The sequence below is a fragment of the Acidobacteriota bacterium genome (assembly GCA_035529075.1).
Lineage (GTDB): Bacteria > Zixibacteria > MSB-5A5 > GN15 > FEB-12 > DATKXK01.
The window spans coordinates 1-104434 of the sequence record DATKXK010000006.1; the positions used below are offsets into that span (position 1 = coordinate 1).

81 protein-coding genes, 1 tRNA gene and 1 riboswitch are annotated in these 104434 nt (G+C 57.8%); of the genes, 44 read left to right on the forward strand and 38 right to left on the reverse strand.

Annotation, left to right across the window (positions count from 1 at the left end; translation table 11 throughout):
* The first annotated feature begins 819 nt into the window (after positions 1-819).
* From VMY05_01860 to VMY05_01895, 8 genes are all read left to right on the forward strand, one after another.
* Positions 820-1356 (forward strand): MarR family transcriptional regulator, encoded by a 537-nt coding sequence (locus VMY05_01860; GenBank protein ID HUV29826.1) that lies wholly within the window; start codon positions 820-822, stop codon positions 1354-1356.
* Between the two features lie 15 nt (positions 1357-1371).
* Positions 1372-2730 (forward strand): S41 family peptidase, encoded by a 1359-nt coding sequence (locus VMY05_01865; protein ID HUV29827.1) that lies wholly within the window; start codon positions 1372-1374, stop codon positions 2728-2730.
* 130 nt (positions 2731-2860) lie between these two features.
* Complete coding sequence (locus tag VMY05_01870; GenBank protein HUV29828.1) at positions 2861-3808, forward strand: fructosamine kinase family protein; 948 nt, start codon at positions 2861-2863, stop codon at positions 3806-3808.
* 17 nt (positions 3809-3825) lie between these two features.
* Positions 3826-4659, forward strand: a complete 834-nt coding sequence (locus VMY05_01875; GenBank protein ID HUV29829.1) for an aminoglycoside adenylyltransferase domain-containing protein — start codon at positions 3826-3828, stop codon at positions 4657-4659.
* A gap of 224 nt (positions 4660-4883) precedes the next feature.
* Positions 4884-7133 carry a S41 family peptidase gene (locus VMY05_01880; protein HUV29830.1) on the forward strand — a complete coding sequence of 750 codons (2250 nt, stop codon included), beginning with the start codon at positions 4884-4886 and terminating at the stop codon, positions 7131-7133.
* Between the two features lie 404 nt (positions 7134-7537).
* The gene (locus tag VMY05_01885; protein HUV29831.1) at positions 7538-8413 is read left to right on the forward strand and encodes a phosphotransferase; all 876 of its coding nucleotides are present in this window, start codon (positions 7538-7540) and stop codon (positions 8411-8413) included.
* Positions 8400-8546 carry a hypothetical protein gene (locus VMY05_01890; GenBank protein ID HUV29832.1) on the forward strand — a complete coding sequence of 49 codons (147 nt, stop codon included), beginning with the start codon at positions 8400-8402 and terminating at the stop codon, positions 8544-8546. Before VMY05_01885 ends, VMY05_01890 begins: the two co-directional genes overlap by 14 nt.
* Before the next feature lie 1000 nt (positions 8547-9546).
* Positions 9547-11418, forward strand: a complete 1872-nt coding sequence (locus tag VMY05_01895; protein ID HUV29833.1) for a hypothetical protein — start codon at positions 9547-9549, stop codon at positions 11416-11418.
* Positions 11419-12022: 604 nt separating this feature from the next.
* On the opposite strand, the gene VMY05_01900 is transcribed toward VMY05_01895, so the two are convergent.
* Genes VMY05_01900 through VMY05_01910 form a run of 3 tightly spaced genes read right to left on the reverse strand, consistent with a single transcriptional unit; the run spans position 12023 to position 13753 of the window.
* Positions 12023-12757: a hypothetical protein gene (locus VMY05_01900; protein HUV29834.1), complete on the reverse strand. Its 735-nt coding sequence runs from the start codon at positions 12755-12757 to the stop codon at positions 12023-12025.
* 2 nt (positions 12758-12759) lie between these two features.
* A complete protein-coding gene (locus VMY05_01905; protein ID HUV29835.1) occupies positions 12760-13575 on the reverse strand; it encodes a hypothetical protein in 816 nt (271 codons plus the stop codon).
* A 19-nt stretch (positions 13576-13594) separates the two neighbouring features.
* Positions 13595-13753, reverse strand: coding sequence for a hypothetical protein (locus tag VMY05_01910; protein ID HUV29836.1), 159 nt, complete (start codon positions 13751-13753; stop codon positions 13595-13597).
* Between the two features lie 881 nt (positions 13754-14634).
* Here VMY05_01910 and VMY05_01915 point away from each other — a divergent pair.
* Positions 14635-15072 carry a DUF5661 family protein gene (locus VMY05_01915; GenBank protein ID HUV29837.1) on the forward strand — a complete coding sequence of 146 codons (438 nt, stop codon included), beginning with the start codon at positions 14635-14637 and terminating at the stop codon, positions 15070-15072.
* An 82-nt stretch (positions 15073-15154) separates the two neighbouring features.
* Here the strand turns inward: VMY05_01915 and VMY05_01920 are convergent, their stop codons facing one another.
* The 6 genes from VMY05_01920 to VMY05_01945 form a co-directional block, all read right to left on the reverse strand.
* Positions 15155-16048: a YihY/virulence factor BrkB family protein gene (locus VMY05_01920; GenBank protein ID HUV29838.1), complete on the reverse strand. Its 894-nt coding sequence runs from the start codon at positions 16046-16048 to the stop codon at positions 15155-15157.
* Positions 16049-16304: 256 nt separating this feature from the next.
* Positions 16305-18098, reverse strand: a complete 1794-nt coding sequence (locus VMY05_01925) for a BamA/TamA family outer membrane protein (protein ID HUV29839.1) — start codon at positions 18096-18098, stop codon at positions 16305-16307.
* Positions 18095-22156 carry a translocation/assembly module TamB domain-containing protein gene (locus VMY05_01930; GenBank protein ID HUV29840.1) on the reverse strand — a complete coding sequence of 1354 codons (4062 nt, stop codon included), beginning with the start codon at positions 22154-22156 and terminating at the stop codon, positions 18095-18097. Before VMY05_01930 ends, VMY05_01925 begins: the two co-directional genes overlap by 4 nt.
* 71 nt (positions 22157-22227) lie before the next feature.
* Positions 22228-23268, reverse strand: a complete 1041-nt coding sequence (corA, locus tag VMY05_01935; GenBank protein ID HUV29841.1) for a magnesium/cobalt transporter CorA — start codon at positions 23266-23268, stop codon at positions 22228-22230.
* A gap of 148 nt (positions 23269-23416) precedes the next feature.
* The gene (locus VMY05_01940; GenBank protein ID HUV29842.1) at positions 23417-24430 is read right to left on the reverse strand and encodes a DUF21 domain-containing protein; all 1014 of its coding nucleotides are present in this window, start codon (positions 24428-24430) and stop codon (positions 23417-23419) included.
* A gap of 1 nt (position 24431) precedes the next feature.
* Positions 24432-25499, reverse strand: a complete 1068-nt coding sequence (locus VMY05_01945; protein ID HUV29843.1) for a mechanosensitive ion channel domain-containing protein — start codon at positions 25497-25499, stop codon at positions 24432-24434.
* A gap of 285 nt (positions 25500-25784) precedes the next feature.
* Here VMY05_01945 and VMY05_01950 point away from each other — a divergent pair, with 285 nt between their 5' ends.
* The 10 genes from VMY05_01950 to VMY05_01995 all read left to right on the forward strand — a co-directional run bounded on the left by VMY05_01950 (position 25785) and on the right by VMY05_01995 (position 38626).
* Positions 25785-26210: a mechanosensitive ion channel domain-containing protein gene (locus tag VMY05_01950; protein ID HUV29844.1), complete on the forward strand. Its 426-nt coding sequence runs from the start codon at positions 25785-25787 to the stop codon at positions 26208-26210.
* A gap of 319 nt (positions 26211-26529) precedes the next feature.
* Entirely contained in the window at positions 26530-28470 is a 1941-nt protein-coding gene (locus VMY05_01955) for an FG-GAP-like repeat-containing protein (GenBank protein HUV29845.1), read from the forward strand.
* A 438-nt stretch (positions 28471-28908) separates the two neighbouring features.
* Positions 28909-29805: a formate dehydrogenase accessory protein FdhE gene (locus VMY05_01960; protein ID HUV29846.1), complete on the forward strand. Its 897-nt coding sequence runs from the start codon at positions 28909-28911 to the stop codon at positions 29803-29805.
* Between the two features lie 32 nt (positions 29806-29837).
* Positions 29838-32858 carry a formate dehydrogenase-N subunit alpha gene (gene fdnG, locus VMY05_01965; protein HUV29847.1) on the forward strand — a complete coding sequence of 1007 codons (3021 nt, stop codon included), beginning with the start codon at positions 29838-29840 and terminating at the stop codon, positions 32856-32858.
* A gap of 1 nt (position 32859) precedes the next feature.
* Positions 32860-33687: a 4Fe-4S dicluster domain-containing protein gene (locus VMY05_01970; GenBank protein HUV29848.1), complete on the forward strand. Its 828-nt coding sequence runs from the start codon at positions 32860-32862 to the stop codon at positions 33685-33687.
* The gene (locus VMY05_01975) at positions 33684-34748 is read left to right on the forward strand and encodes a porin (GenBank protein HUV29849.1); all 1065 of its coding nucleotides are present in this window, start codon (positions 33684-33686) and stop codon (positions 34746-34748) included. The genes VMY05_01970 and VMY05_01975 overlap by 4 nt, the downstream gene beginning before the upstream one ends.
* A 15-nt stretch (positions 34749-34763) precedes the next feature.
* Positions 34764-35405 carry a hypothetical protein gene (locus tag VMY05_01980; protein HUV29850.1) on the forward strand — a complete coding sequence of 214 codons (642 nt, stop codon included), beginning with the start codon at positions 34764-34766 and terminating at the stop codon, positions 35403-35405.
* Positions 35406-35444: 39 nt separating this feature from the next.
* A complete protein-coding gene (locus VMY05_01985; protein HUV29851.1) occupies positions 35445-35606 on the forward strand; it encodes a hypothetical protein in 162 nt (53 codons plus the stop codon).
* A 12-nt stretch (positions 35607-35618) separates the two neighbouring features.
* A riboswitch (molybdenum cofactor riboswitch) is annotated at positions 35619-35738 on the forward strand.
* A 132-nt stretch (positions 35739-35870) separates the two neighbouring features.
* Positions 35871-36674 (forward strand): hypothetical protein, encoded by an 804-nt coding sequence (locus tag VMY05_01990; protein HUV29852.1) that lies wholly within the window; start codon positions 35871-35873, stop codon positions 36672-36674.
* Entirely contained in the window at positions 36674-38626 is a 1953-nt protein-coding gene (locus VMY05_01995) for a TonB-dependent receptor (GenBank protein HUV29853.1), read from the forward strand. Before VMY05_01990 ends, VMY05_01995 begins: the two co-directional genes overlap by 1 nt.
* Positions 38627-38655: 29 nt before the next feature.
* Here the strand turns inward: VMY05_01995 and VMY05_02000 are convergent, their stop codons facing one another.
* The 11 genes from VMY05_02000 to VMY05_02050 form a co-directional block, all read right to left on the reverse strand.
* The gene (locus VMY05_02000; GenBank protein ID HUV29854.1) at positions 38656-39264 is read right to left on the reverse strand and encodes a molybdenum cofactor guanylyltransferase; all 609 of its coding nucleotides are present in this window, start codon (positions 39262-39264) and stop codon (positions 38656-38658) included.
* Entirely contained in the window at positions 39265-39783 is a 519-nt protein-coding gene (mobB, locus tag VMY05_02005; GenBank protein HUV29855.1) for a molybdopterin-guanine dinucleotide biosynthesis protein B, read from the reverse strand.
* A gap of 8 nt (positions 39784-39791) precedes the next feature.
* Entirely contained in the window at positions 39792-40529 is a 738-nt protein-coding gene (locus tag VMY05_02010) for a formate dehydrogenase accessory sulfurtransferase FdhD (GenBank protein ID HUV29856.1), read from the reverse strand.
* A gap of 144 nt (positions 40530-40673) precedes the next feature.
* Positions 40674-41291, reverse strand: coding sequence for a hypothetical protein (locus VMY05_02015; protein ID HUV29857.1), 618 nt, complete (start codon positions 41289-41291; stop codon positions 40674-40676).
* Entirely contained in the window at positions 41275-41832 is a 558-nt protein-coding gene (gene xrtH / locus VMY05_02020) for an exosortase H (protein ID HUV29858.1), read from the reverse strand. Before xrtH ends, VMY05_02015 begins: the two co-directional genes overlap by 17 nt.
* A gap of 171 nt (positions 41833-42003) precedes the next feature.
* Positions 42004-42195, reverse strand: coding sequence for a hypothetical protein (locus tag VMY05_02025; protein ID HUV29859.1), 192 nt, complete (start codon positions 42193-42195; stop codon positions 42004-42006).
* 2 nt (positions 42196-42197) lie between these two features.
* On the reverse strand, positions 42198-43058 hold the full coding sequence (locus VMY05_02030; GenBank protein ID HUV29860.1) for an IPTL-CTERM sorting domain-containing protein: 861 nt from the start codon (positions 43056-43058) through the stop codon (positions 42198-42200).
* A gap of 94 nt (positions 43059-43152) precedes the next feature.
* Positions 43153-43746 (reverse strand): hypothetical protein, encoded by a 594-nt coding sequence (locus VMY05_02035; protein ID HUV29861.1) that lies wholly within the window; start codon positions 43744-43746, stop codon positions 43153-43155.
* A gap of 377 nt (positions 43747-44123) precedes the next feature.
* On the reverse strand, positions 44124-44645 hold the full coding sequence (locus VMY05_02040; protein HUV29862.1) for a hypothetical protein: 522 nt from the start codon (positions 44643-44645) through the stop codon (positions 44124-44126).
* Between the two features lie 56 nt (positions 44646-44701).
* The gene (locus VMY05_02045) at positions 44702-45334 is read right to left on the reverse strand and encodes a M15 family metallopeptidase (GenBank protein HUV29863.1); all 633 of its coding nucleotides are present in this window, start codon (positions 45332-45334) and stop codon (positions 44702-44704) included.
* A gap of 2 nt (positions 45335-45336) precedes the next feature.
* On the reverse strand, positions 45337-45813 hold the full coding sequence (locus VMY05_02050; protein ID HUV29864.1) for a flavin reductase family protein: 477 nt from the start codon (positions 45811-45813) through the stop codon (positions 45337-45339).
* Between the two features lie 290 nt (positions 45814-46103).
* Here VMY05_02050 and gyrA point away from each other — a divergent pair, with 290 nt between their 5' ends.
* Genes gyrA through VMY05_02070 form a run of 4 tightly spaced genes read left to right on the forward strand, consistent with a single transcriptional unit; the run spans position 46104 to position 52751 of the window.
* Positions 46104-48533 (forward strand): DNA gyrase subunit A, encoded by a 2430-nt coding sequence (gyrA, locus tag VMY05_02055; GenBank protein HUV29865.1) that lies wholly within the window; start codon positions 46104-46106, stop codon positions 48531-48533.
* Between the two features lie 27 nt (positions 48534-48560).
* Positions 48561-50789 carry a P-loop NTPase fold protein gene (locus VMY05_02060; protein ID HUV29866.1) on the forward strand — a complete coding sequence of 743 codons (2229 nt, stop codon included), beginning with the start codon at positions 48561-48563 and terminating at the stop codon, positions 50787-50789.
* A gap of 41 nt (positions 50790-50830) precedes the next feature.
* On the forward strand, positions 50831-51853 hold the full coding sequence (locus VMY05_02065; GenBank protein HUV29867.1) for a DMT family transporter: 1023 nt from the start codon (positions 50831-50833) through the stop codon (positions 51851-51853).
* Positions 51831-52751 carry a hypothetical protein gene (locus VMY05_02070; protein ID HUV29868.1) on the forward strand — a complete coding sequence of 307 codons (921 nt, stop codon included), beginning with the start codon at positions 51831-51833 and terminating at the stop codon, positions 52749-52751. The genes VMY05_02065 and VMY05_02070 overlap by 23 nt, the downstream gene beginning before the upstream one ends.
* Positions 52752-52830: 79 nt before the next feature.
* Here the strand turns inward: VMY05_02070 and raiA are convergent, their stop codons facing one another.
* From raiA to lptB, 4 genes are all read right to left on the reverse strand, one after another.
* On the reverse strand, positions 52831-53190 hold the full coding sequence (gene raiA, locus VMY05_02075) for a ribosome-associated translation inhibitor RaiA (GenBank protein HUV29869.1): 360 nt from the start codon (positions 53188-53190) through the stop codon (positions 52831-52833).
* A 26-nt stretch (positions 53191-53216) separates the two neighbouring features.
* Entirely contained in the window at positions 53217-54170 is a 954-nt protein-coding gene (glpX, locus tag VMY05_02080; protein HUV29870.1) for a class II fructose-bisphosphatase, read from the reverse strand.
* Positions 54171-54245: 75 nt separating this feature from the next.
* On the reverse strand, positions 54246-55649 hold the full coding sequence (rpoN, locus tag VMY05_02085; GenBank protein HUV29871.1) for an RNA polymerase factor sigma-54: 1404 nt from the start codon (positions 55647-55649) through the stop codon (positions 54246-54248).
* A gap of 142 nt (positions 55650-55791) precedes the next feature.
* Complete coding sequence (gene lptB / locus VMY05_02090) at positions 55792-56517, reverse strand: LPS export ABC transporter ATP-binding protein (GenBank protein HUV29872.1); 726 nt, start codon at positions 56515-56517, stop codon at positions 55792-55794.
* A gap of 182 nt (positions 56518-56699) precedes the next feature.
* Between lptB and VMY05_02095 the strand changes: the two genes are divergently transcribed.
* The 6 genes from VMY05_02095 to VMY05_02120 all read left to right on the forward strand — a co-directional run bounded on the left by VMY05_02095 (position 56700) and on the right by VMY05_02120 (position 64311).
* Positions 56700-58880, forward strand: a complete 2181-nt coding sequence (locus tag VMY05_02095; protein HUV29873.1) for a tetratricopeptide repeat protein — start codon at positions 56700-56702, stop codon at positions 58878-58880.
* 82 nt (positions 58881-58962) lie between these two features.
* Positions 58963-59961 (forward strand): SDR family NAD(P)-dependent oxidoreductase, encoded by a 999-nt coding sequence (locus VMY05_02100; protein ID HUV29874.1) that lies wholly within the window; start codon positions 58963-58965, stop codon positions 59959-59961.
* Between the two features lie 18 nt (positions 59962-59979).
* The gene (locus tag VMY05_02105; protein ID HUV29875.1) at positions 59980-60681 is read left to right on the forward strand and encodes a sugar phosphate nucleotidyltransferase; all 702 of its coding nucleotides are present in this window, start codon (positions 59980-59982) and stop codon (positions 60679-60681) included.
* Positions 60682-60835: 154 nt separating this feature from the next.
* A complete protein-coding gene (locus VMY05_02110) occupies positions 60836-61432 on the forward strand; it encodes a penicillin-binding protein activator LpoB (protein ID HUV29876.1) in 597 nt (198 codons plus the stop codon).
* A complete protein-coding gene (locus tag VMY05_02115; protein HUV29877.1) occupies positions 61433-62842 on the forward strand; it encodes a hypothetical protein in 1410 nt (469 codons plus the stop codon).
* A gap of 140 nt (positions 62843-62982) precedes the next feature.
* The gene (locus tag VMY05_02120) at positions 62983-64311 is read left to right on the forward strand and encodes an alginate export family protein (GenBank protein HUV29878.1); all 1329 of its coding nucleotides are present in this window, start codon (positions 62983-62985) and stop codon (positions 64309-64311) included.
* Here the strand turns inward: VMY05_02120 and VMY05_02125 are convergent.
* From VMY05_02125 to VMY05_02140, 4 genes are all read right to left on the reverse strand, one after another.
* On the reverse strand, positions 64301-65770 hold the full coding sequence (locus tag VMY05_02125) for a sodium:solute symporter (protein HUV29879.1): 1470 nt from the start codon (positions 65768-65770) through the stop codon (positions 64301-64303). The two genes, VMY05_02120 and VMY05_02125, sit on opposite strands and share 11 nt — an antisense overlap.
* A gap of 424 nt (positions 65771-66194) precedes the next feature.
* Positions 66195-66479: a GYD domain-containing protein gene (locus VMY05_02130; GenBank protein HUV29880.1), complete on the reverse strand. Its 285-nt coding sequence runs from the start codon at positions 66477-66479 to the stop codon at positions 66195-66197.
* A 114-nt stretch (positions 66480-66593) separates the two neighbouring features.
* Positions 66594-69722 carry an FG-GAP-like repeat-containing protein gene (locus VMY05_02135; GenBank protein HUV29881.1) on the reverse strand — a complete coding sequence of 1043 codons (3129 nt, stop codon included), beginning with the start codon at positions 69720-69722 and terminating at the stop codon, positions 66594-66596.
* 275 nt (positions 69723-69997) lie between these two features.
* Positions 69998-70621: a class I SAM-dependent methyltransferase gene (locus VMY05_02140; GenBank protein HUV29882.1), complete on the reverse strand. Its 624-nt coding sequence runs from the start codon at positions 70619-70621 to the stop codon at positions 69998-70000.
* Positions 70622-71195: 574 nt separating this feature from the next.
* Here VMY05_02140 and VMY05_02145 point away from each other — a divergent pair.
* The 9 genes from VMY05_02145 (at position 71196) to VMY05_02185 (ending at position 83722) form a co-directional block, all read left to right on the forward strand.
* On the forward strand, positions 71196-72236 hold the full coding sequence (locus VMY05_02145; protein HUV29883.1) for an NHL repeat-containing protein: 1041 nt from the start codon (positions 71196-71198) through the stop codon (positions 72234-72236).
* A 96-nt stretch (positions 72237-72332) separates the two neighbouring features.
* Positions 72333-73385 (forward strand): hypothetical protein, encoded by a 1053-nt coding sequence (locus tag VMY05_02150; GenBank protein ID HUV29884.1) that lies wholly within the window; start codon positions 72333-72335, stop codon positions 73383-73385.
* Positions 73386-73511: 126 nt separating this feature from the next.
* Complete coding sequence (locus tag VMY05_02155) at positions 73512-74945, forward strand: YncE family protein (GenBank protein HUV29885.1); 1434 nt, start codon at positions 73512-73514, stop codon at positions 74943-74945.
* A gap of 3 nt (positions 74946-74948) precedes the next feature.
* Complete coding sequence (locus tag VMY05_02160; protein ID HUV29886.1) at positions 74949-77057, forward strand: hypothetical protein; 2109 nt, start codon at positions 74949-74951, stop codon at positions 77055-77057.
* A gap of 22 nt (positions 77058-77079) precedes the next feature.
* Positions 77080-77649, forward strand: coding sequence for a hypothetical protein (locus VMY05_02165; GenBank protein HUV29887.1), 570 nt, complete (start codon positions 77080-77082; stop codon positions 77647-77649).
* 64 nt (positions 77650-77713) lie between these two features.
* On the forward strand, positions 77714-78748 hold the full coding sequence (locus VMY05_02170) for a hypothetical protein (protein HUV29888.1): 1035 nt from the start codon (positions 77714-77716) through the stop codon (positions 78746-78748).
* Between the two features lie 55 nt (positions 78749-78803).
* Positions 78804-80447: a peptidyl-prolyl cis-trans isomerase gene (locus VMY05_02175; protein ID HUV29889.1), complete on the forward strand. Its 1644-nt coding sequence runs from the start codon at positions 78804-78806 to the stop codon at positions 80445-80447.
* A gap of 69 nt (positions 80448-80516) precedes the next feature.
* On the forward strand, positions 80517-82496 hold the full coding sequence (locus tag VMY05_02180) for a cytochrome c3 family protein (GenBank protein HUV29890.1): 1980 nt from the start codon (positions 80517-80519) through the stop codon (positions 82494-82496).
* The gene (locus tag VMY05_02185; GenBank protein ID HUV29891.1) at positions 82496-83722 is read left to right on the forward strand and encodes a cytochrome c3 family protein; all 1227 of its coding nucleotides are present in this window, start codon (positions 82496-82498) and stop codon (positions 83720-83722) included. The genes VMY05_02180 and VMY05_02185 overlap by 1 nt, the downstream gene beginning before the upstream one ends.
* 62 nt (positions 83723-83784) lie before the next feature.
* Here VMY05_02185 and VMY05_02190 read toward each other — a convergent pair whose 3' ends face one another.
* The 10 genes from VMY05_02190 to VMY05_02235 all read right to left on the reverse strand — a co-directional run bounded on the left by VMY05_02190 (position 83785) and on the right by VMY05_02235 (position 96646).
* Entirely contained in the window at positions 83785-84846 is a 1062-nt protein-coding gene (locus VMY05_02190) for a class I SAM-dependent methyltransferase (protein HUV29892.1), read from the reverse strand.
* Positions 84847-86223: 1377 nt separating this feature from the next.
* Positions 86224-86985: an abortive infection family protein gene (locus VMY05_02195; protein ID HUV29893.1), complete on the reverse strand. Its 762-nt coding sequence runs from the start codon at positions 86983-86985 to the stop codon at positions 86224-86226.
* 135 nt (positions 86986-87120) lie between these two features.
* On the reverse strand, positions 87121-87462 hold the full coding sequence (locus tag VMY05_02200; protein ID HUV29894.1) for a hypothetical protein: 342 nt from the start codon (positions 87460-87462) through the stop codon (positions 87121-87123).
* 545 nt (positions 87463-88007) lie between these two features.
* On the reverse strand, positions 88008-89915 hold the full coding sequence (locus tag VMY05_02205; protein HUV29895.1) for an ankyrin repeat domain-containing protein: 1908 nt from the start codon (positions 89913-89915) through the stop codon (positions 88008-88010).
* 333 nt (positions 89916-90248) lie between these two features.
* On the reverse strand, positions 90249-90848 hold the full coding sequence (locus tag VMY05_02210) for a class I SAM-dependent methyltransferase (GenBank protein ID HUV29896.1): 600 nt from the start codon (positions 90846-90848) through the stop codon (positions 90249-90251).
* 530 nt (positions 90849-91378) lie between these two features.
* The gene (locus tag VMY05_02215) at positions 91379-91624 is read right to left on the reverse strand and encodes a transposase (GenBank protein HUV29897.1); all 246 of its coding nucleotides are present in this window, start codon (positions 91622-91624) and stop codon (positions 91379-91381) included.
* A gap of 82 nt (positions 91625-91706) precedes the next feature.
* Positions 91707-93968: a hypothetical protein gene (locus VMY05_02220; protein ID HUV29898.1), complete on the reverse strand. Its 2262-nt coding sequence runs from the start codon at positions 93966-93968 to the stop codon at positions 91707-91709.
* A gap of 592 nt (positions 93969-94560) precedes the next feature.
* Positions 94561-94992: a hypothetical protein gene (locus VMY05_02225; protein ID HUV29899.1), complete on the reverse strand. Its 432-nt coding sequence runs from the start codon at positions 94990-94992 to the stop codon at positions 94561-94563.
* A 510-nt stretch (positions 94993-95502) separates the two neighbouring features.
* Entirely contained in the window at positions 95503-96318 is an 816-nt protein-coding gene (locus tag VMY05_02230; protein HUV29900.1) for a hypothetical protein, read from the reverse strand.
* 255 nt (positions 96319-96573) lie between these two features.
* A tRNA-Asn gene (locus VMY05_02235) sits at positions 96574-96646 on the reverse strand.
* Positions 96647-97051: 405 nt separating this feature from the next.
* Here VMY05_02235 and VMY05_02240 point away from each other — a divergent pair.
* The 6 genes from VMY05_02240 to VMY05_02265 form a co-directional block, all read left to right on the forward strand.
* Positions 97052-98014 carry a PDZ domain-containing protein gene (locus VMY05_02240; GenBank protein ID HUV29901.1) on the forward strand — a complete coding sequence of 321 codons (963 nt, stop codon included), beginning with the start codon at positions 97052-97054 and terminating at the stop codon, positions 98012-98014.
* Between the two features lie 116 nt (positions 98015-98130).
* Positions 98131-99102 carry an HPr(Ser) kinase/phosphatase gene (gene hprK, locus VMY05_02245; protein HUV29902.1) on the forward strand — a complete coding sequence of 324 codons (972 nt, stop codon included), beginning with the start codon at positions 98131-98133 and terminating at the stop codon, positions 99100-99102.
* A gap of 145 nt (positions 99103-99247) precedes the next feature.
* Positions 99248-100981 (forward strand): peptidylprolyl isomerase, encoded by a 1734-nt coding sequence (locus VMY05_02250; GenBank protein HUV29903.1) that lies wholly within the window; start codon positions 99248-99250, stop codon positions 100979-100981.
* Positions 100982-100992: 11 nt separating this feature from the next.
* Positions 100993-102285 (forward strand): peptidylprolyl isomerase, encoded by a 1293-nt coding sequence (locus VMY05_02255; protein ID HUV29904.1) that lies wholly within the window; start codon positions 100993-100995, stop codon positions 102283-102285.
* Positions 102285-102524, forward strand: coding sequence for a S4 domain-containing protein (locus VMY05_02260; GenBank protein HUV29905.1), 240 nt, complete (start codon positions 102285-102287; stop codon positions 102522-102524). Before VMY05_02255 ends, VMY05_02260 begins: the two co-directional genes overlap by 1 nt.
* A gap of 401 nt (positions 102525-102925) precedes the next feature.
* A partial coding sequence (locus VMY05_02265; GenBank protein HUV29906.1) for an FG-GAP-like repeat-containing protein occupies positions 102926-104434 on the forward strand: 1509 nt, incomplete at its 3' end.

Consider the following 104434-nt stretch of genomic DNA (forward strand, 5'->3'; position numbering starts at 1 on the left):
GAATCTGGATCCAGCCACTGGCTGACGTTTCGTATCAACTGAACTGACGAGTCTATATTGAAAGGGATCCGTGGCAGTTTGACTTGACTTCCATTCTTCATAATTGATGGGACTTCTTCCGTAAGGGTCAACCCACCGAGTCACGTTGTGCCGGAGTATGTTATCGGCCTCGGGAACGGGCATTTCACCCGAATGCGCGACCGTGTCCGATTGAGACAGGAGATCCTGGCCGCCAGCAGACTGGTCAAAACCTCCCCCCACCAGGAGAATGCATACGTACAGTAAAACTCTAAAAGTCATTCATTGCCTCCGCCGACCGGGATTGCAAGGGATTTGACAGGGAACCCAGGGTCGTCTCCTTGAATCGCACGCATTACATACAATTGTCCGTGATCTTAGTACCCGTAGCCGAAGCTGGCTTGAAATCGCAACGTCAATTGTGGCTACCGGGCATCCGAATCAAAGGCACTGGCTGCCGGTTGTGAATTCTCTTCATAACGACGTAAGAACGGTGCCTTCTGTTTCAGTTCTTTTGGCCACAGGGACGGAATACAGGCATCAGGGATGGGATTCAAATGTCCTGTGTCTACTCTGGTCCTTTATGCCTGCTGAGTAGATTCATCAGGGCCAGTGACATACTACGAAGAATCAGGTAAGAAGTCTCTCCCTTCAGCGCCGGGTCGCTCGGACTCACAAAAGATACGCAACTCTGCCGGTCCGTATAATCAGGCTCATTTCAGCACTAACGCTGCTACAGACAAAAAGAAGTGCAACATTATGTAGGCACCTACGTAGTTTTTACAGAGAGATCGTCGAGAAATGGCCGTCGAGAGAGACTACATTGCGGAACTGGGAGCGCTGGCTTTGGCCAGCAGACTCCGCAGATTTCTGCATCGCTTGCAGAGCGACGGGGAGCAGGTGTATCAGAGCCTGAATCTCGATTTCAAACCCAAGTGGTGTCCGATTCTTCACCTTCTGTCTAATTGCTCACCCCTGAACCTCGCAGAGGTCGCACAGTTACTGGGCGTCGCCCACCCGTCAGTGATTGAGACGGTCAACGAGCTTGTCCAGGCCGGACTGGTCGAATCTCGGCAGTCGGAGATCGATCGCCGGTGCCGCGAACTCTTTTTGAGCTCTGAAGGGAAACAACTCTGTAACGAACTCCAGCCGGTCTGGAACGCGTTCAGGGCGGCAGGAGAAGAAGTGGTCGGGGAAGACGGCAACAGCTTTCTGGAGGCACTCGGCAAACTGGAGCACTCGATTGACGATCGATCCATGTACGAGCGAATAATGGCACGGCTGGAAAGACGAACCGGACATAAGGAAAGAGACAGGGATAAACACTCAAAGAGGTAGATACGGGAGGCAGGTATGAATCGAATTAACGTCATTCGCAGATGTGGCAGGCGGATGTTGCTAAGTATGCTTTTCGCTACGCTGCTCACATCCAATGCTATTTCGCAGTCACAGCCGGAAACACCGCTACCGCTGCAGAAGGCGGACGTTGCCGAAATCATCGATTCGGTCCTGACCGCCATCGAGACCCACTACGTGTACCCGGATACGGCACGTGCTCTGAGTAAACACATTCGAGAGAAACACGCCAAAGGCGCGTATGATGATATCACCGATCTGAGGACAATCGCAGGAAAACTCAGCGACGATGTGCGGGCCTTCACGCACGACAGACACATGCACATCTCCGTCATGACACCCGGCGATTCTCCCGCTATCGGCGACACTCTGACCGACGATGAAATCGCTCGCCGCGCCGGCACCAACTTCGGATTCAGAAAAGCCGAATGGCTGATTGGAAACGTAGGGTATCTTCGAATTGATCGCTTCGACGACGCGGTATTCGCCGGCGAGGCCGCCTCGGCGGCCATGAATTTCCTTGCGCGCTGCAGCGCCGTGATCATCGATCTCAGGTACAACGGGGGCGGCCATGAGACAATGGTGCGGTTCCTGGCGAGCTATTTCTTCCAACGCCCAACTCAGATCAATGCACTCTACTTCACCGAAACCGATTCGCTCGAACAGTCATGGACCTCTGCTCACGTGCCGGGCCGGAAGCTGGTCGATACCGACCTGTACATATTGATCAGCAATCTGACAGCTTCGGGAGCCGAAGCGTTTTCCTACGGCCTGAAACACGCCGGCCGGGCCGTCCTCGTCGGCGAAACAACCGCCGGCGCGGCGCACTGGACCGAGTACTGGAACTTCCCGAACCTTCAAATACGCGCCGCCGTGCCCATCGCCCGCCCGATTAACCCGGTCACCAAGACCAGCTGGGAACGCACCGGGGTGACTCCGCATATTGAGGCCTCGATCGGCAAAGCATTACCCCTTGCCCACCTCGAAGCGTTAAGGCGGATCATGGCACGGACCACCGACGAGCAAGAAAGAAAGGAACTGACCTGGAATATGGCTGCGGTCAGGGCGCAGGCCGAGCCGGTCAACGTCGCGCAGGAACAGATGCCGGCCTACACCGGCGAGTTTGCTGACGGGCAGTACGTTATCCTGATCAAGGATGATGCCCTGTACTGGCGCTATGTGGACGGCACCGAGTTCATTCTGGTGCCGCTCACCACTGATCTTTTCGGGTTCGATGATACCGATGATTATCGAGTCGAGATTATCCGCGACGGCAAAGGCGTGGTCACCGGTTTCCGCCTCCTGATCAGGGGCGGCGAGGCCGGACCGATCCGGCCAAGGACCGGTGATTTGTAACGCTGCTTGTCAACGATTCCGGCAGGGTGGCGTGTCCGGTGATGTGGCGATCACCCCTGTTTATGTGGCGACGGTGGGAATGACAGCTATCTTGGAAAGTGAACAGGAGTTTGTGTGAGGATTGTTGCTTATGTCAGCAGGCGAGTCACAAGAGAACAAAGAAGGCATTCCGCGGGTTCGCTTCGGACCGATCCGATGGTTAACCACACCTCTTTACACGACTGTCGAAGAAGCGGTCTCTGAATACACCGGGCGTGCGTGGAGGATAAAGAGCGAAAAGGACTTTTCGGAGTTCGCCTGTCACCATGGCGCCATCGTATCGGATGGTTCGTTCGCTGTGTTTTTCAAATACAGCGAAGCGGCCGAGGCGAAGAGGCAGTTTGAGGTTGAGATATCAGACCTAAAAACTCTTTCGGAGAGAGCCGGGGTCCTGATACCAAAACCGATCGACATAGTAAGCGTGGAAAAGGGAACGCTGCTGATCATGGAGGCCCTGGAAGCCATCGCACCTGGCCCTCGTCAATGGAGACAAATCGGGACAACTCTGGCGTGTATCCATCGGGTGAAAGGTGCTGCCTGTGGTTTCGAAACGAACGGCTTTTGGGGTCCTCTTTATCAGGACAACACTGCTGTGTCGGATTGGGCGACTTTCTACAGGGAACGGCGTCTGTTTCCCTTGCTGAAGACGGCCATCAATTCCGGGAATATCCCTTTGTCCGTAGTTTCACAGGTAGAGATGCTGGCTACGCGCCTGCCGGCGTTGTGCGGCCCCGAGGTAACACCGACGCTGTTACACGGAGATGCGCAACAGAACAACTTCATAAGCACAGCAGAAGGAACCTATATCATTGATCCGGCGATCTACTTTGGTCACCCCGAGATGGACTTGGCACTTATTGACAGCTGGCAACCTGTACCAAGGGCCGTTTTTGACGGCTATCGGGAATCAATGCCAATTGACTCAGGATTCTCCGAGCGGCGCGACTTATGGCGTGTACCGCTCTATCTTGCCGCAGTCGCCCTTGAAGGTTCAATGCATCTGAACAGACTGACAAACGCTCTCAACACTTACTTATAGCTGTGCGCAGAAAAGACGTGAGTACGACGTCCAATACACCTTATCCTCAGCTAAATGCCGTTCTGCAAGAATTGGTGAGCAGTGTTCAGAAGATTCTGCGTGAACACCTCGTCGGAGCTTACCTTCAAGGTTCTTTCGCAGTCGGAGATTTCGACGAACATAGCGATGCCGATTTCGTCATGGTGATCGTCCGGGAACTGTCGGAGTCCCAACTTCGAGATTTGCAGTCCATGCATGAACGCATCTTCAATCTCGGACCTGAGTGGGCGAAACACCTGGAAGGATCCTACTTTCCCAAGAAAGTCCTGCGTGATTATACACAAAGTGGTAGTGATTTATGGTATCTGGATAATGGAAGTTGCGTGCTTGTGAGGTCAAATCACTGCAACAAAATCGTCGTCAGGTCGATTCTGTGGAAGAAGGGGGTTGTATTAAGGGGCCCGAAGCCGTCAACTCTGATCGAGCCGATCCCGGTTGCGGTCCTTCGCCGAGCGATTTTGGCGTCTATCAATGAATCGGGTCAGCTGATTCTCACCAATCCTGAGCAGTTCAACAATCGATTCTATCAGACGTTTATCGTCTTGCACTACTGTCGGAAATTGCACGATCTGCACACTGGTGTGGTTGGATCAAAGCGCTCTGGTGCCGAGTGGGCCAAGGACAATATGGAACAGTCGTGGTCAGGTCTTATCGATCGAGCGTGGGATGGAAGACCGAACCCGGCTGTTTCCGTTCGGCAACCGGCAGACAAAGCCGATTACAAGAGCACCCTGGAATTCGTTAGGGAAGTGATTCGAGCAGCCAATAAATTCGCTGACTCAGAGAGGCTTCTAAAGGGAGAAAGTGACTGACATCTTGAGAAAGGAAGCCGTCACAATTTGGTCACAGTACGGTGCAAGTCCTTGTGTCACAACACAAGTATGAATCACACAGGCGATGCCTGTTCTATGCCCTCCGGCATTACTCATGGCTCGAGCAATCAGGACGTTCACAACCCTGATTCTATATGGCCACCTCAACACACCGAAACAAAATGAGATCTCGTCCGTAGTCATGATATTCCAAGGAGGTTTCGATGATACGAATAGCGTCCGTATTGATTGCGACAGTGTGTTTTGTGTTGGCGCTGACTGCGAGTGTATGCGCACAGATAGATGCAGAGAACCTGCTCATTAAGATGATTGAGGCTCGCGGCGGGGCGGACAGGCTGAGTGAAATCAAGACCTCGGTTATGAAGGGCAAGATTATTATGGTATCGCAGGGTGGCGTGTCCGGTGATGTGGCGATCACTCATGTCTACCCTGACAAGTCGCTCATAGAGATGGTGATAGTTGGTACCTCGATCATCCAGGGGTTTGACGGGAATATCGCCTGGATGGACAATCCGCTGGCCGGAGGCTTTCAGGAATTGCCGGCAGCACAAACAGAAAGCTCAAAACGGGAAGCAGTAGGTGACGACGCCCTGCTGAATCCCGAGAAATACGGCATCAGGTACACGTACAAGGGGAAGGACACCGATGCCGGCCGGGAATACCATGTGCTTGAGCAGATTTTCCAGGACGGCGCTAAAACAACCATGTATGTGGATCCGGAGTCGTATCTGGTGCATAAAACATCAATCAACAGGGGATCCCTTCAGCAATCCCACCTTGAAGAAGCTTATTACTCGGATTATAGAGACACGGACGGCGTCATGCAAGCGCACAAGGTATCCCTATTCGTGAATGGTCAGGAAGCCATCACGTACCTGTTTGATCAAATGACGTACAATTCTGAAATCAATGCCGATGTATTTCAAGCGGCTGAAGGACGCTTCTCTCGAGAGGAACTGATTGCAGACGCAAGAGAGCTGGCAGCTATTATCGAAGATGCGCATCCCGATCCTTACAGGCTTATCGGCGGCAAAATCGCCTATCATCGCCACTTTCAGCACGTGCTGCACGCCATACCTGAAGAGGGAATGACAAAGAACGAATTCACAGTACTCCTGCGCCCCTTTGTTGCCGCGATTGGGGACGCCCACACTGAGGTCTACGCACATCACAATGTAGACTTAACTGCCCCCGGAGGCCTTCCTCTAAGATTTGATGTCGCGGGACAGTCTCTTGTCGTTTCCGGTGTCCCCGGTACACAGTATGAGAGTCTTGTGGGAGCGCTGTTGGTTTCGGTTGAAGATGTTTCCATTGATGAACTGGGCAGACGGCTGAGAAACCTCAGACCGATCGATAATCAATATCATCTGTTGTGGTACTTCACTACCAACTATCTCTGGTACGGGCCTTACCTTCAGGAGTTGCTGCCGGAATGGAAGAACACCAACCAGTTGCAGGTCAGGCTCCGACAGTCAGCGGGCGATGTCGTGGAAACTGTCTTTGACCTTCCCATGAACGTAACATCCCTAATCGAACCGGAATCACGGATCACCTTACCTTCCACGGACGAATCCGGCTTTGTGGCTGATTTTCTGGGGCCGGACAGGAAAACCGCCTACCTGCGGATCGATCACATGAAGTACTACCGCGAGAGTTTTGAGGCGCGCAACAGCCTTGGTCTCCAGAGCATGGCGGAAGACGAATTGAACGCGATACCATCGGCCACGGAGTTTTTCAGATCGCTGGTCAAGACCATGAAAGACGCCGGCACAAAGACGTTGATCGTAGATCTACGCCGGAATGAGGGCGGAGATGCCCTGATGGCGGACTACTTGATATATTTCCTGTACGGAAAAAGCACCACCCTGCAGACTCGATGGAACAATATAACGAAACTGTCAAAAACCTACCTGGAGGCTCGTGAGCGCCTGACCCTGGACGACATCAATAAGAGCCTCGCTGTTCCTTTGGTTGAGGGGGATTATGATTTCAGTGAGGACTATTCGGGTGATGTTCTGAGTGATGCCTCTTCAATGGAGGAAGGATTAGCTTATGCGCCAACATTTTACAGGGAATGGGAAAGCGGATCCTACGAGAGCTACTACTGCCCGGCAAACGTGATAGTCCTGACGAGACCGGCGACGTTCAGCGCTGGCTTCGGTGTTGCAATTCGTCTGTATCGAGCCGGTGCCATCCTGGTCGGGACCCCTTCAGGCCAAGCTCCCAATTCCGGCGGTAATGCGATCAAGTGGTCGTTACGTAATACCGGCATAGCCGGTAGAGTGTCTCAAACGTACGTACAGAACTTCCCTCACGATTCCGAGTTGTCGCGTGTGTTGCAGGTGCATTACCCTTTAACGGCTGAATTGTTAAAGTTTTACGATTTCGACCCTAACGCTGAGGTTCTCTACGCGCTTGATTTGCTGCCTGAGATTGCAGAACGGAAGAGGTGAGGTTATCGCACCTGGGGAGTATATTCGCATCGGCTCGGCGTTGCCCGCCGCTTCTGACGTAGTCCGATCAGACCTCGATCGTGTCCTTCTTCCCGTCAGGTATTCCCCACAAAAAAAAGACGGTCACAACCTGGCCACAGCGTCACAAATATACCTTACCCCTAATAGTGGGTTGAGAAGGACGCGTTATCGATTGTAGTTGAACGAGTCACTCCTATGGGCTAAGTTGGCACTGTTGTGACCCGCTGTGGATAGATAGCAGGACCAGAACAGCCAGAACAACCAGAACAACCAGAACAACCTTTGTGATTTACATTAGGTCTCACGGTCATTCTGAATCGGTAGTTTCCGGGCACCGTGGCGTTACGATTTGAGTCCACTAAACTGTACTTAAGGAGAGAGCATTGTCACATAACGCGATGAGCCTTCGAGAGCGTGTCCAGGGCATTATGCCGGACCTGGAGATCGAACAGTTCGAAATGAACAACGAGGGGTTGATAAACGACGTCGTGATCGTTAATGGCATGTACGTCTTTCGGTTCGCGAAGAAAAAGGAATATGCCAGGACTCTGGATGTTGAAACGAGAATCCTCGACCTTATTCGATCCGAGGTTGGTGTGAACGTCCCAACACCAATATACAATGGTGAAGATTGTGTTGTCTACCCCTACCTCCATGGCGAACCTCTCTTGCTTGAAAGAATAATGGCCTTGGATGAAAGCTCCCGGATTCGTATTTCGGAGGACCTGGGTAAGTTCCTTTTCAGCATGCATACCACGGACATTTCTGGAGTAGAAGAGGAATTGCCGTCCACGCTAGCGCCCGTCACACGTGAAAGATGGCTTAATATCTACCGTAGGGTGAAAACAACGGTATACCCATTGCTGTGGAAACACCAAGTAACATGGGCCGAGCATCTGTTCAATGGCATGCTAATGAACCCTCATTCGTTTGAGTACAAGCCCGCACTAATTCACGGTGATCTAAGACCGTACCACATTCTGATAGACAATCGGAACTGCGAGATAACAGGTGTGATTGATTTCGGTGTTGCCGGTATTGGGGACCCGGCTTCGGATATAGGAACCTTGATAAACACGTACGGCGAGAGTTTCGTAATCAAGATGAAACACGCTTATCCTAATCTGGGAGAGTATCTGGCGAGGGCGAGGTTCTACGCTCAGTCGATCGAGTTACAGTGGGTGTTATTGGGCATCGAAATGGGAGAGAACTTCTGGTTCGCAGCACATTTAGGCTGCGCGAGAGATGTTCGTTCATAGCGCGTATTCCGAGCTTTCGCTCGAGGTGATTCATGATCTGTCGATTTGCACCAGGAAGATGCCGCTTTGCGGATACGCCTCAACCAGTGATGTGGTCCTGATTCTGGATTTCCGGCGGGATCCGTATATGTGAGACGGTCACAAAAGGGTGTAGGTCCTTGTGCCACAACACGAATATGGAGGTTTACTTCGCTGCGCTCAGCATCTCCGACGATTCCCCCCATCCCCACCATAGACACAGTTTGTTCTGCTTTTTCGGACGGCGGGTGCCGGGTAGGAGAATCTGAACCCCTCCTGCGCGAGTTGCCGGACGTAAGGGTCCCCCAGCAAGCTGTGGGGCACCCGGCAGACATCATGATACCGTGCTGAAGGTAGGGAGGCCCAAATGATTAAACAAATCGTCTCGAATCTACGTCAGTTAGTCAAAAGATGGTCAAATATGTCCTGGACCAGACAGAGTGTATTGTTTGTCAGAGGTAACTTCAAGCAAAGGAGATACTTTATAACAAATCACCCGGGTATCGCTACTGACAGACTTACCATCCCCATTCTTTCCTTTCTATACTTGTAAGGTCTGTTCTTACGGTTCGACTAGTCTGAAAAACCAACGCGGGAGATAACGATTCAGAAGATCAGTTGTCATAACAATGGAGTTGTTTATCGATTATTTGGTCTATTCTTCGATTTCAGCCACACTTGCGCAACAAAAAGAAACAACGCCTCTGGACGGAAGACGGGGAGGGATTATTGCTTTTAACTCAGATCGTGATGGTAATGGTAACGTTTATTTGATAATCGCTGGCGGGAGAGGACAACGAAATATCACGAATTATCCGGCCAATTATGGATTTGGCACCCGATGAGCAGAAAACTGCTTTTGTGTCAGATATAACCAAGGGAGGCACCAGATGAGAGGCAACCATATGCGAAGCAACCGGATGCTTGGAAGAATAGCTCTGATAGCGATAATTGCCATATCGGCTTATCCGTTCACTGTGCACAGTCAGATTCCAATGGAGAATCCGGAGTGCGCTACCTGGGATTTGCCCCACAACCGCTACCTGATTTCGCTCAATGTCGACGGAGACATTATCCAGATCGATACTTCCGGGACGCTGACCATGTTCAAACATTTGGGACAGACGATCAACTCGGCTTGCATCGGCGGTAACACGTTTTATCAAACAGGGATGCAGACTGTTTATGGGTTCGATCTGGAAACCGCAGGTCAAGTGTTCTACGTAGCTCTTCCGGCGGTATACCTCGGCGGCTGCGCGGCCGACACCGGTGGGTATCTTTATGTTGTCGATATTCCCACCTGGACGGGCGGCGCTGAGGACAGGATCTGGAAAGTCGATCTCAGTAACGGTGCTTACACGAAATTCGCAAGCACGGACAGGGGGCTGGGCTATCTGCCCCGGGACGTAATATTTGATGCCGAGCACAACCGCCTGTTAGTCATCGGGGCAAGGGAACCGGTATATATTCAGGCTATCAGCATTGAAGACTCCAGCGTTACTAATCTGGTAAGATTTGAGACGGACTACAGCAACGGCCTTGCCAGAGATCAGTTCGGCAACACATATGCAACGGGTTACGATAACGGAATCATTTACCGATACGACTCAAACTTCACTTCGCCTCCTGAGATCGTCTCCGTCGGTTATGATGCGCCCTGTAACATCGACTACAACAGCCGTGACCACGTCCTTGCGATTCCGAATTACTGGGGGGATAGACTGGAGTTCTTGCGCGTGGGACGGCCTGAACTGACGAGGCGGACCTTCTCGGACCTGAGTGGGGGCGACGCAGACAGTGTTTTCGAAAGTGGTGAGAGCATCGAGCTGGTTGTGACAGTGACCAACCCACACTTTTTGCCGCTGACTGATGTGTCAGTCGATCTGATCGCGGCGACCGGTGGACTGACAATCACCCAGGGTTCGGCTGATATCGGTAGCATTCCGGCGAGATCAGAAATCACTAACAGCGGCAGCCCATTTCTGTTCGATATTCCGCCGGAGACTGAGAATCAGATGGTTTCGTTCGACCTGGAAATGACCTATACCAGCGACTATGGGACTGAGATCGACACGGTAATTATCGAAGCGCCTATTGGTGGAGTATCGATTCTGCTGCTCGACGATGATCATGATAATTGGGACGTAGATCAGTACTATCGTGAGGCCCTGGCTCTGGTTGACTCCACATATCATATCTGGCACACTACCGACGGTCTTCCGGAAACTGCATACCTGCGTAGCTTCGATGTCGTTATCTGGTTCACGGGAAACCACCGACCAGCATTGCTCGACACCGATGAGATCACGGCCATGAAGGACTACATGGACGTTGGCGGCAACCTGATCCTCACCGGTCAGGGAATTGCCAGCCACCTGGATACCGTCGATCAAGATTTCCTTAGCGATTACCTGCGCTCAGAGCTGTTGGGTACTGACTTCTGGTATAACATGGCAGCCGACACGGGTGGTCAGGTGTTCAATCCCTCAGATACGATCAAGATCGGAGGCTCCGGTGGCGCAAACAATCAGACTGTCTTCGATCATGTAGGACCCGTGAACGGTGGTGTTGCCGAGCTGAAGTACTACGGTCAACCGGGCTGGAGTGCTGTTTCTTACAGTGGCACCTATCGACTGCTCTTTCTGACCTTTGGTTTCGAGGCCGTCATCAACGATAATCCGTTCTGGACCGATCGCGACCTGATTTTCCCTGAGATTGTCGGCTTCTTTGACTGGATCAATCCGTTCTTCTGCTGCACCGACACGACCGGCAACGTTGACGGCGACGAAGAAGGCATAGTCGATATCGGCGATTTGACTGCGCTGATTGGTTACCTGTTTATTCCGCCCAACGAGGAACCCGCCTGTCTGATGGAGGCTAACGTTGACGGCGACGAGGCTGGCGTTGTCGATATTGGCGATCTGACAGCTTTGATAAGCTACCTGTTCATCCCGCCCAATCCGCCGCCGGCAGGCTGCATGAATTGACGTAGTTTATTGGTGAAGGAGTCACGACCCGTTCAACCACATCGGACTGGATCCGAATAGTGGCCGGTGGTCTGCATTCTACGATGACGTGGAGGTACCTCTGCAAAACCCCTGCGGTTCTGCCGCGTCTGTGATATTCACTCATTGACGGAATATGGCATGGGTGATATATTCTGTCGTCACCGGGGGGTGCTTCATCGAAGAGCTTGTGAGTAACCGAGAGGTCGTTCGTGCCGTCAAGTGGCGGAACCATGCTGCGGTGTTCGATGGTCGTATCTCTTGTGATCGTTGGGAGTAGCGGGCCATTGTCGGTACAGGCGGGTCAGGAGCCGGCAGATAGCGCCTGGCAGTTGAAATCGGCCCAGCAGGTTCTGGACAAGGCCCTAGCCGATACACCTGGCGGGATCGCCTTTCGAACACAGCGGAACGATTTAAGCAGAGTTGGGCACAACAGTGCAACGTGGAAGGGTTGCGCTGGACGATTCATCGCCAAGTAGTATTCGGTAGGCACCTAAGAAGACCTGCTAAACGGGAACCTGAAATGCAATCACGCGGTTTCCGGGAGAGGAGCACCGTTGATCGTTGCGTGTCATCTACGCTTCGTCTATGCACTCCTTAGGAAGACTTCCGCGCGGAATCTCACTGACGGTGTTACATGGTCATACCGGAAAGTGTCGCTAAACTCTCCCTGGGCTTGCTTGATTGATGGTAAGTTAAACCACGCATCTTGGGGCTTTGCGTACATCGTTACACTGTCATAGCAGGATGACGGAATACTAAACTTGAAGTACACCGTTTCGATCTCAGAAAGAAATGAAAAGCCGATAGCCAACTTAGCCGCCGAGCCCCCTGGTGCCATCGGTTCAGGTACACAGCTGGTATACCGTAGCGGTGCCAAAGCATCTAACTCGACCTGCGAGTCTTTTGGACTGCCGAAAAGGCCCTCCAAATCAAAGGAGATGCGCTTTCTAGGATCATTCCTGCTGACGCCAATGCCGGAGGTCAACGGGATGTTGTTGTTGTTACCAGCTGAATACCTACCTTCCGCCGATTGGATGCTCTCACATCCCACGAAAGGTATGAAATCTTCAAAGTGGACTGAGCTTTGATAGACTACAATGAAAGACCGCATTGCGATATCTATCTGACGATTCTGCTGAACATAGATCTCATATGTGCGATTGTGACAAGTGTATGCAGTAGTCAGTGAAACACTTCGTTTGATGAGTCGGTGGACGGCATGTCGGAATTGAGGGCTTGCTAGGTACCAACCAATGAAGGCAATAATGACAGGAATGAGAACAGATAAGACACCGAGAATGGTGGGTAGCTCCTCCATATCTACCACTTCCACCTTACTGCATAGATGCTATTCAGACGGGGGTTCGTGAGATGGAATTTAACAAGTTGGCCGTCAAATACTTGGATAAGCGCGTCGTGCTTCACGATGTATTCCTGCGCAGAACCTTGGCTCGATACAGTCAGCCATACGTTCTTACATGGCCTGTCATGTGGATACTTGATTGACAGTTCATAGTCATCGGCTGGATAGAGGAAGCTGACTGTGAAGAACTCCTCGCACAAGGGAAAGCTCCGGGAAAAATTGGCGCTCCACTCAAGAGAAACAACCTCGCCTTTCTTCTTAGGCCCGTCGTTGAACATGAAATGTGCGTCTACTGTCCCATCAGGATTTGTGTGTTTCGTGACTTTGTGGTTGCAACTTAGAAAATCAATTAGCTCTGGTCGTGGCCCTTCTGCAGGGTTCGGCATGGCTCTGAGATGCCTGGACGAAAAGCCGGCCGTCCCGTCTACCAATATCTTGAGCTCTTGTTTCTTTGTGTAATGACCGTCTCCATCGGTGGTGAGCGTCAACGTTGCGACGGTTCTCTTAATGGTGTAAGGAGACTGAAACGGCACAACCAGCGAAACATAGTATCGGAGAGTGTCTAGATAGTAGAGTATGAGTAGGCAAATACAGCAGCCGCCCGTGAGAGCGATTGCAAATACGTCGGCGGTTGCCAGGCCGTCCGCCGATGCAGCACTGGCCAGCAAACCAATACCGATCACGAACCCCAAGACTACTAAGGCTCTAAGAAGGTGAAAAAGCGCGGAGTGCCTACGTGGAATTGTGACGAATTCAGGTATTCTCTTGGCCATGATAGCCAATCATGAACCCTCAGCCGTCGTCGCCGCCGCCTGTCACGATATTAACCCCTGATTGTGAAGATTGTAATGTCCTGCTGCACAGTAGTTCGGAACCGGCTGCCGTTACTTTACTTGCAGCAAGTATATTGTTCATTTTTTCAACAGTCAAGCTTTTGTTTTTAAACCCCACCAAAAGACTCCTTTTTGGCTGGCCATCAACGACTGGTCCGTTGGGTACTGTTATCTCCCGGCAGGCCCTGGAAAGTGCCGTTCAGATCCGGTAGAAAGCCGTCGCAAATCCAGTCAGATTAGTGGTGGCAGGTACCGTGTTGACACTACAGTATAATCCAATCTCACGTTTTGTCAAGTAGCAGATTTCACGGCCAAACCTTGCATATCGTGACGTACTAGCTCCCGTTACTGCCGAGCCGGGTGTTATCGGCGTCGCACTACCCAGAGTTGGCTTTGTCGTCTTGAGGCGGGAGAATGTGTAACCGGCGGATTTCAAAGATTCGGAGGTAGTTTGGCTGAATCTTGCCATACCCGGATATCGCTCGCGGCACTTCGGGGAGTTGGTACGATCTTTCGGCACAACGGAAGAAGTACCGTTAGTCCATATCAGGTCACTTTACGCTTGACCGACATTCGCTCGGTCAGCTCTAGCCATGAGTTGCTCTGTGTCCATCCTGTGACCACGGCAGACAAAAAGAGACACAACCAGACACAACCAGACACAACCAGACAAAAAGAAACAAAAAAAACCTAAATCTATCCTGTTAAGCCGGTTACGGCGTATTTTGCCACACCCCAACAGGTTACAGGAATACCCCTTGGAGAATCCCCGCCTCTCCGCCAGATTATTTTGGGGCGGGGTGTTTCCCGACGGCGTTTTTCATTCGCAATGCGCAGAGGGCTTTCAGGCCGCCAGCGGCCCGAAGAGATGCAGCATCAGTCCGCCATTCAGGTCGAGGCTCAAGGTCGTGCAGAGAAAAGAACCCTTCTTCTGGTCCGGCACGAACTTTTGTCATATTTTGTCTGTAGACCAAGACTCAACATCAGGAGGGATCCGTTTTGGAACTACCGGAATATGTGTCGATGGCTGAAGTGGCCCGGGTCTGCGCGGAACTGGGTATTCGCGACTGGACGCAACTGAGTGAACTCAGAGTCCGCGAGGACGAAGCCGAGTTGATTCTGGCGGCGCTGGATGTGGCCGACAGGGATTTCGGCCTGGATGATTTTCGCCAGGGGCTTGAGGTGGAACTCGAGCACGGTACCATGTTTGAAGACGCCAATGTGACCAACAATCATCCGATCCTGACCGCCAAGATAGTGCTTGCCCACTTCAAGGAGTCGCCGGACTACTACAAGCGGCTGGACGTGGCCGAGATCGAAGGGGATTTGCTCAAGGCACTCGTCTCCGGTGACGCCGGCAAAACCGCATCATTGTACAAGAAGCTGGTAGCGGCGAGAGCCATAGTGAGTGGAACTGAGTCGGCGCAGTTGAAATAGCGGCTTGTCCGGAGCCGGCTTACGGTGATGGCGGTTCTCCGACGGGCTGTCGTGGGACGCACTCGGGATATGGCGGGGCGGATCAGTCGTGTCTGCGGCGGTGCTTTGTCCTTTCGGCGCGCAAGTGACCCACGACGGCGGCAAGGGTGAACACCAGCGACGAATAGTATATCCAGATGGCGGCGACTACGAGGAAGGTGTAGGCCCCATAGACGTGCACGATCGTGGCGCCATGGCTGACGTAGTACCCGAACACTTCCTTGGCCCCGTGCCAGAGAATCGAGGCTACGAGAGCACTTGTCACCGCCGACCGCCAGTTCGGTTTTCTCAGCGGCACCAGCCAGTAGATGACAAGGAAGCTGGTGAATACTATCAGTAGTGAGACGACGTTGGTGAGGAACCCGTAGGCGTGCTGCCCGCCGATGCGGCTCAGCCACGCAAATTGTCCGGCCGCTTCCAGCGCTGCGTCCCAGGCAGGCAGAACGACCACCGACAGAACGAAAAAGGCCATGACCACCACGACCAGCCCGAAATCCCACAGCTTTCCCGCCACCACTGATCCGGCTTCTCGAACGTGGAAGACCGCATTAAGAATGGTTCGCATACTGCTGAAGAGACCACTGGAAGCGAGAAACAATCCCACCAGCCCCAGGAACCCGGCCACCTGCCTGCCGGATGAGAATTGCAGGATGCGACTGGCGACCAGTCGCTTGACGTCGGCGGCGTAGTCTTCGTAGGGGATTACGCGGTCGATGAATGAATCAACGGACCCAACCGCGTCGGGTTGGGCGAGGATTGAACCGAGCACGGCGAAGACTACAAGCACCAGGGGGATGACACAGGTGAACAGCGAGAAGGCCAGCCCGCCGGACATTAGAAAGACATGATGCCGATCAACCTGCTGGTAGATGCCCCGCGCATAGTAGGCAATGCTATCCCAGGTTCGATTCCATAGTCTGGCCGGTAAGGTGCGCATGCGTTTCGGCTGTTTCCGCCCGCCATTACAGGGCGGCGTCAAACGATTTCTTGATGACCTTCATCCACCCGACAGGTGGCTTGTTTCACTTCGTGCACGTCCTGATCGACTTTCGCCGCGAGATCCGCCGGTCGCACGGCTTGTATAACATCTGACGCGTGCCTGCGATTGTCAACCCCGCTGCCTTTTTTACGGTACGCGGTTCGAGGGCGGATCACTCCGCTCGACCGCAATGCTGTGAGCGCCGGCGCCATGGTCAGAACGCCTGGCCCATACCGAGAAAGATCTTACCTCGCGGCTCGCCGTGACGACGGTCGAGGTTGACGCCGTAATCAAGCCGGATTATGCCGACCGGAGAATTCACGCGCAGCCCGGCGCCCAGGTCCGCGCGGAAGTCAACGAGCCTGAACAGATCGATGTCGGACCAGACACCACCGAGATCCAGAAAAGCGGCACTGCCGAACAGCTTGTACAGGGTACGTCGCACCTCGATTACGTTCCAGACGATCTTGAACCTGCCTCCAAGCGGCTTTCCGAAGATGTCGGCCGGGCCGACGCGCTGGTAGCCGAAACCGCGCAGGGAGGTCGGGCCGCCGGCGTAGAATCGCTCATTGACCGGAATCTGCTCGGCCGGGCCGAACGGTTCCATCCATCCGATCTCCAGGGCGCTGCCGATCACGGTTTCGCGCCCCAGCGGCCGGAAGTGCTTGACGAGCAGGACGGTGCGCGCGAAAGTGTTTGACCCCTGAAGGAAGCTTCCGGCCACTTCATTTGTCCAGCTTGCGTACCAGCCGCGCTGGGGATCAAAAAGGTTATCGCGGCTGTCGTGTGACGTGGACAGCGTCAGGCTTCTGATTCGCGGGTGTAGCTCCTCGATCCCGCCGGCCACGCGGATTTCGGACAGGTTCGTGTTCTCGAACTTGTAGGCGATTGACGCCATCGTATGAGGGGTCAGTCTGCGGCCGACGGTCAGGCGGGTTCCGAACGTCTCCGCGTGGTAGCCCGGTTCCTGGCGCCACTCACCATAGGCAGTGAGGTCCGTACGCCACCGAGTGCCGAACGTCCACGGCTCCGAGAAAGACCCGGTAACGCCCTGCTTGATGAAATTAGCTTCAACCGCCACTCCAGCCTGGCGCGCCGTGCCGGCCAGGTTAATCGTGTTGAGCTCGACGCGGCCGCGGATCTTCTCGATCGAGCCGTAGCCAACCATCACTCCCAGTTCGCTGGAGGCTTTCTCCTTGATCTCGATCAGGATATCCTTCTTGGTTGAATCGCTCGCTGCGGACGCGACGGGCCGGACGAACACGCTCTCGAAGAGGCCGGTAAGGTAGAGCCGGCGTTGAGACTCCAGGAGTCGCGAATACCTGATGATCTCGCCGGGGCCAAACAGGAGTTCGCGCTCGACGACGCGTCGCCGGGTTTTGGCGGTCCCCGTGACAACGATGCCGCCGACCCGCGTCCGGACGCGCTCCTGTATCACGAAGTCGACGACCGCAAGGTGTGCCTCCGCGTTTAGCTGGACGTTCGGCGTCACGGAGGCATCGAGATACCCGTGCTCGGCGTACAATGAGAGCAGCGAGACGACGGCATTCTCGATCACTCGACGGCGCAGCGGGTCACCGGGCGCCAGCCTGACGAGGGGGCGCAGCACGGAATCGGGAAAGAACTCGTTACCGAAGACGGTGACTCCCTCCACGCGGGTTAACGCGCCCTCGTCGAGCCGTATATAAACATCGACCGTCCTGTTCGCGGTGTCCGGATACACCGCCGTGTCGGCCACCCCGGCCTCCAGGTAGCCGTTCTGACGGTAAAAGATCATCAGGTTCTCCAGGTCGTCGGTAAAGACCTCGGGATGGAAGTACGATCGGGCCAGGAAGCGAGAGGGGCGAGTCAGCATCAGTCCCACGAGTCGTGTCCCGCTAAACGCGGTGTTCCCCTCAATGATCACATGGCGCACCTTCTGACGTTGCTTCTCCTGTGCCGCCGCGCACGCAACCGCAAGGACAGCCGCGATCAGGAGGATTACCTGTATGCGGGCCGGCCGTCTCATCGGAATTTGAATCCGTATTTCAAGTCGATTCCGGACCGTCCCGCACGATCCGTCTCGCCCTGGAGTGACAGACGCGGCGTCAATCGGTAACCGAGGCGGACGTTCTGGTCGTTGAGGTGTCCGACGGTAGTCGAGTACGTCAGCTCGACTCTCTCGCCCAGGCGGCGAGAGGCCACGAGGTGCGGTCCCCAGGATTTGTCAAACCTGAACAGGTTGCCTTCCACGGTGAACTCATCGAAGCCGAACATCGAACCGACCTTGCTCGAGACGTAGGCCGAGGCTCGCTGGCTGGTCAGCATCGACACCCGGTCGACCAGCACGTTCCTGACGCCGCCCTCGCTGCCGTTTTCACCTTTGCCGGCCAGTTGCGTCCGCGTTGCTCCCAGCGTGAGCAGAGCGACGATATCGGGTTTGTCCAGGGGTGGCTCCGAATACAGGCTGACCTGCAACTGGTCCAGCAGGCCCTCGGCTCGAATGTACACGTCGTACTTGGTGGCGGCCATCCGCTGGTACGTCGAGACCTGGGCGCCGGCATCCAGAAGAATATCCGGATTGAACCTGTTGGGATCGCTGAAGAAGACCCTGCCCTGGTTGAACCGAAAGCGCCGATCAAGGTACAGAAGATAGCCTTCCTCGACGTTGATCATACCACTCAGGTTAGGTCGGGCGACGGTGCCGATTACGCCGAGTTCGGCATGCATCCTCATGCGGGCGAGGTTGTTATCCACCCAGAGGTCGTCACTCTCACGTATCCTGACGTCGAGCCGCGTTCGCGCCACAATCTCCGGCAATTCCCATTCAACGGTCTCAACGGAGCGGGCCCACGGTAATATCGTCTGGGGGCGAAACCGGGCCGTAAGGCGCGCTTCGCCCAACTGTATGTCCCCATCGAGCACGTAGTAATCGTCGACCTGTGCATAGTTCAGCCGGGCATCGTCAACGTTGAGCAGGAACAGCTCGGGAGCCCGAAAGGAGACACCGGCGGCATGAAGATTCACGTTTATGTCGGTTATCTCACCGAGGTCGTGCGTCACGCTACCGGCCAGTTGCACGGTGCCCTCGTTCAGGACGGCTACGGCGGAATCGATATTGATTCGCCGTTTGTCAAAAGCAGCCGCGAGGTAGCCGTGCGTGAGGGCGGAATAGTATTTAGATGAGAAGAGCTGGACGTCGGACAGCGCCAGCGATCCCTGGATTTCGGGGTCGGACGGCTCGCCCCGGACGTGCACGTCGGTGGTGAGCGTGCCACCAAGCGAGTCGAGGTCCCTGGCGAAGGGTTGGAGCATTGAAAGATCGAGATCCTCGGCCTGAATCCGCAGGTCCACCAGGTCGTCCGACAACTCGCCGGTCGCAGAGAAAGTGCCGACGTCCGGCAGCACCACGTTCAGGTCGGCAGAGAATTTCTCCCACTCGCTCGTGGATACGGTGCCGTGCATGGTTAGGGGCAGGGTGGCCACGAGGGCGCCGGCGCTGTCAATGCGCAGCAGGGTATCGATCAGTGAAACGTCCGCATACCCCTGTTCTATTGCGGCGGCCTGATCCGGAAGCTGAAGTTGCGCGTTTCGTATTCGAAGCCACCCGTCAAAGTGCGGCGCCGACACAGTACCGTTCCAGGATAAGCGAGCCGAGGCCGTTCCCGACAGCGCACCGTCCGGTACCATGAACGGTCGTACAGCGGCGAGGTCGAGGTTGTCCATGTACAAGGCGCCGGAGACTTCGCTTTGCTCTGAAAACTCGGGCGAGCCGTCGGGATCGCGCGTCAGAAGCGCCGAGGCGTGGGCCGTTACGTTCTGACCGACGGCATACAGGGTCAGGCTGTCCAGTGTAAACAGATTGTTCTCGAAACCGGCCCTGGCCAGAAGCGAATCAATCAAGACGTCGGACAACTCAATAGACCTGGCGGTGACTGAGAACCGAGCGGCGGGATCGTTCAGAGTGCCGTTGACGGCAAGATCCAGATCGAACGTTCCGTCCCTGACGGTAGTATCTCCGGCCAGGACTCCAATCAATCCGAGCCAGATATCTCGACCCCGGGCTTCACACGAGAAGGTGGAGCCGGCCGTAAGAGCTATTGTAGACGAAAACTCGCCACGGGGAAGTCTCGTGAGTATCGTGTCAGCGGCGGCGCTGTCCTCATCGTACAGAGAGGACTCCAGCGTCCAGAGATTCGCCTCCAGATGGCCCCGTGCCGTCGATGTATCGTAAGCTGCGTGGGCGCTGAACTCCAGACCGCCGCGGAAGAGGTCGAATCGGACGAGCTCGATTCGGGCACCTGCCAGGGCTGCCTGCAAGGCGGCGGAGTCGGCGGCGTAACTTCCGTACCTCGGTGCCGTCAGTTCCGCCGAGAGTTCCCCCGAGAGGCTGTCGAGCGATCCGGCCAGTTGGGCGCGGTAACGAAGGCCGCCGCCCAGAGAATCCGTGGCAAACATGGTGCGGGTTGTGTCCGACGCGTCCAGTTCGCCGTGCAGCACGAGGTGATCGATAACAAGGGCACGGTCATGGTATTGCAGGTGTCCATACAGAGTGTCGGCGGGAAAATCTCTGTAGCGCAGACCGGACCCGGCCAGTGAGGCGTCGACAACCGGGTTCTGCGTGGAGCCCCTTATCCGGCCCGTTGCCTCCAGGCGACCCGCCAGTTCGGGCTGGTCGAAGAATCTGGTCAGTTTTTGGATGTCAGGAATACCTACTCGGAACTCCCCGTCCAGGGCGTCTTCATCAAACCGCACCGTGGCCGTGATTGTATCGTTGCTATGTCGTATGCGCAGGCCGGCGACTTCGTCGGCCAGAGACAGCGACATTGTCATATCGGGAATGGCTCGCTGCTGATAGCGCATGCTGGATGCCGAAATATCGGCTCCGGCCTTCCAACCAGCCACTTTGCCGCCGCCGCCGGCGACCGAGAGCTCCCCGGCAATGACCCCCGTACACGGGGACGGTTCGTCGTAGACGGTCTGCCAGACGTCGGCAACCTGCAAGTTCTCGACGTTCAGCGTGGCATTCGTTGCGAGGCCGCTGTCAAGGATGACGCGCCCGGTTCCGGTCACGATTCCGCCGAGGGCGGACAGTAAGAGGGAGTCGACGGCCAGCGTGTCTGACGCGTACCGGCAGTCGAGCGAGAGGGAATCCAGCAGAATTCCCCGGATGCGGGCATCGTGCACCGAAGTCCGAGCCGTGACCACTGGTGAGCTAATGCTTCCGGCAACGTCGACCTCTACCGACAACTCGCGTGCGTCAGTATCGGGCAGTTCGAAGCTTCGGCCGGCGATTTCTGCAAGCCCTTGCGGGTTGCCGTGCAGGGACATCGTGAAAGCCAGTTCCGACCAGTCCGGTCCGAAGACGGACCCGCTTGCAAGGCATTCGAGCCCGGCAATCTGCGCGTCGGCCCGGGTGATCGTGATGGAGTCGCCCCTTATGTGTCCGGCGATCTTCAGGCCGGTTACGCAGATCGGCAGATCGTCATATTCGGCACAGATGCTGTCTATGTCCACCCGTCCAAAGTATGCCTGCGGCTCTCCGGCCTGAATGCCGGCAGCGGCACCATGCAGATGCAAATTTAGCATCATGCGTGCATCGGCATAGCCGGCGTTTACGCGGGTCAGGGACACGGTATCGATACGAATGGCGGCCGAGTCCTCGCCCGAAGGAGCCGCCGGGCGATCGGGTGAATCGACAGCCGGGAGGCCGACCCTTCCGAGGCTGTCAAGCGTCAACCTTAGATCCACTCCGTCTATGGCCAGCGCCCTGAGACGAGTCTCTGAGCCGATCAGGTCGAAGAGTGAAAAGCCGATTCGAACATGGTCCACTAACAAGAGTGTGTCGGCACCACTTGTCGAATCGGTCAGCAGGGCCAGTCGGAACAGTTGAGCCCGGGACCACAGGTTGGTTTCGAACTGACCTATCGACACCGGCGCCCCCGTCCGGGAGGTGATCTGTCGTTCCAGCCACTGGCCGGCCAGCCGCTCTCCGGGAGGACTGGTGAGCAGGATCACGGCGCCGGCGAGCCCGAGGATGATCACGGCAAGTGCGATCGCCGTGTATTTCAATGGCCGTGCAAGCATCGTGAGTTCACGCAACTTTCAGCAATTCGCTCTCTTGCTGCGGATCGGTTGGATATTCCGAGCCGGGCCGCCTACAGCCACCGCTTGCGGCGGAAGAACCACAGCAGGCTTCCGGCAACCGCTATCGCAACGCCCCAGAACACGAAGTAGCCGAACCGAAAGCCGAGTTCCGGCATGTTGAAGGGGCTGGCCGCCGTATCGAAATTCATGCCGTACACACCGGCCAGAAAACCGAGGGGGATGAACATGGAGGCGAAAATCGTAAGCACTTTCATGATTTCGTTCATCCGGTTGCTGACGCTCGTATGGTAAAGATCATGCAGGCCGGATACCATATCCCGGTAGGTTTCCACGGTGTCGATGACCTGAATGGTGTGCTCATACAGGTCCCTCAGATACGGGCCGGTACTGTCCTTGATCAGTTCGGACTCGGTCCGCTCCAGCGCGCCTATGACCTCGCGAAGCGGCCACACGGCTTTACGCATGAAGATCAACTGTTTCTTCAGGTCGCGTATCGTCCCGAGGCTTTCCGGCTTGGGGTGCTCGGATATCTCGTCTTCGAGGGTTTCGATCCTTTCCCCGATGTCCTCCAGGACTATGAAGTAGTGGTCCACCACCGCGTCTATAAGGGCATAAGCCAGGTAATCCGCCGTCATAAGGCGCACGCGCGGGACCGTCCGTCTGATTCTCTGCCTCACGACGTCAAAAACGTCTTCTCCCGTTTCCTGAAACGATATTACCCAGTTGACGCCGAACAGGACGCTTACCTGCTCGGCTTTCAGGGCGGCGTCATCCTTCGAGTGGTACAGCATCTTCATGACAACGAAGATGTGACCGACGGCGTCCTCCATTTTAGGGCGGTGTCCCGTATTGACGATGTCCTCAAGGACGAGGGCGTGCAGGCCGAAATGCCGGCCGATCTTCTCGACCTGTTGCGGGTCGTGTATGCCGTCGACGTTGATCCACGTCACGGTCGGGCTGTCCTTGAAGGGGAAGCACTCTTCGGCGTCGGCCACGCGTTTTTCCTCAAGCTCCGTCGCCGTGTAATCGATGATGTCAAAGTGGACCTTCTCGGCGCGTTCTTTGCCCACGTACACGACGCTTCCGGGCATGAGACCGGTTTTCCTGGAAGCTCTACTCTTCAGTTTTACCATCTGCCTCTACACCCCATCTCTTGCGATTTCGTGCGGCGGTGCGCCGGCCCGCCAACCGGGCGCCGCTTGCCGGTAACCCTTTGAGTCGGCCTGATCTATGTCCAGCTTAGTCCTCTCGCACTACTATGCCGTGCAGGAGCCTCCCGAGGATGTCCGCTCCCGTGATGATGCGTTTTCTGTCCGCCCAGACCAGTATGATGTCCTTGTCAATGACTTGATCGTCGGGCGTCTGTGGTTCCACTCGTAACCGGTGCAGCACGTCACCGAGGGCGACGGCCTCGTCGGTGACGATGACGGGACGGTGGCAAAACCTGCCGGGGTCGCATCGGCCGGACTCGAACAGCGCCGTTCTGAGGAGTCCGTCGGCATCCAGCACCAGCCGGGGTTGCCCGTCCGTACTCGTTATGACCACCCATTTCCTGCCCGACCTCTGCACCCGTTGCAGGAACAGGTCCGTGGCCGAACGCGTGATCTCCGGGAACACCGGCAGGTCGGCCCGCCAGGGCAGGGCGACCACGCTTTCGGGATCGATTAGTTGACCTTCCTGGTAGACCGGCAGGTCGTCAAGGGCCAGGAAGTTGAGCGCGCCGAGTCCTTCCAGGCGGTCAATGTCGGCCTCGTCGGCCTCGATGTGTTTCTTTATGACCTCTCGGAGCTGATGTTCTCGAAAGTAGTGGATTCCCTCGCGACCCAGCCACCAGTCGAGCAGCGTGGCGGTGGGTCTTGCCACCGGGTAGAGCACGAACTGGTAGAAGCGAATGACCGGCGAGAGGAGCGCCGCCATGCGAAGGGCGTGCCGCGAGAAGTAGGCCTGGGGCACGATCTCTCCGATGAACGTGATCAGGAACGTGGAGAAAATGAACGCGTACACTCCGGCCAGCACGGAGTTGGAGAGCAGGGCCAGCAGGGTGTTGAAGGCGACGTTGCCCCACAGAATGGTGGTCAGAAGAAAGTGTGAGTCCCGACGCAGGTGCAGGGCCTTTTCGGCAACGTGGTTCCCGGCCGCGACCTCCACCTCCAGGCGGAGTCTGGTGACGCCGAAAAGAGCCAGGTTCAGGCCGGAAAACACGGCTGAGTGAAGGAGGCACCCGCAGATTGCCGCCCAGACAAAGGTGGTCACGTCACTTCTCCTCTTTCTCGCGCTCGACAATGTATGCAGACAATCTCTCGATCCGCGTCTTTGTCTGCTGCGACTTCGTTTCGAGGGCCTGTCTTTCAGCCTCGTCAGAGGCGGCGTCAAGGGCTGTCTTCAGGTTGTTCAGTTCCTCTCTGAGGTCCTGGAGTCGCTGCTGGAGCCTGCCCAGGGATTCAGCTTCCTCGGCCTTGTCGAAAACCACGGCCTCCGGCAGCTCCTTCGTCTCCGGCTCGGCGGGGGCGACGGGGGACGGTTTGGGGATGAAGCGTCGGTCGGGGGTCATCACGCGCTGGTTCATGAAGGTGGGCGACACGATCTCGATACCCGCCTCGTGCAGTCGGTCGAGCATCATTTCGCGCAACCGGGAGCGTGTCGACAGCAGGCTCTTGACCTCGGGCAGAAGCCCGGCGATTCGATAGGTGACGGAGAAGTCTCCCAGGTTCAGGATATGGACAAAGGGTTCCTGCAGGCCGGCCTCCTGTGCGGCCGCCATGAGCGAGCGATCGACGTCGGCGCGCGGAACGTCGTACCCCAGTGACACATCGGCCGTGATCAGGGTTCCCGATGAACGGATGACCTTGACCGGGTTCGTGACCAGGTACAGGTTGGGCATGGTCGTGAGGTCCCGATCCTCGGTCTGGATCTCCACGTGAAAAAGTCCTCTCTCGGAGACCCTTCCGAAATACTCTCCGACGCGCACGAAATCGCCCAGCCGGAAGTTCCTGACGGCGCGGAGCATCAAACCGGCCATGATGTTGCCGACAAAGGTCGTCGCCGAGAGAGCTATGGCGGCGCTCAGGAGCAGGCCCAGCAGGCTGAGCAGCTGCCCTACCGTTGATTCGCTCACCGGCAGCGTCAGGACTACCGCCAGCAAACCAACAAAGGATAGTATGAGAATGATAAGTTGAAGGCGGAACTGGTGCCCGGGGGAACCGGCAAACCGTTTCGTAAGGACATAGCGAACGGCCAGAATGACGGCCACTGCTAACACGATGGTCGCCCCGGTGGGGAGCAGGCCGGTCAGCTTGTCCAGGATTGTTTCAAGTTGGTCCATATCACAATCTCTCTCCGTTAACCGTGAGGCTCACGACCTCAGCCTGGCCCGGCCGGCTTGCGTACCATGCGCCTGGGTGATACCACTTGACAAGAACAGCCCACGGTGCGGTTTTCGGTGCACAGCACATCATCGTACCTCGGCTGGATGACCTGCCGGTCACAAACAACGTTGCCGCCGTCCCTGACCCCGAAGAGATTGCGTTGGGAAGCAATCGGCAACGGCACCCGGCACTATTCCACGAAATATAGCCTGCCGGGCCAGCAGTGAGAAAGGAGAAAATCAATGGATCTTCGGACTGAAGGTCCGACGGATCAGTGGGTCCTTCTGGCTCGCGGCAATCTCAAGCCGACCCACAGGAATTTCTTTCGCAACCTGACCGCATGGCTCGCAGGCATGCCGGGGCTTGTCCTCGCCTTGAACGTGCTGGGCTTGAAGGGCCTGGCGACGAGCCTGGTAGCGGGCGGGGGCATTACCGCCGTCGTGCCGGGTTTCGCGTTTCGGCAGATCGCCGAGAACTTCCTGGCCGGGTTTTTTCCGGCTTTCAGCCGGCCGTTTGAGATCGGGGACCTGATAGAATCCGGAGACCTGCAAGGCACTGTAACGAGCACCGAGATGCGGTCGATGCACGTTCGCGCGGTGAACGGCCGGGATGTTTTCATTCCCAGTTCCCAGATCTTTAACATCCCGCTGATCAACTACACAAGTTAACACAGGTCGGGTTCGGAACCTGCTGAAAGGGGGTGAGAAACCGACACCAGGAGCGTTTGGCCGGTGGCGCAGGGAAAATGGCCGGCAGGCCAAAGCTCCCCGGCCTGAAATATCGTTGACTTTATTGCCGTGGGTAGTATACTTATTTATAGAGTATAGCCCGTCATCAATCTGCTATCGCCCCGTGTGCTGACACCGGAATTGATGAGTTCGCGCGAGGGGCCACAAGATTCTTCTAGCACGCGCAAGTGCTTCTCGAAAAGCGAAGCCAAATATCTGAGCCGGATTGCAGATTGAAAACATACCACGGGAGGCAGAGATGAAACACGTTCTCAAATCAGGCTGTATCCTGGCACTGTGGCTGGTTGCCGGGGTGGTGCTGGTCATAACTGATGCCCTGGCTGATGAACCACTATTCGCCGCAAGGATCGACTACGCGGTAGGACTTAATCCCGGGTCTGTTTTTTCGATTGATTTGGACGGGGATGGTGACAATGACCTCGCGGTAGCTAACTCGTACTCTGACAATGTCTCCATCCTGAAGAACAACGGTGACGGGACGTTTCAAACCGCGGTGGACTACGGCGCAGGAGATTATCCATACTCTGTTTTTTCCATTGATCTTGACGGGGATGGTGACAATGACCTGGCGGTAGCGAACGCTTGGTCTGACAATGTTTCCATTCTGAAGAATAACGGTGACGGGACGTTTCAAACCGCGGTGGACTACGGCGCAGGAGATTGTCCATGGTCTGTTTTTTCCATTGATCTTGACGGGGATGGTGACAATGATCTCGCGGTGGCTAACTTGTACTCTGGCGATGTTTCCATTCTGAAGAATAACGGTGACGGGACCTTTCAAACCGCGGTGGACTATGGCGCAGGAGATTATCCGACATCTGTCTTCGCAATTGATCTTGACGGGGATGGTGACAATGACCTCGCGGTAGCGAACGAGGGCTCTAACAATGTTTCCATTCTGAAGAATAACGGTAACGGGACCTTTCAAACCGCGGTGGACTATGGCGCAGGAGATGGTGCACGGTCTGTTTTTTCCATTGATCTTGACGGGGATGGTGATGATGATCTGGCGACAGCAAACTTGGAGTCTGACAATGTCTCCATTCTGAAGAATAACGGTGACGGGACCTTTCAAACCGCGGTCGACTATGGCGCAGGGAATGAACCTCACTCTGTCTTCTCGATTGATCTTGACGGGGATGGTGACAATGACCTGGCGACAGCTAACTGGGGCTCTGACAATGTCTCCATTCTCAAGAATAACGGTGATGGGACCTTTCAAAGCGCGGTCGCTTACGGCGCAGGATCTTGTCCGTTCTCTGTCTTCTCGATTGATCTTGACGGAAATGGTGACAATGACCTGGCGGTGGCGAACTTCTACTCTCACAATGTTTCCATTCTGAAGAACAACGGTGACGGGACGTTTCCAACCGCGGTCGCTTACGGCGCAAGAAATGGTCCATGGTCTGTCTTCTCGATTGATCTTGACGGGGATGGTGACAATGACCTGGCGGTGGCAAACCGCAACTCTGACAATGTCTCCATCCTGAAGAACAACGGTGACGGGACGTTTGAAACCGCAGTCGACTATGGCGCAGGGAATGAACCTCACTCTGTCTTCTCGATTGATCTTGACGGGGATGGTGACAATGACCTGGCGACAGCAAACTATGACTCCGACAATGTCTCCATTCTGAAGAACAACGGTGACGGGACCTTTCAAACCGCGGTCGCTTACGGCGCAGGAAATGGTCCATGGTCTGTTTTTTCCATTGATCTTGACGGTGATGGTGACAATGACCTGGCGGTAGCCAACTATGTCTCCGACAATGTTTCCATCCTGAAGAACAACGGTGACGGGACGTTTGAAGCCGCGGTCGCTTACGGTGCAGGAAATGGTCCCGTGTCTGTTTTTTCCATTGATCTTGACGGGGATGGTGGCAATGACCTGGCGACAGCAAACTATGACTCCGACAATGTCTCCATTCTTCTTAACCTGGGAATGTCCTGCTGTGTGGGGGTTACGGGTAACGTGGACGGTGACCCGGGTGAAATTGTGGATATCGGTGACCTGACATATCTCATCCGCTACCTTTTCATCCCGCCCAACGACCCGCCCGTTTGTATGCTGGAAGCGAATATCGACGGGGATCCGGGAGAAGTCGTGGACATAGGCGACCTGACGGCGCTGATCGACTACCTGTTTATCAGCAACACGCCCCCGGCGGACTGCCCGTAACGAGCATGTAGGCCACAGCCGGTGCGGAGGGCGCATGAATAGCCATAAGATGCTTTTGCTGAAGTAGGGCTAGTTATCCGAGATTATCGAAAGGGCAGGCCCGGTGGGTCTGCCCTTTACATATTTAATGCGCTACTTTCCGACGGGTTGCATCTTCGACGCCCGAGCGGCCTGCATTGTCCTGAAGCGCGGCAGAGCAGGGACGGCGTATGGATAACAGGTCGTCGTTGGTTTGCTATGCTTGCGATGATTTCCAGTTCAGGGCTAACAATACAAAACATACCCTTTAAGTCTTGTATGACAGATACTAAGGTAGATTTTTTTCAAAAATCATATTGACACTATCAACAGGCGACGCTATGGTTCACTAAGGTCAGTGCGCTAACACAACTTCACGTAACGATAGCAAACATCGCGCTGGACCGTAATCGAATCGCCATGAGTGGGAACCCCGAAGACGTGACAACAACGGCCAGGTTTATCCAGGGATACCGGCGATTGGTCGAAGAATTCCCCTCGTCCGAACTGGTTGACGGGTCACAATTGAGCCGTCAGGTCCAGTCCGGGGTCGACAAGACAGGCGATGGAATACCCATCTTGTCCGATATTGATGTCAATTTCAGACAGTCATCGATGAGCCGGTTCTCCCGGGAGTTGGGGGCACTTTTATTGTCGCACGAAAGTGAATGTTTTCACAAGGTCGGTTCCGTTTTTTCGCGCTCTGAGGTGCCGGCGGAGGCTCTGTCGTCCTTTGCGCAGGGGAGGCTGCGCGGGGACAGTTCATGCCTGGTCGAGTTGGGTGACGGGCACGATCTGGGTCCGGACACGCTGACGTTCTTCGGAACCTACCTGGTACGGCCCATCCGGGTGCTTGTGCGCGCGCAGTTTGAGCAAAGTTCATCGGCGGGCGACTGGTCACTGGGCTACTGTCCCGTCTGCGGGCTATGGCCGCCGATGGCGCGGTTGGAGCCGGAGGTGGGCCGACGGTTCCTGTGGTGTATCGGCTGCGACGGCCAGTGGCAGTTTCCGCGAATACGCTGTCCGTTCTGCCTGGAGAGGGACCAGGAGAAGCTTGGATATCTGACGGTTGACGGCTGGCCCGGATACCGTGTGTATACCTGTGACAGTTGCGGCCGTTACATCAAGTGTCGCGACGAGCGGCGTCCCCGTGACCTTATCAGTATGGATATGGACACGGACTACCTGTCCACGTTTTCTCTCGATACCGCGGCCGGCAACGAGGGTTATCGCAGCAATGAGACGGGCCGTGCTGCATTCGGCGCAGCCGAAAGGGCGGCTGCCACTACCTACCGGGAAAAAGCAATTCACGCATAGACGCTGGCAGTATTATCTAAGGAGGAGGGTTCATGAGCGTATCACGACGTCAGTTCCTGAAACGAAGCACGGCCGGTCTGGCCTCGGGCGTATCCCTGTTCGGGATGTCCGAGGGGATTGCGGCGCGGCCGCTCGTTTCGACCGAGCTGACACTCAAGACGAGCAAGTCAAAGGAGACGACTACCATCTGTCCTTACTGCGGCGTGGGTTGCGGCCAGATCGTTGCGGTCAGGGAAGGAAAGGTCGTCAACATCGAAGGTGATCCGGACCATCCCATAAACGAGGGTGCGGTTTGCAGCAAGGGAGGCGCGCTCTACCAGATTGCCAACAACGAGCGGCGCATGAGCAAGGTGCTGTACCGCGCTCCGGGCGCGGCCGACTGGGAAGAGAAGGACTGGGACTGGGCGGTCAAACAGATCGCGGCCCGGGTGAAGAAGACGCGCGACGCTACGTTCATCGCGAAGGAGAACGGTAAGGTTGTCAACCGCACTGACGGCCTGGCCTGCCTGGGCGGCGCGGCGCTGGACAACGAGGAATGCTACCTGCTGTCCAAGCTGGCGCGTGGCCTCGGCCTGACGTACCTGGAACACCAGGCACGTATATGACACTCTTCCACCGTCGCCAGTTTGGCGGCTTCGTTTGGAAGAGGTGCCATGACCAATCACTGGATCGACATGCAGCACGCCGACGTGGTCATGGTTATGGGGTCGAACTGTGCCGAGAATCACCCGATGGCCACCCGCTGGCTGCAGCGGGGCAAGGACCGCGGCGCGGTCGTTATTTCGGTTGACCCTCGATTTACGCGGACGTCGTCGTTCGCTGATCATTACGCCAAGGTGCGGTCCGGCACGGACATCGCGTTTGTCGGCGGAATGATCAACTATGCCCTGAAGAACGATCGCATACACCGGGAGTACGTGGTCGAGTACACCAATGCGTCGTTCATAATCAATCCGGATTACGCGTTCAACCCCGAGGGGATCTTCTCCGGCTACGATCCCAAGACGCGGTCGTACGACCGGAAAAGCTGGGCGTATGAACTTGACGCGGACGGCGTGCCGAAGCGGGACAACACCCTGGAGCATCCACGGTGCGTCTACCGGTTGCTCAAGGATCATTACTCCCGGTACACGAAGGAGAAGGTGTGCAGCATCACCGGGACGCCGCCCGATCAGTACGAGAACATCTGCGACGTGTTCACGTCCACGCACACGCCGGATCGGGTCGGCACCTGGCTGTACGCCATGGGGACGACCCAGCACACCCACGGGACGCAGAATATCCGCAGCTACGTGATTCTGCAACTCCTGCTCGGCAACATCGGCCGTGCGGGAGGCGGGATCAACGCCCTGCGCGGAGAATCGAACGTTCAGGGTTCCACTGACATGTGTCTCCTGTTCCACATTTTGCCGGGATACCTCAAGTCGCCGCACATCGACAACGTGAATTTGCAGGCGTACCTGGAGGCGTCGACGCCGAAGACCAACGATCCCCAGAGCGCCAACTGGTGGGCGAATTATCCCAAGTACATCGTCAGCCTGCTCAAGGCGTGGTACGGAGACAAGGCCACGGCGGCCAACGACTTCCGGTACGAGTATATACCCAAGCGGTCCGGTGACTACTCTCATATATCGCTGTTCGAACGGATGTACGACGGCAAGATCAAGGGTCTGTTCTGCTTCGGGCAGAACCCGGCTGTCGGCGGTCCGAACGCCGCTATGGAGCGAAAGGCGCTCGGCAATCTCGACTGGCTGGTGGCCGTGGACCTGTGGGAGACGGAGACGGCCAACTTCTGGCGCCGTCCGGGAATCGATCCCGCCACCATCAATACCGAGGTGTTCATGCTGCCGGCCGCGGCTTCGATGGAGAAAGAAGGCTCGATTACCAACAGCGGGCGCTGGATGCAGTGGCGGTACAAGGCGGTCGAGCCGCCCGGTGTCGCCAAATCGGACGCCTGGATCGTCGACCGTCTGGCCAAGGCGCTAAAGGCCGAATACGCGGCCGGCGGTGTTTTCCCCGATCCGGTGCGTGACCTGCGCTGGGACTACGGTTCGCACGAGGAGCCCGATATCCACATGATAGCCAGGGAGGTCAACGGGTACTTCACGAAGGACACGGTCTTCGCGGACACGAACAAGTCGTTCACGAAGGGCGACCAGGTGCCCAGTTTTGCCTGGCTGAAGGACGACGGTTCGACGGCGTCCGGCAACTGGCTCTACTGCGGGAGCTACACGAACGACGGCAACATGGCGGCCCGGCGGTCGTCGGAGGACGCGCCGAACAAGATAGGCCTGTATCCGAAGTGGGCATGGTGCTGGCCGGTCAACCGGCGCATTATCTATAACCGTGCGTCGGTCGATCCGCAGGGCAAGCCGTGGGATCCGAATCGCTGGGTTATCCGGTGGAACGAGGCAGATAAGAAATGGGAGGGCGACGTTCCCGACGGCGGGTGGCCGCCCGGGACAAAGCACCCGTTTATCATGCGTCCGGAGGGCATGGCGTGCGTGTTCAGCACGAGCCTGGCCGACGGTCCGTTGCCGGAGCACTATGAACCGCTGGAGAGTCCGGTGCGTAACCTGATGTCGCGGACGCAGAACAACCCGGCCATCAAGATCTGGGCTACGCCGGGCGTAGACAGCATCGGCACACCCGACAAATTCCCGATCGTGGCGACCACTTACCGGGTCAGCGAACACTGGCAGGCGGGCGCCATGACGCGAAACCTGCCGTGGCTGGTGGAACTCGTGCCGGACATGTTTGTCGAGATGAGTTCGGAGCTGGCCGGGCGCAAGGGAATTTCCAACGGTGACCGTGTCAGGGTCAGGTCGGCGCGCGGCGAGATCGGCGCCTATGCCCTGGTTACGGACCGCTTTGAGCCGTTTGTCATCGACGGGAAGAACGTCGATCAGGTCGGTCTCGCCTGGCATTTCGGGTACACGGGGCTGGCCACCGGAGATTCGGCCAACGTTCTGACACCCCACGTCGGCGACGCCAATACGATGATACCCGAATACAAGGCGTTCCTCTGTGACGTCGTGAAGGAGGTGGGATAAGATGGCAAGAAAGGGAATGCTCTTCGATCTGGGAAAGTGCATCGCCTGCAGATCTTGCCAGGTGGCCTGTAAACAATGGAACGGGCTTCCGGCCGAGAAGACCACCTTCTTTGCAGCGAAGGGCGGATATCAGAATCCGTCGGCACTTTCCCCGCATACGTGGGCCCTGGTGAAGTTCTACGAGGCGAAGAAGGACGGCGCTATCAGGTGGCTCTTCAGGACGGAGACCTGTATGCAGTGCGTCGACCCGAGCTGCGTCAAGGCCTGCCCGGTGGAGCCGGTCAAGGCCATGACGCACATCAAGGAACTCGGGATCACCTACGTAAACCAGGAGCTGTGTGCCGGCTGCGGAGCCTGCGCCGAGTACTGTCCGTTTGACGTTCCCAAGATCGACGAACGGACGGAGAAATCCACCAAGTGCACCGGCTGTGCGGACCGCCAGGTCAACGGTTTGATACCGGCCTGCGCGGCCGCCTGCCCGACCGGGGCGCTGTACTTTGACGACTACGACAAGGTTCTCGAAGCGGCGCACCGGGCCAAGCAGAGGATGGAGGCGAAAGGCAAACAGCCGTGGATCTACGGCGAGAAAGAGCTGGGAACCGGCACGCACAAGGTTTGTGTGTTTCCGGAACCGCGCGAGATGTACCCGGACATCATCATGAATCCGAAGGTCTCGGAGGATCTCGGTTTCTTCCGCGAACTCATGAAACCCCTGGGCTCGGTGACCCTGACTGCCGCTCTGGTGGGGATGGTTATCGCCAGAGTCAGGGAATTCAGGGAAAAGCGGGAAGACTCTGCGGCAAAACGTGAGGAGGAGCTGACTACATGAACAAGCAGACTTTGGTTGTATTGGCGGCGACGCTCCTTGCGTTGCTGCTTTCGGGCGCCGCGCTGGCGGAGACGGCCGGCGTGCAGGTAGGGACCGGCACGTTGAAGCTGGGCGGCATTCTCCAGGCGGGTTACACGTATCACATGGAGGACCTCGAGGGCGAGGACGAGTTCAGCCTGAACCGGGCGCGGTTTCTGCTCTGGGGAGAAATCCTTCCGGGCAAGGTGAAGTACTTCGTTCAAACGGAAACCAAGGGCGCGCCCGCTATTCTCGACTACAAGGCGCAGTTATTCTATATCCGCAATACCGAGGTCACGGTCGGGCGGTTCCTGCCGAACTTCACCCTGTACATGCCGTACTCGACGGCCAAGCTGGAGATGATCAACTACCCGTTGACGACCCAGAAGTTCGCCGTGTGGCGGCAGGTCGGCGTACAGACAACGACCAAGACCGAGTACGTCGACTTCAACCTCGGTGTTTTCAACGGCGCGGACCAGCCGAACAACACGGGCGACAACAACGACTACAAGGACTTCCTGGTGAGAGCGGACATCAAACCGCCCTTGGAGCAGGGGGATGTCGTTTTTGGCGGGTACGCCTGGATCGGCATGTCCCTGCCGACGTACTACGACGCGGGAACTCTGACAACGACAACATACCCCGAGGAGTCCCTGCAACGGAACCGCTTCGGCGGTTTCGCCAAGGTGGATTACAAAGCGAGCGAGGACATCACCGCCAGGTTCAGGGGTGAGTTCCTGATGGCTTCTACAGAGGCGCTCACCGCCGCGGAGATCGACAGTGTGCAGGGCACCGATGCCCAGGCGTTTTTCGTGCACCTCGGCGTGCAGCCTCATCCCAGGTTTGAGTTGCTCGCGCGGTATGACTTCTACGACCCCAATACGGACGTGGAAAAGGACGACGAGTCGTGGCTGACCGGCGGCGTCAACTACTACCTGAGCAAGGGCAACGCCATGGTGTACCTGAACTACATCCACAAGATGGAGGGCGGCGGCGACGTCGACAACGACCTGGTGCTGGCCCAGGTGCAGATTGCGTTTTAGGAAGGAAAGTGCCCGATGAAAGTCAGAACGAAACTGATTCTTGGTGTTGTCCTTTTCGGGTCTATCTGGGGCGGGCTGGAGGCGACCGTGATATCCTCGATGGAAGGGACGGGTACGCTTATCCCGCGCTCCGTCGTGCTGGCGCTGGTGTCGCTGGCCGTGCTTTCGTATGCCCGCTTCGCTCTTCCCCGAAAGGGCAGCACCCTGCTCATTGGCCTGGTGGCGGTCGGGTTCAAGTTGCTCGGCCTGCCGATGCTCTTCGGGTGCCAGGCGGCGGCCGTGGTCGGCCAGGCGATAGTGCTGGAGGCTGCCTTCACGATGGCGCAGAACCGTGGCTGGCTGACCAGCCTTCCGGCCATGATGCTGGTGGTGCCGGTCGCAGGCGTGGCTAACGCCCTGCTGTTTTCGTTTTCGCAGGCCTACGTCTTTGCCAACCCGTGGTGGCTGGACCGGGGCGCTGTGGGGTGCCTGAGCTGGTCGTTTAGCAGCGGGGTACTGGCGGCCGCAGCCGGAGCCATCGGCTTCCTCGCCGCGCGCATGCTGGTGAAGCTGAGCCTGGCGTCGTATGTGCGGTTTGTCGAGTCTCACTCGCGCGCCTACGTACCGGCCGCGATTACGGTGTCTGCCTGCTGTTGGATAGCCGGTGCGCTGCTGTAAAGCGGACTTGCATTAGCACAAGTGAACGTGGGTAGCAATATGGATGACGCTGAGCAGGTCAAGGTGGTCGTAGACGGTAAGGAACTGGAAATAAACCAGTTCGTCTCGACCGTTGTCGGCAATGTCGTTTCCGGAGTGATATTGTCGCTAAAGCTCGATCACGAACCACAGACGATTGAGGTTACAGTAGTCAGGAAGTAAGGCAATTATACAACCCCTAAGCTTGACCGAGCCGGACGGCCTGCCGCGACAGCAACGGCCGTCCGGCCGACAGGGTCGGGAGGGAAACGTCCCGGCCTCCCGTGTTTGGAAAGGTCGTCATGCTGCCAGTACAGATATTTCCCCGTAATCATCGCTTACTGTCCGCTCGGTGCGGCCAGACCGCCCGCATGAGATTACACGTTTCGGACAACTCGGATTCACGACCGACTGAAGAGGGCCGCCGCGGTTCTCAGGGAGGGCGACGTGTTTTGTTGTGATAAGATCAGATTGATCCTGCTGCCGGCCCTGGTTTTTATCATTGCCGCCGGGTGCAGCAAGGACAGTGACGAAAACAACCCGCTGAATACAGCACCGCCCCGCGACGGCGCTCTCTGGGTGCATCTGGCCGACGATTCGGTTCGCGTGCCGTTTGCCGGCCTGCCGAGGATCGACGTTGACGGCGAGGAGGCGATTCTCCTGTCGGAGTTCATCGACACCAGTATCATCCCCATGTTTGAAGATAAGGGTGGGAAACTGTACGACGCGCGCATCCTGTATGCCTACGAGATCATGGGCGAGGACGGGTTTTCGCCGTCCGGCACAAGAGGCTATCCGGACAACGTGTGGGAACACCTGTCGCTGGGGTACATCCTGACGTCCGCGCAGCGCGTGGTGTTCCCGGACGACAAGATCGACCTGCCGGGCGGGTACAACGTGAAGGACGCCGCGCGGATCTACGTCCACCGCAAATTCGACGTCAAGGCCGTCGACACGATCGATTTCCGCGAGTGCCGGGACATGGTCACGGTCCAGGTGACCAATCCCGACGGTGACCCCGAGCAGGCCATCGCCCTGAAGGATCTGATCCTTCCGCTCGTGGCCGAACCGGGGAGTCACGCCTACAACCTGCGGACGCTCGATGATTTCGGCCCGTCGACGGACCTGACCTGGGAAGAGTTTCAGACCGGTTACTGGCTCCTGTCAAGCCAGAAAACCATGTTTACCGCGCCCGGTCTCACGGGGGGGAAATACAGGTTAAAGGTTCTGCACCGAATCCTGGTGAAGTAATGAAGGCGCGAACGGCGCTGCTGACGATATGCAGCCTCACGGTAATTGTGCTTGTCGCCCCGGCGTCCTCCCGGGCGCTCGATGAGACCGTCACGCCCGACACGGCCGACGTGTATGAGCTGGAAACGGTCGTCAGGGTAAAGGGCGCGGCTATCCACAGCCCGGTCGTCGTCACCGAACTGACACCCGAGGACATCGGCAGGAGGAACGTCGTAACCGTTGCCGACGTCTTGCGGAACGAACCGGGGTTGAGCATCACCCGGGGTGGCTCGAAGGCCGAGACGCAGACGAGGATTCGCGGCCTGCCGGCCAGGGATGTGCTGGTGCTGGTCGACGGCCGCCCCGTCAACCCGGGTTACTACGGCAAAGTGGACCTGTCGATGTTGTCAGTGGACAACGTGGCCAGGATCAGGGTGACGAGGGGACCGGCCTCGGTGGCGTACGGTGCCAACGGCATGGCCGGCGTGATAAACATCGTCACCAGCAACGGGCTGGAGAAACCGCGCACGGTCGTCAGGACCGAACTGGGCGATTACCAGTATCGTAAACTCACCGTCAACCACAGCCGGAGAGCCGGCCGATTCAACTACTGGATCTCGGGCTACGAGGATCACTCCAGGGGATATGTTCTCAGCGGCGATTTCGAGCCGAACAGTCTGGAAGACGGCGGCCTCAGGGACTACAGCTTCTATCACATGCTCGGCGTCAGCACCAAGCTGGGGTATCAGCCCGCCGAAAGCTCCCTGTACTCGCTGTCGCTCGGTTACCACTGGGCGCGACGTGACATCTCACCGTCGGTACATCCCTCCACTGCCGCGCCGCTTCGGTATTTCCCGGACTGGCAGCGCTTCAACGGGGCGGTGAGCGCACACTGGACCGTCAGCCCGGCGGCCGAACTCAAATCGGTAATCTTCGTCGATGCCCAGCATGACCGCCTGATAGAGTACACCGGCAGCGAAAAGCGCGAGGACCGGATCGCCTGGGATTCCCGGCTGGAGAACTGGACGGTGGGGGCCAGGATGGATGCCAAACTGCGCTCCTGGCGGAAGCATGAGGTTCACGCCGGTCTGGATGTCAAGCGTGACCTGATGAATAAGAAGCCCGACGTCGACGAACCGTGGATCTCCTGCCACACGTATCTGGGCACCGTGTTCCTGCAGGATATCTATCTACCATGGGACAACACGGAGATAACTCTCGGATCGGGATACAGCCTGTTCGCCAACCAGGACACTTCTTTAACGGACATGGTCTATACCGGCAGGCTGTCATGCATGGCCGGCCTGGTGCAGCGGCTGCCCGCCGGGTTGGAGGGTCATGCCGGCTATGCCCGCGCCGTTCGTTTTCCGACGCTTCACCACCTGTACAGCGAAAGCTCCGGCAATGACAGCCTCAAAGCTGAACAGGCCGACAAGTACGAGATCGGGCTGAGAAGCCGGTTTGGCATGGGGCAGAAGGACCGGTACTGTATGCTGTCACTGGCGTGGTTTCATAACGACGTGAAGAACCTCATCGACCGGGCGTCGAGGACCTTTCGCTTCAGGAACATCGGCCGGGCCCGGTCGCAGGGCTGGGAAATGTGGGTTCACGGTCAGTTTTCCCGGCGCCTCTCGGGTGGAGTGAGCTGGGCGCACCTGCTGAAGGCCGAAACTTCCGATGAGCTGCTCGACGAGCTGTCGCCGAACAAAGTCCGCTTTTACGTCTCGGTCGAGGCGGCATCCGGCACCGAACTGAACTACGAGCGAACGTATTTCGATGAACGCACCACGTTTGACGCGTACGTCATGCTCCCGGACTACGTGGTTCACAATGTCAACGTTACGCAAACGCTGCGGTATTCGCTGAAGCTGCGACTGGCCGTGAGCAACGTCACCGACGCCTGCTATGAAGAGGAACTCGGGTACCCGGCGCCCGGTCGGCAGGTCACCGTCGGACTCATATGGGGAGATTGACCGCGGCAGGATTCAGAGTGCGCGGCGTTTCACAGTCGCTCCAGGTGCCGCCGGTACTGCGCCACCATATCCTGATCGTTGAGGCTGACGAATGACAGCGCGTAGTCCGGTACGTCGGCAAACGTCGCTTCTTCGAGGTACCTGACGTTCACCTCCCCGAGAAGATCCGGTAGATAGCAGTTGTCCTGTGTGGCAAGTCGTTCTGCCGACGGCAGTATGGTCCGTCGGTAGACGGCGTGGAGCGGTTGCCTGATGCCGTCGATAAGCGGGATCAGTATGTCTTCATCGGCGGCCGCTTGCAGGACGGTTCGGATGGCCGCCGGTTTGATCAGCGGCATGTCGCAGCCACACACAAAAACAGCCGTCGAGGCGGACCGGAGAAGACCGTTGTAGATTCCGCCCAGTGCTCCTTTGCCCGCAACGGGGTCCGGGTGGCTGTCCAGGCCGAGTTCCCGCAGCCCGGCCGTGTCGCCTCCGGCGATGATGACCTCGTCGAATACCGTGCGGAGTGTGTCGTAGACTATTCGAATCATCGGTCTTCCGCCGATGTCGAAAGTGCACTTGTCCTGACCAAACCGCCGGCTCTGCCCGCCGGCCAGTATGACTGCTGTTCTTATGTTATCGCTCCCGTGTGTCATTCAGGTCACAGTTACCGGCCGTAAGCGGCCGAGGTTGTCCGCGATGTGCTGTCCCAGTTCCTGCTCCCGCCCGTAGTCAAAATGCGGCAGGGCGTAACCGAACAGATCGGTCCCGTAGGTGGCCAGAAGCTCCGAAGCGGGGACGACGCCTGAATCCGAATACCCCGGCCGGCACACTTCGACCTTCAGGCCCGGGTTAGATTTCAGGCCTTCCACGAGCACGAGATCCACGTGACGGTAAAACAGGCGGATGATGTCGTCCATGTTGGCCGGAGTGATATCGGCCCGGTTGAAATTGAAAGCAAACGAGCCGGTTCCGATTATGCCGGTGACGTCACTGCCGGCTTCCATGTGCCGGTACGTGTCCTTGCCTTCGGTGTCCCAGTTGAAACGGTCGTGTTCGGTGTGTTTCAGAGTCCCGACCTGTATATCCAGCGCCTTGAGGACCGGCACGATCAGCTCGGCAAAGCGGGTCTTACCCGAGTTCTTGCAGCCGACGACGTGGAGGATTCTCGTCATGTCGCGGCTCACGGCGTTATCCGATCCACCCGGCCCAGAACGACCCGGTCCGGTCGGTTCAAGCGACCGACCACTGCGATCCCCGCGGCAGCGGCAATTTCAGCCGCCAGTGTCGTCACCGACCTCTGTGACGTGACCACGGGCACCCCGGCCCGCGCCGATTTCAATACCATGTCCGATGAAACGCGGCCGGAGGTAGCCAGAATCGCCGCGCCAAAATCGACGCCGTGGAGCAGGCCGGCTCCGATTGCTTTGTCGACGGCGTTGTGCCGTCCGACGTCGAACCCCATGGGCCAGGCCGACGGATCGTCTCCCGTCACGAGTGCCGCACAGTGCACGCCCGGACCTCCGCCCCGCGATGCCAGTTCCCTGAACATCATCGACATGATACCCGGCAGCCGCCCGGCGCTGATCGTGAGAGGCGAAGTCAAGGGGACGAGGTCCCTGAGGTATTGCGATGACTCGATCCGGCCGCCGCCGCAGCCCGTCGGCGTGACCAGAGAAGCCGGGGAAGGTTGTGACGGCACCGGCGTGGAGAGACAAACGCTGATATCCGGACTGCCGTCGCAGGAGGCCACCCCGAGCGTGTCGATCTGGTCAGGACCGTCTATATACTCCTGGCAGAACAGCCAGCCGACGGCGAATTCCTTGAGGTCGCGCGGCGTGCACAGAAGATGCGAGAAGAACCGGCCGTTTAGAAACAGCCGGACCATTTTTTCCTCGGGCAACTGGCCTTTCTGAATCACGCCGAATTCTCCATTGTGGGGCATGATGCGACGGTACCGGAGCGGCAGAACGTCATCGGGCCTATGATACGACCTTACCCTCGGTCCGTCAAGGCGAGATCAATGACGGGGTAAATCGACTTGTCCTGGTGGTTCTTGCCCGCGTCAGGTCGACGGCCGTTCGGCAGGCAGGGTGAAAAACGACCTGAAACAAAACAGGAACCACAGGGCCAGGGGCAGGAAGGGATCGACTATCCGCCGGTTGAACTCGAGCGCCCACATCCAGAACCAGTGCCAGTTGTAGCTGTAGCTGACATACCTCGCGTAGTCCTGCTGAAGATCTTTAACCAAAATCCAGCGCGTGTTCTTGGCGAAAATGAACAGGTCGCATATGTGCCACAGAACAATCAACAGCGGCGCGATTAACAGGAAGCGCCACCGTGCGGGAGGTTTGATGAAAACGACGGTGGCCAGGAAAAGCGCCGCCCACAGGCTCAGGTTGTACGAGACGGTGTCCGTCGGCCTGTTGCCGGGCAACTCAAACATCTGGTCGCGGCCGTACGCTCCGCCCACGGTTATCCGGGCCGCAACTACGAAGTCGCCGCGGTCGACGGTGATACGGTAGGACGTGTCCGCCGACTCAAACGCATTGGTGACGGTCTGCGAGACGGACGCCAGAAAGCGGCTGTAGGCCGGCAGTGCTTTCCCCCAGAGCCACCCCACGGGTATGTAGAGTACCAGGAAGATGACCAGAACGAGTATGATCTTAACCGGTCTTGACAAATTTCTCATACCACAGGTACCAGAACGCGGCACCGAGCGCGATTATGACGAACTCCCACACGTACAGGTGCATGGTGTCAAACAGGAACGCGGAGGATGTGCCCGCATACCAGAGGGTGAGGATACGGACGTAGTTGAGGAACATGATCAGTATGACGGCCAGTGTCAGGCCGATCAGTTTCGGACGCCAGCGGGCGGGAAAGGCGATAATACCGGCCAGCACGATGGCCAGCGCGTAGATGCCGTTGCAGCCCTCCGCGATGTTGACGCCGAACTCCGGGCTGTGAACCGACGTGCCGCCGGAAACAACGCCGTTGTCTCCCATCAGCCTGAGAAACGCAGCCGAGGACCAGGCAAGGAACTCGTTGAGCGGCATGATTACTTTGAAGTATACGGCCGGTATCATGAGGATACTGAAAATGACCACCAGCGTCAGGCCGAACCAGAGGTATATCCGAAACAGCGGCCAGTTGGCCTTTATGATGTGCCGGAGCCGCCCGGGGGACGGGCGTGGTTTCGGCCTTCGTTTCCTCTTTGCCATGCCGCCTTTCCCGGTGTGCCGCGTAGAACGTGCCATAGGCAATTAACGCACCATAAAGCCTGCACACAAGAGGTCAGAGACAGGCCGTCCGGATATGGGGAATCCGGGCGACCCGACGGGCCACCCGGATTTCCTGTTTAACAAGGCAGACAAGACACGGCACACCGGCGGTCAGTCTCCCGGAGTGATCCACAGGTGGGCCATGTATGCCAGCATTGTGGCGCTTATGAGTGTCCCGACGACGTCACGCAGGGGCACGGAACTGGAAACCAGAAAAGCTATGGCCAGCCCTATGACGGCCAGGCCCAGCGTAACCGCCAGCACCTTCCAGAAGACGTCGGGAACAAACAGCCGACCGTACATGGCTATGCGTTCGCCTTAGCTATGACCGTCCGGCGCTGCCTGACCACCACCGTGATGACGGTCAGGACGAGCAGCGCGAAAATGATCAACCCCCACTCGGAGAGGGTGGGGATGGGGGCCAGGTCCGGCAAGGTGAGCCCCACGCGTGGGCCGGCTGCCCCGTCCTCGAGACCGAACGTGATAGTGGCTGGGGAGGAAAGCAACCACGCGTTGGTGGCATTCTCCCAGTCCAGTGCGACGACAGTATCCTCGACCCTGGTCACGACAAAGCCTGCACTCGTAAGCGAGTCCTCCAGCATGGTCGCCGCCTCTGTTGGTGTGGCACCCGAAGCGAGGGTGGCCGTAACGGTATGCTCATTCAACGTGAGCACGAGGGTGCCCGGATCCGTGACATCAGCATTCGGCAGGGCGCAAACCCACTCGAATATCCTCTCGCCCGGTATTGCCTCGGATACTGCAAAGCTAGCGTCGACGTACGTGTCGTAATCGAGCTGGTTGTCCTCTATGTCGACCATACTGATGGGGTCTTTAGGTTCCGTGCGGCCCGTGATGTTGATGGCGTTGTCGCCATTGGCTTCAGCCTCCCAGCCCTCGTCCGTCAGATCCGTGAGGATCAGGTTTCGGGCCTGCTCCTCGGTCAGTCCCTGAACATAATGGATCACATTGTATGTTGTCCCGTCTTCGCTTACCGCTGTCACGGTTATCGTCATCCCTTCCGGAGCTACTTCGCCATAGAAGTGCAGGCTATAGCTGCCGGTCTTGGCTTCAGCCTGCTGGGAAAGCGCGGTGAAACTGGCAAACAACAGGGCGACAAAGACAACAAGTATCCAGAGAGTTCGATTCCCGTTTTGTCCATGCCTCATAAGAATATTCTCCTCTGTGTATCCCCGGTCGACGAGACGCGCCGGGAACACATCGGTTTAATTGCTAAACGTTGTTACATTAGCAGTCGAAGCTTCAGCCGGCGAGCGGAGGCCCGCGAGGTTGCAAGGGCAACAGATATTGGTTTCGCAAACACGCGGGCATATCTGTTTCCGGCAGGCGTGGAGCCACTGCGCAGCCTTTCAGCAGGCGCAACGCGGCACCCCTCACACATATTGCCTCGGCCAGTGAAAGCAGGAGCGCGTTGACGTAGACGATCAGGAAGGCCACAAAGCCGTACCCGAGCGAGCCTGCGACCATCTGCAAAAACCGGTTGTGGCCATGCTCTACCGGAACCAACCCGTGGCTTAAACCAGCCGGCTCAAGCGCCAGCACAACAACTATCCAGCCGAGCGCTATGGCCAGCGGGCTGAACCCGAAACGACGTGTGAAGAACGCCCCCAAATATGTGTACACGGCCGGGATCGTCGTCAGCATGACAAAACCTGTCAGCGACGGAGAAATCACGGTGTTGTCAAACAGCGTGGAGAAGAGAAAGAGGCTGCTACCCCAGACGGCGCCGCAGTAACCGGCCTTGCGCGGACGCAGAAATCTGACCGCGATTACCAAAGGAGCGAAACTGATCCAGGCCAGCCACGGATGCGCAGGAGATGCGACGGCAAGAGCCATCGTACATCCACCTGCCACCGCTGGCAGGTAGCGCACGGCCCTGAAGACGAACTTAATAGATAACTGTACCCTTGCCCTGTCGGCAGCGACAGTCACACCCAACTCCCCCCGACAAACAAAGACCTTAGTGGGAAGGCCCCAGGATCGGATTATGCCGCAACGAAGCTTACATTCGTCCGGCTATGGTGCGCTCAGTGTGCTGATGTAGGGTGTGTAGCGAGATGAAAGTCGAAAGTGCTGGATCTCGAATTATCTATAACATATCGCGGGTCGTGTGTCAAGGGAATAGTGCAAACATCACTATTCTTGTCGTTTTTGACTTCTACAGGTGTGAATGCGGCTTTTAAGAACGTGATGCAGGACGTATCATCCGAGCATTACATCTCGCCCCACGTGTTGACGTCGCGGACCACGCGGCTGCGGTGGCCTTCCTTTGAATTCAGTTCGATATAGTTGTAGACAGCGATATCCCAATCGACGAAATCCCTGACGTTGGTGACTTCGCGGGCCACGATGGCGGCCTTGCGAAGTTCGCCGATCTCTTCCTCGATATCGGCACACCCCGCGGCCAGCCATTCGGGCTTGCCCGTTTCCATGCAGATGGTGGCGACAATGTAGCGGTCGATATAGCGTGCCTCTGAAAACATCTGCTGGTCACGTAACATCTTGACCGCTCTCTCGACCAGGTGCACGAGGTTCAGGCGGTAGTCCAGTGAAGCTTTGAAGCTCACCAGGTACTGCCCGCTATCCAGGCGTTGCACGGTCACGTCCCGGATAGGGTCGAAAAGGTCGCGGGTGGCGGCAATCGCGGCGTTCGGGTCAGAGGCGTGCAGGCAAGCGCGCCCCTCGTTCTTGCAGAACTCCAGGACTGCCTCGGTGTATCTGAATCTGTGGATCATGGTTACTCCCGGATTATCGGTAGAGACGGCCCGGGGCTTGAAGGCCGGCGGTAATCTTACTCGCTGTCAGGCTGGTAATACCAGTGCCATGATTCCCAGTGCAGGGAATCGGCGGCGGACTCAGGAAAGGTCTGGCGGAAACCGAAGCCGGCGGCGTGCTCGGCCAGCCAGGTAAAGCCGGCGGTCCCGGCAAACAACGCCTCGCTGGGTACCAGGTCGACCGCGCGGCCGGTGTGATGCTCCGAATAGCCGGCGGGGGCGACCATGGAGAGAATATGCTCTATCGTTTGCCCGCCGCGGAGCCGTTCGAGGATTATCCGCTCCTGGAACTTAAGTGAGCGATACCCTGAGTCGGTCAGAAGCTGAATGCTGTCACCTTTCGCCGCCCGCGCCATGCTGACAAAGGCGTCCCGGGCATCCGGGCGGAGGTATATACGGTAGTCCTCGTACGTAAACTCATCCGGCAGTCGAACAAGTTCGGTATCGACGGCAATCCGGGTCGAATCGAGCCGTTTGCCGCACCAGCGCGCGGGAACCGCGTAGTCGTTCTTGCCGATGGTCACCGTCTCGGCGCAGTCTCCCGCCGGTGCCGGCCCGGGGAAAAACAAGAACAGCACGGAGAGAAGGCCGCCGGCTGCCAGTGCCGAACCGACCTGGAGGAATGCCGAGAGTTTGATGCGGGAGCGCACTGTCAGCCCGTGTACCGGAGGTTGCTGCCGGAGCAGGTCAGTATCGCGGTATCGGAATCCAGAGAGGCCGCGAGGACCTCGGCGATAAAGAGAGTGTGATTGCCGCACGGCACCCGGTTGACGATTTTGCAGTCCAGGTACCCCGTGGCGCCTTTCAGCAGCGGCGACGAAGTAGCCGGTGAATCCTCGACGCTGGTGGCCTTGAGTTTCTCGTAGCCGGATTCCGCCGGGCCGTAGAAGGTCTTCGCGAACGCCTCCTGACCTTGAGCGATCAGGTGGACAACAAAGCCGTCGATATCCCTGAGCAGCCGCGCCGACTGGTGCTTGTCATGGATGGCCAGGGCGACCATCGGAGGTTCGGAACTGACCTGCGTCAGCCAGCTCGCGGTGAAAGCGTTTCCCTGTGAGCCCTTGCCCAGAGTAACCACATATACACCGTATTCCAGCTTCTTCAGGACTTTCTGAATCTCTTTGGACATAACGGAGTCCTTTCTTGGCGTGTGACAATTGCGCGGGGAACGATAGTACAGTCGGTCGGGCGGCGCAATGTTTATCGGCCGGCCGTAAGACGAGCGCACTCAGAACGTTGCGATACCTGATAGGTTTGCGATGGTCGGACACCGGTCAAGGCCGCTGTAATTGTAAATGCAGCAACAGATTAAGAGGCAACCGGCAATCCTTTTTTAGTTGCCTGTCGGCGAGTGATTTAGTAAATTGAAAGCTTAGGTTGCATTAACAGCAGTTCATTGATTCAAGGAAATGTTTTCCTATGGCGATTGAGCGAGAAAAAATAGAGACGGTCTTCCTCGAAGAGGAAATGAAATCGTCGTACCTCGATTACTCCATGTCGGTCATCACCAACCGCGCCCTTCCGGACATACGTGACGGCATGAAGCCGTCCAATCGGCGCATCCTTGTGGCGATGAACGATCTGCACCTCAATCCCGGCCGGCCCCACCGCAAATGCGCGAAAATCGCCGGCGATACCTCGGGCAACTACCACCCGCACGGTGAGCAGGTCGTTTATCCGACGCTGGTGCGCATGGCCCAGGATTTCAACATGCGCTACCCGCTGGTCGACGGACAGGGGAATTTCGGGTCGATAGACGGAGACGATGCCGCGGCCATGCGGTATACGGAGGCGCGCCTGACACCCATCGCCGTCGAGATACTGGCTGATCTCGACAAAGAGACGGTCAACCTGATAGCGAACTATGACGCCACCTTACGGGAGCCTACGGTGCTTCCGGGCAAGTTCCCCAACCTGATCTGTAACGGCAGTTCCGGGATTGCGGTGGGCATGGCTACAAACATGCCGCCGCACAACCTCAGGGAGATCAGCCGGGCCATACTGCACGTGATTGACAACCCGGATTGCACGGTGGACGACCTGCTGGAACTGGTACCGGGTCCGGATTTCCCGACCGGCGGAATCATCAACGGCCGCGAGGGTATTCGTGAAGCCTACAGCACGGGAAAGGGGCACATCCCGGTCAGGGCCAAGGCGGTCGTCGAACGCATGCGCAACGGCAAGGAAGCGATTGTCGTCGCCGAGATTCCCTTTCAGGTCAACAAGGCGAACCTGCTCGAAAAGATAGCCGATCTCGTGCGGGACAGGCACATCGAGGGTATCTCCGACCTGCGTGACGAGTCCGACCGCGACGGCATGCGCATCGTGGTTGAGCTCAGGCGCGAAGTGCCGGCCGAGATCGTGCTGAACCAGTTGTACGCGCGTACGACCATGCAGGTGACGTTTTCGGTGATGATGCTCGGACTGGATCACGGCATTCCGAAGCTCATGACGCTAAAAGAACTGGTCCAGGCGTTTGTGGATCACCGGCACGAAGTGGTGGTCCGCCGCACCGAATACGATCTGCAAAAGGCGGAGGATCGTGCGCACATTCTCGAGGGTTACAAGATCGCCCTGGACAACATCGATGCCGTCATCAGTCTGATCAAGAAGTCAAAGGACACGCCCACGGCCCGAGAAGGCCTGATGGCGAATTTCAAGCTTTCCGAGAAGCAGGCGACGGCCATCCTGGAAATGCGGCTGCAACGCCTGACCGGCCTGGAGCGCCAGAAAATCGAGGATGAGTACCTGGGACTGCTCAAGAAGATCAGCGAGTACAAGGCGATCCTTGACTCCAGGCAACTGCGCCTGGAAATCATCAAGGACGAGACCGTGGAGCTGGAGAAAAAGTACGGCGACGACCGGCGCACCGAGATCCAGGAGGCGGCCGAGGAACTGACGGTGGAGGACCTGATCGCCGAAGAGGAGATGGTTATCACCATTTCGCACCTCGGTTACGTCAAGCGGTTGTCCGTTTCGGCCTACCGCAAACAGCACCGCGGCGGCAAAGGCGTCATCGGTATTGCCCCCAAGGAGGAGGACTTCGCAGAGCACCTGTTTATCGCCTCCACCCACGACTATATCCTGTTTTTCTCGAACCGGGGTCGATGCTACTGGATCAAGGTGCATGAAATCCCGGTGGGCGGCAAACTGGCCAAGGGCAAGCCGGTCGTCAACCTGTGCGGGATGGAGAAAGGCGAGACGATTGCGGCGTTCTGCCGGGTGCGCGAGTTCAGCGACGACAGGTTTGTCGTCATGGCGACCAGGAAGGGGATAATCAAGAAAACCGCTCTCTCGACGTTCAGCAATCCGCGCAAGGCCGGTATCAACGCCATAAACATCAGCGAAAACGGCGACGAGCTGATCGACGCCGCCGTATCGGACGGCACCTGTGAGATCGTCCTGGCCACCCGCAAGGGGATGGCCATCCGCTTCCCGGAGGACAAAGTCCGGTCCATGGGCCGCACGGCTTACGGCGTGAAGGGGATCAACCTGGGCAAGGGTGACTACTGCGTCGGTATGGTCGTTGTCCGCCGTGACAGCACGCTGCTGGTGGTCACCGAGAACGGTTACGGCAAGCGAACCTCCATACAGGATTACCGCATGACCAACCGCGGTGGCAAGGGCGTGATCAACGTCAAGGCCTCGGACCGTAACGGTGAGGTGGTGGCCATCATGGAAGTGCTCGACCAGGACGAGTTGATCCTGATCACACGTCAGGGCATCGCCAACCGCCAGGCGGTCAAGGATATCACGGTCATCGGCCGCAACACGCAGGGCGTACGCCTGATTTCGCTGCATACCGGCGACATCGTCACCGACGTCGCACGGGTGGTGAAGGAGGAATAACAGATCCGCTGAAGCGGGGGAGGTTTTATGGGGGAAAACCAGGAGGAAAAGGAAGTGCGGTTTCTAGCGGACGTTCCGCTGGAATCGCTCGACGACGATCTGCTGGGGTGGGGGCGGCTTGCTGATAATGTAGTAGATGCTCTGCTATTGAACAGCGGTAAGAAGGGCTATGTGGTCGGGATAAAGGGGAGTTGGGGTTCAGGGAAAACCACGTTTCTGAATTTCGTCCGTCTGATATTTGACAAGCTCTCCACGGAGAAGGGCATAATCGTCTTTCGGTATAACCCCTGGCTGTATGCCAACGAATGCCAACTGCCGAACTTCTTCACTGAGCTGGGTAAAGTTATATGGTGGCAGACCGCTGAAGGAAAACAGAAGGTGGCCGGTGAGTTGGCGGGGCGGCTCGAAAAGTACGCGTTGTACGCGCGTTCTTTAGAAGGAACGGGCGTTGGCCTGACACCGGTCGGGGAGAAGCTGTCCCGGGTGCGTCGGCTTTTCGAAATGATGGCCATGTGGCTTCGGAAGCGGGCGGGCCAGAACGGACGACCCCTGCTTGAGCTTAAGAAGGAAATACAGAAACGTTTGGATGATCTGGCGAAGACGGTAGTAGTGCTGATAGACGATGTCGACCGCCTTCCGCCACAAGATATTTGCGACGTGTTTCAAGTAGTGAAGAACAATGGTGATTTCAGGGGTCTGTCATACGTGCTCGCGTATGATGAGGCAGTGGTGAGAGCAGCACTGAAAAGGGAGTATTGTCAGGAATACGAGAGCTTCATTGAAAAGATAGTGCAGATTGAATTTGCGCTTCCGCCGCCCGACAGAGTCGTTTTAGGAGAGTATTTCACGTCCACGCTTGACACGGTACTGGAGCGCCTTCCGGCGACGGCCGAACAATACTGGTCGGAGCAACGCTGGTCGAACTGCTATTTGCAGTACATCCGGCATTTTGTCACGAGCTTTCGCGACGTGAAGCGGATTGTGAATGGGATCTGTCTTAACGCAAATCTCGTCTGCCGTGACAATACCGTCGAAGTAAACCCGCTGGATTTTGTAGCCGTGGAAACCATCAGTGTATGCTTCCCTGACGTGTACGATTTTATCCGCCGGAATAAAGGTATTTTTGTCTATGTCGATGATCCAACGGACCCATTTGGCGTTCCGCGAAAGGAAGACAAACTTGCGCGAAAGGCGCTCGATGACACTTTAGACCGTGTAGAAACCAAGTACCGTCCTCTTCTCGATGGGCTGCTGAGGGATCTGTTTCCGCAGCTTCAGCATTGTGACGATGATTGGAGTCCGGATACAGCGTCTGAGCAGGAATGGCTTCGTGACCTGCGGGTTTGTTCCGCGAAAATCTTCGACCGATACTTCTTGTACGCAAACTATGTGGGTGACATACCAAATGCAGACGTGCAGTTCCTTATCGCCAATCTCGGGCACGTGAGCGGTTGCCGCACAGCGGTTGAATCGCTTGCGAAATACTATTACACTCCCGGGCTGCGACGGCTGCTTGAGCACCTCGAGGCGGCGATGCCTATGGTCGTGTCCGCCGGGACAAATCCTTCCAACATAGTAGCCTTCCTTTTCGACGTAAGTGATTATCTACCCCGGGACGAAGGGGTAATGGGGGGAATCCCCATACGTTTTTGGCTAACGAATTTGGTTACACAACTCGTTGCTGGTTCCAGCGATGAAGCGAGGGCTTACCTGCTACAGCAGGCTTTCGCGCAATCCGAGGGTGTGTTTGGACCACTGGCCGTGTTTGCTGTTGCTGCCGTGGAGGCAGAAAAGCAAACTGGACAGCAAGCCTTGGCCCCCGCAAACTCGCAAGGGATCCTCTGTCGGCAAGCTGCTGAGCGTGCCCTGGCCTGGATGAAAGCCGGGGCCCCCCTTGAACATCGGCATCTTGTCTTCATACTCAGGGTCGCAAAAGATTTTTCGGAACCCAAAGAGTTTGAATTCTCCCTCCGTGGTATGCTTGAAGATGACATCAACTTCCAACGCTTTGTGACGCGGTACCTTGTGCGTTCGGAGAGCGTCGCCATAGGGCAAATTGCTGGGAAGGTGGACTACCGATACGATTTCCCTGCGCTGGAGTATATTACCGATCTGGGTGCTATTCGCCGGCGCATGCGTACGACTCTTTTGGCTCCAGATGCGCCCGATGAAGTCAAGCTGGCGTTCGACGTTTTCCTACGGGACTTTGACCGGTATGTACATGACCCAAAGCCTTGGAAGCGGACTCGTCTCTAGGCCACGCCCATACGTGTTTTGCGCCATGTGCGGAGCATTGGGTGCTTTGGTTGCGCGGGCAGATCACTATCCCGCGATTTGCCTTTGCGGGCCGGGGGGCGTATCTTGGCCGGATGCCGTACCTGGGTGAGCTTGCCGCACTTGGCACCGCGTTCTGCTGGTCGTTTACGGCCGTCTTTTTTTCCGAGGCCGGGCGGCGCATAGGCTCGTTCCGCGTCAATTCCATCCGCCTGCTCTTTGCCGTGACGATCTACTGTATTGTCCTTCTTGTCACCACCGGCCGGATTTTTCCCGAGGATCTCAACAGCAGCCAGGTCTTCTGGCTGGCGCTGTCGGGCTTCATCGGCTTGGTGCTCGGCGACGGGTGCGGGTTCAAGGCGCTCGTCATGATCGGACCGCGCCTGACCACGCTGCTGTGGTCGACGGCGCCGATCATGGCGACGGTGATCGCCTGGTTCCTTCTTGGCGAACAACTCGGGCTGCTTCATCTCGTCGGGATAGGCATAACAATAGCCGGACTAAGCTGGGTGGTGCTGGAACGGCGCTACGGCGGATCGAATCAGTTCAACCTGCATCGGGAGCACCCTGATTCCGGCACGCTCTTAAAAGGCGTCCTTCTCGGGCTGGCGGCGGCGCTGGGGCAGGCGGCCGGTCTGGTGCTCTCCAAACACGCCATGCTGAACGCGGGAGGTATCCTCGATCCCATGCCGGCGTCGTTCATCCGGATGCTGTCATCGCTGATTGTCATCTGGCTGTTCGCCGGCCTCAGCGGGCGCCTGCGTGCCAACGTGAGCGCATTCAAGAACGGTCGGGCCGTTCTGTTTGCGGCCGGAGGTGCGACGATGGGCCCGTTTCTGGGAGTCTGGCTGTCATTGGTGGCGGTGACCATGATTCCGGCCGGTATTGCCGCCACGCTGAACGCCGCCACGCCGATTCTGATCATCCCGGTCGTCATAGCGTACTACCGGGAAAAGGTGACCTTTCGCGCGCTGATAGGCGCGCTGCTTGCCGTGGGCGGCATGGTGCTGCTCTTTTTCGCCGATGAGCTATCTGGATTATTCTAAGTTTCAGGCCTTTCTCGCCCGGTATTTCAGCGAGCGGGCGGCTGGCCCGACCCGGGACAGCGGCTATTTTGACATTATTCGATTCTTCGGCAGGGACGCGGTCGATCCGCGAGACATTGCCGTGCGCTGCGTGCCCGGGCGTTATCGTTTCTCGGACACGCGCATTGCCCGATTCGCGGATGAAATCGCGACGGAACTGAGGCGGCAGGGGCGGCTTCTGGATGGCCCCACTGTAATGAAGCTGGTCTCGTTCGATCCGTCTGCAAGGCCGCCGATAATGGCCGTACAGGAGGCCGCGTATGAGCAGTCTTCCGGAAGCTGCTTTGCTCTCGATGTTGAGCACCCGCTGTTTGCCGATGCCGGAGGGACCCTGCGCGAGTACTACAAACCGCAGTGCCGCTCCCATGCCGTGACGGATAACCCGCTCTGCATATGTCTGGGCGTATCGGGCATGCTCCTGACCGCCGGTGCGCGAGGTCCGTTGGTGCTGCAAGTGAAGCGAACCGGGAAGGTGGCAACGCTGGCCGGGGAGTATGGCCCGTCGGTGGCCGGAGTGGTGGACTTCACCGACCGATTTGAGAACCTTGAACAATTGCTGAGGGCGCAGATGGCGGCCGAAATCTCCGAGGAACTGAACCTGCGTCCGGACGAATACACCCTGGAGCCTCTCGCGTATGCGCGGGAGATTTTCCGGGGGGAACGGCCGCAGTTGTTTTCGCTGATACGGACAACCCTCGACGCGTCCGGGCTGGCCCGCCGGCTGAACGGCACCGAACCATCGCGGCGTGAATTCGATTCGTTCGATCTTGTCGCCGCGGAGGCCCTGCCGCCCGCCCGGCTCAACTTCGAAGCCAAAATGAACTGGCATTTTGTCAGCGAGTACCTTGACACTCTGTGATGCGGGTGGGTTCGGCCGGTTTCCGCCGCAAAAAAAAGGCCGCCCTGCCAAGGGCGGCCTGGCGCTGGTCCGTTGAACGTCAGATGTCGACTTCGTCCTCGTCGGTCGACGGCCGGGTGGCGGCCTCGGTGACGTCGGCAATCTGATCGGGTCTCTTTCCTTTCAGCTTGCCCTTGTACTTTTTCAGTTGGCCCTTCATTTTGTCGACCGCCATGGCGATAGAACTGTACATGTCGTCGGTCTCGGCGGAACTGGTGAGAACATCCTTGTAGACTTTGACCTTTAGTTCGGCCATGCGGCGGTGCCGTTCCATGTCAAGGATCAGTTCGGCGGAAATGATGTTGTCAAAGTACCGTGTCAATCCGTCCATCTCAGCCTCAGCCTTCTGCCGAAGCTCCGGGGTGAGATCAAAATGGCGCGCCGTTATCACCTTCTGCATGCCGAGTCTCTCCTTTCCATGCCGGTTTAGTACTCTGGATTATAGTCAAAAAAGTGCTCCGTGACAATGTACCTCTTGGTTCGGGTGGACTGACGCATGACCACGGAGTGAGTGGTGGCGCCGTCGGCCCGGTAGCGCACCCCGTTGAGCATGTCGCCGTCGGTAACCCCGGTGGCCGCGAACATGACGTGGTCCCCCTGGGCCAGGTCGCTGGCCCGGTAAAGGCGGCTGAGGTCCTCGTATTCCGTGCCCTTGAGCCGCTCGGCTTCGTCGCCGAGCGGAGACAGCCGGGCCTGCATCTCGCCGCCGAGGCAGCGCAGCGCCGCCGCCGCCAGCACCCCGGCGACCGACCCGCCGGTGCCGACCAGCACGTCAATGCCGGTCCCGGGGGTGGAGGTGGCAACCGCCGCCGCCACGTCGCCGTCCGGTATCAGGTGAATGCGCGCGCCGGTATCGCGCACCCGCGCAATGAGTTCCTCGTGCCGCGGCCGGTCAAGGATCACCACCGTCAGGTCAGAGGCACCGTATTTCTTCGCGTTGGCAATGCGCTCCAAATTTTCCTCGATAGGGGCAGACAGGTCGATAACCGAGGCCGCCTCCGGCCCGACGGCGATCTTCTCCAGATAGCTCACCGGGGGCTTCAGGAAGTCTCCCTGGGGGGCCATGGCCACGACGGCCAGGGCGTTGGTACGTCCAAAGGCCACCGAGTTGGTGCATTCCAGGGCATCCACGGCGACGTCCACCTCGTCGGAGGTGCCGCAGCCGACCCGCTGGCCCGTATAGAGCATGGGGAACCGCTCCCGGTCCCCCTCGCCGAGGATAATGTTTCCCTTGAAAGCGATGGAGTTGAAGGCGTGGTGCATGGCCTCGACGGCGGCCCGGTCGGCGGCTTGGGCGTTGCCTCTGCCCATCCAGCGGGCGGCCGCCAGAGCGGCCGCCTCAGTGGCCCTCACCATTTCAAGCGCAAGATTTCGATCCACGATACGCGGTCATCCGATAACGATAGTCCATTGTTCTGTACGATTTACCGACCGGACCGGTTGATGATTTCTCGACTAAGCAATTCGTTTCCTGAACCGCGCCGGTTTTATCCTTAGCTCTTCGCGATACTTGGTCACGGTCCTCCGGGCCAACCTGATGCCTTCCTCGTTGAGCATCCGGAAGATTTCCTGGTCGGAATATGGCTTCTGAGGGTCTTCTGCATTGATGATTTCTTCAATGCGCTGCTTGACCGAGCGTTTGGAAACGTCCTCGCCGTCATCTTTGGAAATGCCAGTATTGAAGAAATACTTGATTTCGAACACGCCCAGCGGAGTTTGCACGTACTTCCCGCTTGACACGCGGCTGATAGTGGCCACGTTCATATTGACTATCTGGGCGATGTCCTCCATTATCAGCGGCTTGAGGAAGGCCGGGCCTTTCACAAAGAACTCGCGCTGTTCCCCGATAATCGCCTCCATCACCCTGATCATGGTCGAACGCCGCTGGTTGATGGCGTTCAGAAGCCAGCGAGCCTGCTCCAGCTTCTGCCGCACGTAGGCCTTGGTATCCGCCGGCGTGGCGCTGCCCCGCCTGATAAGCTGCTTGTAGCTCGCGTTGACGCGAAGCTGCGGAATGTTCCGGTCGTTGTGGTAAACGACGAAATCCTCGCCGTAGCGATCGACAATCAGGTCGGGAACAATCGGTGCCGCCGCCGGGTCAAAACGTCCGTAGGCGGGCGTCGGCGACAGGCTCCTGATGGTCTCCAGCGCCCGTTGCGCGCGTTCGAACGGCACGCCCATTATCTTGGCTATCTGCAGCGTGGATTTTTTCTCGAGATCACGGATGTGTTCATCGACCAGCCGGTAGGCCAGCGTGTGCTCCATCTTTTTTTCCCGGAGCTGGATCAGGAGTGACTCCCGGAGATTGCAGGCTCCCACCCCGGTCGGGTCGAACTTCTGTATCAGTTCGAGAACCCGGCTGATCTTCTCCTCTGCAATTTCGAGCTCGGCGGCCATCTCCGGGACAGAGAAGGCCAGGTAACCATCCGGGTTGATGTTGCCGATGATGTACTCTCCGATGAGTTGGTCTTCCTCCGACAGCCGCAGGTAGGACAACTGCTCGGCGAGATGGTCGTAGAGGTTCCGGGAGGACGCGGCGGTCCCCTCCAGGCGCGATTCTTCCGTCTCACGGTGTTCCCGGACCTTGTATCCTTCCTCGTCGTCGAACAGGAACTCGTCCCAGTCGAAATCGTCCGACTTTTCGTCGTCGGCCGGCTCGTCGGGATCGCTCTCCTGCTCTTCGGCGGTGTCCTCGGCCGGTTCTTCAAGCTCCTCCACTTCCTCCAGCAGCGGATTCACGGCCAGTTCGTGACGAAGCGTCTGCTCCAGCTTGAGCAGAGGCATTTGCAGCATCTTGAGCGACTGTATCAGCTGCGGGGCAAGGGTCAGCCTTAGTGATGTTCGGAGCTCGAGTTTCATGGTCTTTTCAAACGCAGTATTTGCTTAAGTCGACATTCCGGCAAGGTGTGTTCTCTGCAACTCAATATCGGAACCGTGGCGCAACCGGTTTATACGGTCATCCGACTTCGTTCATTTATTCAACAAATGTCCGGCGCCCGTTCTAGTTAAGCCTGAACTTCTCTCCCAGGTAGATTCTCCTTGCCTCGGGATCATTGGCCAGGTACTCAGAGCCTCCCGACTTGAGAATCTTGCCGTCACACATAATGTAGGCTCGACTGCATATCGACAGTGTTTCGCGGACGTTATGGTCGGTAATAAGTACTCCGAGTCCACGTTCCACCAGGCGGCGAATGATCTTCTGGATGTCTTCCACCGCGATGGGATCGATCCCGGCAAACGGTTCATCCAGGAGAATGAACTTTGGTTCGTTAACGAGAGCCCGGGTGATTTCCACGCGGCGGCGTTCGCCGCCGGACAGGGTATAGGCCTTGTTTTTTCGAAGGTGAGCGATATCAAGTTCACCGAGGAGTTCTTCCAGGCGGGCGCGCCGCTGCTTGTTGGTCATATTCCGGAACTGCAGGATGGCCATGATGTTGTCCTCGACGGTCATTTTCCTGAAGACCGAGGCTTCCTGCGGGAGGTACCCGATACCGAGACTTGACCGGCGATACATCGGCCACCTGCTGATGTTGGCGTCGCCGAGAAAGACCCGTCCGCCGTCGGGCCGGATAAACCCGATAATCATATAGAAGGTGGTAGTTTTGCCGGCTCCGTTGGGGCCGAGCAGCCCGACGACCTCTCCCGGTTCCACTACGATCGAAACGTCGTCGACGACCGCCCGCTTCCGGTAGTACTTCAATAAATGTCTCGATTTCAAGATTGTCATGCTATCAATATACGCCGTCAGGAAGGTCAAACACAATTTTATTCTACACGGGAAGCACAAAATTTGCTTACGCTGCGTATCCCTCGTGGAAATAATGCTTTACGGGCGCGTATAAATGGTATTATGTACTACCCAGTTACCCGTAACCTGGCGATTACCAAGACCAGAGGCAAAGGATACCCATGAAGAGATCGCTCGTTCTCGCCGCCCTGATCGCTCTGGTGGCGAGTTGTGCCAAGTCCCCGCAGGAGCAGCAGCAGTCCCTCCTTGATGAGGGAACGAAGCAGATTGAGAAATATCAGTTTGCCGAAGCCGATGAGACATTCAGCAGGCTTACGGCTGATTTCCCTGCGTCGCCGGCAGGCCGGTACGGATCCGGGCTGGCCCTGGAGAGCCAGTTCCTGTTCTATGATGCTTTACAGGTTTATATGGCCGTCATCGAGGTGGCCCCCTCATATGCGCCCGCCCATGCGGCGGCGGCTCGCGTGTACCTGCGGCTGGGCAAGGCGGAGCATGCTGTCCGGAAATACGCGGCGGCCGCGGCCCTTCCGGGCTGCGATCCGCTCGTCCGCGGTCGGCGGGTGGCCGCGCTGATCCGAATCAGAGACTTTGACGCCGCGGAGGAGGCGTTGCGCGGCGCGGTGGCCTCCGGGCTGGGCGAAGGGCCGGTCGACATACTTACTGCCCGTCTTCAGGTGCATCGCCAGCAGCGAGATTCCGCTGCCGCGACGTTTGAGCAGGCGCTTGCCGCCGGAGTAGAGACGCCGGAGTTTTACGTCCTTGCCGCCGAGTATTGCGAGGACCGGGGTCTGGTGGATTCGGCCATGATGTTCAGCGCGAAATCGCTTGAGGCAGGTAAACCGGGTTTCGAGCGCCGCCAGGATCATTTCTTCCGATGCCTGGAGCACCGGTACCTGTATGATGCCCGCCGGTTGATGCAGCCGGTGGCGGCTCAGGATCACACCGGCTCGGTAATCTCCGTCATGCGGATGCACTACTACTGGTCCGAGGGGGACAGCCACGCGGCCGAGAAAGCGACCGCCAGGTTCTGGCAGCTCCACGATGGCAGGATCAGCCCCATCATTTACGACATGAAGACTCGCTGGATGATATCTGACATGATGACGTGTATAGGTGACCTGGACATGGCTCGTTCCAACGTGGGTCGGTCCGATTACGTTCAGTCGTTTCGGGACTTCATGAACGATGAAATCGAGTTGGTGGGGCAGATCATCCCTGATCTTCCATCGTCGCCGGTGATGATGCGCGGTACCCAGGGTTTCAAAAAAGGGGAGAAGGAATTCTGGCTGGCCGATCTTTTCATGTTGCGCCGCAACCGCATGATGAAGGAGTTCAATGCAAGGGTTGACTCGCTGTTGGCCGAGCACGGCAGCGACCCATCGTGGCTGACCGGGCTGGCGGACGTCTGTGCTCGAAGGCTGTCCGCCCTGTACGACGACGCTGAGCAGTACTACCGCCGGGCGTTGCAGCACGACCCTTACTACCGGCCGGCGCTGGAGGGCTGGGTCGACATGTACCAGCGGCGCCAGATGTTTGCGCAGGCGCGGGACGTCATGAAAAACCATGCCCCTCTGGTCGATGCGTATCCGGATCTGCTCCTGCGGCAGGCCGCCATACTGGCTCGAACCGGTGACCTTGAGGCCGCAAAAGAGAAGTTCAGGGCAAATTACATGCATGACCGGGGCGACCTGGCATGGTACGTAGATTTTGCCGACGCCCTGGCGAGGAAGGACGACCTTCAGGGCGCGGCGGAGGTCATAACGCTGGCCGTCCAGGCAAATACGGAAAACCCCGACGCATACGTAGCCGCGGGCAGGTGGCAGGCTGACCGCGGTGAGTACGACACGGCCCTGGTGCTGGCCGACAAAGGTCTGGCTCTCGAACTGGAAAACGCCGCCGCCGGGGCGATCAGAGCCTGGTCCCTCTGCGGGCTGGGCGAAACTGAGAGAGCCGGGGAGGAATTCGAGCAGCTGCTGAAATCGGCGCGCGGAAACGTGGATGTCAACACGTACTACTCGCGGTGTCTCGCCTCCACGGCGACCGATTTTCGCAAGGCGGAAAATCTTGCGCGCACGGCCGTCTTTCTCGACGGTGGCTCTCTGGCCTCACTGATGAACCTGTGCCACGTCTACCTGCAGAGCGACAAGATCGACTTCATGCGGGGCGAAGCCAGCCGCGCCAGCCATTCGTACGCCGACAGTCCGGACGCCTACTACTACATCGGGCTGGCCGATTTCAGGAACGGCAAACCGGCGGCCCGGGAGAACCTCGAGAAAGCAATCGACCTCGGGCTCTGGGGAGAAAAGCTCGTGCAGGCCGAAGACATGCTGGCTAAACTGTAAGACGACGGTTCGGGAGTTTTCGGTCCAGGCTCGGCGTCGGGCCGGAGCCGAATGAGCTTCCGGGCCGGGGGAGCGGACGATCATGCCGATCAGCGAGAAGAAGGTGCTTATCACGGGGGCGGACGGATTTATCGGGTCTCATCTGGCTGAACTGCTGGTGCGGCGCGGTGCCGAAGTCCGGGCCATGATCTGGTACAATGCGTTCGGTCACGCGGGCTGGCTGGATCAGACCGAGCCCGCCCTGAGGGAAAAAATCCGGATAGTCCCGGGCGATATCCGTGATCCGGACGTTGTCTCGGATGCAACGGCCGGCGCCGATATTGTCTTCCACCTCGCCTCGCTGGTGGCCATCCCGTACTCCTACCGGTCACCGGACAGCTACGTTGACACCAACGTCAGGGGGACGCTTAACGTGCTCCAGGCGGCCCGCCGCCATGGCGTTGCCCAGGTGATTCACACGTCGACGTCGGAAGTATACGGCAACGCGCAGTACGTGCCGATCGACGAGAACCATCCCCTCGTGGGGCAGTCCCCGTACGCGGCTACGAAGATAGCGGCCGACCAGCTTGCAGTTTCCTTTCACTGCTCGTTCGGCCTGCCGGTGACGATTCTCCGCCCGTTCAACACGTACGGACCCCGCCAGTCGGCGCGTGCGGTCATTCCGACCATCATCGTCCAACTGCTGGCCGGTAAGCGCGTGATCAAACTCGGCAACGTCGTCCCGAAGCGAGACTTTACGTACGTCGATGACGTTGTCGAAGGATTTCTCGCCGCCGCCGGGAAGGATCGCACGGTCGGTGAAGTAATACAGCTCGGTTCGGAGACGGAGATCTCCATCGGTGACCTGGCGCAGAAGATCGCGGACCTGATGGAGGTGAAGGCAACAATCGAGACCGATCCACAACGGGTCAGGCCCGAGGCCGGAGAGGTTCAGCGGCTGCTGTGCAAGCGCTCAGAGGCCGAACGGCTGCTCGGGTGGGCGCCGACGGTGCCGCTCGAGGCGGGACTTCGCCGAACGATTCGGTGGCTGGCCGACCATCGGGATCTACCCGGCTACATGGCTGATCAGTACGTGATATAGAGAACGGGTCGAAGGGTTATGCAGGCAGTAGTGCTGGCAGGCGGCAAGGGAACGCGGCTCAAGCCGTACACGGCTGATCTGCCCAAGCCGCTGGTTCCGGTCGGGCAGCGCCCGATCATTGAAATACTACTGACACAGTTTCAAAAGGCCGGCGTCAGTACGGTCTATCTGGCCGTCAACCATCTGGCACACCTGATCCGGTCGGTGCTCGGGGACGGCAGCCAGTACGGGCTGGACCTGCACTACTGTGTTGAGGACCGCCCGCTGGGGACGGTAGGGCCGCTCAGGCAGATAGACGGTCTGCCGGAACACTTCCTGGTGGCCAACGGCGATATCCTGACCGACCTGGACGTGTTCGACCTGTACCAGGATCACGTTCAGTCGGGGGCCCTGCTGACGGTAGCCACGCACCGGCGCCGGGAGAAGATCGATTACGGTGTGCTCGAGGTGGGCGCTGACCGCCTGGTGACCGGTTTTTCCGAGAAGCCGGTACAGGAGTTGTCAGTCTCGATGGGGATGTACGTATTCTCGCGGTCGGTCCTGGATTTCGTTCCCGAAAACGAGCCGTTCGGCTTCGATGACCTGATGCATCGCCTCCTTGAACGCAACCAGAGAATACGCGCTTTTCCGTACGACGGCTACTGGCTGGACATCGGCCGGCCCGACGATTACGAGCGGGCGCAGACGGATATCGATCGGATCAATACGTGGTTGGTGTGAGTTCGGGGGAGGTTTCCCCGCGCCTGCCGAAGGCCGGGCCGGGCACACTTACATTTGTTGACACCGCCGGGGCGCGGTCATATACATATGGCCGAATTGCGACTATGGATGGAAACCAGGTTTTCGTGTTCTTTAGACAAGGGAAGGTACAGGTATGAAAGGGAGCTTCGCGATTCTGTTACTGGCTGCCCTGGTGGTGGGGTGTGGAGGCTCAAAGACGGTCACACGGCTGGACCCGGGGTCGACCACGGACCTGAGCGGTAAGTGGAACGATGCCGACTCGCGGCTGGTCGCGCAGGAGATGATCTCCGACTGCCTTTCGCGGGCTTGGCTGACCGAATACGCCGCCGCCCAGGGGAAAAAGCCGGTTGTGACGGTAGGATCGATCCGCAACGAAACCAGCGAGCACATCAACACCGAGACGTTCACCAAGGACTTCGAACGGGAATTGATCAACTCCGGCCAGGTGCGCTTTGTTGCCGCCAAGGATCAGCGCGCTGAGATCCGCGAGGAACGCCAGGAGCAACAGGAGTTTTCCTCTCGCGAGACGATGAAGCGGTTCCGCGAGGAGACGGGCGCCGATTTCGTGCTGGTCGGCTCGATCAAGACGATCATTGACCAGGAAGAGGGCACGCGGGTGGTGTTCTACCAGACCGATCTGGAACTGATCGATGTTGAGACAATCGAGAAGGCGTGGATCGGCACCAAGAAAATCAAGAAGGGGATTACACAGGGTAAGTGGAAAACGTAAATGACGCGGGCCTGTCGATCCCAGCATTTTCGAATCGGCGCGGTGCTGTTGATCGCGGCGGGTCTGTCGGCCGGCTGCAGTTCGCTGGCAACCCGCCGCGGCTTTTATGATCCGGTCATAGCCGACGTCAGGACCGGGGACTACGAGGCGGCCGCGGCAAAACTGGAGGTAGCCAGGGAATCCGGCCAGTACGCCAACAAGGACCGCCTGCTGTATTTCATCGATGCCGGCCTTGCCGCCTACTACGCGGGTGACGCCCAGACCAGCAACGAGAAGCTTCACCTCGGCGAGACGGCCGCCGAGGAACTGTTCACCCGGAGCATCTCGAGAGCAGCCGCGACGGTCCTGCTCAATGACAACGTTCTCGAGTATGCGGGCGAAGATTACGAAATCCTCTACACCAATCTCATTAAGGCCCTCAACTACCTGGCCCTGGGGAAGTTTGACGACGCCTTCGTCGAAGTCCGACGGGCCAACGAGAAGCTGGAACTGCTCGAACTGAAGTACGGTGACGCCGTCGCCGCCCTGCAGGAGGGAATCGACAAGGACAGCGCCGGCTTCGGCATATCCTATGAAGCCGCGCGCGTGCGCTTTCACAACGACGCTTTTGCCCGCTACCTGAGCATGCATCTGTACGCCGCCGACGGCAAGTGGGACGACGCCCGGATCGACTACGATCTGCTCAGGCAGGCGTTCGCCGTGCAACCGTACGTCTACGGTTTTCCCATGCCCGACGTCCGTTATCAATCCGAAGAGGGGGCCATCCTCTCGGTGGTGGCCGTGACCGGTCTGGCTCCAAGAAAGGAGGCCCTGAACCTGCGCCTGCGCACGGACAAGGACCTCGGTTTGGTCCAGATTCTCTACACCGACCCGCAACGCAAGGACACCGAGTACGGGCACCTGCCGCTGGACGTACGTGCCGACTACTATTTCAAGTTTGCGATTCCGGTTCTTGTGCCGCGCCCGTCCGTCGTCGAACGCATTCGCATCCTGGCGGGCACCGATCCTATCGGCGAGCTTCAACTCCTGGAGGACGTTTCCAGCGTCGCCGGGGAGACGTTTGACGCAAAGAAGACGCTCATGTATATCCGTGCGGTCGCCCGGGCGGTGGCCAAGGGGCTGGCCACCCACAAGCTCAAGGAGCAGTCGGACACCGGCGGGCTGGAGGGCTGGCTGAAAAAGCTGGCGATCGACGCGGGCGCCGACCTTACTGAAAACGCCGACCTGCGTTCGTCGCAACTGCTGCCCGGCCGGGTCCACGTGGGTGATTTCGACCTTGCGCCCGGTACGTACGACATCACGGTCGAATTCTACGCCGCCGGCGATCAACTGATCACCAGGAAGCGGTTTCCCGAATTCCGGGTCACCCGGCGGGGTTTGAACCTGATCCAGGCGCATCTTCCCAACTGACGGCCGCCAGGCACACGGCATCGGATCACACGTTGACAAAGATGTGTACGTAACGTACTCTTGGAGGACCGTTGCACGGGGCAGGCCGTTTCATCGGTCCGGACTAATCGGCAACTCCAATAGATGTACGGAGGGCAGCCATGAGCAGAAAACTGATCGCAATAGCCATCTTTGCGTGCCTTCTCGGCGGTCGAGAGGCGGTGCTCGGCGGGACCGAGTGGGGGCAGATTCATCCCAACTTCAGATTGAACGTCTCGGAACGGTTTCGCATGACCACGTGGGACAACACCATCGACCGTGATTGGTGGTCATCTGACTCCCGTTCTTTTGTCCGTCAGCGCATAGGCGTAACAGGTCAGTGGTTGCCGTCCGACCGTTTCGAGGCGGCCCTTAAGTTGACCAACGAGTTCCGTTACTATTTCGTGCCCCAATACTGGGATTTCGATCTCGACGAGGTCATTGTCGATCAACTATACCTCCGCTGGCGCAAGGCCCTGGGACGTCCGGCAACCATAACGGTGGGGCGTCAGAACCTCATCCTGGGGGAGGGCTTCGTGATGATGGACGGGTACCCACTGGACGGATCACGGACGATCTACTTCAATGCGGCCCGCCTCGATTACCTGTTCGGCGCGGACAGGCAGTTGACGCTTTTCTACGTATATCAGCCGGAGAATGATGACCTGTTGCCCATTATCAACGATCAGGACAAGCAACTGATCGAGCAGCCGGAGGTCGGGTTCGGGGTGTATTTTGCCGGGCCCGTCGGGAAAGCAGACCTGCATGCCTACGTCATACGAAAGAACATGCGGGCTACTTACTCACGTCCGAACCAGTCCGAGATCAACACGGTCGGCGCTCGGGTCACGGGAGCGGTGATGCCGCGTCTTTCCGCGACCGCGGAGGGAGCCTACCAGTTCGGCAAGTACGGTGACGCTGACCGATCCGCCCTGGGCGGGTACGGGTACCTGACCTATGCGACGGCATGGCCGGCCTACCTGCCCGGCTCATTTACGGGCGGTATTATCTACCTGAGCGGCGACGACCCCGGGACCGGCGACCATGAAGGCTGGGATCCGGTGTTTGCTCGCTGGCCCAAGTGGAGCGAATCATTCATCTACACGCTTGCGAATGAACGCGCGGTCGCTTACTGGACGAACTTCATTTCCCTGCATGCGGGTGTTCGTTTCGATCTGCCGGATGACATGCAATTGCACCTGGTCTATCGTCACCTGATGGCGCCCGAAAGCCCGGACGCATCGGCCGGTTTCCCCTATGGAACCGGCAAAACCCGGGGGGACATGCTGATTGCGAAACTGGACTTCCGTATCAGCAAGTACCTGTCCGGCCACATTCTGTGGGAGAGTTTCAACCCCGGGAACTACTACTTCAGCCGGGCGAACCGCTACCCCTACGACAGGGCGGACCCCTACCACTGGGCCCGGGTCGAGTTCCTGTTCAAGATATAGAGTCCCCTCCCCGGTCCGGGACACCTCCGGCGGCCGGGGCGGGTCTGAAAAGGCTGAACACGGGATTAACCACGAGAGAGACTATCATGCCGATTGTCCCCGCCTGGGGGGAAGGCGTCCCCTGGAGGTAGGTGATCAGGCAGGCGGCCAGACCCAGTACCGAGGAGGAGATGGCGCCGAATGCGTTCACTCTCTTGCTGAACAATCCCCAGATGAAGGGTCCGAGAAAGACTGAACCGATAGCCCCCCAGGAGATTCCGAGGATGGTGACGATCGTGCTGGGCCTGAAATAAGCCAGGACGACCGACAGGAGCACGAAGAAGGCACTCAGGATTCTCATCAGGGCGGTCAACCGCCTGTCCGATACCTGCGTGTTGATGAATCCCGCATACAGGTCCTTGGCCACCGACGAACTGGAGACCAGCACCAGTGCCGCCAGGGTCGACATCGAGGCCGCCAGAATCAGCAACAGAATCAGAACGGACAGGGATTGCGGAATGACGTTGGCCAGCAGTTCAGGCATCAGGACGTCGAATATCGGTTTTCCGTCGGCGAAGGCCTTTGGGGTGACCTCAGGTGAGAGGAAAAAGCGCGTGGTGGCACCCGTAAAATACCCGATGCCGGTGATGAGCACCGCGAAGACGGTAGACGCCACCATGCCGATCCGGATCGAGCGTTTGTCCTTGATGGCGTAGAACTTCTGGACCAGTTGCGGCATGGCGAAGGGCGCCACGCTGGTCAGAAACACCAGGGAGAAAAGCGGCCACAGGCCGGGTGGCCCGACCGCCCGGGTCAGTTTCGGGTCGATAGACGAAAGCCCGGCCGTAATGCCGGCAAGGCCGCCGGCCTTGTCGACGGTGCTCCACAGCAGAATGAGCACGCCGACGATCATGATCATGCCGAAGGTGACGTCGATAATAGTCATCGACTTGTACCCGCCCATCACTAGATACAAAGCGGTGAAGAGTCCCATGAACAGCAACGCTATGGGGTAACCTACGTTGAAGTTCGACTGGAAGAGGTACGAGAGGCCGATGAACACGGCAGCCGAGTAAGGAATGAAGAACACGAATATGGACGCCGACGAGAACAGCTTCAGGAACCTGCTGTTGTACCGCTTCTCCAGAAACTCGGGCATGGTGGCCACCTGGTACTGCACGGACATTGCTTTGATTCTGGCCCCGAGCAGCCACCAGACCGCCAGCACCCCGAGTAAGGAATTTCCGACGGCAATCCACAGGCCGGAGTAACCGAAACCCCAACCAACCTTGCCGGCAAAGCCGATAAAGAGAACCGCCGAGAAATAGGCTGTCCCGTATGTGAATGCCGTCATCCAGGGGCCGACTTTACCGCCGCCCAGAAAAAAGTCCGAAAAAGACCGGGTTCTTCTTAACCCGACGACACCGATCAGCAGGGTCATCAGGGCAAACGCCGCAATTACAATCGCCTTTACAAGCATCTTTTCTCCCCGGTTCGTTCAGTACGCGAGATGGACTTTGTCATCGGGGCAGTCTGGTTACCGGGATGGTGGGTCGGGGCTTGTTCAAGGAGCATAACGCCTGTCCACGGTCGCTGTTGCGTGAAGTTCAGTCTCAAGGTAAGTAAGGTTAGTAATGACGTTGGGAGAACACAAGTATCAAAACCGATCCGGGATGCTTTGAAGCTTCATTGATTCGGGAACGCCGCCACGCGCCCGCCCAATTGTGACCGATTAGGTCATGTTATCACGTGGTCACTTTTCAGGAAACGAGGTGCCGGCAAGGTGGCGGCCTCGGGTGTGCTCCAGGACCCGGACCGGTTGCAGCCGGGTCGAACGGGCGTCTTGCGTACGGTGCTTAGCGGAGGACTGTCAGTGCGGCCGGCCTCTTCAGCCGCAACGGTAGTCAGCCAATGAGCTGCGAAAAGTCATCGTACGGGATTACCGGCCAGGTTTCCGTTTCGAGGATGCCCAGGTTGTTGATGTCGGCGGCCACCCTGAAGGCCACTGCCTGGTCAGGGGCATCGAAGATAGCCAGGTAATCGTACCGTCCGAGAGTCGCGTACAGGTCCTGGACTTTCACGCTGTGCTTGGCGAAGACCTCGAGCGACTCACTGACCTGGTTGGAGAGGTCGGGGTGCAGCTTCTTGGCGTTCGGGTTGATGGTCAGAGCCATGATAAAGGACACCATAGATGCTCCTTGGGCTTACAGATTGTAGCCTACTATACAAGAATGACGGGCGGCCATCAACGGATATGTTTCCGGGGCGTTGCCGCACCCTGCCGGGACCGGTCCGGCCAGGACCTACTTCAACAGCATCATCTTTCGCGTCTCGACGTAATCCCCGGCCTGAAGGCGGTACAGATATAGTCCGGTTGCGACAGGTTCGTTGTGCGCGTCGACGCCATTCCACTCAGCTTCGTATTGTCCCGGGGGGAGTGTACGGCTGACCAGGGTGACGACCTCCTGACCCAGGACGTTGAGTACGGTAAGCCTGACGTGCGTGACGCGCGGCAACGAGAACTGGACCCTCGTGCTCGGGTTGAACGGGTTCGGGTAGTTCTGTTCAAGGCTGTAGGTCTCCGGTAGAATGCTGCCCGGGACCGGCTCCACGTCGGTTCCGATCTGATTGAGCAGAACCGACAGGCTGTCGCTGCCTGCGTTTGCGGTCACGACGTCCATTGTGCCGTTCCCGTTGAGGTCGGCGGCAAAAAGGCCGTGTGGGTTGGAGCCTGCCGCATAGACCGCCTGCGGGGCGAACGTACCGTCGCCGTTGCTGGCCAGTACGGAGACGTTGTAGTTGTAGTAATTGGTAGCAGCCAGGTCGGGGTCACCATCGCCGTCGAAGTCGGCTGCCACGACCACCCGGGGACCCTCTCCGACCGCATACGGCGTGTACGCCTCAAAGGTACCGTCACCATTGTTAAGCAGCACCGAGACACTCTCGTTGTAATGACTGACCGCTGCCAGGTCCATGTCGCCATCAGCGTCGAGATCCGAAGCGCACACAAACTGGGCGCCGAGACCGGCGGCGAAATCAGTCTTCGCGGCGAAGGTGCCATCCCCGTTGTTCAATAGGATCGACACGGAACCGACCGTATCAGGAGGACCCGACCAGTTGCTCACCGCCAGGTCCATATCCCCGTCGGTGTCGAGGTCAGCCGCCACGATCCCCGCCGCGTCGCCGGTCGGATATGAGCCGCTGTTGGTGAACGTACCGTCGCCGGCGTTCAGCAGGATGGTCGCGGCATCGGAGTCGGCGTTTGTGACGGCCAGATCGAGGTCCGCGTCGCGGTCCAGGTCGACCGCGCACAGGAACGTCGGCCTGCCGCCTATCGAAAACGCTGTCTGAGCTTCGAAGGACCCGTCTCCCCTGCCCAGAAGGACAGAAACATCATCTGACAGCTCGTTTGCCGTAGCCAGGTCAGGATGGCCGTCGGCGTCCAGGTCGGCGGCGATGACTGCAACGGGATCGTCACCTGCCGGATAAGCGGAAAACGGGACCAAAGTGCCCTCTCCATCGTTCAGGAGGACGGAGACGCTGTTGGACGACCGATTGGCGGTTACCGCGTCGAGATCGCCATCGTCGTCGAGGTCCGCCACCGCCACCGACATCGGCTCATCGCCGACCGCGTAGCTGACCTGCGGTTCGAAGTAGCCGGCCTCGTGCGCGGCGGTTGCCGTGAATGACCAGCAATGGCTGCTCTCGAGGGGCAGGCCGTGATACGACAAGATGTCTGTGGTCAATGTAACGGTGACGACCTCTCCGGCGGGCCAGTCGGTCGCCGGATCAAAAGTCACCGTTCGCGTCTGGTCATCGTAGCTGTAAATCCCGTCGTACAACCCCATACTCGTGCCGTTGACGGGCATGGTCGCAGAATCAAAAACTGCCCCGTCCATGTCGATGTCGAAGGTTACCGAAACGGGAGCGGATACGGGCACATTCAGGGCATTCTGGACCGGTCCATGGGCGAGAAAGTGGGGAATGTTCGTGTTTATGAGAATCGAGACGTTCCCTGCGCCGTAGCCTGCCGTGGCGACGTCGAGGTCTCCGTCTCCGTCAAAGTCGGCCGCAACGACGGCGGCCGGTCCCGGGGCAACTTCGTAGCTGGACCTCGGGGGGAACGTCGCGCTCCCGTTGTTGAAAAAGAGGGATATCGTGCCCGAGCGTGTGTTCCCGATTATTACGTCCTGTGAGCCGTCGCCGGTGAGATCGGCCGCGTACGCCGTCCACGGTTCGCCGCCGACGCCATAGGTCATCTGGGGGGCAAAGGTGGCGTTGCCGTTATTCTTGACGAAGGACATGCTGCCTGAGTCAGTCGGCCAGGAGCTGTTGGCGGAAACCAGGTCGGCATCACCGTCGCCGTCAAGGTCGGTCACGTAAATCTCGCGAGGATCAGGGCCGAGATAGTATTTCTCGGACCAGGTGAAGGCACCGGTCCCGTCATTCAGCAGGACTATAGCGCTTTGCCACACGCCCCAGACCGGTGTGACCAGGTCCATGTCGCCGTCGTTGTCAAGATCGGCAGCGCAGACCCCCCACGGAGAAGGGCCGACATAGTAATCAGTACGGGGGGCAAAAGTCCCGTCGCCGTTGTTCAGCAGCACGGAGACATTGTCCGGATCCCCATTTGAAACAATGAGGTCCAGGTGGCCATCGCCGTCGATATCCTCAATCTCGATTGCCGTCGAGTAGCTCCCGACCGGGTAAACAGAATCGGGTGTGAATGTGCCGTCACCATTGTTGAACAGCACGGTCGCGCTGCTTTCCATGCGGTCGGCCGTGGCCAGGTCAAGATCACCATCGCGGTCCAGATCGCCCGCATGAATTGATATCGGCGAGGCGCCCACCGGGTAAGTGGCATCCAGGGCAAATGTACCTTCCCCGTTGTTCAGAAGAACGGACGCCTGGTTGTCATAGTAAAGAGCACCCGCCAGGTCCTGATCACCGTCGCCGTCGAGATCAGCGGCATAAATCTGGTAGGGGCGGCCGCCGGCTGGATAGTCGACGTGCGGTGCGAAGATGCCCGTACCGGTATCGGCTGCTGCCGTGAACGACCAGGAAAAGCTGTTCTCAAGGGGGGACCCGCCGGATGACTGGATGCCCGTTGTCAGCACAACCGTCACGACTTCACCCACGGTGAAGACCTCAGCCGGTGTGAAGGAGGCCGTGCTTGTCCCGCCATCATAGTTGATGACCCCGCTCTTGAAACCTGCGGATCGCGTGTTAACCACGAAGGTGGTTACGTCGATGGTCGCCCCGTTCATATCGGTATCAAAGGTCACCGAAATGTCCGCTGTTGTCGGCACGTGGAGTCCGTGCTGAGACGGCGAGGTGGATACGACCTGCGGGCCCTGGGCGAAAACGGGTCCGCGTAGAACGAAAGCCGCAAGCGGGAGCGCTGCGGCGGCAAGCCGAAAAAGTCTGCGCATGTTCCCTCCCTTAAGGTGAAACGCCTGACTAACCCTGCGCACTGAACTTATCTAATGATCTGACAGAGACTGACCAACTGAATGATACGTTTGAAGTACACACGCTGCCTGTCGCTACTGACGAGTGACATCGGGCGCGAGTTCTTGGCCCGGGGTCATCAGGCGGAGCGTGATGCACCTCGCGCTTATCTAATTTTACCGATTTTGTCCAAAATGTCAAGCTCGCAGGCGACACCAATGCCGGCACGTGCTTTGGAAGAGCAACAGCCTGGCGGTCATGACACTCGTTGAGCCGTTACATAGGCCAACGGCGGCGTCCCCCGGAAGACGTCCTCGTTGACCACGACAAAGCCGCTGTGACCGATAAGCTCCGTAAAGCTCTTCACGGTGAACTTCTGGTAGGCTCTGAAACCCGCCAGGCTCACGACGGCCGAGGCAATTCGGGAGCGCAGGTTCTCCCCATGGCAGTAACTGAGGGCAAAGAGGGTCCCGTCCGGTTTCAGTACGCGGTGAATTTGCTCAAGCGCCCGCTGAGGGGCTTTCATGACGTGGAGCGAGTTGACGCACAGGACGACGTCGACCCGGCCCCCCTCGAATTCAAGATCGTAAGCGTTCTGCACCGTGAAGGTGACGTTGGTGATGCGTTCCTGGACGGCTTTGCGTCGTGCAATCTCGATCATTTCCGGGGCGATATCGACGGCGTCGACGGTCTGTACCTTCCGGGCGAGAGCCAGGGCAATGGTGCCGGTGCCGGTGGCCACCTCGAGCAGATGTTCAGCATACGGCACGTCCCATATCAGTCGGTCTACAACGTCCCCGTAGTCGGGCAGAAACCTGGCCATGAAGCCGTCATAATGGCGCGCGAAGCGCCTCCAGAAGCCAATGTTGTCTGCCTGCACGTCTTTCCGCGAATGCCCAGGTCGGATTGAATATGGTAACGGTACAAGGACCGGCGGTTCAGGTCAAGCCCGATGAACCCCGCGGGCGGAACTGCAACCACAGACAGGAACCAGACTCCTGTGCCGGGCGGTTCCCCGGGCGGGCGAATCGGGCGGGGCCCTTGCAGGCAGAGTAATATGCTATATAACAATCAGTTAGGGTGTCACTCGGCCGATCCGCGGCAGGGTGGGCGGCCAGGACATTCCGCCGCATACTCTTAATATTTAAGAGGATTCCTGGGATGTTGTCGGCGAGGCGAGTTGGAGCGGCCCTGAACCCGTGCCGGGACTGCCAGGAAGTAGGAAAAAAGCTCCAAACAATACAAAGATCATCTAAGAAATCCCTTGACAATTCCGGGGTTTTGGCTACCTTCCTAAAAGAAGATAAAGAATAGGGATATGGTCTATTATCGGACAGCTGGTGCCTGCTTCTTTCTCTATGCGAAATTGTGAAAGGGTTCACAATCCCGCCCCCGTTGCCGCCCGTTTCAGCCCGGTCTACAAGGGGAATCTGAAAACGGGGCTGGTAATGTGTATGTTAATTATCGCCGCGGTCGGCGGTTTGCGCGCTCAGAGCGGTACGCCTCTGGCCGTGCCGGCGGAGTTTGTCCGTGAGTTGTCCCTGCCGGGGACCCTGAATCACTATCTGAGGCCCGGCCGAATCCTCGTTGATCGTACGTCGGATGAGGTGTACGTAGCTGATCCGGGGCACAACCGGATCGTTATCCACGACGCTGAGGGGGTTTTCCGTTACGAGTTTTCGATCAGCCAGCACTGTGGTGCGCCGAGGGATATCGCGGTCGATTCCCGCGGCTTGATTTATGTTCTCGGTTCGAACCGCGACGGGCAGGGTGTCTTTGTGTTTGACTACGACGGTCAGTTTCTCCGCACCCTTGATTTCGGCCCGGCGTTCGACGGTGCAGATTATGACCTGCGGACGATCGCTATCGACGGCCGGGATCGGCTTTACCTGCTTGATGAGCGGGGTTGTCGCGTTGTCCGATATTCCGCGGACGGGCGGGCGGAGGCCGAATTCCCGGTGGCAGGCAGTCTGGACGAGAAGGACAGACGTGAACTCGTATTCGGATCGCTGTGCGTCTCGGGAGACGAGGTTTACGTGCCGGCAGCCTCGGCGGGCACCGTCTATCGTTATGATCCGGACGGTCGACTGCTGGGCACAATCGGCTACAAGGGTAACAACCTCGGCGAGTTGAATTTTCCGATCTCGGTGGCCGTGACGGGTGACGGGATCGTCCTGGTGCTGGACAAGCACCGCTACGCTGTGGTCTGTTTCACTCCCGACGGCAAGTTTCTCGCTGAGTTCGGAGGAAAAGGGGTCAATCCCGGCTGGTTTTATCATCCGACGTGGCTGGCCGTTGACGGCAAGGACCGCGTATACGTCGGCCAGATCTTTCAAAACAGGGTACAGGTCTGCCGTGTGCCGGCGATTGTGCGTGAAAGGCAGCGCCGGTTGCAGGGCGATCGTGCCGTTGAGGGACAAGAACTTTCCAGGTTGGTGAGATATAGCACTGTCAATGAGAGGTCGTTTGGCGGCGGTGCCGGGGGGGCACGGTAGACCTGGCATTACATCTTTGATACTGCAAGTTAGATTAAGAGTACAGGGTAACAAACTCAGCGCATCACTGAATCAACCACTGTAAGGAGGTATGCAATGCGTAAACTACTTCTGCTGGCAGTCGGCATCTGTCTGGTGGTAAGCGGCAGCAGCTTCGCTTTCCACGATGCAGGTGTCGCCCACTGTAACGGCTGCCACACCATGCACAACAGCGAGGACGGCGCGTTTGTCGACCCGGACAGCCCGGATGGCAACGCGTGGTTGCTCATGGACGAGACGCCGAGTGACGTCTGCCTGTCCTGCCACGCGACCAGTCGGGGTGCCGTCTTCGGCGACGACCCGCTGGCCCCGCCGAATGTTGTCGGCGGCGGCAACTTCGTGTTCCTTCTTGAGGATAACCTCAACGACGGGCACGGTGGCGCTACGGAGCCGATCAGCGGCGACGCGGCCGGTCATAACGTCGATGCGCCGTCGAAAGGCGTCGGCGCGGACGCTACGCTGCTTTCGTCCCCGGGCGGTGGCTTCCCGTCTTCCGAATTGGGTTGTTCGAGTTGTCATGATCCGCATGGCAACACGAATTTCCGGCTGCTTTACGGCGTCGGTGTTATACAGGACGGCCTGTTTACATTCACTGAGGCCGCCCCGGTGGCCGAGGGACTGAGCATCAACAGCGGCGTAGAGGCCAATGACAGTCACACTGCCTACAAGTCGGGCATGAGCGCCTGGTGTGGTAACTGTCACGGCGACTTCCACGCTCCTCCCGGCTCCAAGATGGTCCACCCGACTGACCGTGCTCTGGGCGGCTCCATTGCCACCAACTACAACCTTTACAACGGCACGGTGGATCTGACCGGTGGTGCTCAGGCCACGGCGTATCTCGCAGCGGTGCCGTTTGAGGATGGGGCGAATACGACGACCTCGACGGCCGGGCCGTCGTCGGGGAGCAGCCGGGTCATGTGCCTGACCTGCCACCGCGCCCACGGTTCATCGGCACCGAACGCCGGTCGCTGGGACTTTAACATGACTCTGCTCGAAGAAGACGGGTTGGAGTCGGGATCGTACGCGATTCCGGATCCGTACGCCAGCCCCAACCAGCGTTCGCTGTGCAACAAGTGCCACGTGAAGGACGCTGGTGACGAGATTCTATAAGAGGTAGCCGTTACCAGTCCCGTGTCCCCGGGTTTCCCGGGGGATTGGCACGGTACCGAACACACTCAGAACGCCCGGGCTGACAGCCCGGGCGTTTTGTACGGGACGGGTCAAACGGTACGTGGCGTGAGACGACGACTTTTCAAACGAGCCGCCGCGCGGATGGCGTGCCTCTTTGCGGGGGCTGCTGCGTTCATCAGCCTGGCACCGTGGCCGGCGCCGGCTGCGTTCTCGCAGGCGTCAAGCCGGGCTGAGAAGGCCCAGGTGGTCGTCTATATTGAGACCGCGGTCTCAACGGCCGAGGGCGTCAGCCTGGCCTTTGACTCGATTGTCCTGGCAGGCGACGACGTCGAGGTTTCCCTCGCGCTCCGCCGCACGGCGGTCAGCTCGATTGATGACGCCGGACGTCAGGTGCTGCTGGCCGAGCAGGCCATTCAGCCCGGAGCATATGAATGGCTGCGTCTTTACGCGCACGGCGTGCCGGCGGTGACGGGTGATGCGACCACAGGGGTGGCCGTGGCCGGGGGACGCATAGACGTTGCCGTTGACCTGGAGATCGGTCAGGGAACGGCAGAGCCGGTTTTCCTGACCTGGACTCCAACGTCGGTGCGGCGCGACGGCGGCGTCTACGCCGCCCGGGTGGCCTGGAGCCGGGCCGATATTCCGCCGCCGGGTTCGCTGGTGTTTGTAAGCAACGAGGGGTCGGACAACCTTTCCGTGGTCAATCGCTTTTCCCGGCGGGTCGTCGACGTTATCAAAGTGGGGCTGGCGCCGCGTGGATTGGTTTATTCCCCGTTTTCGCAGCAACTGTTTGTGGCCAACTCCGGTGACAACAGTATCGACGTTATCGACGTCCCGACGAGGCAGCCTCTGCGCACGGTGCCGCTGGTATTCGGTGACACGCCCAGCCGCCTGGAGCTGTCACCCGACGAGCGGCTTCTGTACGTTCTCAACTACGGTTCGAGCAGCCTGGCGGTCTTCGATACCCAATCGTTCCAGGAAGTGGGGCGTTACAGCCTGGGATCGAGCCCCGTCGGCATAGCCACCAACCGGTTGAGCGGGTACGTCTATGTTACCAACCGGCTTTCCGATAACGTCAACGTCTACGAGCCGGTGAACCAGTCGGTAACGACCACTTATGCCGCAGGTACTTCACCCACCGAATTGATTCTAAACAGCCGCGCGGGCTCCCTTTACGTGTGCCATGACGGCCAGCGGACGCTCACAGTATTGAATGCGCGGACCGGCGAGCAGACCGGTACGATGAACCTCTGCTCGGAGGCAACGGGACTTGCCTACAATCAGACTTCCAACCAGTTGTACGTGGCCTCGGGTCGCTGCTCGGAAATCGGCGTCTTCAAACCTGAGAACGAGCTGAACGTCGGCACGGTGCGCCTTCCGGACAAACCGGGGCTGATCACAATCGATCCCGAGAACAGGCAGTTGTTCGCGGTTCTTCCGGAGGCCGACGCCCTGGCCGTGGTCAACATTATCACCCGGGAAATGACGGCCGTCATAGACACGGGGCACCGTCCCTACCAGGCGGTGGTGCCGAGGTAAGGTATGATGTCTGACAGGCTTTCACGTCACGGATATGGTCATTTGGCCGCGGGCCTGGCCCTGGCGGCGGGCCTGCAGTTTTTGCCCGGGACGCCGCACGCCTCGGTCCGGCTTCCGGAAAACCTTCGCGGTAATATCCGCATCACGGCCGTCGATTCGGAATCGGGGGATCAGGAGAGTCGGACGCTCAACCAGGAGTATTCGGTCAGATGGGCCAAAAGCCTGGTCCCGTACCTCGAGGCGCGGGCGTCACTGCGCTATCATGACGTAGGCGTTGATCAGAGCCTCGGAGCAAACGTCTGGCGGCGCCAGTTTCAGCCGGCGGCCGAGATAATCTGGAACCACCCGGTCTTTGCACTGGGCGGGACGATTCGCCGTCAGAAATCCACCAGCAACAACGAAGCCACCAATCTGATCAGGGATAACCTGGGGTTCAGCTTTTCCACGCGGTTGGTCAAGTACCCGGTCCTGACGCTTCGGTATGATCGCAACCGGACGTTTAACGAGCTTGACCGCTCCGAGCGCGACACGCGTGAACGGCGCATCCAGGCGGGTCTTGACTACCACCTTCGCAACAACAGCTTTTATTACAGCCTGACGCGGCGCTCCAGTGAAAATCTCAGCACGCTTCTCGAGGTCACCGAGACCCGGAACCTTTTCCGCTGGGTTCAGACGTCGCGGCTTCTTGGCGACCGGCTGCGCGTGAATTCCGGATATAACTTCAGCTGGCGTTCCCGCTCGACGGAACAGACGGGGATCGACCCGGTGTGGGAGCCGGTCCCGTTTTCTCGGGCGCTGTATGCGTTCGACCCGTCTCCGGATTTCGGAGAGCTTGACAGCCTCAGTTCGCTGGCAGACGGCAACATCGATGACCCCGTCCAGCCCGGCATAGATATCGGCGAAGGACACCGGGATCACAACATCGGCGTCGATTTCGGCTTCGAGCGACCCGTTGGCGCACTGTATCTGTATACCGACAGGCCCTCCGGTTCGATTCTCAACTGGCAGGTTTTCACGTCGAGCGACAATCTGACGTGGCGGCCGGTCGCCGTATCGTCGGCGACGTTCAACGTCAGCTTCAATCGCTACGAGATCCTGTTTGAGAAGCAGGACACGAGGTACGTCAAGGCCGTCAACTCCGGCTTCAACGACGAGGTAACGGTTCTTGTCACCGAGGTTCAGGCTCTCGTCGAATCCGTCGAAACGCGCACCGAAACGAAAAAGGAGTGGTCTCACATGGCTGATTTTGGCGCCACGTACTTTTTCTCGGATCGCCTGGAGTCGTCGTTCGACGTTACGTACCGCCGGGAACCGCGCGGGGATTTCAGCGACAGCCGTGACCAGTTGTACTATTCATTTGCCGCCAAGCACTCGCTGTCCAGGGTGATAAGACAGGTCGCGCAGTATCAGGCAGGGTACGAGGATTTCAAGGCCCGGGAGGCGAGAAACGAAAACGCCAGCCTGTCGTACACGCTGCTCGTTACCCCGCTCGAGACGCTCGATTTTTCGTTTTCGGCGATCACGCGGGTCAATTATATTGGTGACGTGAAGTCCCAGGAAACCAACAACCTGTTTCTTGAAAGTAACGGCCGGGTTCTTGCCGGGCTGAACGTTGCGGCCGAAGTCGGCTACAGCCGCAACAACCGTTACGATTCGCAGTCGAAGTTCGACACCTGGACCTACCGGATAGCCACGGATGCCTACGTCACCGGTTCGGCCGACGTGGTGCTGTCGTACCTGTACCAGACGACGGCGATCGCCTCGACGGAAGATACGCGAATCCGGCGGCAGTACCGCGCCGACCTGAACTACCGCATGACCGGTGCCATCTTGCTGCGCGCCCAGGTGACGGCCAACGATGACAAGGACAGTCGGTACGTTTCCCAGGAATACGCCGCGAGTTGGAACGCCACGCGAAAGCTGACGCTGGGCGGCACGGTGACGTTGAACGACAGTGACGACGGCGCGGGCAGCGCGCGCAATAACGTGCGACTGAACTATCTTATAAGTCCCCGGACGACGTTGTTCGCCAGCTATGCCAGCAGTGAATTCTCACTGGCGGGCAGATCGAAAACGACGTCGTTGCAGGTGGGTCTCAAATCCGGATTTTGAGGAAAGGGGCGGGACGCAGCCTATGGTCAGATCAGGATTTGCGGTGCTGGCGGCGGGCTTGCTGCTTGCGGCGGCCGGTTGCGGCGGCGGATCAACGGTCTTCCTTCACCCGGAGTACAACTTCCAGGTTCTGGAACGAGTGGCCGTGATCCCGTTTGACAACCTGTCCAAAGACCAGGGGGCGGGGGCGCGCGCGACGCGCGTCTTTGTCACCGAGTTGCTGGCCGCAGAGGCATTTGACGTCGTGGAGCCCGGCGAAGTGACTCGTGCGCTTGAGGAGTATGCGACGGTTCGCACCGCGGAGCTCACCCAGGAACAAATCGTGGGCTTAGGCAAAGCACTGCGGGTGCAGGGCATGGTCCTGGGTACGGTGACTGAGTCAACTACGCTGCGAAGCGGCGGTTCGGCGGCCAGTACGGTCACCATGGTTGCGCGTATGGTCGAAACCGAAACCGGGGCGACGGTCTGGTCTGCAACCCAGACCTCGGGAGGGAGAGGCTTCTGGGCTTCGCTGTTCGGCACCGGTGACAAGTCACACGCCGAGGTAATGCAGGCCTGTGCCCGTTCATTACTGAACACTCTCGTGAAGTGAGTACGTAGTCGTGTGTACCGTCAGCCGTTGTGTTTCCTGCCTGCTTCTGGCTTTAGCGATCGCTGTGCCGCAGCATGTCCCGGCCGGTGAGAGTGGACCTGATGTCGGTGCGCCGTCGGCTGTCGGCCCGGTCCTGGCCGTGCTGCCGTTCGCGGACCATACCGACGAGGCGGACGCAAAGACCCTTTTCGTCTCCTTGATCGAAACACGGCTGGCCCGGGGAAACTTTGATCTGATCACCACCGACGATATTCGGGGGACGCTGCGCAGACTCCGCATCCGTTCGAGCGGCGGCGCAAGCACGGCCGAGGCCGCGGCGATTGTCCGCGAGCTTGGCGCCCGGTACCTGTTGCTCGGATCGCTGGATTTCTTTCTCCCCGGTGTGATCCCCGAAGCGGGATTTTCCGCTCGCCTGCTGGACACCGAAACCATGCGCATTGTGTGGGCCGCCTCCGTTGCCGCCACGGGTGAGGATTATGCGGGTCTGTTCGGGATTGGCCGGGTCACCTCCATGGAAATGCTGGCCGAAAAACTGGTGGAGAAGGCCTTTGCCGCGTTTGAGGAGACCGTCGACGCTCGCCGTGTCGCGGCCGAGCCACAGCCGGGCTCGCCGGTTTTCGCGGTCGTTCCCTTCGACAACCTGTCGGAGAATCGCCGTGCGGGGGAGATTGTCAGTTCGATAACGCTGACTCAGCTGGTCGCTCGAGGCGCCGAAGTAGTGGAGCCGGGGGCCGTTCTGGAGATTTTCCGCGCGGGCAACCGCTCCCCGAGAGGTGAAATCGACCTGGCCCTGCTTGAACAGGTGCGATCAGCACTGAACGCGGCGTACGTTATTACGGGCACGGTTGACCGGTTCCGCCCGGGTTTGCCGGCGGTGGAAAGCTCGGCACCGGAAATTGAGCTGGGCGGGCGCCTGATAGACGCCCGGTCGGGTCGGATTGTCGCGGCCCATGAGGTCAGCGGCCGGGGTTCGGATTCGAATACGCTGTCTGCGGTGGGCTCACGTCACTCGTTGGGTGCGTTGGCCGGCAAAATGATCGACCGTCTGCTGGACAAGCTTGACGTGGACGGGCACAAACGGCTTGCCGAGGGCAAGTAGGGTGGCATTGATGGCTGCGAATGTGACAGGAGGTCGGCGAACGAGGTGTTTCCCGATGTCGGCGGTGTTGGCGGGAGTGGTGATTGTCCTCCTGGCCGCCTCCGCCGGGCGCGCGGGTGCAGGTAACGAAACCGAGGACGTCGCGCTGGTTGTGGTCAACGGTGATACCATCTTTGCCCCGGACCTTGATGCCGTGTTTGTGGATGCACACGCCCGTATGGAAGATCAGACGCGGGAAACCTTTGACTACCGCAGACTACTGGACAAGCTCGTAAATGATCGTTTGCTGTTACAGGAGGCGCGCGCGCTGGATCTGGATCGGGAAGAGTGGTTGATCGAGCGCCTTGAAGAGTCACGGAGCCGTAACGCCATCCGGCAGTTCGTGGCTGATCGGTTCAAGCCCGACCTCTCCGTAACGGAGGCCGAGGTGGGCGAGTATTTCCAGGCGAATTACTGGCGGATGCAGATCCGCACCGTTTCGGTGGCCGAGCGCCCGGAGGCGGAGCAGTTGATCGCTGCCGTCGCCGGCGGTGCCGACCTGGACAGTATCGTCAAGGCCGTGTCCTTGGATATGTATCGACCCCGCGGCGGGCTGCACAACCTGAAGCACGTCGCCGACATCGAAAACGTGCTGCGGGAACAAGCGTTGCCGTTGCCCCCCGGTGAGATATCGGCGCCCTTTCCGTACCGGCAGGTGTGGGCGTTTCTGCGAGTCGAACAGACGGTCCCGGCCGACACCGGCGAGCTGGCGACGTACTCCGCGAAGATCGAAGCGGTCCTGAAGCAGCGCAAACTGGAGGTCGCCCGGGCGGAATTCATGGCCGAGCTGTCCTCACAGTTTCCGGTGGTCGTCGACAGCGCGGTTCTGGCCACGATATCGGCCGATTCGGCCGTATTGTTTAAGTCGGACTTTCTGGAAGGATCGGATGACCCCGTGGCCAGCGTGGACGAGAATCACCGGGTGATCGAGCGGCAGGCGCGCCGGAACGTTTCGAGGGCTGCCATGTCAGCCGGAGATCAGCCCTTCGACACTATTCTGCGGGGTGCTCTCGAGACTATCAAAGAAGACCTTGTTCTGAGCGCGGCGGCTGACAAGGCGGGGTACCGGGATAATCCCGTAGTGGCCGCCGAGTATGCGAACAGTCTGGATAGCGCCCTGATCGAGCGGTACCTTCAGGAGACGGTCGTCTCGAGGATAACTTTCAGCCACGCGGAGTTCGACGCTTACTACCAGGAGCACCTGGAGGAGTTTCGTGAGCCGCCCCAGTACCAGCTTGACCGGATCGAGGTAGCGGACGAGGCGGTGGCGCAGGAAATCGTACGGCAGTTGCAGGAAAAGGCCGACTTCGACTTTGTGGCGAGAAAATACGGCGTCAGCGTGGACAGGGCGGAAGGTGAACGGCAGTGGATTTCCCTGCTGTCCCTGGGGACACCGGTCCGGCAGGAATTGGAACAGCTTCAGGTCGGGCAGACCAGTCGCGCCTTTCGGACGGCGGAAGGGTGGATGATCTTTCGCGTGCGGGATATGCGCCAGGGCAGGGTGAAAAGCATGCCCGAGGTCGAGATGAGCATACGCGAGGTCATGTTTCAGCGCAAGTTTGACGAACTATTGGACAACACGCTGGGTATACTAAAGACAAACTCGGTCATCGAGTACAATCAGGAGGCCATCGACGCGTATTTCGGCGGTGAGTTGTAAGGCCGGAACGTCTTCGGTCGTGTGAGGACGAGACCCACACCCGCCGCTCGGGACATCGATGATAACCACATGGAAATGAGGCGACCGACATACCTGACCGCGTGTGCCATATGGTTCTTCGCGCTGTGCCTGGTTTGTGCGACGGTGAGTGACGCGGGGGGACAGGTCAAGCGGGGCCGGCGCTTCTCCAGCAAGGGTAACTGTCTTGATTGTCACCCCGAGGACGATTTCCAGGGCCGGCACAAGCATCAGCCCTTCGGCGACAAGGACTGTCTTACTTGTCACAAGCCGCACGGGCTGGTAGGGATGCTGCGGCTCCAGCAACCCGGAGCGGATCTTTGCTGGCAATGCCATGACCGGGCCGAGCTGGGGCTTGAACGAGCTTTCGTTCATCAGCCGGTCTCTGACGGCAGCTGCACGGATTGCCACAATCCACACGTCGGCCAGGAGCCCGGCCTGCTGACGGTGCCGGTGCGCGATCTCTGTTACAATTGCCACGACAGGCAGGAGTTCGAACGTTCGCACGCGCATAAACCTCTGGAGGACGGGTGCTATTCCTGTCACGAAGTGCACGGCAGTGACCACGAGAAGCTGCTTACGAAAAGCGAGCAGGAACTCTGTCGTGACTGTCACGATGTCGAATCGGGCGGGTTTGCCGTCGCGCACGCCGGTTATCCGGTCGGGCAGGCCGACTGTTCGCTCTGCCATACACCGCACTCCTCCGACCGGCCGCGGCTGCTGACGGCCTCGATTCACGGTCCGGTGGCGGGCGGCGAATGCGAAAGCTGCCACCAGGCGCCGGATAGTCCCAGCCCCCTGGCCGTGCATACTGAAGGTGGTGAGCTGTGCCTGCAGTGCCACGAGATCGAGGAACCGGCCGACGGTGATTTGCACACACCGGTGGCCGGCGGTGAGTGTTTCGTCTGCCACGACCCGCACGGGTCACCTCAGGCCGCCCTGCTGGTCAGCCGGCCGACCGACCTTTGCCTTGACTGTCACGATGATGTCTCCTCCGAACTGGCGATGAAATCGACGCACCCGCCGGCCCGAGAGGACTGCACGCGATGCCACCAGAGCCACGGAAACATGGCCACAAAACTGATCGCGGGGGAAGTCAACGACCTTTGTTTCTCCTGCCACGCCGACGTGCAGAACGGCCTGACGCTTCAGAACGTGCATATCCCGTTTTCCGACGGCAGTTGCCTGGACTGTCACCGGCCCCACGGCTCGAAGTACGAAAAGATCACCAAGGCACACCGGCTTGATCTCTGCGGGGGGTGTCACGGCGACGTCGGTGAATGGATGACCGAGAAGGACGTTCACGTTCCCATCAAGATCGGCCAGTGCAACGAGTGCCACGAGCCGCACGCCTCGGCCGGAGAATTCCTCCTGGCAGTTGATCGCAACGAGCTGTGCCTGACCTGTCACTCCGCGATAACCGAGAACCTGGCCGATCGGGTGGTCCATCCGCCGTTCGATGAGCACGCCTGCGACGGCTGCCACCAGCCGCACGCCTCGGCGCATGCCGGCCTTCTGGTCGAAAAGCTTGACGCCCTGTGCGCCCGGTGCCACGAAATCACCGGTGAGCCCGCAGCGGTTCTGAGCAGTCACAAGCCGGTGGCTGACGGCAACTGCTCGGGCTGTCACCATCCCCACGTGGCGAATTTCGAGAACCTGCTGCTTGACAAGACCGACCGCCTGTGCTTCTCGTGTCATACCGAACTTGCCGGGCGCATGGAAAAAGGAACCGTTCATCCGCCGGCGGGAGAGGGCGACTGCCTCGGTTGCCACCAGGCGCACGACAGCGAGTTTGCCACTCTTCTTGCTTCTGACGTGCCGCTCCAGTGTCTTACCTGCCACGACGGGGAAGATGCTGATTTCAAAGCCGGACATCTCGGTCTCAGCGGGGGCCGGATCGACTGCCGCAAGTGTCACGATCCGCACGCGTCCGATGACCCCCGTCTGATTCACGCCGTGTCCCATGATCCATTCGCCAGCGACGCCTGCGGGATGTGTCACGAGGACGTCGAAGAACAGGAGGGCCGGTGATGAACCTTCGTGCGGTTACAGCCATTCTTGCGATATGCCTGGCCCTGATGACCGGGACGGGAACGGCCCAGGTGGCGGTCGACGAACCGGCCGTCTGCTTTACGTGTCATGCCGAGTATGAAGACCTGGCGGCCGGGCCACACGTCCACACGGCCTTTGCGGCGGGGAAGTGTTCCGACTGCCATAACCCCCACGCGTCCAGGCATGCCTCGTTGTTGTCCGACGATGCAGGACCTCTTTGCCTGTCGTGCCACGATGATCTTCGGCAGGAGGTGCAACGGGCAACGGTTCATCGGCCGGCCGCCGATGGTAACTGCCTGAGCTGTCATGACCCGCACGCGTCGGATTTCGCCGACCAGTTGAACCTGGAGACGGTGGAGCTGTGTACGCAATGCCATAGTGAGGTCAGTGAATGGCTGCAGCGATCCTACGTACACCAGCCGGCCGGCGACAGCGAATGCCTGACCTGTCACCGGGCTCACGGGTCCGACAGCCGACGCCTCCTTGCGCAGGCTGTTCCGGCTTTGTGTTTCGACTGTCACGAACAGGACCAGGCTTTCAGGGGTGCGCACAAAGGATACGAGTTGGGCAGTGCCGACTGCGTCACCTGTCATGATCCGCACGCCAGCCCGCTGGCCGGGCTGCTCATGCCCAACCAGCACAGCGTTTTCAAGAGCGGCAAGTGTTCGCTGTGCCACTCGTCGGAGACCGGCGCCTCGGCCTTTGCACTGGTTGCCGACGTGAAAACTATGTGCCTGAAATGCCACAAGGCGATTGGCGCCGAAGCCGAAAAACCGTACCCCCATAATCTCAACGACGAGCGGTCCTGCCTGAACTGCCACAACGCCCACGCCTCGTTCGCCGCCAGCCTGCTTTCAGCCGAACAGGCGAGCCTGTGCATGCGCTGCCATTTCCTGGGCGAGGAGTACCAGGAGAAAGACAGGCAGGCGTATATCACGCATGACGGCATCGATTGTACGAACTGCCACACTCCGCACGGCTCGGACAACGAACGGTACCTCACCGGTCTCGGTGTCGAGTTGTGCGAGCAGTGCCACGTCGACGCTCACCGCGGCTCGCACCCGCTCGGACCGGACGTTATCAGCGAAACCACCGGTGAGGCCGTCACCTGCCTGAGCTGCCACACCCTGCACGGCGCCGATTTCGAACCGTACCTTACCCTGGACCCCGAGATGGAACTGTGCATCCAGTGTCACCGGCGATGAGTGCCGGAATGATTCACCGTTTCCGGGAAATTCAAACGTCTGACTGAGTGAGTGCGCGGCCGTCAGCCGCGCTTTCTTGCCGAAACGTAGTCTGAAATCGGCCGGGTCGCGCACGAAGAGCAGGCAAGCGCCCTGAGGTAATGCACGAAGTGCTGCTGCTGCAAGTCCGTCAACACGCCGTCGTCATGAAGAACCTTCGCGAACCCCATCGAATGCGGCATTTGCCAGAACATGATCTCTTCAAACCCGAGGTCCAGCAACCGCCCGCGAAGTTCGGCGGGTGTTATCCCGTTTACGCAGTCATAATCCACGGATGCAATTGCTGAAGCCTCCCGCTTGAGAAGTTCCAACAGCTTGTCATTCCCGACGATGGCACTATCCGAAGAACTTTGCGCATCCTGCCGGATCGTCCGGCCGAGGTCGGATTCGGGGCGAACGAGAATCCAGTACCGGCGTTCGGTCAGCGGTTGGGAGGTCATCACGCGGTAGATCAGGACGGGTTCGGCCCGGTCGTCCGCCGTCAGGCCCGCCTCTGCATGTTCGTAGTCCTCGATAGGCGCCAGGGCAACAGCCATCGCGCCGCCGGGTTTGAGCACGCGGTTGGCCTCCGCAAGCGAGCGGTCTATGTCGCCGGTCGATTCCAGTGAATAGCAGAAGAGAACGCCGTCGAAGCTGTTAGCGTCGAAGGGGAGACTGAGCGCGCTCTCCTGGACGATGGTTACATTGTCGAGCCGGAGCTTTCGCTTCACCGTTTCGGCGTGCCTGATCCCGTACGTTCCCGGTTCGAGCGCCACCACTTCGGGAATACGCCCGGCAAGATACAACGACGGCCTGCCTGACCCGGCGCCGATATCGAGCACTCTCCGGCAATCCCTGAGCACGTGCGCAAACCATTCACCCGGGCCGGACGGTGCCAGCCAGTTGTTCGACCAGGTACTCCATTGCTCCGGTTGGTGAATGTTCACCGGCAGCGGCTCGGTCGGTTCCTCTTCGGCCTGTTGGCGTCGCAGGAGTGTGGTATAGGCAACCTCGTGCATGGGTTTCTCGCGGGGCGAATGTTTGCTGAAGAGGTATTGTTCAGTCGGGGTCGGTTTGGGGACGGGGAATTGGTCGGTGGTTTTCATTGTCTGTCCGTTGTGTTGCTGTCTTGAAAGCGTTACCAATCGAGTTGCACTGGCTATGGATGGGTTATGTGGCGGTATATGTCAAGAGTAATTCCAGTGGAAGGGTGCGCCATGGGATGGGTTGTGTTCGGACCTAGGTCGCCAGCGCAGGCAGCGGATCGATTGGCCCCGTCACCGTCAGCGGACGCGGTTTCAGTCCGCCTTCTCGGCTTTGGGCGTGTCCCGAGTAGTGGGTCAAGAAGCAGGGCAACGCAATGCTAAGAACCTAGGGGAACCGTGCAGGCGCCAGTGCAAGAGCCTGCCATGAAATGGTGCGCTCTAAACAGGCCGATGTCTGTGAGTATCTTGTGCACGGGTTGCCGCGTCCCTCTTCCGCTAAGCGCCAGGACGAGGGCGTCGTACAGATCAAACACGACCAGATGACTTAGTAAATCTACGGGGTCAATTGCCGGGAAGTTCTGCCGTTTCATGCCGGTCCGAACAACGACACCGGCGTTGGGGGTTATGAATATCCAACCGAGGCATCTGAGATCTCGTCGTTGGTCCCCGCCGATTAGGAAATTCGGAATAGGTTGTATTACTCTTCCACGTTTGTGTAGCTTCCTTATGGACGTTTTTAGGTCATATGATAGGTGCCAGGGCAGTCGGCTTTCTGTAATTAATGGCTGTAGCGAGGAAGCGTCGAACGGCTCGTCTTGGGGGACTTGGCCGCGCGCCTGAGCTGCATTGAAGGATTCCCACAGAAACCAGACATCAACAAGATATGATAAGAGATCATAACCTCTGTACAGCTGCTGTAGATAATTCGAGTTAATGCGAAGAAGTGGGTGATTTATGCGACGTAGGATTGCGTCCTTTCTTCGGTCTCGCCGTTGCTGAGTCAGTGCTCGGTGGCTGGGCCCATCGTATTCCACCGAGAACAGAGGCATCCCACTATCCGAGACTACTACAAAGTCAAGGTGTGCTTGTAGTGAAAACGATAGATCACTGCCCTTTGGAGGAGCGGGATAGCACCGAAGAAGATCGACTAGTCGAACCTTTGCAAAGACACGAGCGCCATAAGGGTCGCACACAGACCGGAGTGTCTGATAGGTGATTTCCTCGCTGTCGGTCAAGAACTTGCGTATAGCCCTGGGTTTCTCGTGTCGGGGAATGACGGTATGCTGTATGACCCTAGAGTCGCCATGGTGCCATTTAGGTGTCTCGCGGATCATACGATCTTTAAACCTCCTGTCCCAACAAAGCCCGGGTCACTGCAAAAGTCAATATCAATTACTGGCACCAAGCCGCCCCACCCCGTGGGGTGGGTTTTGTTCGGAGCATAGCTATCCAGCGCAAGCGGTGGGCCACCCGACCGTGACCTAAACGGTAGGCAGGTCATATCTTTGATGCGTTGTACGTTTCAATAAGAAAAAGCGACATTGCACCAGCGAGATTAACCGCAAGTTCTGCGTGTCGCGGTGCGGGCCTTACAGTCCTTTTGCCTTTGCCATGTGCGTCACCGAGTTTGTTTCTAAGTTGTCCTAAGCCACCTACGACACCAGAACACCCGCCCAGTATCTGCCTCAAAACGGTCTCAGTGTGTTGCGAAGGAGACAAGTGCATGGCTTTAGCGGTCATCTTATAGAGATCCGATAGATCGATTCTGTTCTCGTCGTACTTGATGCCTTGCTCATCTAGAATGTGTTTACATACGCTTTCGAGGATCGTTCTCGATAGGGTTATTGCACCTTCCGGGTCAGATGATTTTCTCTCCAGAGCCTTTTGCCAGGCTGTATTGATACCTGCCTCATCGAACCTCCGTACAACCTCGCTAATTGACTCTTGCGCAGGAAACGGCTGGCACGATTCGCAGTAACTAAGTAGGCGGCTCATTTCATCCCAAATGAAACGGCGTCTCTCTGCGTAAGTGTGAAATTTGTGTTTGATGAAGTTCCAGAACTGAGCCACATCACGGTTGACACGGAGCCAGCTTGGTACCAGCGGCTTAGTGCTGGGGTTGTCAAGGAAGTACCTCCGTAAGCGAGAATAATCGTCTGCTGTGCCACCGCACTGATCCTGCGTACAAAAGCCTATCAATGTGTTCTGCAGGTAGACGGCTACCTCGTAGTCGTTTTCCAAATGTTCCAATCCCTTCATATGACAACCTGCTCTGAGCCTAAGATGTCGTTGCCAATTTCCAACATTAGACCAATCCTAGTCTTAAGCCGCATTCTGTTAAGAGTTTGAATCGAACTACAAGCAGTTAGCCGCCCGCGAGAGAGTTCAATTGACCTACCCAGCAAGAAGTTGACTCTTATCTACGCCGAAAACCTTCAGTAACCTATCAGTGAATGAACGTACTTGAATGACACAATCTTCAAACAGTGTCTTATCGCCTCTCATCTCTTCCAACAACTTCCGGCAACCCTCATCGTTACATAGTTCGGTTTCGTGTTGGAAGAAGAATTCATGAAAAAGGTAGTTCCTTCGTTCAAGCGCCTGGAACCACTCTTGAAACGGTATTTCGTCCAGTATTTGCACGAGTGTCTTGAGAATCTCCTTGGGTATAACCGTAGATTCTCTTTCAATCAGGTGTTGCAGATCCTTTCTTACATCCTCGGCTAACTCTTTCAAGAGGCCACCAAGAGTCTTCCGGCTTAGCTCATGTTCAGTTTCTTTCGAAAGTTCTAGCCAAGAATGTGCGCACAATTTCGGCGTTAGCCAACTCGCTGGGTCTTCACTTACTGAAGCGTCAATCTTCCCTAGCCGTTCTAGTAAAATGAGCATAGTCAAGAGATCTGCCTCGAAGATCTGTGTACAGTATGCCACGACGCCAAATGCGCAAAAGACCTCGCGAGTGTGATCTGCAAAAGGAGAATTCATTAAGTACTCGTATCTCTTAACACCAGCCGCCCCATCCCCTGGGGTGAGTACTGTTCTGATTATGGCTTCCTCCGCAGGCAGTATACCACACAGCCTGTTGTTACTCTACTGGTGTCGGATTCGGAAGCAGACCCCGCTTACTTATTTAAGATTACACCCGAAAGCCGGCCTTGTCAATCGCGCAAAACTCAAGTGAACCCACCATGAATGGTGGACCACCCGGGGGGGGTTCTGTTCGGATTGTGGTTCCCGCCGCAAACTGTGAGCCACACGGCCTTCGGGTTGAGCCTCCAGCCTCACTCGCCGGCGGTATGCTCAGATCTCATCCGCTCGATGAAGCTCGTCGAAACCCAGTAGATTCCCCACGGCCTGCCCCGACCGGCACTGACAAAGAACAGATACTTGCCATCGGGGCTGACGCGCGCAGAGCCGTTAACATGTGACGCGTTGATGGTATCGCCCAGGTTTATCCTGTCCGTCCACGTTCCGTTCGCTTTCAGGAAACTGATACTCAGGCTGTCGTTCGCAGAAAACAACAGGTAGTCACCCTCCGGCGAGATAAACGGACTGCGCCCGACCAGGGTTTCATTGCCGAACAGCTCGGTCAGCAGGACGGGGTCCTGATATACTCCGTCCACGAACCGGGAGCAGTACATCTTCTCAGAGAACTCGGAGAAGTACAGGTTGCCCCGCTTGTCCACCGAGCACGGCCAGTGGACGCCGATCACGTTAATGTTGTCGCCTGCCGATACCGGTTCCGACCAGCCCGATTCGGTCCGTTCCATATACCAGTATTCTTCTTTGACGTCCGGGTCGCCTCCCGGTTCCTCTCCCGGTTTGAACGGTCGGGTGTTGATGAAATAGAGCCGGTTGCCGTCCGGTGAAAACGACGGGTCCCGTTCGATCGCCGCCGTTTCGGGGTATGACCACCGGTTGCCCTCGCGGCGCGACACTTTCACTGCCCCTTCCCCGGGTGACATCTCGGTCCAGTAGGCCTCGGCGGTGTCGGGCGAAAAGGCAATTGACGAATGAGCTCGGAAGTGACCGGAGACGATTCCGGGCGCAAACATCATCGGCATATCACCCGGTGGCTCCTGCCCCATATAAGGACCCTCGAGAATGGGGAACTGCGGCTCGGACGTATCGGCACCGCTGGACCCGAGGTACTCAGCGGCTTCACGATAGCCTTTCCGAGAGGCCAGGTTGAACGCCGATTCTCCTTTCTTGTTGCGTACATCTGTGCTTAAACCCTGTCCGACCAGGTACTTCAGCACATCCACCCGTCCCTCCGACACCGCGTAGTGCAACGGGGTCCAGCCGTCGCCGTCGGTCTGGTCAAGCTTGAAGCCATTCTCGGCGAGCGAGCTGACGATTTCGGCCGAGCCGCCGGCCGAGGCCGGAAGTATCAGCCCGGGATCCCGCGCGGCCACCTGGGCAACGTCTATTTTATCGAATTCCAGAACGTACTGATACAGACTATTCAGGCCCTTAACCACGCTCATCTGAAATGCCAGCTCAAGCATGTCATCTTCGATAGCGGCTTTCCGATCGACCAGGTACGTCACCATCTCTTCGAAACCATTCCGTGCCGCCCACAGCAAGGCGGTGTAGCGACGCATCGCCTGGGCATTGATGTCGGCGCCCCGTTCCGCGAGGACCTCTACTACCGGCATGTGCCCGCCCTCGACCGTGAGAATAAGGGGGGTCCGCATGACGCCGTCACGAGCCTCGATATCGGCACCCTGATCGAGAAGCAGGTTCACGATCTCCGGATAGCCATGCAAGGCGGCCAGGTGCAGCGGCGTCCATCCGCCGACAAAGCCGTTGTGTTTGGTGGCCGACGTATCGTTCAGCGTCGTCGTACCCTGCTCGAGCAGGTATGCGACCATTTCCGCGTTGCCGGCGGTAACTGCATCGTGCAGTGGCGATTCGAGGTCCTGATCGAACACGTCAATGTCAGCCCCGTGATCGATCAGGGAGCGCGCGATGTCATTGAGGTTCAGGCTGACGGCGTGATGTAACGGTGTCTTTCCTGCCTCATCCGGGGCATTGACCGCGTTTGGCAGACTATCCACAATCGCACGCACGGCAATTAGATCTCCCGCTTTGACGGCATCGTGGATATCGTCACCGGATACCGATGATACCAAAACGACAGCAGACAATAAAACACAGACCACGGCGATCATACTTCTAATGTACATTGCACTATCCTTCTTCCTGAGCGGATGTTTTCAGACAATTGAGCTTGGACTTGTTTAAGCTAACGTACTACACCCTTTAATCAAGCATATTTTAGGAGCGTATGCCGAGGATTGAATACGTACGATACGTTGGCGAAATGAAGCGACATGTCGACACGGCCCGCTCTTACTGTGCTGGTGTCGGATTAGGAAGTAAACCCCACTTAGTGCCGAACAATTCACGCCGGAAAGCCGGCCTTGTCAACCCGGTAAAGCCCAGTGCCCCCACCCCCCGGGGTGGGTTCTGCTGGGAGTATGGATCCCACCGCAAGCGGTGGGGCACCCGGCCAACGTCTACTTTTTCCGGGCAATGTAATCAATATATGCCTGTATATATTTATTTTCATTTTCGATTTTCTCTATCAGTCTTTTTTCCTTACGGATGATTTCACATGATCCAAAATAGATGTCGGCTTCGTTATCTTCATACTTTGCAAACCGCTCGCTTTTTAACAGTCGATAAGCAAATGAATTTTGATTAAATGGATGGTCATCGGGATCATCTACCGAGTCAAAATTCACATAGCATAAGCCACCAGGTCTCAATACCCTCTTTATCTCACCCATGGAACGTAGTATATCAGGCTTAGTCATGAAGGTAATTGCGTTATAGGAGTATACAAAACTGAATGATTCATCTGCGAAAGGAATATCTCTCATGTCAGCGTGTATAAAATGCAATGTATAGTCGTGTTCTGTACAAAATGCAACTGCCTCATCTAAGGCTTCCTTACTAATCTCAAGGCCGAATGCTTCATATCCGTACTGATAGAATAGAGACAGTTTGGTATTAGCCCATCCTGCCCCGCAGTCCAATATTATCTTTGGAAGCGGATTAAGGTTGCATAGTCTTAGATATTCATAAAGCGGTGTTGCTGTGGATATCTCTATCATTGTACTTATCAAGACTACGATATCTTTTCTTGATGTTTACAAGATATCAATATCACACTTGAGACGCAAATTCGATTTACGGGACTGCTCAAGGCGTTGGAAGGGAAAGGATGTCAACTTCCTGGCAAGGTGATCCATGGTGCAACTATTCATGAAAAGCTCCCCCAATTGGACGAAATCTGCAACTCGCTGTGTGATCCTCTGACTCATAGCCTTGCTGAACACCTGGCACAATTGGTTGCTGCTTAATGGGATGGTCAGAATCCGGATTTCTATTCGTCTGTAGTTAAGCGTACGGTCTGTTTGGAGTTAAGCCCGATCTCCGGTGCTCGGGCAAACACCAACCTTGTCAACCTGGTAAAGCGCCATTATACAGCCATACTCAGTATCCTCTACCGTGTGGTGCGGTCGCCGGAGCGGTCATCGTAGCCCGGGAAAACGGTCGGCGGAGGACTGTGAGAAGCCCGGGCGACCATCAATTCCAGCTCTCCTGGATTGCCTCACGTCTCAAGGATTCGTGCGGCCGCCGGTTATGCCGCCGGGGCCTGCTCACCGACCAGCGTCGTCAGCCGGGCGTTCTCGCCCTCAAACTCCTTGAGATACCCGGCCTGATCCACCCCAAGACCGCCGGACTCCTTCCGCCAGCGATAGTTGGTCTGCTCGTTGATCCTCAGCCTTTTGGGTACGTGCTTGACCGTGGAACCACCGGCAAGTTCAGTCTCGGCCTCCCGCAGCATCCAGAAAATGGCCTCCACCGTGTAACGTTTCCGGCCCATGGCTGCCTCCTTGCTCGATCCAAACCAATATACTATCTGTCAATCTGGACCGAAATATGGGGCAGGTCACTCTGCACGCTTCTTACGGGCAGTCTGCCGGGGGCGTATGGCTGATAAACAGGTAATCGATCAGCGCCGTCAGATCGCCAATGTCGACAATACCTTCCTCATCGCCATCAACGTTAGCCTCCTCCGTGCAGCCTGGAGCTTCGTTTGGCGGGATGAACAGATAGCTGATTAACGCCGTCAGGTCGCCGATATCGATGATCTCCTCAGGGTCGCCGTCGATGTTGCCGGTCATACCGATACAGCAGCCCGCCGCGGTCACTTGCGTGGCAAGGGATGTTGTCGATGCTGGGGCTGACTGATCACTGCGCCGAATCGTCAGTGAGCCGCTGCCGGTCTCACCGCCCACAAGGTCCCCTGCACCCCAGCTGATTCTTACTGAAGCCGAATTGCTAGTGTCAGGCGCGGACAGTGCAGACATGGCCAATCCGTCGGCATAATCAGACCAGTCCCAGGGTCCGGGGTCTCCGTCCACCTGAATCTCAACACTTCCCGAGTCACCGTTATCCAGAACAATCAGCGGGCTCGGAATGATGCGGCGAAGAGACAAAGCGAGGCCGGATATATCACTGAATGGTCCTAAATCCGGGTTCACACGCATCGTGAAGGTCCCGTCCTCGTCCCATGTGACTGTGCCGGGATCGTTGACATATATCGCCCCGCGACTCGTGAAGCCCAGGTCAAGATCACTCGAGATGCCGCTGAAACTGCCCGGCGCCACCCCAAAAACATACGTACCTGCGTCCGTTGCGGGAATGGCCTCGCCACCACCGGTCTGACCCTCGAACACCGTGAAGTCGCTGCCGACAAGACGCCTCAGGTGCAGGCTCAGATTAGCGACGTCTGAATACGGCCGGGTGCCATCATTGATTCTCAGCGTGAAGGTCCCGTCCTCGTCCCATGTGACTGTGCCGGGATCGTTGACATATATCGCCCCGCGACTCGTGAAACCCAGGTCAAGATCACTCGAGATGCCGCTGAAACTGCCCGGCGCCACCCCCCAAACATACGTACCTACGTCCGCTGCGGGAAGGGCATCACCACCCCCGGTCTGGCCCTCGAACACCGTGAAGTCGCTGCCGACAAGACGCCTCAGGTGCAGGCTCAGATTGGCGACGTCTGAATACGGCCGGGTGCCATCATTGATTCTCATCGTGAAGGTCCCGTCCTCGTCCCATGTGACTGTGCCGGGATCGTTGACATATATTGCCCCGCGACTCGTGAAACCCAGGTCAAGATCACTCGAGATGCCGCTGAAACTGCCCGGCGCCACCCCAAAAACATACGTACCTGCGTCCGTTGCGGGAATGGCATCACCACCACCGGTCTGGCCCTGGAAGACCGTGAAGTCGGTGCCGACAAGACGCCTCAGGTGAAGGGACAGATTGGCCAGGTCTGAATACGGCCGGGTGCCATCATTGATTCTCATCGTGAAGGTCCCGTCCTCGTCCCATGTGACTGTGCCGGGATCGTTGACATATGTCGCCCCGCGACTCGTGAAACCCAGGTCAAGATCACTCGAGATGCCGCTGAAACTGCCCGGCGCCACCCCAAAACCATACGTACCTGCGTCCGTTGCGGGAATGGCATCACCACCACCGGTCTGACCCCGGAAGACCGTGAAGTTGGTTGCATCAATGTAGCGTAGTGACAGTCCCACGCCATCTATGACGGCGTCCGGGCGGGTGCCATCCTTGACCGTCAGTGTAAAGGTACCGTCACCGGTCCAGTTGGGTGTTGTACACGAAAGCACGGCTCCCATAGCGTCGAAGCTGATCGATGGCGCCGGCGAGAGGCCGCTGAAGTTACTGGCTGAGAATACAAAACCCTCCGCCCCGGGTTGGAGTACCATGACGCCACCTGATGTCTGCTGTTCAAAGACCGTGTAGCCGTCACCCACCAGGCTCCTCAAAGATAGGCTCATTGGGTAGACTCTGTCAGCATCGACCCCGTTTGACAGCGTCAAGGTGAAACTCCCGTCTGCACCACCCTCCCAATCAGAGGTTGCAAAGCCGCTCCAGTGGAGCTCGGCCCTCGTCTGGTCGGCATTCTGGTAGTCAAACCAGATACTCGGGGAACCGGCGAAACCGCTGAATCCCGATACTGACCAGGTCCACGGATTGCCCGGCGTGGGAGCTACGGATTCGGTCAACTCGGGATAATTGCTCTGGTCCTGAATGAGAGTGACCGCGGTGTGGTCGAGCGCGGCCATGACTGCGTTAGAGTTGACAGAAAAAAAAGTGATGAGGGGCAACAGGAGTAAGGTTCTGGGTTTCATCGCTTGCACTCCAGGATCTTATGAGGATCCGGTCTTTGGGGAGAGCAGATCCCCGGTCGTTTCTGCGGCTCTGACACTATGATTATCGGCGGTGACTCGGGATATACTAATTCACAAATATACATCGAATCCCGTTTCCAGTCAAGGAGTTCCGGTGACAGTCCCTCATCCTTACTAAGCGTTCTCGTGACCCGAGGGGTTACTGCGAGGACCTCATCACGGCCTTCTGTCCGGTGCCAATGAAGAGAAGTCGCGCCGAGTCTTGAACGCCGGCCTGCCGGTGAAGATGTCGCCGTATCGGCAGTTGTTAGAATATGGTCGCGTGGCCCATCATACTACTGAGGCAGCCCCAGGGCCAAAGCGCTTCCTGGACGGGAGCGGCAGAACACCTTGTCCCTCGTTTTACTTTGCCCGTTCCCGCCCGGCACTGTCTTGGATTATGCTTTGGTCCAGGAACGCACCGGAGTGTGAGCCGCTGATCCTGACGGCTGACAGGGGTCCGCTTTTTGAAAACCGGATACCTACCGGGTCGCTCGCAGTGGAACCGCTGAACCAGGAGTGTTAGAGCAAAGTAATAGGCATCAGTTTTTTCTCAATTCGTGTAATGCTGCAGGTCGGTATGGATTGAGTTGATCTCTTCTTCTGCAAGATTCGATCGATCATAATAGTACTTTGCCAGGACCCAAAGACCCTGATCCAGGCGCTTGTATTTGAAGGAATTAAGTCCGGTGTAACTTGCCAGCGAATCTATGACAGACACGTACCGACGATAGTTACGAAGATCGGCCTGTGTGAAAGGTGGGCAGAAATTGATTTGTTTGTTGAGCGCGGTAAGAAGCCTCATCACTAAGCTGTCGAAGATGGGGAAATTGGTCGGCTGATGAAGCGCCGCGTACTTAGTCGCGAAGGAATAGAGGTCTCTCTCCTTACCCGACTTCTTGACTATTATCTCATGACCATGCCGAATATCATCGACCAGTGACAGATCGCCTGACGTCAGCCGTCTGTCAGTATCGGTGCACAAAATGTGCCTCGCAACTTTCTCTGTATTGTATATCTGTGTGGTATAGAAGGAGTTTATGAGGATGACTTTTGGTAGCACTGATTGAAGAGTGTCATTTCCGTGAAATTTGTGGATCGCGGTTTCGACAACTTTGTCGGAGAGAGAAAAGCGTTTGTTTTGGTCAAAGAGGTTGGCGCAGTGTTCGATTGTCTCGCCAATGTGATGTCGATGAATTCTTGTTTCGGTCATGTGTCAACGATACTAAACTACGGTTGGTACCGAAAGGTGTTCTTAGACAAGACCATCGTTTCTTGTATTGTCGTGCATATGACGTAGAAATCGATAGGTTAGTTCGAGCGCCCAGAGGAGGCTGCTTGTAAGCGTTTCAACTACTTACGGTTATGATAAGCTCCCCCAAATAGACGAATTTCGCAACTGGTCTCAAACACACGAACCATATGTGTGTGAGCAGCTTAAGCTGATCGTCACAGCCTGACCCTATGGGCTAAAAGTGTCCATCACTTGGCGGGATCAGTGAAGTCGATTCGCAAAAGGCAGCCTGCCCGATTGTGCTTCAAATAACTGGATGAGTTCTTTCTCGGTATCACGCGGGCCGGGCGGATTGCCCGTTGGCATTGCCCACACTGTAAATGATTCGTAGCCCCTTAATTGCCACAGAATCTCTCCACCCTTGTGTGGACCGCTCTCGGAAGTCTGGCCGTTACCGTGTCTCAACAGATCAGAAAGGCGTTTACGAAGACTTCGTGGTCTTGAATACCCGGCGAGTCCGATGTAGATCACGTCCACATTGTCAACCCATTTTTCGGCTAAGCGCGAAACGTTGTATGGATTGATGACGTTACCAACCTTGTGAGCCATTTCCACCGAGATGAACTCCGGTTTGTATCCTTCAGGTGCCGTTACGAGATAGACTCCACACTTTGAAAGACCGTCGAAATCAGGCAATCCTGCCGATAACAGGTCGCCCAGAATTCCAAGCTCAGTGAATCCTGCTGCAATTACATCTGCAACGGAGGTGATGCTTTCAGGCTGGGCTGTTTCTAACTTCGTGTCTGCGCTCTGCACCTCGCGGGGCTCCGTTGCGTGCGACGTGTGGCCTCTTTGGACAGATGAACGTGCTCGAAGCTCGATTGACGAGCCGCTTAGGACAAACAGATTAGGGTATTTGGTAGCTCTTGCCCGAATCTGCGAGGCTGGCACCGGCTCACCATCTTTTCGCTGATAGCGTTGTAGTCGGTTGACGCGTGCTGCGATCTCGGTAGATGTTAACGAGTGACCCACGCTTCTGAGAACCGCTATGATTTCTTCATGCAGAGTCATCATCATCACCTTTTCCCTAATTGCCGGGTGTCCCACCCCTTGGGGTGGGTACTGTTCTGAGTATCGTCCCCACTGAAAGCAGTGGGCCGCTGGCCTGTTCTTTCTGTGCTGGTGTCCGGCTCGGAAGCAAACCCCACTTACTGCCGGGTAATTTACGTTGGGTAGCCGGCTTTGTCAATCGCGCAAAACTCAAGTGAACCCACCATGAATGGTGGGCCACCCGACCCGAAGTCTTGTCTCGATCCTGGCGCGAAAAAATAGCTCCCCCGGCTGGACTCGAACCAGCGACCCGCTGATTAACAGTCAGCTGCTCTACCAACTGAGCTACAGGGGAGTGTCTCACGAAGGCTGTCTGTCCCGCCGCCGTACGCGGCAGGCCCTATTATACCCCTTATCGGCATCTTGTCAACAGATTTTGAAGCCGGCACGGGCTGCCCGGCCTTCCACTCGCCGCGCCGTCGGACGGCGCGTGTCTGTCGGCCCGACAGGTCCGCCGTCCTCTGGAATCCCGCTTTCTCAGGCACGGCCGTTCAAGGCCTCCGGGGGATGCCCTGGGTGCCGAGATCAGGGGCCCGTAGCCGCTGTGACCCGGCTTCCGCGCGGCACCGGCCGGCCTTCGATGCCCTGCCGCCTGTGTTCCCACCCAGTTGACTCGGTTCAAGAGGTGGAACCTGGAACCATCCGTAGCGTAAAAACAGGTGATAGAGGAAAGAGGCCACAAGACTATGGAGAGTTCACTATGAAGAAGACGGTAACGCTGTTACTGCTGACCGGGGTTGCTCTGACCGTGTGTTTCGGCCCCGGCCTGGCTGATTCCGGCAAGTACAGCAAGGTAGCCTGGCTCGGTGTCTCGACGCAGACGGTGAGCGGGGATCTGGCACGTTCTTTCGATCTGCCCGTTAACTATGGGGCGCTTGTCAACGACGTGTCGCCGGACTCACCGGCCGATAAAGCCGGTATCAGGGAGGACGACGTCATTATCGCCCTGGACGGGGCGAAAGTCAGCGAGGCCGGGGAGTTGACGGACCTCGTGCGGGAACACTCGCCCGGCGATGAGGTTACCGTGACGCTCAACCGGGACGGACAAGAGCAGGAGGTCAAGGTCGAGCTCGGAGCTAGGAGAGCGAAATACAAGTCCCTCGACTCGGACTATCCGATGGTCATGGACGACTTCCGGTGGCGGGGGGATCAGGAGCAGTCGTATATCGGTGTCGTGCTAATGGACCTTTCCGAACAGCTGGGTGACTACTTCGGCGTGCCCGACGGCCACGGGACGTTGATCAGCGAAGTAGAGGAGGAATCTCCCGCGGAGAAGGCGGGGTTGAAGGCCGGGGACGTCATAGTCGGGATTGACGACGAAGAAATGGAGGACGCCGGCGACGTCTCGGATATGATCGGTGAGAAGGACGAGGGGGACAAGGTCAATATCACCGTGCTGCGCAACAGGCGCGAGACCCGTGTGGCCGTTGAAGTGGGAAAACGGGAAGGCGCCCTGTCGTGGGTGCTGCCGCGCCGGCCCAGCATGACCAAGCGGCATATCATGCTTCAGGTTCCGGACCCAAAGGAATGGCGTTTCGAGAAAGACCTCGAACTCGACGACATCTTCGATTCAGATGAATTCCGGGAAGAAATGGAGGAGTTGCGCGAGGAGTTAAAGGAACTCAAGGAAGAGCTTAGCAAGCTGAAAGGGTCAGGGCGTTAGGCCGACCCTTGCGGGACGGATCCTCGGCAATACGCAGGCCCCGCCTTCGGCGGGGCTTCATTTTTGGTCAATTGACACTTGCTCCACATTGGACACGGAGGGTATATTCGTAAGTCATGGCCCCTATAACGGTTGGAAAGATATTCGAAGCGCGTAACCAGGATCTGGAACTGACCCTGCTGAACGGCACCGACAAGGGCATGAAAAAGGTGGTCCGCAACGGGGAACTACACCGTCCCGGCCTGGCGCTGACCGGCTTTTTTGACCGTTTCGCCAGCCAGCGAATCCAGGTTCTTGGGGAGACAGAAGTCGCCTACATGAACGGCCTGGCCAATGACCGGCTCAAGGAAGTGGTCGACAGGCTGTTCGGGTTTGATATCCCGATGGCGGTGGTTTCCAAGGGCATCGCGCCGCCGCTGGCGTTTGTGGCCGCCGCCGACGAGTACGGCACGGCCGTTTTCTCCAGCCGCCTGTCCACCGCCGTGCTGGTCAACCGGCTCTCCGCCTACCTGGACCACCTGTTCGCGCCCTCGACCAACGTCCACGGAACGCTCATCGACGTATACGGTGTGGGGCTGGTGTATACGGGCAAGTCCGGCATCGGCAAATCCGAGATAGCTCTCGATCTCGTGGAGCGCGGACACCGCCTTGTCGCCGATGACGTGGTCAAGATCACCAGGGTGGCTCCGGACGTGCTTATAGGCTCCGGCTCCGAACTGCTCGGGCATCACATGGAAATCCGGGGGGTCGGTATCATCGATGTCGAAGAGCTGTTCGGCATCAGGGCCATCCGCCTGCAGAAGCGCATCGAGGTGGAGGTGCGGCTGACGCTGTGGGAGGAAACCGTCGATTACGAGCGGCTGGGGCTGGAGGACCGGCGCACTGCCATCCTCGGCGTGCAGATACCAATTCTGTACGTCCCCATTTCCCCGGGGAAGAACATCACCGTCATCTCCGAAGTGATCGCCATGAATCACATGCTGAAGGTCTACGGAGAGAACTCAGCGGTTGATTTTTCCAAAAAACTCTCGCGGCGGCTCAGCCGCCAGTCTACGACCAAAGAGTATCTCGAATCGGACTACGAGTGAGCCATCCGCGCAGCCATGGTGAAAAGGGGCTTGGAATATTCTCGTGTTTTCGTATTATTACGCCCGATACAGGTCCGGCCCGGGGAACCCGGACGTTGTCTGCTGGTAAAACGATGAGACTTACATACAGAGAGGTGGATTGGCAATGTTTAGACGTGGCGTAGTGGTACTGGTGGTGTCGATTCTGCTGGGGTCCGCAATGTTTTCCGGATGCGGTGATTCCGGCAATAGAACGATAGCGGTTGTGGGTGATTACAATATCACTCTCGATGAATTCGAGGAAACCACGCAAGGAATGCGGCAAACCTTTCCCAAGGCCGACATGGAGTTCGCCAAGAGGCGGCAGGCCCTGGACTCCCTGATCGTGACCCGCATGCTGGTCCAGGCGGCGTATGAGAAGGGTATCGACCAGCACGAGGAAATCGCGCGCGTGGTTCTGGCCAACAAGGATAAATTCCTTCTGGACGTGCTGTACCTGCGACACGTGGTGGAGAATACGGATGCGTCCGATGCCGAGATCAGGGATTTCTACAACCACCTGGAGCACAAACTGAGGGCCTATCAGATTGTGGTGGATTCGCTTGAGACCGCACAGATGCTGTTTGACCGTCTGAAGGAGGGTGCCGATTTCGAGCAGTTGGCGTACGAATACTCCACCGACCCGGGGGCCAAGCGCAATCGCGGTGATATCGGCTATTTCGTCTGGGGGGCCATGGTGGATGCATTCCAGGAGGCGGCTTTCGCCATGGAGCCCGGTGAGCTCTCACCGCCGGTGAAGTCGCGGTACGGCTACCACATTATCAAGGTTGTGGACAAGACGCCGAATGAGCTGCGCGGAAGTTTCGAGGAGACGAAAGAATCGGTCAGGGGCCAGATTCTCAATCGCAAGCGCGCCCAGCTCACCGCGGAGTATTTCGATTACATCAGGGCGAAGTACCCGATCACGATTGATAGTGCTACCTGCGACTACCTGTTGCACAAGCGCGAGCAACTTTACCCGCCCCAGCTTCTGGCCAATCTGCCCAAGTCCGACTTCGATCTCGAGCAGCTCGACCGCAACGAGCGTGAACTGGTGATGGCCAACTGGGAGGGAGGGCAGGTCACGGTCCTGGAGTACTTGTCGCTTATTCGGCAGGTCCCTGAGCAGTATCGACCGGACCTTGACGATTACGATTCACTGAAAACCTTTGTCTTCGAACTCAAGAAGACCGACCTGCTGTCTTATGAAGCTACGCTGGAGGGAGTGGAAAACGACCCCGAGTTCAAGCGGAAGCTGAGCCGCTTCAAAGAGCTGGCCATGGCCGACATGATGCGCAACGACTCGATTCCGGTTCCCCCGGCACCTGACGAGGCGGCCGCGCGCCTTTACTACGATGAGCACCACCAGGAGTTTTCCAACCCGGCCAAGATCCACCTGTTTGAGATCCTCCTGAGTGACGAGCTACAGGCGCGAAAGCTTGCCGGGGAGATAAAATCACTGGAGGCGTTCAAGGAAAAGGCGATGGACCTCACCGAGCGGCCGGGCAAACGCGTGGCCAGCGGAGATCTCGACTACATCGAACGGTCGTGGTTTCCGGAAATCTTTGACCGCGCCTGGAAAACGCCGACGGGCAAGATCGGGGGCCCGGTCTTTGCGGGGGGCAAGTACTCGATTTTCTACGTGGTTGACCGCACCGAGGCGGAGTTGAAGGACTTTCTCGGCGTAAAGCGGGAGATCATGCAGAAGCTCCTGAGAGAGCAGGTGGAGCAGGTCTTCGGCGAGTGGGTGGAGGAACGCAAGGCGAAAACCGAGATCGAAATCAACGAGGACCTGATTTGGGAAACGATCGACATGAGCAAGTACGCCTCGGTCGATTCCGGTGCGGTCACGAGCAATTGACGGTGTTCGCTTTGAAAGCCGGCAGACTGGCACTGATTCTCGTTCTGGCAGTGGCCGGGGCGGTACTCGGGCAGCGAGAGACGGTCGATAAGATCGCGGTGTTGGTCGGCAATGAGGTCATACTGGCCTCGGAACTGGCCAGCCAACTGCAGCTTGTGGCCTTTCAGACGGGGCGTAACCCGACCAGCCCGGAGGAGATCCAAGAATTCCAGCAGGAAATTCTGGAGCAGATGATTTCCGACCGGCTCTTTTTGATGGAAGCTCGCAAAGATACCTCCATTTCAATCCGACGTGAAGAAATCGACCAGGCGCTGGACGAACAGATCGCGCGGGTAGCGGCTAATTTCGAATCGGAAGAGGATTTTCTGGCGGCCCTGACGCAGGAAGGGCTGACTCTTCGCAAGCTGAAAAGGCGCTATCGGGAGGAGATCGAGAACCAGTTGCTCAAGCAGCGGCATATCCAGTCGAAACTGTATGCAGTTTCCGTATCGCGCCACGAAGTTGAGCAATTCTATACCGAGTTCAGAGATTCGATACCACCGCAGCCGGAGGCGCTGAAGCTGGCCCACATTCTGCTGGCCGTCGGCCCGTCGCAGGCGGTGGAAGACTCAGTCAGGCAGCAGGCCGTGAGCCTGCGCCAGAGAGTCCTGGACGGAGCGGACCTGGCCGCCCTTTCAGCCCAGTACTCCAGTTACGGTGCGGGCGCCAACGGCGGTGATCTTGGCTACATTTCACGTGACGACGTCGTTCCAGAATTTGCCCGGGCGGCGTTTCAACTGCAAGTCGGTGACATCTCGGGCGTAATCCGTACCGAGTTTGGTTACCACGTCATCAAATGCGAGGGCAAGCGCGACGATAAGTTGCGGCTGCGTCACATTTTGCTCGGTGTGCTGCCGTCGGCGGACGACTCCCTGCGGGCCCAACAGGTGGCCGATTCGCTGATGCAGGAAGTCATGAACGGCGGTGATTTTGCCGAACTGGCCAAGGCTTTTTCCGTCGATGATGATACGCGGGCCAATGGCGGTGAGCTTGGCTGGTTTGCGTCGCGCGAACTGCCGACCGACTTCGCCCCGGCCGTGGCCGGCTGGACGACGCCGGGCGAGTACCGGGGACCGCTACAGACGCGGTTTGGTCTGCACCTGCTGAAACTGCTTGATTACCAGCCGGAAAAAACACTGACGCTGGAAAACGATTTTGATCAGATCAAGGAGCTCGCTCGACAGGACAAGACCGGTAGAATGGTCGACGAGTGGATTGAAGGTATTAAGAAGAGAACTTACATTGACTATCGCGTCGAGTTCTGATGCGCATTGATGACTTTCTCTCTACGGTCGGGATTGTCAAGCGACGCTCCGTGGCCAAGCAAGTCGGGGCGAGCGGCATGATCGAAGTAAACGGCCGGGTAGTCAAGCCGGCCTACCAGGTGAAAGTCCGGGATATCATAGTCATCAAGGGGAGCAAGCCGTTCCGGGCCGAGGTCCTGGTGGTTCCGACCGGCTCCGTTCCGAAAGCCAGCCGCAGCGAGTTCTTCAAGGAATTGTAGCCGCCCGCAGAGTCGGCCGTATTCGCATGTGAGCGGCTCCGGCCGCAAGGGATGATCCAGGGGGCCCTGACCGCAGTTCTCACCCTGTAAGGCGGTGTCGCCCTTTACCCGCCACGCGGTCGAACAATTGATCGGCTTCCGGTGTTGCAGAATACACACGGCCGCCCGGCCGGCCCTCCCCGGCCTGAAATATCGTTGACTTTTTGGTCCATAGTGCCTATATTAACGCGTCATCTACGGCCCTGATCAACCTGCTGTCCACCACTCGACCTGGCACCGGAATTGACCACTTCACGCTGAAGGGCTGGAGAATCCCTGCTGCATGGGCGGGTGGGTCTCACAGACGAAAGCGACATATCTGGGTAAAATTACAGATTGAAACAACACTAGGGGAGGCAGAGATGAAAAGCGTACTCAGATCAGGGTGTATTCTGGCGCTGTGGCTGGTTGCGGGACTGGTACTGGTCGTGCCGGACGCCCTGGCCGATGAACCATTATTCGCCGCAAGGATCGATTATGGCGCGGGAGATGAGCCTTACTCTGTCTTCTCGATTGATCTTGACGGGGATGGTGACAATGACCTGGCGGTAGCCAACAATGGGTCTGCCAATGTTTCCATTCTGAAGAACAACGGTGACGGGACCTTTCAAACGGCGGTCGATTATGGCGCAGGAAATGGTCCGCGCTCTGTCTTCTCAATTGATCTTGACGGGGATGGTGATAATGACCTGGCGGTAGCCAACGCTGTGTCTGCCAATGTCTCCATTCTGAAGAACAACGGTGACGGGACGTTTCAGACGGCGGTCGACTATGGCGCAGGAGATGGTCCACGCTCTGTCTTCTCAATTGATCTTGACGGTGATGGTGACAATGACCTGGCGGTAGCGAACTTATACTCTGACAATGTCTCCATTCTGAAGAATAACGGAGACGGGACCTTTGAAACCGCAGTCGACTATGGTGCAGGAGATCGTCCGTTCTCTGTCTTCTCGAGTGATCTTGACGGTGATGGTGACAATGACCTGGCGGTAGCCAACAATGGTTCTGACAATGTCTCCATTCTCATGAACAACGGTGACGGGACGTTTCTAAGCGCGGTCGACTACGGTGTAGGAGACTATCCCTACGGCATCTTCTCGATTGATCTTGACAGGGATGGTGACAATGACCTGGCGGTAACAAACTATTACTCTGACAATGTTTCCATTCTGAAGAACAACGGTGACGGGACTTTTCTAAGTGCGGTCGACTACGGTGTAGGAGACTATCCCTACGGCATCTTCTCGATTGATCTTGACGGGGATGGTGACAATGACCTGGCGGTAGCCAACGCTGTGTCTGCCAATGTCTCCATTCTGAAGAATAACGGTGACGGGACCTTTCTAACGGCGGTCGACTATGGCGCAGGAGATGGTCCGTTCTCTGTCTTCTCGATTGATCTTGACGGGGATGGTGACAATGACCTGGCGGTAGCTAACTATGAGTCTGACAATGTTTCCATTCTCATGAACAACGGAGACGGGACGTTTCAAACGCCGGTCGACTATGGCGCAGGAGATACTCCGATCTCTGTCTTCTCGATTGATCTTGACGGTGATGGTGACAACGACCTGGCGACAGCCAACTTTGCGTCTGACAATGTTTCCATACTGAAGAACAACGGTGACGGGACGTTTGAAACCGCGGTCGACTATGGTGCAGGAGATTACCCGAACTCTGTTTTCTCGATTGATCTTGACGGGGATGGTGACAATGACCTGGCGACAGCTAACCAATACTCTGACAATGTTTCCATTCTGAAGAACAACGGTGACGGGACCTTTGCTGCCGCGGTCGACTATGTTACTGGTGGTGGTCCGGTCTCTGTCTTCTCGTTTGATCTTGACGGTGATGGTGACAACGACCTGGCG

Bases quoted from the DNA above. Each gene is read 5' to 3' on its own strand.
- VMY05_01860 (HUV29826.1), top strand. From the start codon at position 820: ATGGCCGTCGAGAGAGACTACATTGCGGAACTGGGAGCGCTGGCTTTG.
- VMY05_01865 (HUV29827.1), top strand. From the start codon at position 1,372: ATGAATCGAATTAACGTCATTCGCAGATGTGGCAGGCGGATGTTGCTA.
- VMY05_01870 (HUV29828.1), top strand. From the start codon at position 2,861: ATGTCAGCAGGCGAGTCACAAGAGAACAAAGAAGGCATTCCGCGGGTT.
- VMY05_01880 (HUV29830.1), top strand. From the start codon at position 4,884: ATGATACGAATAGCGTCCGTATTGATTGCGACAGTGTGTTTTGTGTTG.
- VMY05_01890 (HUV29832.1), top strand. From the start codon at position 8,400: ATGTTCGTTCATAGCGCGTATTCCGAGCTTTCGCTCGAGGTGATTCAT.
- VMY05_01900 (HUV29834.1), bottom strand. From the start codon at position 12,757: ATGGAGGAGCTACCCACCATTCTCGGTGTCTTATCTGTTCTCATTCCT.
- VMY05_01905 (HUV29835.1), bottom strand. From the start codon at position 13,575: ATGGCCAAGAGAATACCTGAATTCGTCACAATTCCACGTAGGCACTCC.
- VMY05_01920 (HUV29838.1), bottom strand. From the start codon at position 16,048: ATGCGCACCTTACCGGCCAGACTATGGAATCGAACCTGGGATAGCATT.
- VMY05_01925 (HUV29839.1), bottom strand. From the start codon at position 18,098: ATGAGACGGCCGGCCCGCATACAGGTAATCCTCCTGATCGCGGCTGTC.
- VMY05_01930 (HUV29840.1), bottom strand. From the start codon at position 22,156: ATGCTTGCACGGCCATTGAAATACACGGCGATCGCACTTGCCGTGATC.
- corA (HUV29841.1), bottom strand. From the start codon at position 23,268: ATGCCCGGAAGCGTCGTGTACGTGGGCAAAGAACGCGCCGAGAAGGTC.
- VMY05_01945 (HUV29843.1), bottom strand. From the start codon at position 25,499: ATGGACCAACTTGAAACAATCCTGGACAAGCTGACCGGCCTGCTCCCC.
- VMY05_01950 (HUV29844.1), top strand. From the start codon at position 25,785: ATGGATCTTCGGACTGAAGGTCCGACGGATCAGTGGGTCCTTCTGGCT.
- VMY05_01955 (HUV29845.1), top strand. From the start codon at position 26,530: ATGAAACACGTTCTCAAATCAGGCTGTATCCTGGCACTGTGGCTGGTT.
- VMY05_01960 (HUV29846.1), top strand. From the start codon at position 28,909: ATGAGTGGGAACCCCGAAGACGTGACAACAACGGCCAGGTTTATCCAG.
- VMY05_01970 (HUV29848.1), top strand. From the start codon at position 32,860: ATGGCAAGAAAGGGAATGCTCTTCGATCTGGGAAAGTGCATCGCCTGC.
- VMY05_01975 (HUV29849.1), top strand. From the start codon at position 33,684: ATGAACAAGCAGACTTTGGTTGTATTGGCGGCGACGCTCCTTGCGTTG.
- VMY05_01980 (HUV29850.1), top strand. From the start codon at position 34,764: ATGAAAGTCAGAACGAAACTGATTCTTGGTGTTGTCCTTTTCGGGTCT.
- VMY05_01985 (HUV29851.1), top strand. From the start codon at position 35,445: ATGGATGACGCTGAGCAGGTCAAGGTGGTCGTAGACGGTAAGGAACTG.
- VMY05_01995 (HUV29853.1), top strand. From the start codon at position 36,674: ATGAAGGCGCGAACGGCGCTGCTGACGATATGCAGCCTCACGGTAATT.
- VMY05_02000 (HUV29854.1), bottom strand. From the start codon at position 39,264: ATGACACACGGGAGCGATAACATAAGAACAGCAGTCATACTGGCCGGC.
- mobB (HUV29855.1), bottom strand. From the start codon at position 39,783: ATGACGAGAATCCTCCACGTCGTCGGCTGCAAGAACTCGGGTAAGACC.
- xrtH (HUV29858.1), bottom strand. From the start codon at position 41,832: ATGGCAAAGAGGAAACGAAGGCCGAAACCACGCCCGTCCCCCGGGCGG.
- VMY05_02025 (HUV29859.1), bottom strand. From the start codon at position 42,195: ATGTACGGTCGGCTGTTTGTTCCCGACGTCTTCTGGAAGGTGCTGGCG.
- VMY05_02030 (HUV29860.1), bottom strand. From the start codon at position 43,058: ATGAGGCATGGACAAAACGGGAATCGAACTCTCTGGATACTTGTTGTC.
- VMY05_02035 (HUV29861.1), bottom strand. From the start codon at position 43,746: ATGGCTCTTGCCGTCGCATCTCCTGCGCATCCGTGGCTGGCCTGGATC.
- VMY05_02040 (HUV29862.1), bottom strand. From the start codon at position 44,645: ATGATCCACAGATTCAGATACACCGAGGCAGTCCTGGAGTTCTGCAAG.
- VMY05_02050 (HUV29864.1), bottom strand. From the start codon at position 45,813: ATGTCCAAAGAGATTCAGAAAGTCCTGAAGAAGCTGGAATACGGTGTA.
- gyrA (HUV29865.1), top strand. From the start codon at position 46,104: ATGGCGATTGAGCGAGAAAAAATAGAGACGGTCTTCCTCGAAGAGGAA.
- VMY05_02060 (HUV29866.1), top strand. From the start codon at position 48,561: ATGGGGGAAAACCAGGAGGAAAAGGAAGTGCGGTTTCTAGCGGACGTT.
- VMY05_02070 (HUV29868.1), top strand. From the start codon at position 51,831: ATGAGCTATCTGGATTATTCTAAGTTTCAGGCCTTTCTCGCCCGGTAT.
- raiA (HUV29869.1), bottom strand. From the start codon at position 53,190: ATGCAGAAGGTGATAACGGCGCGCCATTTTGATCTCACCCCGGAGCTT.
- rpoN (HUV29871.1), bottom strand. From the start codon at position 55,649: ATGAAACTCGAGCTCCGAACATCACTAAGGCTGACCCTTGCCCCGCAG.
- lptB (HUV29872.1), bottom strand. From the start codon at position 56,517: ATGACAATCTTGAAATCGAGACATTTATTGAAGTACTACCGGAAGCGG.
- VMY05_02095 (HUV29873.1), top strand. From the start codon at position 56,700: ATGAAGAGATCGCTCGTTCTCGCCGCCCTGATCGCTCTGGTGGCGAGT.
- VMY05_02100 (HUV29874.1), top strand. From the start codon at position 58,963: ATGCCGATCAGCGAGAAGAAGGTGCTTATCACGGGGGCGGACGGATTT.
- VMY05_02105 (HUV29875.1), top strand. From the start codon at position 59,980: ATGCAGGCAGTAGTGCTGGCAGGCGGCAAGGGAACGCGGCTCAAGCCG.
- VMY05_02110 (HUV29876.1), top strand. From the start codon at position 60,836: ATGAAAGGGAGCTTCGCGATTCTGTTACTGGCTGCCCTGGTGGTGGGG.
- VMY05_02115 (HUV29877.1), top strand. From the start codon at position 61,433: ATGACGCGGGCCTGTCGATCCCAGCATTTTCGAATCGGCGCGGTGCTG.
- VMY05_02120 (HUV29878.1), top strand. From the start codon at position 62,983: ATGAGCAGAAAACTGATCGCAATAGCCATCTTTGCGTGCCTTCTCGGC.
- VMY05_02125 (HUV29879.1), bottom strand. From the start codon at position 65,770: ATGCTTGTAAAGGCGATTGTAATTGCGGCGTTTGCCCTGATGACCCTG.
- VMY05_02130 (HUV29880.1), bottom strand. From the start codon at position 66,479: ATGGTGTCCTTTATCATGGCTCTGACCATCAACCCGAACGCCAAGAAG.
- VMY05_02135 (HUV29881.1), bottom strand. From the start codon at position 69,722: ATGCGCAGACTTTTTCGGCTTGCCGCCGCAGCGCTCCCGCTTGCGGCT.
- VMY05_02145 (HUV29883.1), top strand. From the start codon at position 71,196: ATGTTAATTATCGCCGCGGTCGGCGGTTTGCGCGCTCAGAGCGGTACG.
- VMY05_02150 (HUV29884.1), top strand. From the start codon at position 72,333: ATGCGTAAACTACTTCTGCTGGCAGTCGGCATCTGTCTGGTGGTAAGC.
- VMY05_02160 (HUV29886.1), top strand. From the start codon at position 74,949: ATGATGTCTGACAGGCTTTCACGTCACGGATATGGTCATTTGGCCGCG.
- VMY05_02165 (HUV29887.1), top strand. From the start codon at position 77,080: ATGGTCAGATCAGGATTTGCGGTGCTGGCGGCGGGCTTGCTGCTTGCG.
- VMY05_02175 (HUV29889.1), top strand. From the start codon at position 78,804: ATGTCGGCGGTGTTGGCGGGAGTGGTGATTGTCCTCCTGGCCGCCTCC.
- VMY05_02180 (HUV29890.1), top strand. From the start codon at position 80,517: ATGGAAATGAGGCGACCGACATACCTGACCGCGTGTGCCATATGGTTC.
- VMY05_02185 (HUV29891.1), top strand. From the start codon at position 82,496: ATGAACCTTCGTGCGGTTACAGCCATTCTTGCGATATGCCTGGCCCTG.
- VMY05_02190 (HUV29892.1), bottom strand. From the start codon at position 84,846: ATGAAAACCACCGACCAATTCCCCGTCCCCAAACCGACCCCGACTGAA.
- VMY05_02195 (HUV29893.1), bottom strand. From the start codon at position 86,985: ATGAAGGGATTGGAACATTTGGAAAACGACTACGAGGTAGCCGTCTAC.
- VMY05_02205 (HUV29895.1), bottom strand. From the start codon at position 89,915: ATGTACATTAGAAGTATGATCGCCGTGGTCTGTGTTTTATTGTCTGCT.
- VMY05_02210 (HUV29896.1), bottom strand. From the start codon at position 90,848: ATGATAGAGATATCCACAGCAACACCGCTTTATGAATATCTAAGACTA.
- VMY05_02215 (HUV29897.1), bottom strand. From the start codon at position 91,624: ATGGGCCGGAAACGTTACACGGTGGAGGCCATTTTCTGGATGCTGCGG.
- VMY05_02220 (HUV29898.1), bottom strand. From the start codon at position 93,968: ATGAAACCCAGAACCTTACTCCTGTTGCCCCTCATCACTTTTTTTTCT.
- VMY05_02230 (HUV29900.1), bottom strand. From the start codon at position 96,318: ATGATGATGACTCTGCATGAAGAAATCATAGCGGTTCTCAGAAGCGTG.
- VMY05_02240 (HUV29901.1), top strand. From the start codon at position 97,052: ATGAAGAAGACGGTAACGCTGTTACTGCTGACCGGGGTTGCTCTGACC.
- hprK (HUV29902.1), top strand. From the start codon at position 98,131: ATGGCCCCTATAACGGTTGGAAAGATATTCGAAGCGCGTAACCAGGAT.
- VMY05_02250 (HUV29903.1), top strand. From the start codon at position 99,248: ATGTTTAGACGTGGCGTAGTGGTACTGGTGGTGTCGATTCTGCTGGGG.
- VMY05_02260 (HUV29905.1), top strand. From the start codon at position 102,285: ATGCGCATTGATGACTTTCTCTCTACGGTCGGGATTGTCAAGCGACGC.